Origin of the sequence: Ralstonia edaphi (assembly GCF_958350185.1) — a bacterium.
Lineage (GTDB): Bacteria > Pseudomonadota > Gammaproteobacteria > Burkholderiales > Burkholderiaceae > Ralstonia > Ralstonia edaphi.
Window position 1 is genome coordinate 1 of sequence record NZ_CATWHI010000001.1, and the last position, 111,388, is coordinate 111,388.

Genomic DNA, 111,388 nt, shown 5'->3' on the forward strand with positions numbered 1-111,388 from the left:
CTGAAATATCGCTCGCCACGCGAGTTCAGGCGCAGGACGGAATCATCAACTCAAGTGTGAGGCGGTGTCCGGAGATGCGGGGGCAAATCCAAGAAGTTGTGATACTGTATATTCATACAGTATCCATCGGCTTGCCTTGGCGTTTCCATGTTTGCGTTGTCCCCGTCTCTTTTCATCGCCGAAGATGTGGCGGAATGTCCCGTCCGCGCTGGGCGCGCGGTGTCTGAGTTGCGTTCGCCCGTGCCGAAAGCCTCAACGGTGCCATTGCCGGAAACGCTGCATCCTGCGCTGTGGAGCGCAGGCCGTCTGGCGCGCGGCGACGGGCGCGTTCTCGCCACGGGGTATGACTCACTGAATGTCGAGTTGCCCGGTGGAGGCTGGCCTCTCGGTGGACTGACCGAGCTGTTGTGTCCGCAATCCGGTATTGGTGAATGCCGGTTGCTGCGTCCGGCATTGTCTACGCTATGCACGGGCGCAGGGCGCATTGCGCTGATTGCTCCACCGCATCTGCCGAATGCAGTGAGGTTGGTGGGGTGGGATTTCTCTCCTGAACAAATCGTCTGGGTGCGTGCTGACAAGCCGGCTGATCTTCTGTGGGCCGCCGAGCAGGTTCTGCGCAGCAAGGCTTTCGGTGGTGTGCTGATCTGGCTGAACCGGGCGCGCCAAGGAGAGTTGCGCAGGCTGCAAGTGCTGGCCCAGGCAGGAGAGAGTGCCATCTGGGTGTTTCGACCGTCCCAGGCGCAGCGTGAATCGTCGCCGGCGGTGCTGCGGCTGGGGCTGGAGCCGGCTGGCGCCGATGCCCTGTCCATCCTTTTTCATAAGCGGCGCGGGCCGTTGCGTGAATCTCCATTGCTGCTGCCGTTGGCGGATCCGCTTCGGGCCGGTCGCGCCTCCGTGCCTCCGTTGCCTGTGCCGCCCGTCGAGCCCTTCATCATGGATCCAGCCACAGCGAAATTGCTGGCCGCGCTTTCGTCTCCTTCGTCTTCAGTTGCGCTCGACGCTTTGTCGGACGCTCCCGATCAAAACCCTCCCGATCATGCCGTTCTGGATCGCGGTGCACTTGCCCCGTCTCCCACTCGACGCGCTTCGACCCCAGTGGTCTGACCCGGCCGCGCTGCCTTTGCCAGTGGTGGTGCTGGAGCAGGAACGCGTGGTGTCGGCCAACCGCTTGGCGATGCGCGAAGGCGTGCATGCAGGCTTGCGTCGGGCGGGTGCCCAGGCACTCGTACCGCACGCTATACAGCTTGATCGTGACAGGGCGGCCGAGGCACGGTTGGTGCAATCGCTGGCGCTCGCATTGCTGGCATTCACGCCGCATGTCACGTTGGATGTGGTGGATGAGGCGACTGTCTTGTTGGAGGTCGAGGCCAGCTTGCGCCTGTTTGGTGGGCATCGCGCGCTGTGTCGGGCAGTGAAGTATTGCGCGGTTCGGTTGGGCGCCATACCGCAGCTTGGCACTGGGCCGACGGCACGCGGTGCGGCATGGCTTGCCAGTGCGCAGTCGGCACCGATACGTGGCCGTCGTCGCACGGCAGCCCGCCAGGCGCGCGTGCGGAGGGCGGTGCGGCAGGAGCGGTTGTCGACGTTGCTCGATCAATTGCCGATCGATGCGGTGGCGTGTCTTACGCGGCCCGATTGGCTTGAAGGCCTCGGCTGCCGCACGCTGGCTGATTTGCGGGAGTTACCACGTAGCGGCCTGCGGCGGCGCTGTGGGCCGTTGCTGGTGGATACGCTTGACGCAGCTTATGGCAACGGGCACGAAAGTTTCACCTGGTTTACCGCGCCGTTGCGCTTTGATGTGTCGTTGGAATTGCCAGGACGCATCGACAACGCGGAAGGTGTGCTGGCAGCCTCGGAGCAATTGTTGTTGCAGCTAGTCGGCTGGCTGTCGGCGCTTCAGTTGGGCGCCAAGACGTACCGACTCACGCTGGAGCACGAACGCCGGCGCGGCCGGAGCAGTGAAGATGCCGCCTCCTCCACGCCAGTGGAGATCGCTCTGGCACAACCCGTTCGCACGCTGGCGCACTTGTCGCGGGTACTGCACGAGCGCGTGCATCGGCTCACGCTGATCGCTCCGGTGGTCGAACTGCGCTTGACGGTGACTGATGCCACGCCGCTCGCGCCGCCCACGGAATCCCTGTTTCCCGAGCCCGGTGGTCGCGCTGAAGACGCTGCGCGCCTGATCGACACGCTGATCGCCCGGCTGGGTGCCGAGAACGTGCGTCACCCGCAGCCATGTGCCGACCATCGCCCTGAGCGAGCCAACCATTGGGTCGAGGTGAATGCCGCGACCACCGCGCAGAGCCGTGCCGCTGCGCGACAGGCATTGGCGCAATGGCACGCGCAGCAGCCCGAGCGGCCGCTGTGGCTGCTGGAGAAGCCGATCCCGCTGCTGACACGTCAGCACTATCCGTATTACCGCGGGCGGTTGCGGCTGGTGTCGATGCCCGAGCGCATTGAATCCGGCTGGTGGGACGACGATCTCATCAAGCGCGATTACTTCATCGCCGAAGGAGGAAAAGGCGAGCGTTATTGGGTGTATCGCGAGCGCGTTTCCGCAGGCCAGGCCAACACGAGAGACGAAGACGCCCGCTGGTATCTCCACGGTTTGTTCGGCTAAGCAGTCATGACTTCGGCCACGCTACTTCCCACGCTGCCTGACTATGCCGAGCTGCATTGCATCAGCAATTTCACGTTCCTGACCGGCGCATCGCATCCGCACGAACTGGTGGAGCGCGCCAAGTTGTACGGTTATCAAGCGCTGGCTCTGACCGACGAATGCTCTGTAGCCGGCACCGCGCGAGCGCTTGTTGCCTCCAAGGAGTATGAGCTGAAGCTCATCATCGGCAGCCGCTTTACGGTGCGCAATGCCGATGGCGAACCCTGGCTGCGGCTGGTGCTGCTGGCGCAGAACATCGAAGGTTACGGCAACCTGAGCGAGATCATCACCCATGCGCGGCTGGCCGCGCCCAAAGGCCAGTACCGCTTGCTGGCTGACGATTTGGCCGCGCCCGAGGGGGACCTTGCCCACCTGCGCGGCGTGCCCGATTGTCTGGCGATTCTATTGCCTGATTACGATCCTGATCCGCAGCAACTGCTGGCTCAAGCGTGGTGGTGCCAGCGCGTGTTCGGTGATCGGCTATCGATTGCGCTGGAGTTGCCGCTGCGGCACGCGGATGACCGCCATCGCGGCACGGTCGCGGCGGTATCGGAGCAGACCGATGTGCCCATGGTAGCGACCGGCGGTGTGCAAATGCACACGCGCCAACGCAAGCCGCTGCACGACGTGCTGACCGCCATCCGTTTGTCCAAGCCGCTTTCCGAGTGTGGTTTGGAACTTGCGCCCAGCGCTGAACAGGCGATGCGCACGCGCGTTCAACTCTCCTACCTCTATCAAGGCGAGCGTGGCAAAAAGATCCTGCGTCGGACGGTGGAGCTGGCGGCGTTGTGCAATTTTTCTCTCGACGAGATCGAATACGAATATCCAAGCGAAGTTGTGCCGGAAGGCATGACACCGGCGAAATACCTGCACGCCGAAACGCTCGCTGGTGCCGCACGACGCTATCCCAAAGGCGTATCGAAAAAGGTGCGCGAGCAGATTCAGGAGGAACTCGGACTGATTGCCGAGCTGGGCTACGAGCCGTTCTTCCTGACCGTCTATGACGTGGTGAAGTTTGCGCGCAACGAGGGGATTCTCTGCCAGGGGCGCGGCTCGGCGGCCAACTCGGCGGTGTGCTACTGCCTGGGGATTACCGAGGTGAATCCGGACAGCGGCAACACACTGTTCGCACGCTTTCTTTCGCGGGCGCGCAATGAGCCGCCCGACATCGACGTCGATTTCGAGCATCAGCGTCGCGAAGAGGTCATCCAGTACATCTACAAAAAATACGGTGTGACACGCACCGCGCTGGCAGCTGCGCTCATCACCTACCGCACGCGTAGCGCACTGCGTGACGTCGGCCGCGCGTTGGGCATCGACCTGGGCATCATCGAACAGGTGGCCAAGGGGCAGGCGTGGTGGGACAGCCGCAAGGAATTTGCCCAGCGCGCAGGCCAGCAGGGGCTGGACCCGGAATCGCCGTTGGTGCTGCGCTGGGCGCAGTTGGTGGATCAGTTGCGTGGTTTTCCGCGCCATCTGTCGCAGCACGTGGGCGGGTTCGTGATTGCGCAGGGCAAGCTTTCGCGCCTAGTGCCGATCGAGAACGCCGCGATGGAAAACCGCCGCGTCATCCAGTGGGATAAAGATGATCTTGAATCGCTGCGCCTGCTGAAGGTGGACGTGCTGGCCCTGGGCATGCTGACGGCCATTCGCCGCACGCTCGATATGGTGGATGCGTTGCCCGGACGGCGCGAGCACTACGGCGCGACGGCCAAGCTCGCCATGCAGAACCTGCGCGATGACGACGAGAAAACCTACGACATGATCTGCCGCGCCGAGACCATCGGCGTGTTCCAGATCGAATCGCGCGCGCAGCAATCGATGCTGCCGCGTCTGCGTCCGCGCGAGTATTACGACCTAGTGATCCAGGTGGCCATCGTGAGGCCTGGGCCGATCCAGGGCGGCATGGTGCATCCGTATCTGCAGCGACGCGAGGCGAAGCGCAATGGCAACACCGATTGTGTGACCTATCCCGGCCCCGAGGTGAAAGCCGTGCTCGAACGCACGTTGGGTGTGCCGATCTTCCAGGAGCAGGTGATGGAGATCGCCATGAAGGCCGGCGATTTCACTCCAGATGACGCAGACCGCCTGCGCCGCGACATGGCCGCCTGGAAGCGCAAGGGCAATCTCACGCAGCATCAGGAGCGCCTGGTGCATGCGATGGTCGAGAAGAGGGGCTACGACCCTGCTTTTGTCGAAGCGCTATGCAAACAGATGGAAGGTTTTGCTGAGTACGGCTTCCCCGAAAGCCACGCGGCAGGCTTTGCCAAGCTGGCCTACGTCAGTAGCTTCCTGAAATGCCACGAGCCGGCGGCGTTTTTTGCGGCGTTGCTCAACAGTCAGCCGATGGGGTTCTATTCACCGTCGCAGTTGGTGCAGGAGGCGCGGCGCAGCCATGTGCGCGTGCTGCCGGCGGACGTGACGGCCAGCGTTTGGGACAGCACGCTGCATCTCAGCGCGGATGGCGAGGTCGGTGAGAATGGCTTGGTGCAGCCCGATATCCGCCTCGGGTTGAATCGCATTCGCGGCATGCGCAAGCCGGCTGCCGAGCGCATCGAAGCGGCTCGCGCCCAGGCGCCATTTACCAGTGTGGAGGATCTCGCCCATCGTGCCGCGCTCGACCGTCACGACCTGAACGTGCTGGCCGCAGCCAATGCGCTGAAGTCGCTGGCCGGCCACCGTCGTCAGGCGCTCTGGCAAACGCTCGCCCTGCAGGAGCCCGGCCACGATCACGCGCTGCTGCGCCAGGCCCGTCCGGTGGAGGCGCCGCTCGTGCTGCCCGCGCCGCCCCTTGGTGAAGAGGTGATGGCCGATTACGGCAGCCTGGGGTTGTCGTTGCAGAGCCATCCGGTGGGGCTGCTGCGCGCACGGCTCGAACGCATGCGTTTTGCCACTGCCGCCACGCTGGCCGGCTATCGCAACGGGCAACTGGCGCGCGCTTGCGGCATTGTCACGGTGCGGCAGCGACCGGGCACAGCTAACGGCACGATCTTCGTTTCCATTGAAGACGAAACAGGCGCCATCAACGTCATCCTCTGGCCTCACTTGATCGAGCGTCAGCGGCGCGAAGTGTTGAGCGCCCAACTGCTGGGCGTCTACGGCAAGTGGCAATGTGAGCGCGAAACCCGACACCTTGTCGCCCAGCATCTGGTGGATCTGACCCCACTTCTGGGGCGCCTCGCGACTTCCAGCCGCGACTTCCATTAATTTTCTGCCTGATGGCAACTGGCCGCCGCGTCACCTTCGGCACGGCAATTGCGTGACGAGAGGCACGCGCAGTCGCCCGGCCGCAGGGCAGGACGCTCCGGTGGTTCTCTCCCGCCGGGCACCCTCCAATTGGCGGATAGGGCAAGCGCGGATCGACGGGACGTGGTGCGGATGCAAGGATTTGCGCTTGAGGCGTCACAAAAAGCGCCTGACAAGCGAAGAAAGCGGCATCTGGGCGGGAACTGACCCCGCGGGCGCCTTGTCACCATAAGCAAGGTTGACGAGATGCGCTTTCATCACGCGTCGATATTGGGTGCAGTCGAAATTACGTCTACTCTGTAGAAAACACATCTCGGAGACGGCCCCCAAAAACATGTGCAACGGCGTGCATACATGACGACCGCCGCCGTTGACGTGCTGTGTATGACCGCGGACGAAGGTGCAACCACCCGACCCGCATATTTTTAGCCCATCGTTCGGGTCCAGACCCGGCGGTGTTTCCCATCTCAGGTGCAGGAGCGAACAGATGGAACAGCCTTTCAAGCAGTTACACAGTCTGCGCAAGTCGCGCAAGCTCAAACAGGAAGATGTCGCCAAGATGGCCGGTATCTCTCGCGAAGCGTATTTGCGCGCGGAATCCGGTCGTGCCGATCCCCGCCTGTCGACGCTGATGGCCGTGGCCGGCGCGCTGGGGCTGGAGGTCGTTCTGGCGCCGCGAGAAGCCGTTGCCGAGATTGAGCGCGTGATTGCCAACCACCCGGCTCAGCCAGCGCAAGCCGGCGGCGGGGCAGAAGCCGGCCATGAGCGCTCAGAGCACGGCTCGATGGGCGGCACGGGCGGCGGTCATGGCTTGGCAGGCCAGTATCGCGGGCCGGAGCGCCATCCGCAGTCGGCCTATCACCCGAGTGCCTCGCATAGCCAGGCTGGCCAGCAAGGCGCGCCACATGCCGGCGGCAACGCGGAAGATCGCTCGCGCATGACGTCGTCGGACCGCCCCGGTGCTGGCGGCTCGTCGGGCGGCTCGGATCGTCCGGGCGGTTCGGGCTCGCGCGAGTCGTAAACAGATCGTTCCGATACAGGCCGGGCACGCAAGCGCCCGGCTTTGCGATTGAGCGCAGGAAGCGGTCGCACTACAATCGGCCGGGCAAACCGCGCCCGGCTGGTTTGTGCGCTTTTGCGCCAACGTTTCCTTTTTCTTTCGTATGAACGGCGATCCGCCACGCAAGCACATGGCGCAAGCCGTGTCCCAACACCCGCCGTTCTGGCACAGCCTCAAACAAGACGTCTTCTTTTGGTCCCTGCTGGCGATCTGCGGCGCGCTGACGCTCGCGGCACCGCAGCGCATCGTCGAATATCCGGCGCTGATTGATTGGCACACCATTGCCGCATTGGCCGGTTTGCTCATCCTGACCAAGGCGGTTGAGGCCAGCGGCATGCTTCAGTTGCTCGGCCGCCGCCTCGTCGAAGTGGTCAGCAGCCAGCGTGTTCTGGCCCTCAGCCTGGTAGCGGCTTCGGCAGCGCTGTCGACCGTGTTGACCAACGACGTGGCGTTGTTCGTGATCGTGCCGCTCACCGTCGGTTTGCGGCAGGTGGCCAGCCTGCCGGTGGCGCGGCTGGTGATATTCGAGGCGCTGGCGGTCAACGCGGGTTCCGCGCTGACCCCGATCGGCAACCCGCAGAACCTCTTCCTGTGGCATCAATCGGGGCTGTCGTTCGGTGCGTTTGTCTGGCAGATGGCGCCGATGGTCGTGCTGCTGATGGTCTTGCTGCTGGTGGTGACATGGCTGGCGTTTGCCTCGGACGAAATCCATCTGCATGCCGAAACCGCCGATGCGGAATTGCACAAGCGCCTGCTTGTGCCCGCGCTCTTGCTGTACGTGCCGTTTCTGGTGTTGACCGATTTGGGCCACCCGCTGGTGGCGGCGGCCGGGTTGATCGTGCTGTACCTCGTCAGCGCGCGTTATGTGCTGGCGCGGGTGGACTGGGGCCTGCTGCTCGTGTTCATGCTGATGTTCATCGATCTGCGGCTGGTGGCGCAGCTTGGCATCGTGCGGCAGGCGCTGGATGCACTGGCGTTGAGCAATCCGATGCATCTGTACTGGGCCGGCATCGGAGTGTCGCAGATCATCAGTAACGTGCCGGCGGCGATCCTGCTGGCCGAGTATTCGCACGACTGGCCGATGATTGCCTTTGCCGTCAGCGTGGGTGGATTCGGCACGCTCATCGGCTCGCTGGCCAACCTCATTGCGTTGCGCATGTTGGGCGACCGCCGTGCCTGGTGGGTGTTTCACGCGTACTCGATGCCGTTTCTAGTGGCTGCGGCGGGTATCGTGTACGCGTGGCTGATGTGGTTGCGTTAGGCCGGCACGGCATCCCAATCCGGCGCAAAGGCCGGTTGGACGTAACGCAACGTTTTGGGCAAGGCAGCAATGGCGGCACGATCTGCGTCGTCCAGGCGCAACCCCAGCGCGTCGAGATTTGCCCGCTGGCTTTCAGGCCGCTGGGCCTTGGGGATGGCGATCACGTCAGGCTGCTCCAGCAACCATGCAATGGCTACCTGTGATGCCGACGCGCCGTGCTTGCGGCCAATCGCCTGCAGCGTGGCATCTTCGGCCGCGCGCCCTTGCGCCAGTGGTGCGTAGGCGGTCAGCGGAATGCCCTTACCGCCCAGGTAGCTCAGCAGCGCCGATTGGTCCAAAAACGGGTGGTATTCCACCTGCACACAAGCGAGGGGCGCGCTGATCGTTTCGATGGCGGTTTTGAGCATCGCCAGGTTGAAATTACACACACCAATCGCCCGCACGCGGCCGCTTTCACGCAGCGCCATCATCGCTTCCATCGTTGCCGCCATGTCCATGCCGGGCGCGGGCCAGTGGACGAGATACAAGTCGACGTAATCGAGTTTCAGCTTGGCAAGGCTCTGCTCCAACGCCAGAGGAACGGCGCGCGGCGCAAGCTGGTCATGCCAGACCTTGGTGGTGACGAACACCTCTTCCCGCGGCAGGCCCGAGGCAGCGATGGCCGCGCCGACAGCGTCTTCGTTGGCATACATCGCGGCGGTGTCGATGTGCCGATAACCGAGCGCCAGCGCGCTCTCGACGGCGGGTTGGCACACGTTGCTTGCCATACGGAATGTGCCGAGGCCCAGTCGGGGAATGGAAACACCTTGCCTCTTCAGTGCTTGTTGCATGCGCGGCTCCTTCGGTTGCCATGAACGATGGACGCCATGGTGCCGATTGCCGATCTTTGAATAAAGTGCGTACCATGCAAATCATTCGTGAAAAAACTCCCGTAATAGCTGCGGAAGGGAAGGGATTGCATGACGTTCGATGGGCAATTGTTTTCCGGCATTACGCTGCTGGCGGCCGTCGTGGAAAGCGGCAGCTTCGTGCGCGCCGCCGATGCGCTCGGGCTGTCACCGTCCGGAGTGAGTCGCGCCGTCAGCCGCTTGGAAGCGCGCATCGGCGTGCGCCTGATTGAGCGGACGACGCGTTCGCTCACGCTCACCGACGAAGGCCGCCGCCTCTACGAACAGGTCAGCCCACACCTGACGGGCATTGCCGACGCCGCGGCAATGGCCTCCGGTGCGGTGGGCGCGGTGCAGGGGCGCTTGCGGGTGAATGTCGATCCGTTTTTCTCGCGGATGGCCCTCGCGACGCCGGTGGCCGGTTTTCTGGAGCGCCATCCGGACTTGTCGCTTGAACTGATCATGCGGGACGACGTCGGCGATCTGGTCGCCGACGGGTTTGATCTGGCCATCCGCTTCGGGCCGCCGCCCGTGGGTTCGTTCGTGGCCCGCAAGCTGGTCGAGACGCGCATCGTGACGGTGGCATCGCCGGATTACATCGCGCGACGCGGTAAGCCGGCGCATCCGCGCGATGTGCCCTCACACGAGCGCATCCTGTTCTACAACCCGGTGACGGGGCGTCCGTACGAGTGGGAGTTCTGGCGCCAGAATGAACGCATCGAGATCCGGCCTGCCGGGCGGTTGATGGTGTCCGACGTGCGCACGATGCACGCGGCATGCGTTGCCGGCGCCGGCATCGCCCAGGTGATGGCGCTCGGTACGGAAGAGTTGCGGCGCAGCGGTCAGCTGGTCGACCTGTTCCCTGATTGGCCGGACGAGCGCTTTGCGTTGTACGCGCTGTATCCGTCGCGCCGTTACCTGCCGGCGAAGGTGCATGCGTTCATCGATTTCTGCGTCGAAAATCTGCCCGCGGGCTAGCGCACAAAAACACTGCGGCCGCGCTAGGCGGCCGCAGCGGATCAAGCAAAAAAAACGTCAGACCTTCTTGGCTGCCATCACGGCTTCCGACACGTTGCGCGGTGCTTCAGCGTAGTGCTTGAACTCCATCGTGTACGTCGCGCGGCCCTGGCTGAGCGAACGCAGGTTGGTGGAGTAGCCGAACATCTCGGCGAGCGGCACCTCGGCGTGCACGACCTTGCCGCCGCCGCCCGGAATGTCTTCGGTGCCTTGCACCATGCCGCGCCGTGACGACAGGTCGCCGATCACGTTGCCCATGTAGTCTTCCGGCGTTTCCACTTCCACGGCCATCATCGGTTCCAGCAGGATGGGGCCGGCCTTGCGCATGGCCTCTTTGAACGCCATCGAGCCGGCCATGCGGAACGCGTTTTCGTTCGAGTCCACATCGTGGTACGAGCCGAAAGTCAGGCGCACCTTCACGTCCACCACCGGATAGCCCGCCAGCACGCCCGTGTTGAGCGTGTCGCGGATGCCCTTGTCCACCGCCGGGATGAACTCGCGCGGGATCACGCCGCCCTTGATCTCGTCGACGAACTCGTAGCCCTTGCCGTCGTTGGGCTCCAGCGTGATGACTGCGTGGCCGTACTGGCCGCGGCCGCCCGATTGCTTGACGAACTTGCCTTCGACGTCTTCTGCGGCCTTCTTGATGGTTTCGCGGTAGGCCACCTGCGGCTTGCCGACGGTCGCTTCCACGCCGAACTCGCGCTTCATGCGGTCGACCAGGATTTCCAGGTGCAGCTCGCCCATGCCGGAAATGATGGTCTGGCCGGATTCCTCGTCCGTCTTCACGCGGAACGACGGGTCTTCCTGCGCCAGTCGGTTCAGGGCGATGCCCATCTTTTCCTGGTCGGCCTTGGTCTTGGGCTCGACAGCCTGGCTGATGACGGGCTCAGGAAATTCCATGCGCTCCAGCACGATGACGTGCTCCGGGTCGCACAGCGTTTCGCCGGTCGTTACATCCTTCAGGCCCACCGCCGCGGCGATGTCACCGGCCAGCACTTCCTTGATCTCTTCGCGCTGGTTGGCATGCATCTGCAGGATGCGGCCCAGGCGTTCCTTCTTCTGCTTGACCGAGTTGTAGACCGTATCGCCCGAATTGATCTTGCCGGAGTACACGCGGAAGAACGCCAGTTGACCGACGAACGGGTCGGTCATGATCTTGAAGGCAAGCGCGGCGAACGGTTCGCTGTCGCTGGGGTGGCGCTCCAGCGGCTCATCTTTCTCGCCATGACCTTCAATGGCGGGAATATCCACCGGCGAAGGCAGGTAATCGACCACCGCGTCGAGCATGGCCTGCACGCCCTTGTTCTTGAAAGCGGACCCGCACAGCATCGGCTGGATTTCACCGGCAATGGTGCGTTTGCGCAGGGCGCGCTTGATCTCTTCCTCGGTCAGCTCTTCGCCGCCGAGGTATTTGTTGAGCAGTTCCTCATCCGCCTCGGCTGCCGCTTCCACCATCTTTTCGCGCCATTCCTGCGCGATGGGCAGCAGCGCCGGGTCAATGTCGGTGTATTCGAACTTCACGCCTTGCGAGGCATCGTCCCACAAGATCTCTTTCATCTTGACGAGGTCGACCACGCCGCGGAAGCCGTCTTCCGCGCCGACGGGAATCTGGATCGGCACCGGGTTGCCTTTCAGGCGCTCGCGCATCTGGCGCTCGACACGGAAGAAATCCGCACCGATGCGGTCCATCTTGTTGACGAACGCGATGCGCGGCACCTTGTACTTGTTGGCCTGGCGCCAGACGGTTTCCGACTGCGGCTGCACGCCGCCCACCGAGTCATAGACCATGCAGGCGCCGTCGAGCACGCGCATGGAGCGTTCCACCTCGATGGTGAAGTCGACGTGGCCCGGAGTGTCGATGATGTTGATGCGGTGTTCGGGGTAGTTGCCGGCCATGCCGCGCCACATGCAGTGCGTGGCCGCCGAGGTGATCGTGATGCCGCGCTCCTGCTCCTGCTCCATCCAGTCCATCGTGGCCGCGCCGTCATGCACCTCGCCTATCTTGTGATTGACCCCGGTGTAGAACAGGATGCGCTCGGTCGTGGTGGTTTTGCCGGCGTCGATGTGCGCCGAGATGCCGATGTTGCGATAGCGCTCGATGGGGGTCTGGCGGGGCATGATGTTTCTCTTCCGTTGAAGGACACTCGCATCGCCGACTCCGCACCATGCGAAGGGCGAATGTGCGAGTGGGAACACATTATAGGATCGGTCCTAACCCATCGCATGTAGGGGTATTGGATGAAATTTCACCCCCTTGCCATCTCATATCCGAGTTGGTGCAGGCGCGCAAAGTCCAGCAGTTCGATTTCTCCGTAGGCCAACTTGAGGATGCCGCGCCCTTCGAAATCCTTCAAAACCTGGTTCACGGTCTGGCGGGACAGGGACAGCAACTGTGCAAGCTGCTCCTGTGGAACGTGCAGCACACGCCGCGTGCCCAGGCGCAGGTCGCCGTAGCCGTCCGCCATCAGTAGCAGGCGCCGCGCCACCCGCACGGGGGCGGGCAGGAGGGCGGTTTCCTCCAGCACGATGAATGTCAGGCGCAGCTTGTGAGTCAGCAGCAGCGCAAACGCATGCAGCAGCGCGGGCGAGCCATCCAGCAGGGCGATCAGCGCCGCCTGCGGCATATGCAGCAAGGTCGTAGGACCGTCGGCGCGCGCGTCATGCGTTCGGGGCTGGCGGTCGAACACGCCGATCTCGCCAAACCAGTTGACCGGCTCCAGCACGGCCAGCAAGGCTTCGCGCCCGTCTGCGCTGGTGGCGCCGATGCGGATCGTGCCTTCCACCACGCAGTACAGACCGTCGGGCGCGTCGCCACGCTGAAAGAGGATTTCTCCCGCGCCCAGGCGCCGCACTGCCGCGATGTCGATCAATGCGTCCTGCAAGGTCGCGGCGAGCGTGCCAAACCAGCTGCTGGCGTGCAGGCGTTCGCGATAGGAGCGGGCGTCCAGCGTGCCGGATGCGGCGACGGGGTGGTCCATGGGGGCGGCTGAAGGGCGCTTCGGAAACGTCGAATGTGTCGGCTACGCGACAGAGCGGCGTGCCGTTCACTGACTAGGATGAAACGATCATAACGAGCGTGCGGCTGGAGCGTCCATGCTGCAAACGCACAAAATCGGAGGCCCCATGCGCAGCCTGTCTGACCATCTTTCCAACTACGCCGCCTACCACCAGGACGGCCGTAATATCGCCACGCACTTTGTCGGCATCCCGGCGATCGTGCTGGCGGTTGCGGTGTTGCTGTCGCGGCCTGTGCTGGCAGAGCTGTCAGGTGTGCCCGTGACGCCCGCGCTGATCGTGCTGGCGCTGACGACGCTGTTCTACCTGCGCTTGGACGCGATGTTCGGCGTGGTGATGTTCGGGCTGATCGCCGCGTGCGTTTGGGTGGGCAGCCACGTCGCCGCGCATTCGACGGCGGCCTGGTTGTCAGTGGGCATCGGCCTGTTCGTGATCGGCTGGATCATCCAGTTCGTCGGCCACTACTACGAAGGGCGCAAGCCGGCGTTTGTCGATGATCTGGCAGGGCTGGTGATCGGCCCGCTCTTCCTCGTGGCCGAGACGGCGTTTGCCCTGGGTTTGCGCACCAAGCTGCGCGACGAGGTGGTCAGCCGCTCCCACGCCATGCGAGCCGCGATGGGCGTCAAGCACGCTACCGCCTGAGCTGCCAGCGTCAGGCTATTTCTCATTTCTATTCAGACTTCGCGGCCGGCTGAAAAACCGGTGCGCGATTCTGCATGCCGGCCAGCACCGCCTCGCGCTGATTTGGCGTGCCGATCAGCCGGTCCTGCTCGACCGACTCGGCCTGCAGAATGGCAGCGGTGTCGCCGTCTTCCACAACGCGCATCAAGCGCTTGCCTGCACGGATGGCGTCGGGACTCTTCTGGGCAATGTCGTGCGCCGCCGCCAGCGCCGCCGCGCGCGGATCGTCCACCACGTGCGTCGCCAGGCCCAAGGCGGAGGCTTCTTCGCCGTTGACGATGCGGCCGCTGTAGATCAGCTCGCGCAGGCGATCCGGGCGGACCAAGCCGCGCGTGAGCGCCATGCCGCCCATGTCGGGCACCAGGCCCCATTTGATTTCCATGATCGAGAGGCGCGTGTCGGCGGTCACGTACCGCACATCCGCGCCCAGCGCGATCTGCAATCCGCCCCCGTACGCGACACCATGCACCGCAGCCAGCACAGGCACCGGCAGATCGCGCCACACCGTGCAGGCGTACTGCGGCAGATTGGCCGCGCCATGCGTGCGCTTGGCAAGACGGCCGGCGCTGAGGTCGGAACTTGCATCGCTGCTGCCCAGGCTCGCCATGCTCGCCATGTCCAGCCCCGCGCAGAAGGCACGCCCCTCGCCTGACAACACCACGGCACGCACGTCCGTCTCGCTCATCAGACGTTCACCCACGGTGACGAGCGCTTCGAACATGGCCGGGTCGATGGCGTTCATTTTCTCGGGGCGGTTGAGCCGGACTTCAGCCACGCCGGCGTCGATGCTGAGCAGGATGCGGTCAGTCATGGAGAGGTGTTCTGTGTGAGGTCAACGTCGAATCAATCGGGAGCGATGACCAATGCGTCGCGCTTGTCCTTCACCTGCGCCCAGTGCGCATGATCGGGCAGCGGCGGTTGCACCTTGGTCAGTCGGGGCCAGTCCGCGCGGCGCGAGAGCTGTGCGTTCAGCGCGATGAAGTCCTGCTGATCGGCCGGCACCTCGGCTGCGGGATAGATTGCGCCCACCGGGCACTCCGGCACGCAGATCGAGCAATCAATGCATTCATCTGGATCGATTACCAGGAAATTGGGGCCGGCGTGGAAGCAGTCCATGGGGCAGACGGCGACGCAGTCGGTGTATTTGCATTGGATGCAGGATTCGGTGACTACATATGGCATAACTACGCGGGGTGTTCAAAACTTGTTCAAAATTCGTTCAAAATTATGCAGCATCAATCTGAACTCTGACAGGGCTCAGGCCCCGCGAGTTTGCATAGAGGGTGGCCATTTCGTCGGAGGTGTGACCCAGCAGGGTTTTTGTATCGACGAGCCCCTGCTCGAGATACGCCCGCTTGCAGAGCGATCGGATCTCGTGGAATGAGGGGGCATCCTCGCCACCAATCCCGGCTAGTGTGCGGGCCTTGGCGAACGCCTGCGAGATGCTTGTCAGCCTGATTGGATCTCCGCGCTTTGCATCGCCCTGTGGCCTGATGTGGTGGATCAAATACTTGGTGACGACGCCTGTGGAGCGGCATCGGGCGATCACGTCCCCAAGGGTCACGTTCATGGCGTTAAGACGCAGCTGGAGCGGAATCGCAATGCGTAAGCCGGTTTTCTTTGCGGTTTTGGACCGTTGCAGTACCACCGCGTCGCCCTGGGTGTAGCTGAAGAGCCAGTTCCGAATTGTTGACCGGTCCTGGCCGGAGACGAGGGCTAGCAGCATTGCGTTCTGTAGCCACGCTGACACTTCCGGTGCGCGTTCATAGATCCGCCGAAATTCGTCCAGCGTCAGACGGCGACGCTTGACGGTGACATCGACCCGCTTGGTAGCGCTCGCTGGGTTCTTGTCCATCCACCCAAGGCCCATGCCTTCGGTGCACATGGCGATGAGCCTGCTGCGCAGTGACTGCGCCATGCGGGCTTTGCCTGCCTCTCTGTAAGGCAAGAGCACAGCAGCACACTGCTTGGTCGTTAGATCGTGGCAAGGCACGTCGCCGATCGCAGCGCGGATTGCTTTATCAAGTGTCAGCCACGTCTTGCGCGTGCTTTGTGAGATGCCGTCATAGGGCATCTTGTCGAGCAGGTCCGCTACTGTTTCTACGGGCGCAGAAATCTGCTCGACGAGGGAACGGCGCGGCGCGGCAGCAATTGCAGCGTTTGCCTCGTGCGCTTCAAAGATGGCCTGTGCCAACGGTATGCGACCTAGAACGTGCAATTTGCCGTCGCGCGGGTCGAGAAACGTGTAATAGCCCTCGCGCGGCTCGTGCAGGTTTGCCGGCCAGTTGGCGCGCTTGCGGATTCGTGGGCGGGCAGCCATTACGCGGCAATCCGATGGACAAGGCGTCGGCGCGCGTCCTTTGAAAAGACGGCGTGTTCGTCAACGTAGTAAGCCTTGCCGACTTTCTCGGCCGGAGGATAGATCTTGCCCTCGCGCGCCCACGCGCGGAGCGTGTCGATGTGCGGCGGCGGGTCATAGTTTCGGGCTGCCCATTTCTCAAGACTGACTTTCATTTTTTGCTTCACTCCCCACATACAGCGTGCTCTCGAAGATTTGCGCTGCTGCTTCTGATGTGTCTGTGAAATTCTGTTGCTCGGCGCGTTGATGGGTGGTGGCGTTCATACCATCCCGGTATGGACATTCGTCACGTATCCCGTATCGAGCAGCTTGCCGACATCTGGTTCTGCCGCGCAGTTGCGTGGTTTCTCATCGCCGTCGGGCTCGGCGTATATGGCACCTTCGCTGAGCCTTGGGCGGAGGTGTGGGCGCGATGGCTCACGTAGCTCTTATGCGTTGAGAATGTCGGCCAGTGCCTTGCCGGCGCGATCTCGAAACTTCTTTGTGCAGTTGCTGGCCATCAGCAACATAAGCTGCTGCCCGTCTGCGCCTCGGATCTCGCCGTCGCGGTATTTGAACGCCGGCGGCTTGGGCTTCGTCTGTTTGGCGACCATTTTGTCGACGTCAACAGAATGGTCGGTAACAACCGGCTCGGCGTTGGGAATGGTGCTTCGCGCAAGCGCGGACGCAACTTGCAGCAGTGCCGTCCGATACCGCCCCATGGTTTGGAACGTAGCGGCGAAGCCATCGTCTGCGATCAGTGCGCGCAGCTTTTCGAGCTCCGTTGAGCCGACCGGGGGATTGAGCGTGCCTTCCTTTGGGATTTCCGTGGCCGACATCACAACGCCCCCCGCTTCGGCCGAACAGCGCCGTTGATTTTCTGCATACCCATCCGGCGCCCGCCGCGGCGCGCGGCCTGCATGACTTCTTGACAGGAGCGGTGCGTTTTGACGGCGCCGTCGAGATCTCGTGCGCAGGGGATGCTGATGCTCTCCCACACGACAACGCCGTCGACGCGCAGGGTGTAGCTGCAATGCAGCGAGCCAGGCACGGGGCGGCGTTGTACGTCGTGCCTGCCGATGCGAAGGGTGGCGGGGGTACGGTTCACTATGCGATGCATGGTTGGTCTCCGTTGCGGCTGGTCAGTCGTCGAAGTCGCCTGCAGCCAGTTTCTTGAGGTCGACCCACACGCGGCGGGTCGTGCGAATGCGCGGGTGGGTGCGGGCGTGCGCGGATGCCTCGATGGCGGTGCGGACGGGGCCCGCAGCCAGGGCCTGCGCGTCGGTGCAGATGAGGCGCAGCTTGTTGCGCTCGGCGAGCACGGCCGCGTCTGCGATGGGGCGTGGAGGCATGTCAGCCCCCGAGCACCATGGCCGCGTCGGGCGCGATGGCGCCGGCGAGGCCGAACGCGAAAAGCACTACGGCGAGGCCGAGGGCAGGGTGGTGGCTGAAGTAGCCGGACGCGAGGCGGTGGAGGGCGGAACGGCGCATCGTGTCCTCCTCATGCCTGGCGCTGGGCGACGGGCGTGGGCTCTGTCTCGGACGTTTCGTCGAGATGGAGGGCGTATGCGTGGAAGGCTAGGACCGCGCCGAGGGCGGCGATGTATGCCAAAACAGTTGCGCTGCGAGCAAAAGCTTTCACTTCGTTCTCCTGTCACTTGATGTAGTGACGATAGTAAAAACTATCTATACAAACAATAGTGAACGGGTGAACAAGTGTTGAGCTTGCTTTGCGGCCTAGCCAATCATGGGTAGGTCTGTTGAAGACTAGCAGTGGAGGTTACTATCGATGGGGGCTAACGAATCGGCAGCTTCGGTGCCGGGATCGACTTGGATAGAAGGTGAGCAATGCGACTCTATTACCTGACTGCGGAACAGTGGGCCGAACGAGTCATCCGCGAACGGCGTCTCAAAATTTCACTCTTCGATGATCTTAACGATCCATTCGAACTGCTCGCGCATCATCTTCCGACGCCCCAGCATCGGAAAGTGGCGGGCGTGTTGCGCCGACACTTTTCAAGTCAGCGCGGGGTAATCTGCTTTTCCACAGGTTGGAGCAACCCCGTCATGTGGGCACACTATGGAAGCAAACACCATGGAATCTGCTTGGGATTTGATGTGTCCGACGAGTTAGCTATGCAGGTCAGCTACGAGCCTGAGCGGCTGAGAATGGACATCGATCTGACGCGCCCGCATGCCGGCTTGAGCCGAGAGACCATACAAAGGATGTTGCTGACGAAGTTTGACGCGTGGAGATATGAGAACGAGTATCGCGTTATGGCGGAACTGAAGGATCAAGACGCAAATGGCCTCTATTACACGGATTTCAGTGAGTCCCTGAAGCTGCGCGAAGTCATCCTTGGGGTGAGATGTAAGATCACGCAGGAAGAAGTGGCTTCCTGGGTCGGTGACTTGGGGAACCCCGTGGAAATCCGCAAAGCTCGCCTCGCGTTTAAGAAATTTGAGGTGGTGGAGCAGCACAATCAACCAGTGATGCTGGCAGGGAAGGAAGCGCTATAGCTGCGCTACGCCTCTCCGGGAATATATTCCGCCGGCGCACCCAAGGCTTTCCATTCCGCTACACACTCAGCCAACTGGTCAACGAGCTCAGGTATCTGAAAGAGGTCTGCCACAGCATGCAGCCCGAATCCGATCACGGAGATCGCATCCGATAATGTCACCGCAAGGTCGTCGGCACATGGCCCGAATTTCATACCGATGATGTCGCCGTGCGAATCTACGCGAACATGACGATTCAGGGTGTCGAGCGTTGTATGAGCTGCGTCTCCCGACGTTGCGCGGAACACGGAGTTGTATAGCACTGTTACACCACCCGTTGCGGCCAAGGTAGCGATTGCCACTGGGTCCACTTTTAGCGTTTTGCTTTGGGGGAACTGTGCTTCGATAGCTGCTAGCGTATCGCTCACATTTGCGCTTTCCGCGGGCGTCAATTGAGCTTTGATTTGACGGTCATTCAACCAAACTCTTTGCATCTTAGCGTGGTGCCACACGTGGCGGTCAAGCAGAAGAGAGCATACGCCACTGTCTTTCGCCAGAGCCGAGAGAACAATGACTGTCTCCGCTGCGGCGCGCACGACGGTTCGAGCGTCCGCGATCATGCCTCGTTCAGAAAGCACGAGGGCAGCCTGTAAGGAGGTCAGGGCTCGCCCGTAAAGCGCGGCCCCCACGACTTGCTGTTCGCTATTCCCGTTCGGTTTCACTTTCCGGAGCACTTGCATAGCCAGCTCATTGAACCTCTCGGCAGCGGCGAACCAGCTTTCATAGTCTCGCCTTATGTTGGCAATTGACTCTGGCGAAATGGCAAGAAAGCCTCTGTCATCCGACATGTGAACCCCTTAATGTAGTGTCCTGTCTTCGTTGGCCGGCGAGCGAACGGGACGATGCTATGACATGCAGCAGCGCTTAAACTTCTTTCCACTCCCGCAGGGACATAGGTCATTGCGACCGATTTTTCCGAGCTCCAAAGCAGAGCGAGCGAGGCGGCGCTCTTTTAGATGAGCCGCGCTTGCGGCAAGTCGATCGTGACTCTCTGCGGAGAGGCCCACCAGGGTGATATGTGTCATTTTGACCACCTGTACCGCATCGCCTTCGTAAGTCAGCTCGACGAGTTCACGGTCGACCTCTCCCGCCACAATCATGACTGTCTGCGCATGTTCCACGGCCTTTTCGTGCGTAGTCTCAACGGCATTTGCAATGCTGATAAAAACGGTCATGCGTACGTTGCCATACGACGATATCGGCAGACAGCGCCCACGATCAGAGATGGCGAGTAGCTCTTCGTCGATATAGCGGCTCAGGTCTTCGCGCCAAGCTCCGTCGAGATCGAGCAAATAGCTAGCAATTCGAGATCGATGAGGTTGAGCGGTTGCCGACAGAAAGTCGATGATTTGTCGAAGTCGAGCTGGCACAGCTTGTGCCGGTGGTGTTGCTTCAGCATGGTCGCGAAGTCTAGCCGCGTAGTACCTATCGACCGCAGAACGGTATCCGTGAAATCGCGGAGTGCCACCGATCTTCGCGATATCGTCCGCGTGCAACGCGTAGTTGTTGTGTTCCAGATACAGACCCAGGTGATCTAGTTCATCATCAAGGTCTAACTTTCCAGAGTTCGCCGCACGCATGCGTTGCTCGACGAAATGCAGGAAGTCCAATGGGCCTTCGAAAACATCGGCATAGACACATAGGTCGGCCAAGGAAATCGGCCAGGTTGCCACGTCTCCTGCATCTATTCCTACCTTACTAAGGTGCTGAGCGCGCGCGGCCAGTTCGGTAAAAGGGTCAAGCGTAATAGTGCAGATTATCTTGCTGCGGAAGTCGCCGCGACGCAGCGTTCCGACTGGGTTGTGCTTCGCATCATAAACTTCGACTTCTGTTGCACTTTCAAGGTACGTTAGGAACCGTTGACCTTGCTTTCCTGGGGCACCCAACAGCGCTTGAAGCGAACTTACGTAAGCAGGCAAGTCGTTGGCTGGTGATGTATACGTGAATGCGCCAGCTTTCACTTCAATGATAAAAAGAAGATCATCGTACGCGATGGCGCAATCCGCTTCGTACCAAGTTTTTGCTTTGCCTTCACCTGCTTGGAGAGGGTAGTACAGTTCCCGAAGAACTTGTGCTCCGGGAAGCAGGCGACTGAAGTACTGAACTGGCAGACTCTCTGAGATGTCTTTGCGGTTGCTAATCCACGTTTGCTTCTCTTGTTCGGATCGTTGGAAGATCCGTTTCTCCATTTGGCGGAAGAAGTTGTCGAAGAGGCTGTGCAGATCGAAGCAATAGTAGGTACCGTCGAGCTTCAAGAATGGGCGTCTGAAAATGGGCTGAATACGAAGTGGCCATCCCCTCATTTCGCCCGCGGCTAGAAATTCAGTTTCTTGGCCTGGCTCCCACGAGAAGTCGTCGAGGAACCCGACCGGTAAAGACGTCATCTTGCCAACGTCGAACAGATCCATTCCAAAGAGCATCCCGACCGCAGAATCGAGCGCTTCCTCGTGACCGAGTTTCTGGGCAGCTAGACGGATCAACTCTGGGACTGAGTTTTCCGCTACGACATCCTGGCCCTGTTCGATCATGGATTGAACCTCTGCCATGGTCTCGGTGCGTGCACGATCCAGCGTGACGGCCGCGTTATGGATACCGAAGGTCAGCGCGTGCCAAATCTTTTCGAGCTCCGCGACGAGTCTCTCTGCAGAAATGCCGTATGCGGCTTCGATGAGCGCTGACTGCGGCCGCAGCAAGTCTAAGAGCACGCTGACTTGGTGCACTTGGTAGTAGTCGCCACGTACGTTGCACCACTGCAATTGTGTACGTACCAGGAGCTCGTCCATGTCGGGACTATATGCAGGCTCTGTCTTTTTCAGATAAGCGGTGTAGCAGGCCGGATACGTAAGATTCAGAATTTGGTAAAGCTCGGCAACAGCTTTGCGCAACGCCACCCAGTCTTGTTCTGACAGATCTGTTTTTTCGGGCATCCCGCGAGGTGTCGCTGCTATAACGCTTTGCACATAGTCAATCATGCGAAGGGCTATTGCTTGTTCCTGACCGACGTCCGCCTCCACCGTAACATCACGGCTAATCATGAAGAACGCCCACCATGCTCTTTGCATCAGCTGACTTGGAGGTAAAACGCTTACCGCACTTGTAATCCGATTGACTAGCTGATCAATTTCCTCGACAAGAAGAGGATATTTGGTGGCCAACTTATCCATGAGCGCAGCGTGCGCGCTTTCGCTTCGGTGTGAGGTAAACAATACCTTATTGCCAAATCGGGAGAGCTCGATCGACCCGTACGAATATGCTTCATCTGCGGCGACGCGCTTTGGCTTGAGCGGACGCTTGTTGCGCTTTCCCATAACTTGATTTCCGATTTTCTTGTTTGAATCGCCTTGTAGGTATGCACGCCCCAGCGTTGCGAACGAGCCCCCGCCTGTCTTTTTCTTGAGCTTGATATCTTTCTATTTTGACGAACGGACGGCTCGTCGACGTTGATTTTCATCGATTTTTGTTCTGATATGTGGACACCTCGCAAAGGCGGTAGGTCGCTGACGGGAACGCCAGTCGTAGTTATGTCCCAACCGCTTCATTAGAAGATGCATAGAGCACCCGATCGAGAGCTTGCTCAACGTCTGCGAGTAGTGCGACACCCTCTCGCAACATCTCTAGCGACAAGGCGGTGGCATTTGCAGCGAAGTAGGCTGATTCCTGTCCTGCGGGGGGCATCCACGCCGATACTTGAGCTCGTGCGGTTCTGAATAGCTGGATCGCATTCAGCGTCTCGAGTTGCACCTGCGGCGTCGCACGATCCGGTTGGCGGACAAGCTCCCACAGGCAGTCTGCGACTGTTTCGATTTGTAGTTGGGTGATGCTAAGCAGAATTGCTGCAGTTTCCGGAGATGCGCGAATCCGGTTGCTGAACACGACGCGCAGCATTTGCTCACAATGTCGATAGCGGGCTGTGGCGTCGTTCCATTGCTCTTCGAGAGTAGCTTTCATATTCGTCTTCGTAGTGACTGTTTCGCCGGCGGGCTTGCGACTAGGAGGGATGCGTGTATCAGTGGCTAGCGCCGAGGCTTGCTCGCGGGCACGAAGCTTGACGGCAAGGTGTAACTGCATGGTCGCGTCGACTGCTTCGGTCAGTCGGTGCCTGTAGAGGCCTCCCACCACAAAGGCCGGCTTATGGGCGCCAGACTTTGGTCTAAGGATGAGTGCGACGCCATCGTATGCACCGCTCTGGACGTGCTCCAGCAAAAGCGCAATCGCACGATCCAGATCTCGCCGGTACGCACTAGCAAGTTGCACTTCGTGTCTGCCATTGGGGCGGGACGGAGGTTTTCCAGGCGCTGTCCGCGTGCTTGGCTGAGGAAACTGAATGAGGATGCCCATTGTTGATTCGACTGACGGCCCGCGCGGGCAGTCATGTTGTTGGTGGGCGGCCAACAATAGAATAAGAAGTCTCCTATTCGCATCCTGCTCAACAGGAAACAAAAAATCCCGCCGAAGCGGGATTCATTAACTTGCGCGCTTGCGCTGCGCCTTTGCCTTAGGAAGAGGGGGGTAGCCGTAGTCGGATGGTTTGGCAACCTCTGCGGGAGCATCCTCGAAGCGTCGTGACTTGCTCCCTGCCGAGTCCAATGCAAGAACTTCCGCGTCAACGAGCAGGCTGGCCGCCTCAGTCAGCAATTTCACTGCGCGGGCTTCGCGGGCGCGACTCGCCGCCAACTGGTGGCGCAGCTCCGCAATAACGCGATCCCGCTCTGCGAGCTGCGTGTCCGGATCGGCCTCGCCGGCGTCGAATGTCCCAGCGGGTAGCCCGATGAGTTTTTCCATCTTCTCGACTGCTCGATCACCGAACGGCGCGGTGCCATTGAGGAGTTGCGAGACATAGGTCGGATTAACGCCTTCGTGCAATCGAGCGAAGGCGGCGGGACCGCCCGCGTCATTCACCATTTGGCGGAGTTTCTCAACTCTTCGCGCGCGCAAATCCATGGTGGTGTCCCTTTCCTAGCGATTGCAAAATTATGTGATTCTATTGTTTGGGGCGATAGAAAAAGCTATCGTCATGGCCATGACACTAACCGAGTATGTCCGTGCTCGACGTGGCCGCCTGACGGCACTTGCGCGCGCCATCGACATGTCGCCGATCTACTTGTCGCAAGTCGTGAACAAGGGTCTGCGGATCAGCCCAGCGCGATGCGTCGCAATTGAAGTCGCAACGCACGGCGAGGTCCGACGTCCGGATCTTCGACCTGATGACTGGCATCTGATCTGGCCCGAGCTTGTCTCTGCCCGCGCGTCGTCCACACGGCTACACCAACGGCTAATGCGGCCCAAGCCTCGAATGATACCGGCTGCGCTATCTGCTGCCCGTCTTCGGCGCATTCGTCGCGTGAGCCGGGCAAGCAATGCTTGCTCGGCAACGAGGGCATTCAGCCGTCAGATTCTGCGCGCTGGACCTTGCCATTCCAACGATGAGGCAAGTGTACGCGCCCACCAAAACCGCCGGTAGTGCGACCCGCACTGGCCGCCTATGACAGCTCTTCAGGAGAGACAACTTGAGCCACCACTATTCCGAGATCAATCAACACGACGCGCTCTACTGGGTGGCGCGTGGCTACCCGGGCGGCGTTGAAGGATTGGCCGCGCGCATGGACAAGTCCGCCGCGGTGCTGCGCAACAAGCTGCTGCCGCATGTGCAGACGAACTATGTGTCGTTTGAAGAGGTGTCGGTGATTGTGGAGCACGCGGAAGGCGCTGGTGTGCCTAACGCGAAGCTGCCGATTCAGGCGCTGTGCTGGCGCCACGGGATGGTGGCGATTCCGCTGCCCGAGGTGGCGCGCGAGGATCTGCCGAATACGGATCTGTATGAGGCGCTTTGCAAGGTGCTGGCAGAGGTGGGAGATGTGAGCCGCGCGATGTCTGCTGCGCTGGCGGACAACCATCTCTCCGAAGGTGAGATGCGGAAGCTGGAGCGGGAGTTTGAAGAGGCGACGGCTTCGGTGATGGTGTTGCGTGAGCTGCTGCGCGTGCGTGCGCAGCGTGATGCGGAGCGGTTGCTGCGGTTGCGTGGCAAGGCGTGATTGACTGTTTTTTGAAGCGCGAGAGCGCATAGGAGAAGTGATGCAAAGCTGTAAAGCGAATTGCGGTGGGGCGGCGAAGTTGTCGCAGGAAGAGTCCAAGCGGATCGCCAATGTTCTGTTTGGGATGGTGGCGGATAGTCGGCCGAGCTTGACTACGCCGTTGCCCGCGCGACTTACGGAGGTCCGTGAAACCCTGGCGCGCGAGCTGTTGCTGTTAGCGGAGGTTACTGAGCCCGCTCAAAAAGGTAAGCCGAATAAGCGTCGATGAACTGTTCGCAGAATCGGGCCATCGCCTCGCCAGATTTCTCGTTCGCGTTTAGCGCATTCTGAAATAGGGTGGGCTGAGTTTCGAGGATCTTTTCGAGCATTTCTTTGGCGGCTTTGCGCGCCTCAAGGAGGTCCAAGTGTGTCATGTGAATGGTTGTGAATGGGTTTCGTCGGGGGACTGACCCCGACGAGGCAGTGTTGCCGCCAGACGTTGGGGCGGCAACCAGTAGGGCAGGGTTGTATCGATTTTTGACAGGGCTAGACCGCGCATGACACAAACGCAGGACAACACGCCACGCTTTTCACACGGCATGACGTGCTGCAAGGCGGGGCGTGTTGCTGCGGGCTTGTCGTGCGAGCGCGTGGATCAGATGTGTTGTGCGTGGCATCGCATTGCGGGGTCGTTCAAGCCTCGCGGGTTGCCGGTGCTGTCGAAGTTTGCGGAGCATCTTCTGGATGCTTGCGCGTGGCCGTTGGCGGATGTGTTTTGGCCGTTCAATGCGGCTGGTGAGTCTTCTGCGCTGGCGTTGGCCTGCGCGTCGCGTTATCGCGCGATTTCTACTGAGGCGGAGCGCCTCGCTTTTCGATCCACTGTTGTTGCGTCGACATCGCCGGAGTTTGTGGCGGTGTTTGATGTGCTGTGTAAGGCCGCGCCTCTGCGGCTGTAAGGGCGATTCCATGGACATTCCTATCGAGGCCGTTGGCGCTGTTTGGGCCAAGGGCAGGGCGGCTGCATTGTCTGGCCGCGCGTTAGATGAGGCGAACGAGTATCCGGTTGGCAGCGCGCATCACGCGGCGTGGCTGGCGGGGTATATGGGCGTGACGCGCACGCATGGAGGCGAGGGTGTCGGCGTATCGCATCAATGATCTTGAGTTGAGCGCGCTGGCCGGGGCGGGTGCGGAGATCGCGCATCTGTACCTGGTGGCACTGCGCCCGCGTATGGACTTCCGTACGGGCGTTGTGGGGCGTGTGGTGCGGATCTCGTATCAGGCGCTGCGTGAGTGGACGGAGCGCACTGCGCGCCGTGGCGTGCGTTACCTGGCGCATGACAAGTCGAAGCTGCAGCGGATGCTGGCGCAACTGGAGAAGCTGGGGCTGCTGCGTCGGCTCGGCGGGCAGTACGAGCTCGTTTTTGCGTGCCCGTTGGCGGATACGGATTCGTGCGTCCAAAAGAAAGCCGGTCGAGGTTCGATACACCCGCAGGATGGCTACGAGTTCAATGCTGACGCGGGTTTTAGGGATGTGCCGGAGTCTGTGGATAACGCGAAAGCCGCCACACATCCGTATTCCGGTAACACCCTTAAAACCAACCCCCCTAACCCCCCACGCCGGGGGCGTGAGAAGAGGGAGATTGAGCCCCCCACGCCTGCGGCGCGGGAGGATCGAAACGGCCCCCAACACCGTCGGGGCACGCGGCGGCACCGGCTCTCAGAGGAACGTGGTCAGGGCGCGAGTGTGGTTGGGGATGGGCTTGCAGAGAGTGAGGATGGGCAGAGCGTGGCGTGGCAAGCAGACCTCGCCTGGCCGGTTGACCTGAGAGGGCCGGAGCGGGCGCGTGTTGCACGGATTGTGGCTCGGGCACCCCACGCCATGAGGCAGGTGGTGATCGACGAATGGCGGGGCCGTATGGCGGCCGGTGGCGTGGACGATCCGTTTGCGATGTTGGCGTACCACGCGAAGCGGGCGAGCGATCCTGATTGGGCGCCGTCGTATGCGGCTGCGGTGCGTGAGTCGCGAGAGCGGGCGAGGGCGCTGCGGCTTCAGCAGGAAGAGGCGTTGGCGCGGTTGCAGGCGCAGGCGGAGCAGGCGGTGGCCGGGCTTCCGTGGCATGCGGGGCGGTTGCGGCCGGCGAGCTTGCAGCGAGGTGCGGCATGACGGCGGAGGAGGCGTTTAACGCGGCGGCACTGGCGGCGTGCGGCAAAGTTGAGTGGGCGTCGCGGGCGGTGTTCTGGTCGGCGGTGCGATTTGGGATGAAGGCCGTCGAGGTGGCGCGCTGGGCGGATGCTGAAGAGCGGTGGTCTGCGCTCTGGTGGGTGGCGGTGGTGGAGCATCTGCCGCCGATTCCGGAGGCGCCGTTGGTGGGGGCGTCGCCGTCTGTGATGCGGGCGAAGACGCATCTTGGGCGCATGTATCAAATCATGGGAGCGAGGAGGCCGGATGTATTGCGTTAAGCCGCGTGAGGTGACGAGGCGATCTGCGTTGGTGACGAGCGAGGATCAGGCGCTCGATGATCTGCTGTTCGCGTGGTTCTGCTGGGAGGCGCAGTACTCGGGCGAGAAGTGGTATTCGAACCGGGATACGACGTGCGGCGGGTCGGCGAGCTCGCGGCAGTGGATGTCGACGGATGACATTCACGAGGCGAGCGTGGATGCGTGGCAGATGCAGCAGGTGGCGGCGGCAATGGAGGCAATCTCGGGCGACCACGCGCTGGCGATTCGGGTGGAGTGCCGGAACAGGCGTGGGCCGGGTGTGTGGCGGAATCCAAGGGCGGGGTTGCGGCAGCCGTTGGCGTATGCGGCGGCGAAGGTGGCGATCAGGCCTTGGATTGTTAAATTCGGTGTCGAGTATTGATGGGGTGAGGGGCCGTCGCTTAAAGTTCGGTTCGTGGGGCGACGCACGCCCATAGAAAACGTAAGCCCGACCGGATTGCCGTGTCGGGCTTTTTGTTTTTGTTCAACGGTCTAGAGCGGCCTTACTGATCTACGAAACGCACCATCTGCCACCGTTCCGACGAGGAGAGAATCTCCGCTGTCGAAGCCGCAGACGGCACCCTCAAGGGAAGAGAAAAGTTGGGTAGGGGCATAGCTCAATGCCTCGACGGTGAGCATCGCACCGTATGCCAGTGCAACTGGATACTCGGCGGAATCCTCAAGGCTCCCTTTCCCGCTGTAAGCGGTTTTGTACAAGGCACGCAGGACCTCAGAACGGAGGCATTCCGTGGTGACCAAGGGCTCGCGAGCCCAGTCATTGCTTGATTCCTCGAAACGTGAGCAAAGCGACATGTAGACGTCCGTTCGGATGGATGACATGTCGTTAGGGTCATCACACGGGTTACAGATGCCCACCCACAATCCGCGAGGAGGGGCTGAATCGGGGAGGGCGTCAACTGCCTTGCTGATCCACTGCCCGAGCCGGCCGATGTCGACTTGGTAGTCGAGGGTCTTGAAGATGGCCCAATCTTGATGCTGAGCCTGGCGCTCGCATTCGTCGATCACTGCGAGCATTCGTGACTTGATAGGCCCGACTTTGGTCGTGCTTTCAGCAATGACAGCAATGAGGCGTTCGAAATCGTAGTTCACACTTGACCTACACCAGTTTTCTGCAAATCGCCGACAGCGTCATCACTGAACAACCAGTTCGTACTCGATGTCCTGAACCATACGGCCATAATCGCTCGAGTTTTGATTGTATCGGCCGCCAAATTTGAGCGTGTAGCGCCCGCGTTGCAGGGGCTTCAGCAGAACCCAGTATCCGTCAGATGCTGAGGGGTAAGCCTTGTATGGACGCTGCTCTGGCTGAATACGTTCGAAGATGTCGAAGCACTTCTCGCTAGAAGCGCGAAATCTCTTTACGTTGGAGAGCGACGTTCCGTTCAACTCCACAAACAGATCTATAGCGGAATCATTGTTGAGAGCAGCTGCCGCTTTTGCCTTTTCGCAGGTGTAGGTGTCGTTTCCTCTGGCGGGGTAGTACACCATATTGACGACCGGAAAGAACAATGGTTTGCCAGCGGGTACGACACACGACCTCCGGATCTTTGACGATCCAAAGCCGCCTGCCAGGAACCAGACTGCACCTTGTTGGCCGGCTCCACAATTCGCCCCGGTCAAATCGCGCAGGGGATTAACTTCGGAAGGGATCGACATTGCCCACTGCCACCATTCCGTCGACAACTGTGCGACAGATGCTCCCTTGACTGAACTGCCGGGCTGAAACGCAAAATCAGCGGCGAGTGCCGGGATCGGTAAGGCAAGCGCGGCAGCCAGTGACACGACGATATTGCGAAACATTACTGTCTCCATTTTTGCAACGACATTAACGTGCAGAAATATTCAGGGAAATAGATCGAGAGGCGGTGCGAGATTATCCGGGTGTGTGTTTGTGGTTGACTGGCGCAAATGCGCAGTGTCGCGAGGGTGCAACAATGCGTTGCGCACCGCTTGCGCACACCAGTTGTTCTCACAGTGGCGCCGAACGAACCGGGCGAGAGGTGACCGGATAGTGTGGGGTGCCTCCTGTTCACCTATCGCTCCGCGAGAATCGGTGATGAACAACTCGTCTGCCTGGCGGAGCCCGGCGCCGCGCGCGTTGCTACGTCCGGGGCGAAAGCCGGGGGCCCCTCGGGCCGTCCGGTACTGCGGGGGCGGGCACCCGCGATTCTTCGTTAGCGGCCAGTTTTCCAGCTTAGTGAAATTCACCTCCGACGAGGTGAAATGGTGAAATCATGAGTGAAACGACCCTCCTGACGCGCTCTGCGTTCGCGGCGCGCCAGAACTGGTCGCCCAGCTACGTCACCAAGCTTGGCAAAGAAGGGAAGCTGGTCACCACGCCCGACGGCAAGCTGGTCGACGTCGATGCCACGCTCGCGAAAATCAAGCGCGGCGCAGACCCAGCAAAGGAAGCCGTCCGCGCCCGCCACGAGGCCACACGCATCGACCGCGACGTCTACAGCGCCAGAGACACAACGCCCGACGCCGACCCATCCCTAGGCCACGACTTCCAAGCCGCCCGCGCCGAACGCGAGTACTACCAGGCACAGCTAGCCCGCACCGAATACCAGTGGGTTTCCGGCCTGCTGGTCAGCCGCATTGCCGTAGAAGACGCCGCCGAAAAGATCGGCGCCAATTTGCGCGATCGCATCATGGGCCTGCCGCGGCAGATCGCGCCCGAGCTTGCCTCGATGACCGACCCATGGGCCGTCGAACGCCACCTAGAAGCCGCATTGCGCAAGGTGCTCGACGACATGATCGCCCATGGCGCCAACGTGCTTTCTGAATCCATTAACGATCCCGACCGCGGCAAGTTGGCCGACCTGTCACGCGCGGGGAAAGAGAGGTACGGCTCCATAGAGCCCATCGACACATCGTGAGCCATCCCGACGGAGCCGCACTGTTCGCCCGCGCCTTCCTGGCCGGCCTCAAGCCCGACCCTGAATTGTGGGTAGACCAGTGGTCCGAAGAATTCATGGTGATCCCCGACGAGTCGGGCGCCGCCGAAACCGGACCCTACCGCTCCGCGCGCACGCCGTACGCCGTCGAGCCCATGCAGTGCCTGTCGCCCGCGCATCCGTGCTTGCGCGTCGTCGCCATGGTTGCATCGCAGTTGTTCAAGACGCAGATCGCATTGAACTGGATCTCGGCGACGATCGATCGCGCGCCGGCAAACTTCCTCGCGCTGCAACCGACGCTCAACCTCACGCGCCGCTTCTCCGCCCGTGTGGCAAAAACGCTCGATGCCGTGCCGGTCCTGCGTGAACGCGTCGCCTCCGCCCGCTCGCGTGACGCCGCCAACACCGCCGAGCGCAAAGACTTCCGCAAGGGCACGCTGTTCATCAACACAGCCGGCTCCGCAGCCAACCTGGCCGAGGTCTCCGCCCGCTATGTGTACGGCGACGAAATCGACCGCTGGGTGCGTGACCTCAACAACGAAGGCGACCCCATCGGCATCGCCGAAAAGCGCGCCAGCACCTTCGGCCGCAACGCCAAGTTTTACTACTCGAGTTCGCCCACCATCGACGGTGCCTCTCGTATCGCCGAGCTCTACGCCCAGAGCGACCAGCGCCATTACTACGTGTCGTGCCCGCACTGCGGCCACGAGCACATTCTCGAATTCGAGCAGCTGCGCGCCAGCGACGATCTGTCCGACGTCTACTGCGAGTGCCCCGCGTGCTTCTACAAGATCCGCGAGCACGAAAAGCCAGCGCTCTACAAGACCGGCCGCTGGATCGCACACGGGCAGGGCGATGGCGAAACGGTAGGTTTCCACCTGTCGACGATGTACGCGCCGCTCGGCTGGGTGTCCTGGCGTGCCCTCGTCAAGGAACACCGCGAGGCCAAGCTGGCGATGGAGAAGGGCGATCCTGGCCTGATGCAGGTGTTCTACAACACGCGCCTCGCGCGCCTGTGGGACAACGCCCAGCAGCGCACCAGCGCCGACGAGCTGCGCGACCGCGCCGAGGACTACCGCCTGCGCACCGTGCCCGCCGGCGCGTTGTTGCTGACCGCCGCCGTCGACACCCAGGACGACCGCCTCGAACTGCTCATCATGGGCTGGGGCGAGGGCATGGAGCGCTGGACGATCGACCACCAGGTCTTCATGGGCGACCCGTCTGACGCCTCTCTGTGGGCCACGCTCGACGAAGCCCTGCAGGCAACGTTCCTGCACGCCTCCGGAAAAGAGATGCAGATCCGCGCCGTGGCCATCGACTCCGGCGGCAGCCACACGCAAGACGTGTATCACTTCACGCGCCTGCGCCAGTGGCGTCACGTGCTGGCACTCAAGGGCGCCAGCAAGCCCAACCGGCCCGTGATCGCGCAGCGCCCGTCGCGCGTCGATGTCACATGGCAAGGCACCACCGAAGTCGACGGCGCCGAACTGTGGATCGTCGGCACCGACACGGCCAAGGACTGGATCTACAACCGCTTCAAGCTGACCAGCGGCCCCGGCGCGCTGCACTTCTCGAACGATCTCCCCATGGAGTTCTACAAGCAGCTCACCGCCGAAAAGCAGATCGTGCGCTACGTCAAAGGCTTCCCGCGCACCGAATGGGTCAAAGCGCGCGGCGACCGTAACGAGATCCTGGACTTGAACGTCTACAACCTCGCCGCCGCGTATTACCTCGGCGTGCACAAGTATCAGGAACCCGACTGGCGCCGGCTGCGCATGCACTTCGATCAAGGCAGCCTGTTCACCGCGGCGCCCGTCAACGACGAAACGCCAGCAGCGCCCGTCGCACCACCGGCCATCGAGCCGCCGCGCACCGCGCACACACGCCGCCGCGTGGCCGCATCGCGCTACCTCAAACGACGATAGAGAACCGCATGGCCTACACACAGCAAGATCTCCAGCGCATCGAGCGTGCACTGGTGAAGGGCGAGCTCGAGGTTCAGTTTCAGGACCGGCGCGCCCGATACCGCTCGGTGGACGAAATGCTGCGCATCCGCAGCGAGATCGTCCGCAACCTCGAAGACGCCGCACCGGCGTCGCGCGTGATCCGGCTGCGCTCGGCGGGCAAGGGGGTCACATGACCCGTTTCCCTGCGCTGGGCCAGCTTGGTTTCGTCTTGCCGGCGGAGCGGGCGGTTCGGGCGCAGGCGTACGAGGCCGGCGGCACCACCGGCAGCCGCGGTCGCGCGTGGCGCAGCTCGAGCGCCGGGCCAAACGCCTCGGTCACGCAAAACCTCGGCACCATCCGCACCCGCGCCCGTGGCGCCGTCCGCAATGACCCGTGGGCAAAGAAGGCGATTGCCGGCCTCGTGGCCAACGCCATCGGCACCGGCATCGTCCCGCACCCGATGCATCCGGATCTCGAAGTGCGCACGGCGCTCAAAGAGCTCTGGAGCGACTGGGTACCGGAAGCCGACGCCGATGGCCTGCTCGACTTCTACGGCCTGCAGACGCTCGCCGCCCGCTCCCTGTTCACCGATGGAGAGGTGCTGAACCGCACCCGTCCGCGACGCCCGGAACGTGGTTTGTGCGTGCCGCTGCAGGTGCAGCTTTTCGAAGCCGACCACCTGCCGGCCAACCTGAACCAGATGCTGCCCAACGGCGGCGAGATCGTCTCCGGCGTCGAGTTCGACCGCGATGGAGATCGCGTTGCCTACCACCTGCACCGTCGCCACCCGGGCGAGATAGGGCGGGCGACCACGCAGGCGGGAACGGTGCGTGTGCCGGCCACCGAGATCCAGCACGTATTCGAGCCAGTGCGGCCGGGCGCGGTGCGCGGCTGCTCGGCGCTTGCCACCGTGCTCTTGCGGTTACACACGCTCGACAGCTTCGACGACGCTGTGCTCGTCCGGCAGGAGGTGGCAAACCTCTTCGCCGGCTTCATCACCCGGCCAGCGCCTACCGGCAGCCGCCTTGATCCGCTGACAAATCAGCCGGCAGACATGGACGTCGACGGAACGCCGCTGACATCGATGGAGCCCGGCTCCCTGCAGGAACTGCTTCCCGGCGAGGAAGTGCAATTTGCCGAACCGCCCGGCGCCGGCACCGACTACGGTCCCTTCATGCGTCAGCAGCTCATGGCTGCTGCCGCATCGGTGGGTCTGCCGTACGAAGTCCTCACCGGCGACCTTCGCGACGTCAGCGATCGCGCGCTGCGCGTGATCCTCGGCGAGTTCCGGCGCCAGCTCGAGCAGCTGCAGTGGAACGTCTTCATCCACCAGTACTGCCGCCCCGTGTGGGCCGCCTGGACGGATGCAGTCGCGCTGTCGGGTGTGTTGCCCATGCCCAACTACTACCGGGACCGGCGCCTCTATCAGCGCGTGCGCTGGGTGCCGCAAGGCTGGCCGTACATCAACCCGCTGCAAGACGTGCAGGCCCAGCGTATCGCCATCCGCGCGGGGCTGGCCAGCCGCTCGGCCACGATCCTCGCGCAGGGCGAAGACCCGGAAACCACTGACGCCGAGTACGCGGCCGACTTCGAACGCGCAGACCGGCTCGGCCTCGTCTTCGACTCTGATCCGCGCATGCGCGACAGCGCCGGCAACGTGACCGACAACCAGGAACAGACCAACGATGAAAGCTAAACAGAGGAAGTGGTACGACCTCAAGGCCGCACGCAACGCCGCCGGCAAGACGGTCGCGGAATTGCGCATCTACGACGACATCGGCTTTTGGGGCACCACCGCCAAGGCGTTCGTCAACGAGCTGGACGCCGTGGCGAAAGACGCCGACGAGATCATCGTGGCCGTCAATTCCGGCGGCGGCGATGTGTTCGACGGCTTTGCCATCTACAACGCGCTGCGCCGCTACAGCGGCAAGGTGACTGCGCGCGTGGATGGCATTGCCGCCTCCGCCGCCTCGCTCGTCGTCATGGCCGGCGACACCATCGTCATGCCGGAGAACGCCATGATGATGATCCACAACGCCTGGACCATTGCCGCCGGCGACGCAGCGCAAATGCGCAAGACCGCCGATCTGCTCGACAAGACGCGCGACGGCATCGTCGCCGCCTACCGCAACAAGTGCGGCCTGACCGACGACGAGATCGTCGCCATGATGGACGCAGAAACCTGGATGACGGCGAGTGAGGCCAAGGACCGCGGATTCGCCGACCAGATCGAGGCGCCCGTCAAGCTGCAGGCGTCCGTGCGTACCGAAGAGCTGCTCGCGCGGTTCCAGCACACGCCCGAAGCGTTGCTCAAAGCGCTCGAAGCCCCGCCGGCAGAGCCGCCGCAAGCCGCTGCACCGGCAACACCAGTCACACCACCTGCGGCACCGGTCGCTACCACGCCACCGCTCGACGCTGGCGCGCTCGCGCAACACGCCTTTGCCGCGTGCCGCACCGCCGGCCTGCCGCAACTGGCCGAGGCCGTCGTGGCGTCCAGCGCGCTCGCCAGCACCGAAGCCATCGACGCCGTTGTCGCCCGCGCCAAAGACATCGCCGGCCTCTGCACCGCAGCGCGCCTGCCCGAACTGACCGCGCAGTTCGTCGCGGACGGGCTGACCGCCGAACAAGTACGCGCCCGGCTGTACGACCGCGTCATGGCGAACACCACGCCCGGCCTGTCCAACCGCCAGCCAGTAGCAGGGCAGGAAACCACCGAGCGCAAGACCGGCCCGCACGGCCCGAGCATCTACAGCGCCCGCCGCAAGAAAACCGCTTCAGCGTTCGCCTGAAGCCACCCATTGGAGTTACCCAGATGCAGATCCAGACACAAGGCGTACAAACCGCCGAATTCCTGCTGACCGAAGCGCCGGGCAGCCTTTCGCGTGAGCAGATCGCCGTCGCCGCGGGTGACGCGCTGCCGGCCGGCCAACTGCTCGAGCACGCGGCCGCTGGCACCGGCTACGTCCCGTACGGCACCGCCGAAGACGGCAAGGCCGCCGCCATCCTCTACGCACCGCTGTGCGCCTCCGAAGCCGTCCGCCGCGCCACCGGCATCGTGCGCCTGGCGGAAGTGGCCGAAGCCCGCCTGACCGGCCTTGACGCCAAAGCCCGCACCGACCTGCTCGCGGCTTTCATCGCCGTTCGCTAAGCACAGACCCCCGAATTCAGGAGAACACCATGGCTGATATGGCCCTGTTCAATGACGACGCCTTTTCCATGACGGCGCTCACCGCCAGCATCAACGAGCTGGAGACAACCCCCTCGCGGCTGGCCGCCCTCGGCCTGTTCGAAGAGGAGGGCATGACCGTCACCACCGCGCAAATCGAGCGCGACGGAGAGACACTGCAGCTCGTCGCCTCGGCCGAGCGCGGCTCGCCCGGGCAAGTTGTCGTCGGCAGCAAGCGACAAACCATTCCGTTCAACGCCGTGCACCTGCCGGAGATTGGCACCATCAAGGCAGACGAAGTGCAAAACCTGCGCGCGTTCGGCGAAGAGACCGAGCTCGAAGCCCTGCAGACCGTGGTGAACAAACGTCTGCGGAAGATGCGCCGCCAGCTCGATGCCACGCACGAGTTCCACCGCATCGGCGCGATCAAAGGTCTAATTCTCGACGCGGACGGCAAGTCCGTCCTGGTCGATCTGTTCGAGCGCTTCGGCCTGCAGCAACAGCGCCTGCCGATCCTCATCGGTGACGTGCGTTCCTCCACGCTGGAATTGCTCGATATGGTGGAAGACTCACTGGGCGCCACCGCGCATACGGGGGTGCGTGCCCTGTGCGGACGCAATTTCTGGCGGCAGTTGATGTCGTCCAAGGACATCCGCGAGACGTATCTCAATACGCAGATGGCCGCTTCGCTGCGAGGCGATCCCAGCGACACCTTCGACTTCGGCGGGGTCACATGGGAACGCTATCGGGGTCGTGTCGGCAGTGTCGGCTACATCGGCGACGACGAAGCCTACGCCGTGCCCGAAGGCGTGCCCGAACTGTTCATCACCCGTTTCGCGCCGGCGGACTACATGGAGGCCGTCAACACCAACGGCCTGCCGTACTACGCCAAGCAGGAAGCCGGCAAGTTCGGCAAGGCCGTCGAACTGGAAGCGCAGTCCAACCCGCTGCACCTGTGCACGCGCCCGCGCGCCGTGATCAAGCTGTCGGCCTCGACGGGCAAGGCCACCTGATATGGCGTTCCGGGACAACGTTGCTGACCTGGACGAGGCCGTGTTCGAGACGCTCTCGGACGCAGTCCAGATCGAAGGACGCACCGATCCGGTCATGGGCATGTTTTATTCGCCGTGGTTGGACGTGGAAACCATGCGCGGCCAGCGCACGGGCCTGCGCGAGCCGTTCGTGATCCTGCGTGATGCCGACGCGGCGGGCATCCGCCAGCGTGCGCGCTTGCAGGCATTGGGCGAGCACTTCAGCGTTGTCGACGTGCAGCCCGACGGCTCCGGCACCACGAAACTCGTCCTGAGGCCAGAACCATGTCCGTCACGCTAAAGGCCGAGCTGGACATTGCCGCAGCGCTGGCTCCGCTCGCAAGCCTTGGCAAAGACGCCATGCGCAACGCCTGGCGCCGCGCCTTGAAGAAGAGCGCCAACTGGGTGAAAGGCCAGACCGCAAAGCACGTCTCAGCCGAGATGCACATCGCGCAGAAACTGGTTCGCCAGCGCTTGTACTTCTTCCTGCGCAGCGCCGACAAAGGCAAGGTCTGGCTCGGCCTCAACGCCGTCGAGGCACACCGGCTCGGCAACCCGCGCCAAACGCGGCGCGGCGTGTCTGTCGGCCGGCATCGGTTCGACAACGCGTGGATCTACCGAAGCAAGCGCGGCAGCAAGAACGACGGCAAGGTCTTCCGCCGCGTCGGCAAGGGCCGCATGCCCATCGAGGGTGTCAAGCTCGACTGGGCCGACAAAGGCGAAGCAGCGTTCAGCAAGGCCGCCGCCGATATCGAAGCACGCCTCATGGTCATTCTGGAGCAGGAAGTGAAATACGAAATCCTCAAGGCAACCCGCCATGCTCGCTGATCTGCAGCAACTGTTCGACGCCGTTGAATCGCGCCTCAAAGCGCAATTCCCCGACGTCGCCCTCATCGGCTGGGCACCTGAAATCGAAGACAGCATGCCGCTGCCGGCCATCCTGCTGTACGTCGGCGCGCTGCGCCCGGGCACCGACCCCGGCACAGGCCAACCGCCCATCAACATCGTGATCGAGCTGCGCGTCGTTGGCGATCCGACCGAGCCGAACGCCGAGGCCGCCATGTGGGCACTCGCCGCGCGGCTCATCAAGGTTCTGCACCACCAGACGTGGGGCCTGCCCATCACCATGGCCGAGCTCGAAAGCGACGGCTTCCACCCAGACGGCATGCGGCCCGATCTCGACGGCTACAGCGTCATCGCCGCCGAGTGGAAACACGAGTTCGACCTCGGCCCGCCCGAATGGGCGTTTGAAGACACCAGCGGCACGACCGTCGATTTCGACATCCAGCCGCGCCACACCAATGCCGACCATGAGCTACGAAGCGGGTGAAACCGACCGGCGCCTAGCCTGCATCGTGCAGGCCGGCGTCATCGCGGCCGTGGACGTCGCTGCCGCTCGCTGCACCGTCACCGTTGCTGACTGGACGTCTGACTGGCTGCCGTGGTGGTCACGTGCCGCCGGCGCCGTGCGCGAATGGCGCCCGCCGTCGCCAGGTGAACAAGCCTTGCTCGTCTCGCCATCAGGCTGCCTCGAAGGCGGCTTTGTGCTGGCCGGCTTCTACACAGACCAGCATGGCGGCGCGAACGGCAATTCGGCGGACGTGACAGCCTCCGACTACCCGGACGGCGCCCGCGAGCACTACGACCACGCCGCGCACGAATACCGGCTCTCGGTACCGGCAGGCGGACAAATTGTCCTGCAGGTCGGCGATACATCGCTCACGCTGCGCAGCGACGGCGCCGAGCTGAAGGCGCCGCAACTACTCGCCGATGTACCGGCGTCCACCTTCACCGGCAATGCCTTGGTGGAACAGGCGCTGGCGTTCATGGGCGGGCTGAGTGGGCAGGGCGCTGCGGGCGGTACCGCCGTCGCCATTCAAGGCGGCATTCAGGCCACCGACGATGTGGTTGCTGGCGATATATCGCTGCGCGGTCACTCCCACATGGAGCAGGGCGACGGCGCCCCGGTGGGCAAGCCGTTCTAGGTTTCCCAATCATCAATCGCAAGGCGGCCATGTGTCGCCTTTTTTCGTTGGAGGCACTGTGGCCATCGTCGGCATGAACAGACGCACGGGCGCGCTGCTCTCGGGCATGGACCACCTGCTGCAAAGCCTGACCGACATCCTCAGCACACGGCGCGGCACGCGCCGAGAGCGGCCTGACTACGGCAGCGATTTGCCCGACCGCGTTGACCTGCCCATCACGCGCGGCTGGGTTGCTGCAGCGCAGGCCGAAGCCGCACGCGCCATCACGCGTTGGGAGCCGCGTCTACGCCTCTCCCGCGTGCGTGTGGAGGGCATCGAAGACGGCAAAGTGGCCTGGCGTGTTGTCGGGCTCTACAACGAGCGGGCCGTCGATCTGAAGGTACTGTCATGAGCGTAATCGACCTGTCCGCACTGCCGCCGCCCGACGTTGTCGAACCACTCGACTTCGAGGCGTCGTACCAGCGGCTCCTTGCGACCTTCATGTCGCTGTGTCCCGAGTGGTCGGCCACCATGGAATCCGACCCCGTGGTCAAGCTGCTCGAGCTGCTCGCGTACGTCGACCTACAACAGCGCGCCCATGTGAACGACTCTGCGCGTTCCACCATGCTTGGCTTTGCTGTCGGCGCCGATCTCGAACACCTGGCCGCCGGGCTGGACACGAAACGGCTTGTTGCCGTGCCGGGCGACCCGGAAGCGTTCCCGCCGGTCGCGCCCGTCATGGAGTCGGAGGCCAGCTTGCGCACACGCGCGCAGGGCGCATTCGAACGCCTGTCCGTCGCTGGCCCGCGCGCCGCGTATGAGCTACACGCACGCGCTGCAGACGGCCGCGTGGCAGACGCGCGCGCCATCTCGCCGGCGCCGGCGGAAGTCATCGTTTCCGTGCTCAGCAACGAAGGCGACGGCACCGCCTCTGACGAGCTCGTCGAGCGCGTGCGGCAGGCGTTGAGCGATGAAGACGTCCGCCCGCTGGCGGACCGTCTGAGCGTGCAGGCCGCCCGCATCATCCGTTACCCGCTGCGCATCGTGCTCTATCACTACCCGGGCCCCGAAGCCGAACCCATGGTCGCGGCCGCGTGGGAACGCCTGCAAGCCTACGCGCAGGAGCAACGCCGTATCGGCCGGGACGTCCGCCGCTCGGCCATCTTTGCTGCGGCGCACGTGGCAGGCGTGCAGCGCGTGGAAGTCACCGAGCCAGCGGAAGACATCATTGTCGACTTGACAGAGGCGTCCTACTGCACAGGCATCGACGTCGTTGTCGGGGGCGCGGATGAGTGACAAAACGCTGCTGCCCGCCAACGCCACACCGCTCGAGCGGGCGCTGGCGCAAACCATCCTGACGCTGCTCGATACCCCCGTCCCGCTGAATCAACTGTGGGATGCGGACACGTGCCCCGTGGCGCTGCTGCCATACCTGGCGAGCGCCCGCTCCGTGGACCGCTGGAACGCGAACTGGCCGGAAGAGGTCAAGCGCCGCGTCGTGCGAGACGCGTTTGCCGTGCACCAGCGCAAGGGCACGGCAGGGGCGTTACGCCGTGCGCTGGAGCCGCTGGGCTACCGGCTGACCGTTCGGGAATGGTGGCAAACGCAGCCGCCGGGCAGGCGCGGCACGTTCTCCCTGGACGTCGGCATCGAGACCACGGGCGCGACGGAAGCCACCTACGACGAGATCGAGCAGATCGTCGACGACGTGCGGCCGCTATCAAGACACCTGACAGGGCTCACGCTCAGCGCAGAGATCGCCGGTTACGCCGGCACCCACGCCGCCTGCCTGGAGGGTGACACCGTAACGGTGTACCCGTACATGCCCGAGGCAATTGCCACAGAAGGCGCCACGCATATCGCGGTGGCCGCCCACGTTGTTGAAATCACTACGGTATCGAATGGCTAAGTACTTTGCGACTTTGACGGAGACGGGCGAGGCCAAGATGGCCCGCACGCTGGTCTCCAACAAGATGGTCCCGCTCACCGAAATGGCCGTGGGTGACGGCGGCATCGATGGCGGCGCGGATGCGGATGTGATGCCCAGCGCCGCGCAACGCGCACTCGTGCGCGAACGACACCGCCGGCCACTGAATCGCCTCGTCCGCGATGAGAAGAACCCCAGCATCGTCATTGCCGAGGTCTACCTGCCCGAAGAGGTGGGCGGCTGGTGGTCGCGCGAGCTGGGCCTGTACGACGAAGATGGCGAGCTGTTCGCGGTGGCCAACGTGCCGCCCAGCTACAAACCGGTCCTGGCCGAAGGCTCCGGGCGCGGGCAGTTCTTCCGCATGATGCTGATCCACAAGGCGGCGGGCAATATTGTTCTGAAGATCGACCCGGCCGTGGTCGTGGCAACGCGCGAGTATGTCGATGAGCAAGTGACTGCCGTTCGCATGGCTGTGACAGGTGACGCGGACAAGCGGTACGCAACCAAGGAATCGGTCGCGGCGCTGTCCCGGCATGTCGACGAGGTGCACGAGATTGCGGCCGATGCGTTGCCGCGCTTGGGTGGCGACGTGTCCGGCCCGATCAACCTCAAGGGGCCAGCGGTCGAGCTACAACTCACCGATACCCAACAGCCAATCACGCTTGGGCGGTTCCGGCTCGTCTCCAGCGGCGGTCATCTCATCATTGACCGGAATACAGCCGAGGATGGTTCGTTCTCCACGTACGTCCGCGCATTCACCATGGACGGCAACGGCAACATGGCCACGCCGGCCGGCATCGTCGCCGATCTGTTCAAGACGCGGGCCAACGTCAACCTGCCCGCCTACAACGACGACGGGCGTGGCTTCCTGGAGTTCGGCGGCGATACCGTCATCTGGCGCCTGTACATGGCGGGGCCATCCGGCAATCTCTTCCTCAGCGGCTACAACGTAGACGGCAGCTACAAGCACAGCCCCTTCTATATCGACTACGCGTCTGGAACGTTCAACTTTGCGTCTCGTCCAGCATTCAACGGCGCAACGCCATGGGATTCCGCCAACCTGCCCAACCCGCTAACGACAGACGGCGGCTGGCTGGCGGCACAGCGGGGCTTCAATTTTGGCGTTGGCTACGGCAGGTATGCGCTGCAGGTGTCGGCGAATGGCACGGACTCCATCGGCGGTGCCTTCGTTGAGTGGAACGCCAACCGGACGCCGGCGTTGCAGATCGATTGCCCGTGGAACCAAGCAGCCTACATGGGCATTCGCTGGACACAGTGGGGCATGCGGCACCTGGCGGCAATTGATTGCTATGCAGGCGGTAGCGATGCAACCGTCCCCTATATCTCCATGCACGTTGGTGGCCGCGCCAACGCGTTCACCTTCAACGGCAATGGCGATCTGGAGGCGCAAGGAGCAATCCGCGCGGGCAGTGGTGGCGGCATCCTCGCCGGCAACGGAAACGTCTACATGTCGTGGGCGGGCCAGTGGCTTTCCACCTACCTGACGGGATTGGCCGGCGGCAAGGCGGGTGCAGGGGCAATTTGTCAGTGGAACACTGAAATCACAGAGTTTGGCGGCGTCTCCACTGGTTCAAGTTCCGGCCAAGCCGACTTGCCTGCCCCGTATGTACTGGTCGGTCTGCGCAACGGCTTCTACACGCATTACCTGCGCGCAGTGCAACTGCGCAACCAATGAAGGTACAGCCAATGATTACCCATGATGAACTGATCTTCTGCCTGCAGCAGAAGTACCCAAATCTCGCCCATGGTGTCGACTTCTGGGTTGGCCAGGAAATGAGTCGGGACTCAGGCGAGCAGCTTGCACCCGCCCGCATCATCGCGTGGCACGTAGAGGGCCAGCCTACCGATGAAGACGTGGCCTCGCTGGTGGAGCAGTATGGGGAGGCAGCAACGGCGCACGTGCTGGGCCAGCGAGCCCGAGAGGAACGCGACCGTCGCCTCGAGCAGGCCGACGCAATGTTCTACAAAGCGATGGACTCCGGCGACGCCACCAAGGCCCAGCTGGTCGGTAAGTACCGCCAAGCGCTGCGCGAGGTGCCGGACCAACCCGGCTTCCCCGTCGATTTCACCTGGCCGGACATCCCCGATGCTCTGCCGGATCAGTCGCCTTCCAACGGCCAAAACACCGAGACCCAGACCTCCGACACATGACGCAAGCTCCATAGGAAACCGACGCACTGCTCCCTACCGTAACGAGAGTCATCGGCGCGCAGCCATGACGATCCATTCACGCAGAACAGTTGAGGAGCAATCATGACTAAAGTCGTCGTCAAGCTTATTGGGCACAACAAAGAGAATCTCGTCGGCCCCGCCGTCACGGTGGGCTCGAAGCGGTGGGGCCACAACGGAGTCGATTTCGGCAAGGAACAAGAGGTCACACCCGGCACGCATACCGTCACGGTGTACAGCGCAGGAAACGTCGTGCGTACGCTCCATGCCGAAGTGCCGAACGACGAGCACTTTGCCATTGATATCGACATCGACTAGGTCGACATCAGCCGCCTGCCTGCCGTAACGCAGCAAGCCCCGCCCCCGAGCGGGGCTTTTTCATTTCCACTTTCCATCGAGGAGCCGCATGGCATCTTCCTTCTTCCACGGCATCACCACCACGATCGTCGATACCGGCCCGCGCCCGATCGCCGTGCCATCGTCGTCCATCATCGGCCTCGTCGACACCTACACCCCCGGGCCGGATCTCGCGCAGCCCGATGTGCCGGTGCAGATCACCAACCCGCGCGAGGCGGCGCAGGCTTTCGGCCAGGACAGCGCCATCACGCGCGCCATCAACGCCATCTATACCCGCACCTCTGCGGTCATCGTCGCCACCGGCGTTGCGCAGTCCGACGATGCTGATGCGCTCACGTCAAGCGTGATTGGCGGCACGACCGGCGCCGGCATGCGCACGGGGCTGCAATCGCTGCTCGATGCCAAATCGCGCTTCAACGTGCAGCCGCGTTTGCTGATCGCGCCGCAGTTCACCGCGCGCCAGCCCGTCGCTACGGCCGTCGATGCGCTGGCCTCCAAGATGCGCGCCATCGGCATCATCGACGGCCCGAACACCACCGACGAAGCCGCGCTCGCGTATGCACGCAACTTCGGCTCCAAGCGCCTCTACATGGTCGATCCGGGCGTGCGCACGTGGGATACCGCAGCCAATGCGGAGGTCGATGCACCGGCATCCGCCTACGTGGCCGGGCTGTTTGCCTACACCGATGCGGAGTACGGCTACTGGGCATCGCCGTCCAACAAGGAATTCGTCGGCATCACCGGCACCGGTCGGCCCATCGAGTTTCTCGACAACGATCCGACCTGCCGCGCCAACCTGCTCAACGAGGCACGCATCGCCACCATCATTCGCGATGGCGGCTACCGCCTGTGGGGCAACCGCACGTTGTCCGCCGATCCGAAATGGTCGTTCGTCACGCGCGTGCGCACGCTGGACATCCTCATGGATGCCGCGCAGGCCGGTCACAAATGGGCCGTCGACCGTGGCATTACGAAGACCTACGTCCACGACGTCACCGAAGGGCTGCAGGCATTCATGCGCGATCAGCGCAACGCCGGGGCGCTCATCAATTTCGAGGTCTATGCCGACCCGGTGCTCAACACCGCCAGCCAGATCGAGCAGGGCCGCGTCGTGTGGAACGTGCGCTTCACCGACGTCATCCCGGCAGAAAACCCGATCTTCCGCTTCGAGGTCACCAACGAGTGGCTGACCGAAGTGCTCGACACCAAATAACGGAGGTGCATGTTGGTACCCGAGACACTCTACAACTTCAATCTGTTCGTGGATGGCACGAACCTCGCGGGCCAAGCGTCCGAACTGACGCCGCCCAAGCTCAAGATCAAGACCGAGGACTATCGTGCCGGCGGCATGGATGCGCCCGTCAAGCTGGACATGGGCATGGAGGCGATGGAAGCGTCGTTCTCGCTCGTCACGCTGTCGACCGCCGTGCTCAAGCTGTTTGGCCTGGCCGACCAGAACGCCTTCAACGGCACCTTCCGTGGCGCACTGCGCACCAAAGACGGCAAGACCCGCAGCGTCGTGCTGGTGCTGCGCGGCATGCTCTACGAGGTCGATCCCGGCTCGTGGAAGCCGAGCGAGAAGTCCGAATCCAAGTACTCCGTCAGCGCCGATTACTACAAGCTCGAAATCGACGGCCGCGTCTGGCACGAGATCGACGTGCTCGGCTGCAAGCGCGTCATTGACGGCGTTGACCAGCTCGCCGAAGTGCGCGCCGCCATCGGCCTGTAAGCCACCACACGAGAACCACGCAATGCAAACCACCACCATCAAGCTGAAGTTTCCCGCCGTCGTCAACGGCGTCAAGGTCGATGCGCTGACGCTGCGCCAGCCCACCGTGCGCGACATGCGCGTCGCCGGCCAGCAGTCGGGCGGCGACGAAGAACTGCGCGAGATCCTGCTCTTCGCGTCGCTGGCCACCGCCGGGCAGAACGACATCGAGGGCCTGACCTATGTCGACTACCAGCGCGTGCAGCGCGGCTACTTTCGGCTGCTGGCCGACCGCGAGGCTACCGATGCCGGACATCAAGCGGCTGACCAAGCGCCTGCTGTCGATGGGCGTCAGCCCGCGTGACATTGACGCCATGACGGTCGACGACATGGTCTGGTGGTTGACCGACTGACGCGGCAACGCGGCGCCACTCAGCAGGAGCACGGATGGCAACAAAAGACATAGCGCTTGGCATCCTCATCGGTGGCGCGGTCAGCTCAACCCTGGGCCGTGCCGTCAACGAGGTCGGTACCAAGCTGGATGCACTCAAGAAGCGGGCAGGCGAGGCACGCGTCTGGCAGAACACCATTGGCGAAACCCAGCGCCTGCAGCGCGAGTTCCGCGATCTGCACGCCGTCGGCGACAAGGCCGCCGATGCAGTGCGGCGCAAGATCGAGCGCAACACCCGCGCGCTGCGCGAAGCGGGCTTCGAGGTCGATCGGCTGGACCGTTCCTACCAACGCCTTGGCCGTACCGCACGCGGTCTGGAGCTTCGCGCGCGGGGCGCAGGGTTGGTTGCTGATGGCCGCGACCGTCTGCGCAACACCATCGGCGACACCACCAAGTTTGTCGCCGCCGCAGCGGTGCCGACCGCCATCTCGGCTGGCTACGAGGCCATCATCCGCGACATTGCCATCAAGGCCGGTGCCGCCCGCACCGACAAAGAGCGCGAGATGAGCAGCGGCATTGCCGCCTCCGCGCAGCAAAGCGGCATCGGCCGGAACGTGCTGGCAGATGCCGTCAACCAGATGGTGTCGGCCGGCATGGACGTCGACCGCGCGCTGTCGTTCGCGCCGCTGGTGGGCAAGTTCTCCGTCAGCCAGGGCGCAGACCCGAAGGAAACTGCGCGGATGATCCAGGCGCTCGAGCAGAACGCCAAAATCTCCGACCCGGCCAAGATGGCGCAGGCGCTGGAAACCATCGCGTTTCAGGGCAAGGAAGGCTCGTTCGAATCGAGCGACATGGCGCGCTGGTTCCCCGTGCTGCTGGCGGATATGCAGAAGCTGGGCATTGTCGGTAACAGCTCCGTCGAGCAGCTCGGCGCGCTTCTGCAGGTGCAGATGAAGACGGCTGGAAGCGCTGACGAGGCCGCCAACAATACGAAAAACTGGTTCTCCAAGATCGGCAGCGGTGAGACGGCCGGCAACTACGCCAAGGCCGGCATCGACTACGAAGCCAAGATGCGCGAGGCCATCGGCAAGGGCTGGAGCACGATGGAAGCATCGTTCGTGCTGGCCCGCGCCTACATCGAGCAGGCCGACCCGGAGAAGGCCAAGCAGCTCGCGGCCGCCGCGCAGCAGTTCAACAACGAATCCGACCCCGCCAAGCGCGAAGCGCAGATGCGCGCGTTTGCGGAGACGATGAAGACGGGCGACCTCTTCAACGACATGCAGGTCAAGGCAGCGCTCACGGCCTACATGCAGAACGCCGATCTGTATCAGCGCTTAAAGAACGAGGGCGCCAAGGCCACCGGCGAGATCGAGAAAGACCTGGCAGACCGCCGCGATAGCTCCAAACAGAAATGGGCCGAAGTCGGGCAGGCGTGGGACGAAGCCATGCGTCGCATTGGCGATGCGCTTAAGCCCGTGACCGACTCAGTGGCGGATCTCGCTGCCGGTGCCGGTACCTCCGTCGGCAAGCTTGCGGCCGAATCGCCCCAAGCCACGGTCGCCATCGGCGGCGTGCTCGCGTCGATTCTGGCGTTCAGGACCGGGCGTGCCGTATGGAAGATCGGCAAGGGTGTGTCTGACATCGCGCGAGGGACTGCCGTTGCCGCAGGCGTTGGCCGCACGTCGGAGGCGGCGGCAACCGCCGCCAAGGTCGCACCGGCCGCCGCCAAGACGCCGGGCGTGCTGGGCGCTTCGGGCCGGTTCCTGAAAGGCGCCGCGCCCAAGCTCGGCAAGATCGGCGCTGTCGCGGGCGTGCTGGCGCTGGTGGGCACGGCCGGCATGGCAAGCGCAGAAGCCGCAGAACGTCCCGGCAGCAAAGCCGACAAGGCCAAAGCCATCGTCGGCATCGGTGCAGGGCTTGCCGGTGAGCTTGCTGGCGGTGCAGCAGGCCGCGCCATCGGCGCCGTCGCCGGCACCGCCATCGCGGGGCCCATCGGCACCGTTGTCGGCGGGCTGCTCGGCGGCATGCTCGGTTCGTACCTGGGCGGCAAGGCCAGCAGTGCACTGGCCGAGCGTGCCCTCAGCGACAAGAAGCCCGCGGCGGCACCAACAGCAGGCGCGCCCGTGCTGCCCGCCGGCGCGCAGGAAGCGCTTGGTACCGCTCAAGCAACCGCCAATGCGCCGCCGCCACGGTTGCAAGTCGACCAGCGGTTCGAGTTCGCACCGAAGATCGACCTGACGGTGAACGGCGACGTCAAAGACCCGCGCCAGCTGGCGGCGGAATTGATGCCGCACCTGCGCCGCCAGTTCGACGAATACGCCGCGCAGCAACGCCGGGCCGCCATGTCGGACGGCTCGCACGTGTAACGGAACAGATCATGGATTTTCAGAAGTTCGCATCCGCAGCGGCCACGCATGCGGCGCGCGCTGCCGAGCATGTCCGGCAGATGGAGCGGTTGCTCGACAAGCCGGACGGCAGCGGCGATGCAAACGCGCGCCGCCGTGAGGCGCAGGCCTTGGGCGACCTTTCCAGCGCCGGCAGCGCGCTTGCCGCCGCCGGCGAGGCCATCGGCGGTACCGGACGGGTGTCGGCTGCCCGTGGCGCAGCACAACGCGCACTCGGCCTGACAGACGCGGCGCTGGCAGCCATTCAGCGCACCGCAGTCGGCGAACGGTTCAACACCGTCCTGCGCGCCGCCCAAACCACCGGCGATGCACTGGCAACGGTACGCCGCCGCCTCGATGCCGTGCTCCCCGCCGTCACCCCCAACGTGCGCAGCCTGGTGCCCAGTTACGCGCTGGGCCCGGACAAGATCCTCGGCGCGGGACAAACCGCAGGCGCAACAGAACGCCTGCTCGTGCTGTCCACGGACGACGGCGAGCAATTCCAGTTCGGCCTTTCCACCGCCGCGTACGACCGCCTGCGCCGCGAGACCCGCTACAACATCGCCGCGCAAGAACGCATCCAGCGGCAAGAGGCATTGCAGGCCGTGGGCGCGGGCGGAGACACCATCACCGTATCGGGCGCCATCTTTACCGCCGGCGGCGCGGGGGCAGGGCAGCTAGACCGCCTGCGCGCCATCGGCGCCGCGCTCAAGCCTGTGCAATTGACCACCGGCTCGGGCGACGTGCTCGGCCGCTACTTCTTAGACCGCGTGGGCGAAGAACAAGACGGCCTGCTGGCCGACGGCACACCGCGCAAACAAGGATTCGACCTGGAGTTCCGACGCTATGGCGATGACTATCAGAACATCTGATGGCGATGTGCTCGACGTGCTGTGCTACCGCGCGTACGGCACGTTGGCCGGCACGGTGGAAGCCGTGCTCGATGCCAACCCCGGCCTCGCCGCGCGGCGGCAACCCTACGCCGCCGGCGTGGAGATATTCCTGCCGGATCTCGCCCCCGCGCGTGACGAACCCATCCAGCTTTGGACGTAGCGCATGGAAGCCCAATTCGAAGTCCTGGCAGACGGCAAAGACATCACCGCGCTGCTGCGCGATCGCGTGCTGGAGATCCGCCTGACCGACAAGCCCGGCATGGAAGCCGACCGCTGCGAGATCCGGCTCGATGATCGCGACGGCAAGATCGCCTTCCCGCCCAAGGGCGCCAAGCTGCGCATCTCGTTCGGCTGGGCCGGCAAGGGCCTGTCCACGCGCGGCACGTACGCCGTTGACGAGATCGAGCTGAGCGGCCCGCCCGCCACCCTCGTCATACGCGGCAAGCCGGCCGACATGCGCGCCACCGCCAAGGCGCAGCGCAACGCCAGCTACACCGGCACCACGCTCGCCGCCATCGTGGCAAGCGTGGCCGCGCGGCACGGCTGGAAGCCCGCTTGCACGATCGAGGCGCACATCGAACGCGCCGACCAGTTTGGCGAGAGCGATCTGCACTTCATCACCCGTCTTGCGCGCCAATACGGTGGCACCGCCACGGTCAAGGGCGGCCGGCTGATCGTCGCCCCGCGCGGCGGTGGCAAGTCGGCCGATGGCAAGCCGCTCGCGCCCATCGTGCTGCGCCCGTCAGACCTCATGCGCTACCGCCTGACGTTTCCAGACCGCAGCAGCGTCGGCGGCGTCAGAACCCGCGCGCACGACGCCAAGACCGGCCGCAAGATCGATCTGTACATCCCCAACCCCGAAGCGCCCAACGGCCCGCCGGCGCAGGCCACGCACACCGACCGGCACGTGCACGCCAGCCCGCAGTCAGCAAAAGCCGCCGCCAAGGCCAAGCTGCAAGACATGAACCGCAGCACCGCCGAAGGCGAGCTGGAGATGATGGGCCGTGGCGATATCAGTGCCGAGAAAACGCTCCGCCTGGAAGGCTTCAAAGCCCAAGCCGATGGCGACTACCTGGCCGACACGGTCACGCACATCTACGCCAACAAAAGCTGGCTGGTGAACGTGAGTCTGAACGGCGGCAACAGCGGCAAGGCCAAAGCCGGGCAGGGCAAAGCCAAGAAAGCGGCAAAGGTCACCAACCTGGTCATTCCGGCGCCGCCCAAGCAATAAGACATACCCGTTCGCTGTTGCGAGCGCATCCAAACAGCCCGCCACCCGGCGGGCTTTTTCATTTCCAAGCCATGAACAGACAATCCTTCAGCAAGGCCGCCGCCTTGCCGCCGGCGCTCGCCGATCGCTGGTGGCCGCACATCGAGGCCACGTGCAAGCGCTTCGGTATCTCCACGCCCGCGCAGCAAGCGGCCTTTATCGCGCAGATCGGGCATGAGTCCGGCGGCTTCACGCGCGTCACGGAATCGTTCAACTATGCCGTGGCAGCGCTGCCCGCGATGTTCTCGCGCGTCACGCCCGCATTGGCCGCCACGCTGGGCCGCCAGCCGGGCGAGCGCGCGGTGCCGCTCGAGCGGCAGCAGCGCATTGCCAACATCGCCTATGCCAACCGCTACGGCAATGGCGACGCCGCCAGCGGCGACGGCTGGCGGTACCGGGGCCGCGGGCTCAAGCAAATCACCTTCCGGGCCAACTACCGCGAGTGCGGCCACGCGCTGGATCTCGACCTCGTGGCGCGGCCCGAGCTGCTGGAGCGCGATGAAACCGCCGCGCTCTCCGCCGGCTGGTACTGGTGGGCCTTCGGGCTGGGCAAGTTGGCCGACGCCGGCAAGTTCGACGAGATCACGCGCCGCATCAACGGCCCCGCCATGGAAGGCGCAGAGGCTCGCCGCGCGCGCTGGGTGGTCGCCAAACAAGCATTGGGAGCATAGATGGCACAGCCAACAGGTTGGGGCGCGCTGCTGCGCGTGTTGGACACGATTCTGCCCAGCGCCGCCGGTGCGCTGGTGTCGTTGCGGTTCGTCCCGGGCACGCCCGTGCAGCGCGTGGCGTCTCTGCTGCTGGGCGTTGTGTGCGCGCATTACCTGGGCAACGGCGTGATTGGCTTGTGGCAGGTGCCGGCGGGGCTGGTGTCGGATGCCGTCAAGTTCATCGCCGGCGTGTTCGGGCTGACCATCGTCGGCTACGCATACGGCGAGCTTCCGGCGCTGCGGCGCCTGGTGCACGACTGGCTGCAGCAGGCAGCCCAACGCTGGACAGGGGGCCGCAAGGAATGACGCTCACCCAAAACGACGTGCTCACCGCCATCGACATCGTGGCGCTCGTGGCCATCTGCGGGGGCGCGGCGTGGTCTGCGCTCACGCAGGCCATTCCGCACGGGCTGCGCGGCGCGCTGCTGCTGTGCGCCGTGGCCCTGTGCGCGCTCGGCAGCGCCGCCGCCTCGCTCCACGCCCATCGCGACATTGCCACCGTGCAACTGCATTGCGTGCTGGCGGTGGCGGGGCTGTGGGTCACGTACATCATCAGAAAAGGCAACGCCAATGAACTTCGCAACCGTCCGGCTCCTGGCAGTGGCAGCGGTGGCTGCAGCAGCTGCGTGGGGCTGGCAAGCCAACCGCTACGAAACCGCCATCGCGCAGATCCAGCGCGACCACGCCATCGAGCGCCAGACCGCCGTCGATACCGTCGTGACGGCGCTGCAGGCTGCCATCGACAAACACCGGCAGCTTACCGACCAGCTCGACGCGCTCGACCGTACCCATTTCTCGGAGATGCAACGTGCCACCGCTGAAAACACGCGCCTGCAGCGCGCTCTTGCTGCTGGCACTGTACGGATGTCAGTGCGCGCCCGTTGCCAGCCCGATGCCAGTGCCGGCGCAGGTGAAGATCAGCCCGGCGCCGGCCTGGGCGATGGAGCCACCGGCCGATGTGAGTTACCTGGAGAGGATGCGGCGGATCTTGTCGATCTCTTCGCCGGGGCAGAGCGGGATGCGGAGAAACTGAGATACTTGCAGGGGCGCGAGCGTGCGCTTGAGGGGGCGGGCGTTTGTGGCCAACCCTAAAGGGCGTCGTGAACAAGTTGGGGGCAGGCCTTTCCGCAACCGGCAAGACACGATCTGCGGTTCAGCATGGCAGCAATTTACCGAGTCAGACAGATGGAGAAGGATCTCTTGCAATCGCCCAACAGCGCTAGTGCTTCTGCAAAAATCCAGCCGTTCGTGATGGTAGACATCCCTGGCCTTGGTCGTCTTTATGAACCCCCAGGGGACAGGTGTGTTCCTCATGTGCTAGTGCTCCATGGTTCGGAAGGGGCGTGGTCCGGCTTCGCACACTTACAAGCAGCCAGCTTTGCGGCGAGGGGTATTGCAGCGTTGCCACTGGGATACAGCATGGGCGGCAACCTCTGGAATGCGGGCGCCATCGAGAATGTGCCCATCGATAAAACTGCCGAAGCACTGGATGCCTTGCGACGCCTACCCAGGTCGACCGGTAAGGTCGGTGTCTATGGCGTATCTCGTGGAGCCGAACACGCCTTGCTGCTCGCAGTGCTTATGACGGTAGACGACTCGATGCATGAGCCCGACGCTGTTGCAGTACACGCTCCCCCCGATGTGATTTGTGGAGCGTTCGACGCTAAAGAATGGAGAGACCCAGGCGACCCAGGGTGGCGAGCATGGGACCCTTCGCGGCGCGCCTGGACTTGGAAGGGCGCATCGGACACCTTGCTTCCATCTCAGCCTATTGAGATTCAACAATACGCAGGCCCGCTACTAATCAGCGCTGGTGAGAACGACACGACGTGGTCGTCCGCCATGGCGAAACGCCTTGGGAACCGATACGCCACCGACGGCCGCGCTGCCGAGCAATTGATATTTCCCGGAGAAGGTCACGTGTTGTCAGCCGAGGCGACAATGGTCCGGGATGCTCGCATATCGGCGTTCTTTGCCGAGCATTTGGTGCCGCAGCGAACGCCTCTTTGAACACGTAAGGCGCTTGGTTAGACAGGAAACCGTGCCACGGAGACATCCGCGATCTAAGTTTGGTCACTCTGTCCTGCTTTCGGCCAATGTGGTCGGTGCATATGGCTCGCATCGCCGCCAACCGCCCAGCGATGCGAGCCCCATCCCACCCCCTACACCCCCGCCTCAATCAAACCCGAAATCTGCACCGACGCGCGCGCAAAGTCAGTCAGCGCGCGGGCGCGCTTGTGCCGATAGCTGCCGGCGGAGATGACGACGGGTTCTTTGGCTTCGTCGTCCTGCAGGACGATGAGCATGCCGGTGTAGCGGTCTGCCTGGTAGATGTGTTTATTGAGCAGTTGCAGCGCGCGCTCGACGTCGGCGGGGTAGAGGCTGGCGAGGTCGGCGGGTGTGCGGGCGGCGGCGGGCGCGGCGTCGATGCACGGTTGTGCCGTGAACTGGCCGGTCTTGCGGATGGCCGGCAGGACAATGGACGTGACCCACTTGCGGAAGCGGTGCGGCACGGTGCCGGGCTTCATTGCGTCGCGGCAGCGCAGGACTAGGGCGTACATGCCGGACTCCGAAACGATGGCGACTTGTTGGCGACCACCAAGGGTGTCGGTTAAGCCGACACCCTTTTCGTCGGCATCCAACTTCAGGAGTGCATCCCGGCTGTTGGCGATTTCCAGCGCGGCACACACGTCGGCTGCGACGAACCACGGTTCGTCATCGCGCATAACGACGCGCACCGCGTGCGATTCGAAATTGAAGGTGTTGGGGGTAGGGGCGAGCGTGGACGCGCCAACAGACGTACCAGTCATGGCTTGACTCCTTGAGTGCGGTTTGAGAGCCGCTTTCCGACGCTAATCGGAGGGGGCGGCGACCGAGCGGGTTAGCGTTACCGGACTCAAGGAACCGGCGCCCCTTGCGGAGCCCGCGCCCGGCGCCGCCATTGAGGAGGCCAGACGTGCGCATGCAAAAGCCGCGCGTGAAGAACGAGCGCGGCTAATGTGCGCCTTGAGTAGACGGGACGCTAATCCCGTGTGCCGGTGTTTCCGGCGACCGGCCGAGTATACGGCTGGTTGGGGTTACGTGCAAACCGGCGAGCTGATGCGGGCAGGCAAAGAAACCGAAGCTTTTGGCCAGGGACGGGCGTGCAAAGAAATCCCTTTACTCTGATAGATTCCGTACGTTGTCCTTCACGGACCGCTCAGAGGAGCTGGTGAATGGTCGAACCAGACGAGTTGATTGTAGGTCGGGTGTATTTTGATATTTATTACGAAGACGAAAACCTTCGTTATCCGTTCATCCACTCTTACGAATACTGCGGGCGCGGCGAGCGCGGTGACTACGAGTTCCGGCAGATCGGAACCGGGGATCATTGTCTGTTTGGCGCAGACGGCGTGAGGTCCATGGAGCGTGTTGACGATTTGTGGGCGTCGCTCAGTAAATGGGGTCAAGAGAATCCCGATCTTTTGTCATAGGCTCCGCGACGTGCTTACGATGAAGGCTTGGTCGGGCCGGCTGGCGTCTGAGGCAATCATGTGCGTTCGCATGGCTGAGGACCGACCGGTTGCACTCGAATCACTCAAGTTCGGAGCTCGTAAGAATGCTCAGCAGAGAAGACGAAATTTGGAATCGCGCGGCCCTGAAGGCTGGTGGACAGAATCCGGCTGAAGGGGACGTCCATCTTGCGTCTGCCTTACATCTGCACAGTTTGGCGATGAACGGCGGCGTGCTCCATGCGCTGCAGGTCTTAACGGACCAACAACGTCTGGCTGCGATAGACGGGTACAGGTACTTCGGCTTTCATAAGGTCGCCGACCTCCTTTCGGAACCCTTCGCAGATACGGATGAAGATGATAAGCGGCTAGAGAATGCTTATTCGATCGAGATTCCCCTGGACGAAACGCTCTTCAATGCGTTCTGCGTGAAGTATGCTGTTGAGCCAGGGGCATTTGCTGCGTGATGCTTTTGGCCCGGCCAAGCGCATAGCTGTTTTTGGAAAGGACCTCAGAGCACGCTCCGGCGAGCGGTTCAATCCGACCGTTGCTGTATAGACATGCCTAACATGACCTTCACGCGCTCGCTGCTCATTGCAATCGCGGCAATGTTTCTCATGCTTTCCGGTTGCCAGCGCAACTCACCCGAAGCCGATTTCTGGCAGTGGTTTCAGAAGAACGAAGCGTCGCTCTTCGACTTTGAGCGCGACCAACGGGTAGTCTTCGATCGCTTGTCGGCTGAGATGCATAAAGTGGATCCCAGTCTTACATTTGAGTTTGGGCCAAAGCAGAGTGGCCAACGTGAGTTCGTCATCAGTGCGGATGGCGTTCGCGCCGCTTTTCCAAAAGTTGTGAGCCTTGCCTCGTCAGCTCCCCCACTACCTAGGTGGAAGATCATCAAGTTCCGCCCTAGAAGGGAGCCAGCCGATATTCAGTTCCACGGTGTCACTGTCAAAGCCCAGTCCGTCTCGGTGGAAATCCATCCAGAGGGCGAAAAGGCTGGACTCACGGTGTTGATTCCCGGCTACTCGGCGTCGCAGCGGCAGACGTTTGGAGGCATCGCATTCCTTCTTCTGGACCAAGCACTAGGGGAGTTTGATGTCGAGACTCACGTCGGAAACGTCGACGTACGGGCGCCGTTGCCAGGCGATTCGAATGCTATTCCTCTCGAGGCGTTGCCGCGGGCGTTTGATGCTGCTGTTTTGAAGCGATGACATTGCAGAATTCCTCTCGCTACTCGAACCCAGCCACTGATGCGAAATCCCTCTCTCCCGTATAAATTGGTCTACTGCGTGACGGCGGTCGCCTGCGGCCTGAGTAGCGCTCCCTCTATGGCGGAGCCGATCGACTGGCCAGAGCTACCGAAGACGTGCTTCGTCAGTCGGCGTCCTGCAACCGTAGATGACCTAAATCGTGGCTGCTCCGCCTTCTTGATTGGCGGTCCCGATAAGTCGGCTGGAACGCCGCTCAATATCCAGATCCCTCAGTATGCGTTTCATGTGGATGGCGCGTCCGGTAAGAAGACCCCTGTCATAGTGGTGCAAGCCGAGGAGCAATCCGGGATAAAGGCCGTGGGCTACAAGGAAGTGAATACGTCAAGGACGGGCGCGGCGCTCTTGAGTGAAATGCAGCTGTTGGGCACCAGAAAGCCCCGATAAAGTAGGTGCAAAACATGCTGCTCGTTGAAGCTCAGTTGTCTCCGGGCCTGAAGGCGTTGGGGTTCAAGAAGAATGCAAGAACCTGGACGAGGGAAACGCCAGACGCATTTCAGCTCGTCAATCTGCAGAAGAGTCGGTTCAGCGAGCAGGTGTATGTGAATGTCGCGGTCTATTTGAAGGCGCTGGGCGATGAGACGTCTCCGCCTGAGCATCGGTGCCACATTCGCGCCCGGCTGGAGCGTATTGCGCCTGAGAGCCTGTCCGAAGAAATCAGGTCGCTAAACGCAGCGCTCCCAATGTCCGCCTCACTCCTGTCGGCGCTGCTTGAGCACGCCGTACCTTGGCTCGAGCGCGTCTCCAGCCGGCCAGGGCTGGATTTATTTGTGCGATCGTCAATGGCGAGGCACTGCTTTGTCGGCGCCAAAGTGCGCGCACATTTGACGGCATCCGCGCGGGAAGGCTGGCCGCACATGCGCCATAAGGAGACGTCGACGGTGCTCGGTGCCCAAACAATTTGAGAGGACTATGAATCCACAGCTCATAAAAGTGACGTTCGACGACGTCTCGCAGGTCGTGTACCGTCCAGCTTCGCGATACGTCCCCGAAACAACTTCGTTCAACTTCACTGCCAACGGTAAGCACGAATATGCCGTGACCATTTGGGGCAAGGTCAACATCCACAAGGGCATGACCGTCACGGCTCTGCTCAGGGAGCCAGGGAACTGGCAAACGCTAATGGGCTGGGTAGATCATGACAAGGGGGCGATCGCGGGTATTCGGTCTCCGTTGTTGAGCGTTTGGTATGCGGCTCTTTGTATCTTGACGATCGCGCTTAACCCGATATATCTGATGCCTCTGTTTGGCGTAGGGAAGTGGGACTTTGATGTTGGAGCGTCGGTACTATTCTTCGCGGCATTGCTGTTAGCGATATTCAATCTTTCACGTGCGTGGAAAGCATGGAAAGCGTTGAGTATGCTGCGGGAGTTCAAGTATCTGGACTCAGGTGTAGCGATGGAGATGGATCTGCCGCGAACCCAAGGCAACTAGTTTTATTCATGACCCTCAAGCACACTGATCGTCTGCAGCCTCAATTGCACAAGTGGTTCCCGCTCATCGCGCTGCTGCTCTCGGTTCTCGCTAGTCCGGTGTGGGCCGACTATACCGTTGATTTCGTGCGCATTTCGTGCATCCCGGAAGCGCAATTCTTAGACATCGAGTATCGAGGGATACACAACCCCGCGATCACCGCGTTGACTGAAAACGGCACGGTTCGTCCCGATGTGTTAGCACGTCATGGATTTTTTTCGCCAAACAAACTCTCCTACGAATGCTCATTGCCCGATTCGAAGTACACGATCATCGCTACTCAAGCCGGCTGGAGTGAACGGGGAATGTGTGGGGCTGCTCCAGAGATCTTCCTGAGTCTCCAGAGAAACGGTGAGCCGTTGCTTGAGCGCGTGGTATTTGGGTCAAGTTGCTTCGGTAATCCGTCGGTCACGCGCATCACGATCGAGGACGGAAGGCAGGGTTGGTACTCTCGCGAAGCTGAGGTATGCCTCGCGCGTGGTACCGATGAAACGGCTGCCAAATGCGTATGGTTCTTTGAAGACTACAGCGACTTCAAGAAATTTCCCGTACGGCAGGACGACATTCAACGTCTGCTGCAGTAAGCACAATGCCGGCTGATGTCAGATTGCCTGTGCGACATGGAGAAGCAGTTCCCATCGGACGCAGCGCAGGTTGGGCGCATATGACAGTGTCCTGCCAGAAGGGCCAAGACTGACATTCAGGAGTAGATAATGAGTAGCTCTGTAGACGTCGATGCGCTTTGCACAGCGTTGGACTCCTTGGCGGAAGATGATCGCTCGCGCGTGCCCCTTCTGATCGAACTCCTGACCCTTGAAGGTCACGAGCGCCATGAGGACATCGTCTTCGACCTTGGGCTTTTCGGAGACCCTGCCGCCATTCCAGCGATTGCGGAAGCCGCCGAAAAGTCTTTCCAGTACATGGTGCGATGGCAGAATCTTCATGAATTTCAGCGCAAGTGCGCCTACGCACTCGCACGAATCGGAACACCGGAATCTCGCGAGGTTCTCGAGCACTTAGCCCAGCATGCGGACCCTCATTTGCGCGAATACGGGAGGGAGGGACTGAGCAATTGGCCAATGCCCTTCGCCCGGTCCTGAGCACTTAGCTTTGGGCGGGGTCCTTTGCGTTTTGCTCGTGCTTGTCGCCGTGACCGCACTTGCTTGTGCCGAGGTGGCTCGACCGCTATTCCGACAGCGAAGCTCTCGCCATTGAATGCCGTGGCCTGGAGGAAACTGGAAGGGTGACCCTCAGCGAAGCTAAGGCTAGATTGCCGGTTCTCGTAGCGCTTTTTTCGAGGTGGTAAATGCGATGGCCGGTATGTTTAGCTCTCCAAAGGGGGCGCCTTACCACCTTTCCAGCAGAGCTCTGTTTGCCGCGATCGGTCAACGAGGCCGATAGAGCGCAGCGTCGGTGAGTTCGTACGTCGGCATAGGCCCCTTACGGATCAAAGCCGAAACCAGCTGATCGCGTGGTTTTACGTATGCGAAAGCTCGGGTCACATCGTCGGCGCGCTCGGATTGCACAGGCGTGACTTCAATCTCTCTACGTCGATAGCCGTCTGCCGCTGTGATCCGCTCCAGTACGTCCATGTCAGCCAACGTGCGGGTGTCCACGGTGAAGAGTTGCCCCGTGACGTGCTCACCTTCGCCGGGAGCGTCGATCATCCACGGCGAATGACGTTCGCCAATCAGGTACAGCGGGTAGCGTTGCAACGTTCGATACTCGCCGGATATCCGGCGGCCCCGGTTTGTCGCAAAATTCGGGAACCCTTCCTTTAGGGTTCCAAACACGAAAACGACGAACTGCTCGGTCCCGCTCATCTTGCGTGCGCTCCAAAAAATGGGTCGAAATGCTGCGTTACGCGTGCTTCACTGTGTGCCGCTAGAGCGCAAAATCGACGTCGCCACTCTTGACGACCCCGCCCGAACGGCCGGGCGCCTTTTGGTTGGCCCAGTACAGGTTGGTGTGCCGTATCACAGCATCCGGCGGTGGTGCGCCTTTGCTAGTCATGTCTTCTGTCGTATGCGCATCGCTGACCAACATCGCGTCATAGCCGCGCACCAACGCGCCATGCAGCGTAGAACGAATGCACATGTCTGTCTGGGCGCCAGTCACGATGAGTTTGCCAACGCCTAGGCTCGACAACACCTGTTCCAGGTTGGTGTCTTCGAAGGCGTCGCGATAGCATTTTTCGACAATGATCTCTTCGGGCGCCGGTGTAAGTTCAGCAACGATCTGCCACGCTTCACTTCCAGCCTTGAGCGATTCATCGGAGTGGCGAACCCACACGACCGGCACGGAGGCGCTGCGAGCGCGTTTAATGAGGCTGTTGACGGCACCGAGTACGTCATCACGTCGATAGGCGCCGGCAACGACGTCGTTCTGGAGGTCGATAACCAGAAGTGCAGTGTTGGGACGGTTGGCCAACGTAGTCATGGGCAAATTTCTCTCGATGAAGGTGAGATGTTAAGCGCGCTTCTACTCTGCTGCGAGAGGGCAAAAGAAAAAGGGCGACCAACCGGCCGCCCGTCCTACCCATGCGCCATCAGCTCCATGGCCGCGCGAGCAAGAAGCCCGCTGCGTGTTTCATGCCGCTTCTCGGCAAACCGATCCAACTTTCTGAGCACGAAGCGGGGGAGTGACACGTTGATGCGCTCCGGGGTGCGGTCAAGCTCCTCGTCGTCGATTTCAACGAACGCCCAGATGGCACCCGCGTACTCATCTTGCTTGGTCAGGTCTTCAATTGTCGAGCAGGTTACGTCTACGTCTTCGCCGAGCGCTGCCAGTGTCTGCAGATGACCCGCGATGGCCTCCCGCGTGTTGCGGATGGCTTCATCGACGGTATCGCCCCACGAGTGCACTCCGGGAATATCCGGCACCGTGACGCCATAGACGCTCCCCTCGTCTTTGTGAATCGCGATGGGGAATTGCATGGCTTTTCTTCCTAGGTTGTTACGCGACCGGTTTTGCACCTCTGCGAAAAACCGCCGGCCTCACTTCAGGCCGGCGGATTTCTGGATGCTTCGAACTGTTCCGATTGGCAGGTCTTTCTTCGGGTGTGGCACCGTCACAAGGCCCCGCTTTTCCGGATGTTTGTAGTGATGATGACTGCCAGTGATGCGCACCAACTGCCAGCCGTCATCGAGGAGCATCCGGATTAACTGCCCAGACTGCATGGGGGTCTCCGGTTGTTCTGTGTGTAATTTTACACACGGAAGCAGCTGAGGCAAGAGGGAATGTGTAGTTATGTGTGTCGCTTGGGGGCACGTGGGGAGCGGTTCTGGCGGACGCCGACGCGCGGCCCGAATGACCCTCAGTTGAACTGAGGGCGACCGCTATCGCTGAAAGGCAGAGGGATATGCGATGTGTTCCAACGGCTGTATTTGGCCAAGAGCAATGCAAGGCCCGATTACGACGCGGCGGCAACTGGAAGTCGGAACGGCGCACCGAGTCGGTTGAACGCATTCATTGCGGCGATGGTGATCGTGAGGTCGACAAGGTCTTTGGGCGTGAACGCAGCCGAGGCTGCGGCATACGCTTCATCTGAGGCATGCGTTTCGCTGACGCGGGTCACTTCCTCCGCCCAGGCGAGCGCGGCTCGTTCCTGGTCGGAGAATAGGTGGTGCACCTCGTCCCAAACCGGTACCAACGTGATCTTGTCGATCGACATGGTTTTTCTGAGGTCGCGGCTGTGCATATCGATGCAGTGTGCACAGCCGTTGATCTGGGAAACGCGGAGGAAAACAAGGTGGACGAGTTCCTCTGGCAGGTTCGTCTTCTTCGTGACGTAGTGGTGGATAGCAAAAAGTGCCTTCGCGCCGTCAGGTGCGATCTCTTGCCAGTTCAAGCGGGTCATCTCGGTCTTTCCTGTTGTTGAGGGGGGAGTAATTTGCGCTCGGCACGCCTGGGCCGCATATCGACTCGGGCGGCAATCCATGTCATAACGCCACGTTACTCCGTCGAGTTTTGGAGAAACAGGCCCAAAAATTGGCAAAACGACTGGTCCAAGATGACTGACTCGAATACGCCCGCTGCGATTTCCATCCAGGTGGACCGTGCTACCGCCGTGCCCATCAGCGACCAGATCCATGCGAGCCTGCGACGGGCGATTGTCGATGGCCGGCTGGCGCCCGGACAGCGTTTGCCGTCCGGCCGGGACCTCGCGGCACAGCTTGGTGTCGCGCGCGGCACTATCCGCGTGGTCTATGATCGGCTGATCGCTGAGAACCTGGTGTTCGGCGCCGGCTCTGCAGGCACACGCGTAAGCGCGCAGCTGCCTGCAGGCCGAGCGGACGACGAGTCGCCACTCGACGGGCCGTTGGCAGCGTTCACACGCCCATATTCAAAAGCGCCGCTACCGTTCCAGATGGGCGTACCCGCCCACGACGCGTTTCCCGCCAAGCTCTGGGCCCGCATGCGGATGCGCGCCGTACGCGCCGATGCCGTCGCCTTCACGGCCTACGCCGACCCGCGCGGCGAACCTGAGCTGCGGGCCCAGATCGCAAGCCATCTGGCCGTTAGCCGGCAAATGCAATGTCATCCCGATCAGATCATCGTCACCAGCGGATACCGGCAGGGCCTGATGCTTGCGCTGACCGCGCTGCGTGTGCACGGACGCAAGGTGTGGATCGAGGAGCCCGGTTATCCGCTCGGAAGACGGGCGCTGGAACTGACGGGAGCCGTGATTGAACCCGTGCTTGTCGATGCCGAGGGGCTGCGCGTGGAAGATGGCATCGCAAGCGCGCCAGATGCCCTGCTGGCCCTGGTCTCCCCGGGGCAGCACGCACCGCTGGGCGTGACCTTGTCGCCGGCTCGTAGACGCGCCTTGCTTGAATGGGCAGTGGCAACGGGCGCCTGGATCATCGAAGACGACTATCTGGGGGAACTGCAGCTCGACGGTCGGGCGGCACCGGCCCTTGCCGCAGGCGAAGGTGCCGAGCGTGTGATTCACATCGGCGCGTTCAGCAAGACGATGAGTCCAGCGCTGGGGCTTGGGTTCGTCGTCGCACCACGCTCGGTGGCGGAGCGTCTGGTCGAGGTCGCCGCCGCGCTGGCACCGGCGCCGAATCGGACCACGCAACTGGCAGTGACGGAGTTTTTGGAGGATGGGCATTTCTTGCGGCACCTGCGCCAGATGAAGGCGCTCTATGCCGAGCGCCGCAGCCGCGCCCTCACGCATATCAATGCGTTTCTGCCTGGCACGCTGACCGCCGGCCTTGGCCTGATCGCGCCGCTCCCCCTGTCCGCCGACGACAGCGCTATTGTCAGCATTGCCCGCGGGCGCGGCCTCGCGCCTTCTGCTCTCTCGGCCTGGTACCTTTGCCGCAGTCACGCGCAACGCGGCTTGCTGCTCAGCGTGACGAACCTGCGTACTGACAACATCGATGCCGTCTGCGAGACGCTTGCGGAAATCGTCGCGGCTCAATGAGCCGTGGCCACAGCCTGCCGGACCTCGTCGGTCGCGGCACTATCATCCTGCAAGCTCCCGCCGCCAAACCGCACGGCATGCGTGAGTTTCTGGTGGGCACGCCTAATGGGCACCGAATGATGATTGGACGGGGACTGTCGTAACCTGTGTCAGTACCCGAGGTACTGGCAAATTTCACATCCACAAACATCGACATCATGGATACCAGGCTACGTGAATTGGGCATCGAACTTCCACCCGTTCTGCCGTCACCCGGGAATTTTCTTCCTTACATGGTCCGTGGCAACTATCTCTATCTGTCTGGGAAAGGAGCACCGCGCAGGCAGTTGCAACCTGGGCAAACAGTGCCCAAAGTCGGAAGGGAAGTCAGCACCGAAGAAGCAACAGCCCACGCCAGGGAAATCGGCATCTACCTGCTCGCGTTGATGAAGGATGCGTTGGGCAGCCTGGATCGTGTGGAGCAGGTCGTCAAAGTGCTGGGGATGGTCAATGCGGTGGATGACTTTACCGAGCACACCGAAGTCATTAACGGCTGTTCTGATCTGCTGGTGGAAGTGTTCGGCGCACGCGGCCAGCACACTCGGTCAGCGGTTGGCGTCAAGTCGTTGCCAAAAGGCTTTGCCGTCGAGATTGAAGCGATGGTGGAGATACGCGGCTCTAAGTAGACGCAACCCGCGATCGAATCGGACGGTTTCCAGAGGCATGCCTATTGGCGTTCTGTTGGGACCTGCGGAGCGATGAGTTCGATCCTGACGAGGTAGACACCAAGCGCGCTGACCTTTTCGGTAACGCTGATCGTGCCGCGATCCGGCAGAGAAGGTAGGCTCCACAAGGACGCGCACGTCTTGATCGTGCCGGCGCCCCCAGGGTCGACAAACTGGACGGCGGTGTGGCAGCTTTTTGCGCCCCGGACTTTCTCAAATGCAGCTTGGGCGGTTATCACGCGATCTGCAGTGAAGCGGGGAATCGCAGTCGCCCAGGTCCACGTCGTAAAGGCCCCGCACAGGGCAAAGCAAACAAATTGCTCTACTGGCCCGATCTTGCGCTTTGACGAGGTGTCCGTCGTTGGGAAATCGAGTACGGCGAACAGCGTTGCGACAATCACCCCTCCGGCCAAGGCGATATAGAACCTCGGAAAGAGAGACGGAGCGTAGCAATCGCGCGCAAAGATGAACGCCGGGTAGATCGACAGCACGAGAAGGAACAACAGGGCCAAGCCGAGGATTGCTTTGCGTCTTGCGAGCATTTCGTGTGTTCAGACGGACCGGATATTGCTGAAAGGCGGAAGGATAGGTTGCCACGGGGCGCTTCAGCGCCGAGCGCGCACGTGGAACCCATGCTCGTTTTGCGGGCCGGGACAGGGCATTTGGTAGCTGCCTCCCACGGCTTCAACTTCCACGATGCCTGTCCAAGGCAGCGGTCTTGAGACGTACTTGTCGGATTCGGAGTAGATGATCTCCGGCGGCACCCCGAGTGCCTTCAGCTCGCTGACAACCTCGTCGGCACGCCTCTTGGCCAGCGCCGCTCGTGCCGAGGCCCCGGCCGCTTCCGATTCTTCGACGTGGGCTGACACGCCTACGCCCTCGAGCGCGCACCACTTCTCTTTGATCATCTCAAGCAGGCGGACAAGCTGGATCCGCTCGGCCATCGCCAGTTGTGCAGAGCCGGGCGCGAAAGATAGATCGACCCCGTTGGTGGGCTTTTCGTATGCGAATGACGCTGCCGGCATGCACAGGGTCGCAATCAGTACCAGCGACGCGATGGGTATTCTCATTGTCGTTGTGTCTGGACGAGAGGCCGCAATGCGGAGGCGACTTCAGGTGGTCGCTCCAAGCAAGTGCCGACCAAACTTGTCCATCACAAAATCTTTGGCCTCTGCTTCGGAGTCAGTGGGGCAAACACAATATCGCTCGTTGTCCAACAGCTTGATCCAAGACTCACCACTTGCCTCAAAAGAGAGCAGTTCACTTTTGAGCCGATCGCATACTTCTGGCTCGCGGAGGAAACGCGCAAGGGCAACTGCTTCAGCGCTTTTGGAAAGACCAACGTCTATTGAAAGGACCGATCGCAGCAGGTTTTCCAGGGTTGGGTGTGTCATAGTTGTCTCTCATCGACCGGGAGCGTGTCAGGTGTATTTCCTGCCGCCGGGCAGTGTCACGATGCCTCCTCGCTAGCGATTGGCATTCAGCACGGCAAGTGCCCAGAGTCGGGCCTCCTGCTGTGCCTTAGTCACGTCATCGGCTCCTTTGAACATCCGGTATGTAGTCAACGTGACGAGCTTACCTTTGATCAAGAGGTAACTCGCAACCATTACAGCAGGTTCGTCGTTTTTCCCCTGCCCTGTGGGCGATCCAATGGCGGTCGAATACATGAACCACTCATCCGTGTCCTCATTGACGCCCATGATCTTCGCGGCGGAAATGCCTACTGACTGCAGCATTCCAGGAAAGCGCTGTTCGACGGCCTTCTGAAAGTCCATCGCTCGAGTTTTTGCCTTGAACTGCGCAAAGTCCTGCTTGCTGGCTGTGAGGTAGCGAACGCGAGTTAGCGTTTGCAGCAACATCCAGCTTTGCAGGTGTTGCCCGTGATGCTTTGGCTCGAAGTACTCCAGATACGTGACAGTACCTTTTACCAACTGGCTCATTTCCTCCATTGCCGTTCTGTTCGGAACAGCGGTGTAGCCGGGTGGACTAGGCACTTCGATTGATACGCCACCGAAGTCGTATTGTTCTGCAGAGACCGGTGCGGCCAGAAATACAACGCAAGCAATGGTTGCGCGCGCAAACATCTTCAGCAAATGATCCCCCAAATGGTTTTTTTTTGTCCAGCGACGCGAGAATCAAACTGTACTCGGGCGCCCGCTAATAGTCTTGTTTACGATGCTACGCGATGCGCGTAATACGGCTGCAGCTTGTCCTCAAGAATCGCGTCTGACGCATCGAGGTTGCGCGGTTCAGGATTCAACCACGCATCAATGTTCTCCGGCTTGATCGGCACCGGGCACCGGTCGTGCCCGGCCTGGGCAATCTCCGGCGGCGGATCGTCGGTGATGATGGCGAACGAGAGCAGATCCTTCTCGCCAGGCTTGGTCGCGCGCCAGTGTGACCACACGCAGGCGACGAGCAGCGTCTGCGGAGGGTCGGGGCGGAATTCGAGGATGACGTTTTTGCCGTCTGGCCCGGTCACGTTCTCATAGAACGCGTCGACCAGGACGAGGCCGTGCGTGTGGCCGTACTGGCCTTTCCAGAAACCGCGCAGGTTGTCGCGGCGGGCGTTGTAGGTGCCGGGGTACTGTTCGTCGTAGAAGGCCGGCTTGCCGGCGGGGCGGCATTGATAGCGCATCGGTTTGACGACGCGCCGGCCGTTTTCCATCACCATCACGGGCGCGTACCAGCCGGGGTAGATGCGCGAGTCGCGCGGCTTGAGCTCGGTGCTTTTAAGTTCTTCGAGCTTGCCCTTGGCTGCCGCGATCTTGTTGGTGGCGATGCGCACGTCTTCAGCGGCCTTCTTGGTGGCCTTGGCGGCGAGGGATTGCTGCGCTTTCTCCAGCCGTTCGGTCTGCTTGGCCAGCTCCTGCAGCAGCGCGATCTCGTCTGCGGCCATGCGCGCGCGGATGACCTCGGCGATCTTCTTTTCTTCGTCTGTCTCGGGCGATTCGAGGAAGTGCGCGGTCATCGCCCTGGGCACGCGCATCTTCGGGTTGGCGAAGTACTCCATCACCATCCGCGTGAAGTCGTCGAGCGACATGATGGCGCCGTACTCGTGTACGAACCGTCGATAGTCGGCTTCGATTTGGGCGGAGTAGCACATGGAGGCACCCTTGCAGTAGGGGTGTCTGATGATACGGTGCGCGCCGCTGCGTTAGCGCGGCGGTATACCCTCATCGGCCCGAGCCGGTATGGGAAGGCACTGCGAAGGCCGTATCGATTCGCCAGCCCGCGTAAAACGTTTGCTGCGAACCAAAAAAAGCGCCCTGCACACGCGGGCGTGACGCTCCCCCTCAGATGAGCCGTCATAAAACGCAGGAGGCACCAGGTACGGGCCATAGAGCATCCTGCGTGCTTTGATTATCGGCGATGGGAGTAGGAATTAAACCACCAATAAGAGGGAGCTTCCGGCCCTGTATTTCAGGCAGTTACCTCCGGTCGGCTGGCGGTCGCTCCGCTCTGATCTTGACGATCATCTCGGACAGCCAGTCCTCTTGTTGCAGCACAGCCCGCAGGGCCAAAAGCGCGGCGCCGAGCGGGTTGTCCGGGTAGACGAAATACTGCTCGGTTTCCAAGCGCCAGGCGTGGTAGCCGACGTTGTGGAGCGCGCGGATCTCCCACAGGAGCCGCATCACGGTTTCGTTATCGCGGTGCTCTTCGGCCAGCTTGTGAAGCTCGGCAAGGGTGAGCGCGGGAAAGCGCTCGCGGATGTATTTCGCCATGGGTGCACCGTCACCATTTGCGAGCGTTGCGCATCGCCCGGCGCTCATGCGGCGAGGGCTCGGCCGGGCGGGACGCGCGGTATGCCTCAAGGCGCGCAATTTCCTCGTGGAACCATGTCTCCGCCGCAAGCTCCTTGTGCAATGCCTCGACGGCGATGCCGAACGCGTCTGTCCGGCCGCCCGGGCCGGCCGCCTGAGCGACCTGGTGCACGCGGAAGACGAGGTTGCGCAGCGCCTGCACTTCCATCACCAGCCGCCGCACGACAGGGTCGTGGCCATAGCGGTCGCCGATGGCCGTCAGTTGCTCGGTGCTGAGCGCGGGGTATTCGATGCGGAGGGGGTAGGGCATGGTACGAGTACTGTATGTTTATACAGTATCGTAGGCCGGATGCTACGCGTCAACGTAGACAATGCAGACGTGGAGCGGGGCGCACCTTGCTCGGCTGGCGGGCTTTCGGGGCCGTGTCGCTAGTGCTTCACCGTCTCGCCCGAAAGCAACAACGACTTCAGTTGCCCCGGCCGGCCAGGATATGGCTCCCAAGTGGCAAGACCGTAATACGCATTAACCAACTTCTCGATCGCTCCACCGGAGTGCCATTGGGCTCCGATGAAGTCGGGTGGAGGAGGTTCAGCGCTATCGGGACCAGCGCAAATTGAGCGTTAGAACGCGTTCAAAACCCCCCGCTAAGTCATTGATTCTATTGCCCCGAATTCCCGGCAATTTCATTGGGTTTCTGTGCCGAAAATTCGATCTAACGCGTTGATTTCAATTGGAAAAAAGCGACTCGCTAGCGCCCGCATTGGATGCAGGATTCGGTCACTACATATGGCATTGCAGGGCGGTATTCGGAAGCCGTTTGGAATTCGTCCGAAATTATGCTCCATCAACCGGTGTGCCAGTGGCCAAGGCCGCGTCGCCCCGGATCACGCCGTGGCTGAAAACAGGCTTCCCGAGCTTTTCCCTCCAGCCTGCTGCGCCTGTGCGAGTTGGCCCTGCGCAGTTTCAAGTGCTGCCGATACCGCGCTCGCTTCCGTCGACAGCGCCTGCAGTTTGGCAGCCGCCTCCTTGTCGACACTGGCTTGTTTTGATTCGGCCTCGATCTGGCGCTGCAACGCCGAAAGCCGTTGCCGCAGCGCCTTGATCTGCGCCTTCAACTGCTTGACCACGGGGCTGTCGCCGGATTCCGCGCCGTCGTTCGATGATGTTTTCAGGCCAGTTGAAGAGGGGGCTCCATCTGCGGTGGGGCGAACTCCATCGCCTTTCGACGCGGATGGGGGCGTCATTGCGCTCTCGGCTGAAGCGTTGGGTGGCCGGCTCAGCGACGGGAGCGCGGCGTTGATGGCGACGGACGGATCGACTCGCATAGCATTCTTTTTCGTTGGACTTTGGCAAGGCGGTCATGCGCTTGCCGCTATACATCAGAACCTCCTTCGGCAGGTTCTCCTGGAACTTGAGGAGGTGCGCAGTCGAAAGCGACACCGCGCATCGTCTGGCCAAGTCATTGGTCGTGTTGCCACCGCTCGAAAAAGCCGAGCTAATTGTTTGATCTACATGGGAAAAATCAAAATCGCCGATCGGCGTTGAACGCGGGGCAGGGTCGGTTCGCAAGCTTGACTCTTATATAAGATATAAGACATTTGACCGTGAGGGGTTATTGCGATTAGAATCGCGCCCAAGCGGCGCCCCGGACAGCTCGGGATGCCCGAAAAGATTCCCCTGTAACGTCATCTCAGCAGGTCTTCCATGCTTGAAAACTATCGCGCTCACGTGGCCGCTCGCGCCGCGCTCGGTATTCCCCCGTTGCCGCTGACGGCTCAACAGACCGCCGAACTGGTCGAACTGCTGACCAATCCGCCCGCTGGCGAAGAACAGACGCTGGTCGACCTGATCACGCATCGCGTGCCCGCAGGCGTGGACGAAGCCGCTCGCGTCAAGGCCGGCTTCCTGGCCGCCGTGGCCAAGGGCGAGACCGCCTGCGCGCTGATTTCGCGTGCCCAGGCCACCGAGCTGCTCGGCACGATGCTGGGCGGCTACAACATCCAGCCGCTGATCGAACTGCTGTCCGACGCCGAAGTCGGCGCCACGGCCGCAGAAGCGCTGAAGAAGACGCTGCTGATGTTCGACCAGTTCCATGACGTGAAGGAACTCGCCGACAAGGGCAACGCGAACGCGCGCGCCGTGCTGCAAAGCTGGGCCGACGCCGAATGGTTCACGAGCCGTCCGGAAGTGCCGGAAAGCCTGACCATCACCGTGTTCAAGGTCACGGGCGAAACCAACACCGACGACCTGTCGCCGGCACCGGACGCCACCACCCGCCCGGACATCCCGATGCACGCGCTGGCGATGCTGAAGAACGCGCGCCCCGGCATCACGCCGGAAGAAGACGGCAAGCGCGGTCCGGTCAAGTTCATTGAATCGCTGAAGGAAAAGGGCCACCTGGTCGCCTACGTGGGCGACGTGGTCGGCACCGGCTCCTCGCGCAAGTCGGCCACCAACTCGGTGCTGTGGTTCACGGGTGAGGACATCCCGTTCGTTCCGAACAAGCGCTTCGGCGGCGTGTGCCTCGGCGGCAAGATCGCCCCGATCTTCTACAACACGATGGAAGATGCCGGCGCGCTGCCGATCGAACTCGACGTGTCGCAGATGGAAATGGGCGACGTGGTCGAACTGCGCCCGTACGAAGGCAAGGCACTGAAGGACGGCAAGGTCATCGCCGAATTCCAGGTGAAGTCCGACGTGCTGTTCGACGAAGTGCGCGCCGGCGGCCGCATTCCGCTGATCATCGGCCGCGGCCTGACCGCCAAGGCGCGTGAAGCGCTGGGCCTCGCACCGTCGACGCTGTTCCGCCTGCCGCATCAGCCGGCCGACAGCGGCAAGGGCTTCTCGCTGGCGCAGAAGATGGTCGGTCGCGCGTGCGGCCTGCCGGAAGGCCAGGGCATCCGTCCGGGCACGTACTGCGAACCGAAGATGACCTCCGTCGGCTCGCAGGACACCACGGGCCCGATGACCCGCGACGAACTGAAGGACCTGGCGTGCCTCGGCTTCTCGGCCGACCTCGTGATGCAGTCGTTCTGCCACACCGCCGCGTATCCGAAGCCGGTGGACGTGAAGACGCACCAGACGCTGCCGAACTTCATCAGCACCCGTGGCGGCATCGCGCTGCGCCCGGGCGACGGCGTGATCCACTCGTGGCTGAACCGCATGCTGCTGCCCGACACCGTCGGCACCGGCGGCGATTCGCACACGCGCTTCCCGATCGGCATCAGCTTCCCCGCAGGCTCGGGCCTGGTCGCCTTCGCGGCCGCCACCGGCACGATGCCGCTGGACATGCCGGAATCGGTGCTGGTCCGCTTCAAGGGCAAGATGCAGCCGGGCGTCACGCTGCGTGACCTCGTCAACGCAATTCCGCTGTACGCGATCAAGCAAGGCATGCTGACGGTTGCCAAGCAGGGCAAGAAGAACATCTTCTCGGGCCGCATCCTCGAAATCGAAGGCCTCCCCGACCTGAAGGTCGAGCAAGCGTTCGAGTTGTCGGATGCATCTGCCGAGCGTTCGGCCGCCGGTTGCACGGTGCACCTGAACAAGGAACCGATCATCGAATACCTGAACAGCAACATCACGCTGCTCAAGTGGATGATCGCGCAGGGCTACCAGGACGCCCGCAGCCTGCAGCGCCGCATCAAGGCGATGGAAGCATGGCTGGCGGATCCGAAACTGCTGCAACCGGATGCCGATGCCGAATACGCTGCCGTCATCGAGATCGACCTGGCCGACATCCACGAGCCGATCGTCGCCTGCCCGAACGACCCGGACGACGTGAAGACGCTGTCCGACGTGGCCGGCGCGACCATTGACGAAGTGTTCATCGGCTCGTGCATGACCAACATCGGTCACTTCCGTGCCGCGTCGAAGCTGCTCGAAGGCAAGCGCGACATCCCGGTCAAGCTGTGGGTCGCGCCGCCGACCAAGATGGACCAGAAGCAACTGACCGAAGAAGGCCACTACGGCGTGTTCGGCACGGCCGGCGCGCGTACCGAAATGCCGGGCTGCTCGCTGTGCATGGGCAACCAGGCACAGGTGCGCGAAGGCGCGACGGTCATGTCGACGTCCACGCGTAACTTCCCGAACCGTCTGGGCAAGAACACGAATGTGTATCTGGGCTCGGCGGAACTGGCGGCGATCTGCTCGCGTCTGGGCAAGATCCCGACCAAGGAAGAGTACATGGCCGACATGGGCGTGCTCACCGCGAACGGCGACAAGATCTACCAGTACATGAACTTCGACCAGATCGAAGACTTCAAGGAAGTCGCCGACACCGTGCAGATGTAAATGCGTTGTCGCAGCCGCGTCGGGTTGTTCCCGACGCGCTGATGTGTGATGTGAAAAAGGCGCCGTGGGCATTCAACCCACGGCGCCTTTTTCTTTTTGATGCTTCGCTGGATTCCGCCGCTGGGCGGAACCCGAAAGGGAGCAGGCTCCCGAGCCGCGCGCGCTGTCAGTGGATGATGATCGACACCGTCGAGTACGCCGGCACCGTGATCGTCTCGCTGTACGTGCCGGCCTTCGTGCCGCGCGCCACCGGGAACTGGCCGAAGCCTTGCAGCGTGGCCGGCACGGACGTCGGCATCGTGCGCTGGCTGCTGTAGCTCGGGCCATTCAGCGCCGGGATCGAGAAGCCGCTGTCCGAACGAGCCGGATACGCGAAGCCCGACGGGCTGCCCGGCACTGGAAGCAGCGCGACCGCCGTGCCCCAGCGGCCCGTTGCATCGCCCAGGCCTGCGCCACCGCCAGCCTGGATGGCGCTGTTCAGCACCGCAATCGAATCCGTTGACGAGAAGTTCTGCAGCAGGTTCGTGTAGTACGCAATGCCGTATTGGCGCAGCAGGAAGCCGCCCAGGCTGCCCGAAATCGGATACCCGGGGCACGACGATGACAGCGACGGATCGAACGCTGTCAGCGAGCAGTCGTACGCGCTTTGCAGCCAGGCCGGGAAGCGGCTGTCGCGCACGTTGTTGAAGGTCGGATCAATCTGGCTGGAGAGCACGTCTTCCATCGTCATCGCCGTCATTTCTTCCAGCCACGTGCCGTACATGTACTGCGCGCCGTGCAACACGCCGCGCTGATAGAAGTTGGCCATGTGCGTGAACTCATGGCCGAGCGTCGAGATGACGGTGTTCAGCCCGTCCGTGCCGCCCAGGTAGATGGTTTCCGAATCCACATAGAGCGACAGCGACTGGTTCGACAGCGGCTGCGAGCTGGTCGTGAAGTTGTTGCGTGCCCAGAAGTAGCCGACGCGGCCATAGGGCTGGCTGTCCGGCTGAATATTGAGCACCACGATGTCGAGTGCCTGGTTCGGATCGATCAGGCTCGCCGAGCTGGAGTAGCTGCCCCACGGCTGGCCGACCAGCGAAGTGGCCAGCGTATAGACCGACTGCGTGCCCGAAGCAAATTTGCTGATGAGCGTGTTGATGATGCCGTCGCTGATCCTGCTCGTGCCGTATTCGGTGTTTTCCACCCACAGGTTGACGATGCGGCCATCGGGAGCCGTGGCCTGCTGCCGCAGTGTGGCCGTGCGCACGGTGGCGGTGCCGTCCGGCTGCTGGTGGTTCCACGTCCGCTGCGTGCCGACGCTGGCGACCGATTGCGGACGCAGCACCGTATCGCTGGAAGCACCTTGCGTCTTGAGCGGGCCGCCACCGGTGGCGTAGCCGTCCAGCGCATGCATGTTGAAATCGGAAAGCTGACGGTCGAATGCGGCATTGGCGTCATTGCCGGCCACGTCCGCGGCAGCCTTGGGGACCGGCGTGCCGGTGGCATTCAGCAGCCCCAGGCCCGTGAGCGAGACGGACGGCATCGGCTGTGCCGTCGCGCTCTGGTTGGTGTAGACGAGCGTCACGCTCTGGCCCGTCAGCCCCGCGATCGACACCGGAACCGTGCCGGCCGCGCTGCCCGTATTGGTGGCTTGCCACACGCCCACGCCCGAGCCGGCGTAGGTATTGCCCAGCGCGCCGCAGTTCGACCCGCTGCACGCGGCCGCCACGGTGATATTGGCGGACGAGCCTTGCGTAGCCGCTGGGGTGGCGCCCGAACTGCCGCCACCACCACCTCCGCCACATGCGGCCAGGGCGCCCGCTGCTGCCACCAGCATTGCGATGGTCCATTGCTTTGTGCCGCGTACGTTGTTGCTGCTGCGTTCCATCCACTTCTCTCCAAATCCGCAAATACCGAATGCCTGCGCGAGGGCGGCTCGTGACCGCCTCAAGCGCAACATGCGGACGGATTCTCAAGGCGAAGTGGCGGATTCGATCCGTGGAAATAACCCCCTCCCAGGCGCCAATTCCCCCCGATGTGGGGGTGCGCAAAGTTTGCGTTGTCGAAAAGGTTGAAAAAGTCGTAACCGTGGGATGTAGATGCAGAAAACGGAGGAGGGCGCTTGGCGCCGCTTTGGCGACAGAGCGGTCCGCTAGAATGAGCCGCCCGCTCGTCCACAGCGCCGCAAACGCGCTCAATACGTCACCCGCCGATGCTCGTCGCGCAGCTCAAATCGTTCTTCATGGTTGCCCGCCTGGGCAGCATCACGCTGGCCGCCAAGCAGCTCGGCCTGTCGCAGCCGACCGTGACTTCGCAGATCCGCGCCCTGGAAGAGGCCTACGGCGTGGAGCTGTTCTACCGCGGCGGTCGCCGGCTGGCACTGTCGGACGCGGGCGTGCGGCTCATGCCGCTGGTGGACCAGCTCGTGCGCCAGGAAACCGAGATCGACTTCTTCCTGCGCAACTCCGGCGACATGGGCTCTGGCCATCTGCGCATCGGCGCAACGGCGCCGTATTACGTGCTCGACATCGTGGACCGCTTCTGCAAGAGCCATCCCGGCATCGACGTCAGCATCGAAGCCGGCAACTCGGTGCAGATGCTCGAAGCGCTGCAGGAGTACCGGGTGGACGTGGCGTCGTCGTCGCAGCGCGTGGATGATGGGCGCTTTCTGCGCATTGAACTGGCGCGCGATCCGCTGGTGCTGGTGGTGCATCGCAGCCACGTGCTGGCCGAGCGGACGAGCGTGCCTGTGAGCGTGCTGTCGCAATGCCGGCTGCTGGTGCGCGAAGTCGGGTCGACCACCCGCGCCATGACCGAAACGATGATGGCCCAGGCAGGCGTCACGCCGGCTTCCACGGTGGAGATCGGCAGCCGGGAATCCATCCGCGAGGCCATCACGCGCAACCTGGGCGTGAGCGTCATCGCCCGCCAGGAAGTACCGAGCCATGCCGATCTGCGCGTGCTGCCGTTCGAAGGCGGCGCGCCGGAGCTGAGCGAATACCTGTACTGCCTGCAGGATCGGCGCGATGCGCGCTTGATTGCCGCCTTCCTCAACGAAGTCCGACCCGTCGCGTCATAGACCGAACCAAAATCCGGAAATGCGCGCATTGGCGTTTTTGGGGTAACTGCCACAAGGGGTACATGTCGGCTGGCTACAGTGGCGACCGTTTTTGCCACTGTCTGCGCCCCCGTGCCTCTACCTCAGCCTGTTACCAACCCCGCCTCGGGTTCCGCCGCGCCGTTCCTGTCCGTGCGACACGTCTCGCGCCGCTTTGGCGCGTTCACGGCGCTCGATGGTGTATCGCTGGATGTCGCGCAGGGCGAATTCGTCTGCCTGCTGGGCCCGTCGGGCTGCGGCAAGACGACCTTGCTGCGCATCATTGCCGGGCTGGAGGCGCACGACGGCGGCCAGATCGTCGCCGGTGGCCGCGATATTTCCCACCTGCCGCCGCGCGAGCGTGACTACGGCATCGTCTTCCAGTCGTACGCGCTGTTCCCCAACCTGACGGTTGCGCAGAACGTCGGCTACGGGCTGGACACCAGCAACGGCAACCGTGCCCGCATGCAGACGCGTGTCTCGGAGATGCTCGCGCTGGTCGGGCTGGCCGGCAGCGAGGCGAAATACCCGTCGCAGCTGTCGGGCGGCCAGCAGCAGCGCGTGGCACTGGCCCGCGCGCTGGCGCCCGCGCCGTCGCTGTTGCTGCTGGACGAGCCGATGTCGGCGCTGGACGCGCAGGTGCGCGAACACCTGCGTATCGAGCTGCGCCGCCTGCAGCGCAAGCTGAACGTCACCACGCTGATGGTCACGCACGACCAGGACGAGGCCATGGCGATGGCCGACCGTATCGCCGTCATGTCCAACGGCCGCATCGAGCAGACCGGTTCGCCGGCGGAGATCTATTCGCGGCCCGCGACCGGATTTGTCGCCGGGTTTGTCGGCCAGGCCAACTGGCTGCCGCTGGAGCGCGCCGAAGACGGCACGCCCACGCTGGCCGGCCAACCGCTGCTGCTCGATCCCGCTTTCGCAGACAGTGCCTCGACGCCAGGCCGCCTGTTCTGCCGCCCCGAGGCCGTCACGCTGCATCCCGACGACGATGCCCCCAACCGCCATCTGGCCCGCGTGGTCGATCAGATCTACCTCGGCAGCCGCACGCGCGTGACGCTGTCGATCGACGGCCTGGCCGATGCACCGCTGGTGGCCGAAGTGGCATCGAGCGCGCTGCAAGCCGGCCGCAACGGCCTGGGCGACAGCAAGCTGTGGATCGCGCTGGAGCGCGACGGGCTGCGCGTGTATGCCTGAGGCCGCCATGTCAACGCTGCCGCCCGAGGCCAACGTGCTTGCGGCCACGCAATCCGAACCGGTTCGCGCTGCGAGCCGGCCATTCTGGCGTACCGATGCGCCGGTGCTGACCGGCATGAAGCTCGGCTGGTTGCTGTTGCTGACCCTCGGTCTGCTGCTGCCCACGGCGATGATGCTCTTGCAGGCCACGGGCCTCGTTGCCAGTGCCCGGAGCACAGACGAGCATGGCTTCGCGCTGGTCGCGCACGTGGTGCAGGGGCCGAATTTCCTGGCCATGGTGGGGCGTACGCTGGCCGTATCGAGCGCCGTGGCCGCGATTGTGGTGCCGCTGGCGTTTGCCCTTGCCTATGCGGTGCAACGCACGCGCATGCCGTTGCGCGGCACGATGCGCACGCTGGCCATGCTGCCGCTGTTTGCGCCGTCGCTGCTGCCGGGCATTGCGCTGGTCTACCTGTTCGGCAACCAAGGCCTGTTCAAGGCGTGGATGAACGGCGGCAACATCTACGGCTTCTGGGGCATCGTGCTGGGCGAGGTGTTCTACACCTTCCCGTATGCACTGATGCTGCTGCTGGCGACGCTCACGCTGGCAGACGGCCGCTTGTACGACGCCGCACGTGCCATGGGCGCAAGCCCGTGGCGCACGTTCCGCACGGTCACGCTGCCCGGCGCGCGCTACGGACTGTTCGGCGCCTTTGCGCTGGTCTTCACGCTGGTCGCGACCGACTTTGGCGTGCCGACCGTGGTAGGCGGCAGCTACCAGGTGCTGGCCGTGGAGGCCTACAAGGCGGTGGTGGGGCAGCAGCAGTTTGCGCGCGGCGCCGTCATCGGCTTGATGCTGCTGCTGCCTGCGCTGCTGACCTTTGCGGTCGAGCGCCTCGTGCAGCGTCGCCAGCACGCCGCGCTGGCCAGCCGCGCCCAACCCTATCACCCGCAGCCGGATCGCCTGCGTGACGGGCTCTTCCTGTTGCTGAGCGCGTTGGTGGTCGGTGGGATTCTGCTGATGCTGGCCACCGCCGTTGGCGCGTCGCTGGTGAAACTCTGGCCGTACAACCTCGAGCTGTCGCTGCGCAACTACGACTTCGACAACATGGACGGCGGCGGCTGGCTCGCATATCGCAACAGCCTGAAGCTGGCCGCGCTCACCACTGTGTTCGGGACCGCACTGATCTTCACCGGCGCATGGCTGGTCGAAAAGACGCGCGCCGCAGGGTGGCTGCAATCGTGGCTGCATTCGGCCATCCGCTTTGCCGTGCTGCTGCCGATGGCGGTGCCCGGCCTCGTGCTCGGTCTGGGCTACGTGTTCTTCTTCAACCATCCGGCCAATCCGCTCAACGGCCTGTATGGCGGCATGGCCCTGATGGTGCTCTGCACGATCATGCACTGCGCCACGGCGGCGCACCTGACGTCGGTGGCGTCGCTGGGGCAGCTCGATCCGGTGTTCGAGGCGGTGTCGGCCTCGCTCAAGGTGTCGGCGCTGCGCACGTACTGGCGGGTGACGCTGCCAATGTGCCTGCCCGCCGTTCTGTCGTGCGCGCGCTACCTGTTCGTGTCGGCCATGACGACCGTGTCGGCGGTGATCTTCCTCTATAGCCCGGACACCGTGCTCGCGTCCGTGGCCGTGCTCAACATGGACGACGCCGGCGACATCGGCCCCGCTGCGGCCATGTCCACCCTCATTCTCGTCACGTCGATCGTCGTATCGCTGCTGCTGGAACTGGCCATGCGCGGCATCGTGCGCCGCACGCAGGCCTGGCGCACGGCGGCGCGTTGATTTCGTAGTCCGTCATTCGCAGTCCGTAACAGCAACGAAGCAGAAAGGAAGCATGAACATGGGTGACTCCTCCCCGATCTCGGCACGCCAAGCAGGCGCAGACCGCCTCAACCCGGGCAGCACGCCATTGCGCCTGGAAGCCGCGGTGCTCGACTGGGCCGGTACCGTGGTCGACTTTGGCTCGTTTGCACCCACGCAGATCTTCGTGGAAGCGTTTGCGGAATTTGGCGTGGCCATCACGCTGGACGAAGCGCGCGGCCCGATGGGCCTGGGCAAGTGGGACCACATCCGCACGCTGTGCAACGACGGCGCGATTGCCGCGCGCTTCTCGCTGGCGCATGGCCGCATGCCGACCGATGACGATGTCACCGCCATCTACAACCGCTTCATGCCGCTGCAGATCGAAAAGGTCGGTGCGCATTCCGCACTGATTCCTGGCGCGCTGGACACCGTCGCCGCGCTGCGCGAAGCCGGTTTGAAGATCGGCACGTGCTCGGGCTATCCGCGGGTGGTGATGGACCGCGTTGTCGATCTGGCTGCCAAGGCCGGCTACATGCCCGACTGCGTGGTCGCTTGCGACGAAGTGCCCCGCGCCCGCCCGTGGCCCGCGCAGGCCCTGCGTTGCGTGGTCGATCTTGCGATTGGCGATGTGGCCGCCTGCGTGAAGGTCGACGACACCGTACCCGGCATCGAAGAGGGCCGCCGCGCCGGCATGTGGACCGTTGCGCTGCTGATGTCGGGCAACGCGCTGGGTCTGCCGTACGCGCAATACGCCGCGCTGTCTGCGGATGAGCGCGCGCGTCATCGCGTTGCCATCTCGGCCGGCTTTGCCGCCTGCCGTCCGCACTACGAGATCGACACCATTGCCGATCTGCCTGAAGTCGTGGCCGACATCAACCGCCGCCTCGCGCGCGGTGAGCGCCCGCAGTGCATCTGAGTTTGCTGTTCTGTCTGTTGTCTTTTCCGCTGCATCACACCATACCGAGGAAACCATGACCGCACGTCTTTCCCTGCTGGCCGCTGCAATCACGTCGGCAACGATGGCGTTTGCCACGTCGGCGTTCGCCAAGACCACGCTGACCGTGTACACGGCGCTGGAAGCCGACCAAGTGAAGGCGTACCAGGAGGCTTTCGAGAAGGCTAATCCGGACATCGAAATCAAATGGGTGCGCGACTCCACCGGCGTCGTCACCGCCAAGCTGCTGGCCGAGAAGAACAACCCGCGCGCCGACGTGGTGTGGGGTCTGGCTGCATCGAGCCTGGCCATCCTGGACAAGGAAGGCATGCTGACGCCGTATGCACCGGCCGATCTGGCGAAGATCGGTGCAACGTACCGCGACAAGGCCAACCCGCCGGCGTGGGTCGGCATGGACGCCTGGGGCGCCGCCATCTGCTTCAACACCGTCGAAGCGCAGAAGCAGAACCTGCCGAAGCCGACGTCGTGGGCCGACCTGACCAAGCCCGTCTATGCCGGCAAGATCGTCATGCCGAATCCGGCGTCGTCGGGCACCGGCTACCTCGACGTGAGCGCCTGGCTGCAGACGATGGGCGAGCAGAAGGGCTGGGCCTACATGGACGCGCTGCACCAGAACATCGGCCAGTACACGCACTCGGGTTCGAAGCCCTGCAAGATGGCGGCGTCGGGCGAATTCCCGATCGGTATCGCGTTCGAATACCGCGCCGTGAAGTCGAAGAAGGAAGGCGCCCCGATCGATATCGTGCTGCCGTCCGAAGGCCTGGGTTGGGACGTCGAAGCGACCGGCATCATGAAGGGCACGAAGAACCTGGAAGCGGCCAAGAAGCTGGCTGACTTCTCGGCAAGCCCGGCTGCCATGGCGCTGTACGAGAAGAACTTTGCCGTGGTGGCCACGCCGGGTTTTTCCAAGCCGGATCCGCTGCTGCCAGCCGACTACGAAAAGCGCCTGATCAAGAATGACTTCACGTGGGCCAGCGCCAACCGTGACCGCATCCTCGCCGAGTGGACGAAGCGCTACGACGGCAAGTCGGAGAAGAAGTAAGCGATGCAAGCTCCTGTATCTCAAGGGAGCCTGGATGCCAGCACCGACGTTGCCATCGTCGGGGCTGGCATTCTGGGCTTGGCGCACGCAGCCGCCGCCGTCAAACGCGGCCTGCGCGTGACGGTGTTCGAGCGCAGCGACATTGCCGTCGGCGCGTCCATCCGCAATTTTGGGCAGATGCTGGTGACAGGCCAGCCGCCCGGCATCATGCTGGACCTTGCGCGCGAAAGCCGCGCCCTTTATCTCGACTGGGCCGAGAAGGCCGGCATCTTTGCGCGCGCGAACGGTGCGTTGCTGTTTGCCCGCAATGCCGCAGAAGAAGCCGTGCTGGATGAGTTCATGGCAACGCGTGCACCGGCCTTCGGCTACAACGTCAAGCTGTTGCGCAGCGCAGACCTGGCAAATCTCTACGATGGCCGTTTCTTGCGCCACCGCGCGGCGCTCCAGGGCTTCGACGATTTGCAGCTCTATTCGCGCGAAGCGATTCCGGCGTTGGCGTCGTGGCTAGCCACGCAAGGCGTGCGTTTCCATTTCGGTACGCTCGTGCGCCATGTGGAAGGCGGCCGGCTGGAGACCACCGCCGGCGTATGCAACGCCCAGCGCGTCGTCGTCTGCAGCGGTCACGATTACCAGACGCTGTGCGCTGACCACCTTCGGGTTCTGCAACCGCAGGTGTGCCGCCTGCAGATGCTGCGCGTCACGCCCGAAGACGGCTTCCGCCTGGAGCACGCCGTGCTGACCGGCCTGTCATGCACGCACTACGGCGCTTTTGCGGACTTGCCGACTGCCCGCGCGCTGGCCATGCAGATCGAACATCAGCGCCCCGAGCTGGCGCGTCACGGCATCCACCTGCTGGTGAGCCCGACGCCGTATGGCGACTGGATCATTGGCGATTCGCACGACTACGGCCAGGACGCCCGCCCGTTCAATGCCGAGTCGGTCGACAACATCATGCTGGATCTCGCACGTGACACCTTCGGCAGCAAGCTGCGCGTGGTCGAGCGTTGGCAGGGCGTGTACGGCGCCAAGTGCCATGTGGCGGGCAGCGGCGCATTCTCCATCACCCGCGTCGACGACCGCACCACCGTCGCGCTGATGCACAGCGGCATTGGCATGAGCGTCGGACCGGCGCTGGCGCATCGGCATATGGATGCGCTTCTCGACGGCACCGCGCTGCCGCAGTGGACGCCGCCGGCAAGCACGCCCGCAACAATGGCTGCCTGACGGACGGAGCGTTGTTTAGCGGCAAGACGCCCGCACGGTTCACGCCGCGCGGGCGTCTTTGTTTTCAGGCAGCAAAGAGTTCGACGATGGGCCAGCCGCGCGCTTCGGCCACGGCGCGCAAGGTGCTGTCGGGGCTCACAGCCACCGGATGTGAAACCGCTTCGAGCAACGGCAGGTCGTTGCGGGAATCGCTGTAGAACACGGTGCGCGAGAAGTCCGTCATGCGCTGGCCGCGCTGTGCGAGCCACTCCGTCACGCGCACGATCTTGCCGGCGCCAAACGTGGCCGTGCCGAGCGGGTTGCCCGTGAATGCGCCATCGCTCCGGCCGTTGAGGGTTTCGCCTTCCACCGCCAGCAGGTGCGGCACGTTAAAGGCCGCCGCGATCGGCTCGGTCAGGTAGCGGTGCGTGGCGGTGACGATGCAGCACAGGTCGCCCGCACGCAGGTGCGTATCGACCAGTTGCCGCGCGCGCGGCAGCATGGCCGGCGTGATGATGTCGCGCAGGAACGTGGCGCGCCAGGCGTCGAGCCGCGTGCGCGGGTGCTGGGCCAGCAGGCCGAGCGAGAAGCGCGCGTGTCGCGCAAAGTCCAGCGTGCCGTCGCGGTATTCGCGCATCCACCGTTCGTTGGCTTGCTCGAAGACGCTTCGATCCACCGCGCCCTGGGCGACCAGGAAGCGGCCCCATTCGTATTCGCTGTCAATGGGCAGCAGGGTGTGGTCCAGGTCGAACAGGGCAAGCGATTGCATACAGCAGGCGGGCGGGGCGGTTGAAAAACCGCGAGGTTACGGCCCTAGCGCGTCGCGGCTGTGTCCATCGCCATAACTTTGGCGATGAACGCATCGGCCTTTTTCTTGGGTGCCTGGGCAAGCTGGGGCTGCAGGCAGTCAAGGAACGCCCGCACCAGCCGTGCATCCTTGCGCTCCTTCAGGAAGTACAGGTATTCGTGGATGATCGGCGCGTTGTCGGCAAACGGCAGCACGCGCACGTCGGGCCGGCGCGGCGCTTCACGGGCGGGCACGATGCTGCAGCCCAGCCCCAGGCTGATCGCCTCGTAAATGGCTTCGCGGCTGCCGATGATGCTCGTGCTGGCGGGCTCGATGCCGGCTGCGGCGAACGCGTCTTCGGTAACGCGGCGGGTGACGGAACCCGGCTCGCGCATCAGCAGCTGGCAGCCGGTAATGTCGCCCAGCGTAATGCTCGGGCGCCGACCGAGCGCGTGGTCCAACGGCACGACCAGCACCATCGTGTCCTCAGCCAGCGTGATGCGATGCAGGCGTTCGTCATCCACCGCGTGAGACGACACCGCCAGGTCGATGCGCACCTCCGACAGCGCCTCCAGCATCTGCTGCGAGTTGCCGAATTCGATGGTGATTTCGATGGTCGGATGCCGCGCTCGAAACGCTGCCACGCTCGGCAGGATGTAGTAAGGGCCCGTGGCGCCCACGCGCAGGTTGCCGGTGCGCAGATCGCCGGCATTGCGCAGGAGAAAATCGACGTCACCTTCCTGCTGTGCGAGGCGCTCGACGATGGGCATGAGGCTCACACCCAGGTCGGACAGGTCCAACCGGCTGCCGCGGCGATGGAACAGCTCCACGCCGTACATCTCTTCGAGTTGGCGGATGCGTCCGGTCACAGTCGGCTGCGACAGGCGCAGGCGTTTGGCAGCCGATGTGACGCTGCCCTGGCGCGCCACCTCGAAGAACGACATCAATAGATCGCCCAGCATGGTTGTGTTTCCCTGATATGTCTTTTTTGACCGTCAGGCGCACAGTCTAGGCAGCGTTTGTGACGCTACATACTGTGAAACCTTACGGTCTGCCACGGCCGCCGACGTGGGCGGCGGGCAGTTGCCAAGCGCATGTCAACGTGATGGGTGCCCAATGCAAAAGGAACGGCGCCGCGAGGAGGGCGCCGGGCGCACATCGTGCTACCGTGTGAACCTGTGCGCGTAACAGAGGAGACACCATGCCGGTGCTGAAGGTCGATGTCGTCACGGCAGAAGAACGGCTGTACGAAGGCAACGCCAGGTTCGTGGTCATCCCCGGCACGGAGGGCGAACTGGGCATCCTGCCCGGCCACGAACGTCTGCTCACGCGCATGCGCCCAGGAAGCCTCCGCGTCACGCAGGAGAACGGCGAAGAAGTGGTCCTGTTCGTGGCGGGCGGTTTTGTCGACGTCCAACCGGAGCAGGTGATCGTGCTGGCCGACACCGCTGTGCGCGCACATGACCTGGACGAGGCAAAGGCGCAGCAGGCCCGCCAGGCGGCTGAGGAACTCATGCAGAACAGCAAAAGCAAGTTCGACTACGCACGCGCGCAGGCGGAATTGGCCGAAGCGGTCGCGCAACTGGCCGCCATCGAGCGTTTGCGCAAGCGCCGCCGTTGAGCCTCCGGCGTCACAAATCACCCATGCTGGCCCCCACACCATAACGGCGGCCCTGTGTCGCCCCAGCCGGGGAGGGGTAAAGAACCGCGCTGGTTCTCCGTTTTAGAGCAGAACTATCGAACTCCCGCTGAACGTCCTTCCAGAGACGTGATCGGTTCTGCCGGTTCTGCTGATGTTGCCCCTTGTTGGAATTGCCCGTGCGCTTGCGCTTGGTTGCCGGAAACACCCGCGTGCCGAGCATCCATTCGCGTTGCTGATGCGCTTGTCCCGAGCGCCGCTCGACCCGAAGCGATGCGCGCAAATGTTTGCGGTGGCGGGTGCGTTGCTTTCGCACGCGGCGCTGGCACAAACGGAAGTTGCCGACCTCACCGCATTGCCCATCGAGCAACTCATGCAGGTGCAGGTCGTCACCAGCGCATCCAAGTACGCGCAGGCCGCCAACGAAGCGCCGGCCAACGTCTCGGTCATCACTGCAGCAGACATCAAAGCCTACGGCTGGCGCACGCTGGCCGACATTCTGGGCAGCCTGCCGGGGCTCTACACCAACTACGACCGCAACTACACCACGCTGGGCGCACGCGGCTTCCTGCGCGCGGGCGACTACGACACGCGCTTCCTGTTGCTGATCGACGGCCATCGCACCAACGACCCGATCTTCGACCAGGCATCCGTCGGCTCCGAAGCCATCCTCAACGTCGATCTCATCGAGCGGGTGGAATACGTGCCCGGAGCCGGCTCGGCGGTGTACGGATCCAACGCGTTGTTCGGCGTGATCAACATCATCACCAAGCGTGGCCGTGACATTGACGGCGTGCAGGCCAGCGGATCGACGGGCAGCGCCAATGCACGCGATGCTCGCGTGACGTGGGGCAAGCGGGCCGAGAACGGCGCCGAGTGGCTGCTGTCGGCCAGCGTGAACGATGCCCCCGGCCGCGACCTTTACTTTGCCGAGTTCAATCAGCCCGGCGTGAGCGACGGCGTCGCCCGCGGCATGGATTACGACCGCGCCAAACGCCTGTTCGCCAAGGGCAGTTTCGGCGAGTTCGGGCTGACCTTCGGTTACGTCGATCGCACGAAAGGCGTGCCAACGGCCCCGTACGACCAGAGCTTCAATGACCCGCGCTCGCGCACCGTCGATACGCGGCAGATGTTCAACGGCACCTGGCAGCACGCGCTGGACGACACGACCGACGTGTCGGCGCGGCTGTTCTGGGGGCGTTATGTGTCGCAGGGCGATTACGCATACAGCCCGCCTCCAGTCGGCATCAACCGAGATGTGTTCGACACCGCCTGGTACGGCACGGAACTCAAGCTCGTGACGCGCCGCATCGAGCGCCACACGCTGGTCATCGGCACGGAGCTGCAGCGCGACTACCGTGATGCGATGCGCAATTTCGATACGGTGCCCTACGCCAGCTACCTCGACGACCATCGGAACAACAACCGCGTGGGCCTGTACGTGCAGGATCAATTCATGCTCCATCGGGACTGGGTGCTGGATACGGGCCTCCGCTACGACCACACGAGCTTCGCGCGGGGCATCTTCAGCCCGCGCGTGGGTTTGATCTGGCACGCCGCCCCAACGACCACCGTCAAGGCGATCTACGGCATGGCCTATCGCGCGCCGAACGATTACGAGCTGAACTATCAGACCAGTGCTCCCGGCGGCCAGCAGGTCACCAACGGGCTATCGGCCGAGCGCATCCGCACGTATGAAACGGTGGTCGAACAACAAGTTGCTGCCGGCGGCAAGGCGACGTTGTCGGTGTTTCAGAACAACGTTTCCAACCTGATCAGCCAGAGCGAGGACCCGAACACCGGGCTGCTCTTTTTCAGCAACGTAGCGCGCGTGCGCACGCGTGGCGCAGAACTCGGCTACGAGCAGAACTGGCCGGGCGGCACGCGGCTGCGTACGAGCTACTCCTTCCAGCGTTCCGAAGATGTCGATACCGGCCAGACGCTGAGCAACTCGCCGCGCCACATGCTCAAGCTCAACGCCACCACGCCCGTGTGGCGCGACGACTGGCGCGCCGGGCTCGAGGCGCGGTACATCAGCAACCGGCTGACGACGGCGGGGCAGGTGGGCGGCTACTGGATCGCCAACCTGACCTTGCTGGCGACACGGTTGGCGCCCCATCTGGAAATGTCGGCCAGCGTCTACAACCTGTTCGATCGACGCTATGCCGATCCGGCCGGGCCTGAGCTGATGCAGCGGTCCATCGAGCAGGATGGCCGTGCATTCCGCGTGAAATTCACCTACACCTTCCGATGAACAGCCCGCACGGCACCGCCCGACGCGCCCGATGGCCACGCACGCGCAGGTTGTGCGTGGCGCTGGGCGCCGTGCTGGCAGGCGTGGCGTGCATGGGTGCCACGCACGCGCAGATGCAGGCCAGCGAGGTGCAGGTCAAGGCGGCGTTCATCTACAACTTTGCGCTGTTTACCAACTGGCCGGCCGATGTCATGCAGGCCGATGCCCCGATGGTGGTGTGCGTGACAGCACAGCACCCGTTGCAGGCGGCCTTGGAAAAACTGACAGGAAAACCCGTGCGCGGACATCGCCTGGAAATCCGAAAGATCAATGACGGCGCCGTTACCGGCTGCCATGTCCTCGTGTTCGACGCACGTGCCTCGAACGGTGTGCGCGTCGATCCGGCCTCGCCCGTGCTGACGGTGTCCGACAGCCCAAAGAGCCAGCGCGCACCCGGCAACCCCGACCCGATGATCGCGTTGGCGCTGCATGAGAATCGCGTGGTCTTCGACATTGATGCAGTGGCTGCCCGGCAAGCCCATCTGCAGCTCAGCTCGCAACTGCTGCGCCTGGCGAGGACCGTGCAATGAGCGAGCCGATCGCGACCCCCCGGCCCCGGCTGGGGCACTCCATGGTGCGGGCCAATATGGCCGGTGCCGGCGCGGCGCTGACCATCGCCGGCTTCCTGCTCATCGTGTTCCAGTTCATCGCACTGCATGCGGCGCTGGTGCGCGACGTGCATGTGCAGGCGCGCATCGTCGGGGCCAACAGCGTGGCGGCGCTGCTCTTCAATGACCGCCGCGCGGCAGAAGAAACGCTTGGCGCGCTGGAGGCATCGCCGTCGCTGCGCGCGGCCGGCATTTTCAGTGCACTGCGCAAGCCCTTGGCGCTGTATCAGCATGGCGATGCGGCGCCCGTGCTCGCCCCCGATGCCGCCATGCTGCGCGACTCGCATGTCTCCACGCTCACCACGCTGGAGGTGGTCGAACCGGTGGAGTCGGAGCGCCGCGTGATCGGCTATGTGGTGGTGCGCTCCAGCCTGACCGAGCTGTACATGCAACTGCTCGGCTATGCCGTGCTGACGGTGTCGGTGGGCATTGGCGCGATGGGGCTCGCGTATCTGGTGATCGCCCGCATGCGCCGCGCGGTGCTGCAGGCCGAGGCGCACCTGGACTACCTCGCCCACATCGATTCCGTCACGGAACTGCCGAACCGGCACGCCTTCAATGAACGCCTGCAGGTCTCGCTCAAACGCGCGGGCCAGGCGGGCGCGGTGGGGCTGCTCCTGCTGGATCTGGACAACTTCAAGGTCGTCAACGACACACTGGGCCACAACAACGGCGACCGCTTGCTGCGACAGGTTGCGCGGCGGCTGAACGACGTGATCGACCAGGCCAACCTGCGCGCCGTGTTGTGCCGCATCGGCGGGGATGAGTTTGCGGTCATCGCAGAGCTGTCGGGCCGCGCGCAGATTGCCGAGACGGAAGCGGCAACGCTGGCCGATGGATTGGCCAAACGCATTCTGGCCGCGCTCGCGGCGCCGTTTGCGCTGGATCTGCATCAGATCTACGTGACGGCCAGCGTGGGCGTGAGCCTGTATCCGCATGATGCGCGCGACGTGCAGGCGCTCACGCGCAACGCCGACACGGCGATGTACCACGCCAAGAACCACGGGAAGAATGCGGCCGCAAGCTTCACGTCGGAGATGGATCAGCAGGCGCGCCGCCGCCTGCGCGTGGAAGCCGACCTGCGGCGCGCGCTCGACCGCGACGAACTGCTGCTGGCCTATCAGCCGCAGGTGCGCCTGCGCACCAAGGACGCACACGACACCGTCATCTCCAAGGCCAACGTCTACGGCGTGGAGGCGCTGGTGCGTTGGCGCCATCCGGAGATCGGGCTGATCGGCCCGGGCGAGTTCATCGCCGTGGCGGAGGAAACCGGCCTCATCGTGCCGCTTGGCCTCTGGGTGCTGCGCACCGCGTGCGAACAGGCCGTGCGCTGGATGCGCGAAGACGGCATCACGCTGCAGGTGGCCGTCAACCTGTCGGCGCGGCAGACGCGCGATCCGGCGCTCGTTGAAAACGTCATGGACGTGCTGCGCGAAACCGGCATGCCGCCGCATCAGCTCGAACTTGAAATTACCGAGAGCGTGCTGATGGAAGACATCGAAGACAACATCGCGCTGCTCGAATCCTTGCACGCGGCCGGCATCAGCCTGTCGATCGACGATTTCGGCACGGGGTATTCGTCGCTGGCGTATCTGCAGCGTTTCCCGATCCAGAAGCTCAAGATCGACCGCAGCTTCGTGCAGCGCATGCCCGGCGACGGCGAGGCCATTGCCGGCGCGGTGATCGCCATGGCGCACAGCCTGCGCATGCAGGTGGTGGCCGAAGGCGTGGAAGACCCCGAGCAGCTCGCGCTGCTGCGCGACGCCGGCTGCGACCTGGGGCAGGGCTACCTGTTCTCGCGCCCGCAGCAAGCCGACACGTTGCTGGCGTGGCTCAACCGGCTGGACACCGCCGAGGACGACGGCAGCGCCGTGTTTGCCGACAGCGAAGCGGCGCCGAGCGCGTCGTTGCCGTCGTCGTTGGCGGGCTAAACCGTCATGCGGGCCTTCAAGCAGCCGCCCGCCGCGCCGCGCGCGTTGCCCCGGCCGTCAGCACCACCACGGCCGCGAGGATGATGCCCGTGGCGCCCAGCGTCTGCGGCGCGACCACTTCATCCGCCAGCCATGCGCCCATCAGCAGGGCGATGGGCGGGTTCACATACACATAGCTTGTCGCCATGACGGTGGACACGCGTTCCACCAGCGCCATGTAGGCCGTGAACGCGATGGCCGAGCCGAACACCACCAGGTAGCCCCACGCAAGCGCGGCATGCATGCCGATGTGGCTGGGCAACGTTTCGCCGGTGATCAGGCTGAGCACGACGAGTGCCACGCCGCCAAAGGCCATCTCCAATACGAACGCTGTCATGCCCTTGGGCATGTCGATGCGCTTGGAGAGCTGCGAGCCGAACGACCATGACGCAATGGCGGTGGTCAGGGCGAGCACGCCAACCGTGCTGGCCTGAAACTCTGCGCCACGAAACAGCACCGCAATCCCGATGCTGCCCAGCGCGATGGCGCCAATTTCATAGGCACGCAGGCGGCCGCCGGCCAGCAGCGTCCAGAGCGTAGAGAACAGCGGCATCGACGCGATCATCACCGTGGTCGCACCCGACGAGATGGTCTGCTCGGCCACCGCCGTCATGCCCATGCCACCCACCAGCATGAACGCGCCGATCAATGCGCAGTTGCGGACCTGGCGCAACGTTGGCCGCTCTTCGGGCTGCTTGCGCTGTCGCAGGATGACCAGCGGGGCGAGCAGCACCGCTGCAGCCAGAAAACGCGAGCCCATCATCAGGAAGGGCGGCAGATCGGTCAGCGCAAAGCGGATGGCGAGATACGTTGTGCCCCACACCACGTAGGTGATGAGCAGGCACACGGCGATGAAGGGGGACATGACGGAACCTCTGCGAGGAAGTCCCGATGCTACTCAACGCCGGCTTATGCGCAAAACGAGTTTTGTTATCGCTCGTTGTGAGCGGCGTTAGCAAGCAAGTGAGCGGAGGCGTATGTGGAGTTTGAGACGCCAATCACGGGGTTCCAGACCTCACGCTCGGGGTTGCGAACCCGGCGTGCGGGGTTTGGAACCCCATGCATGGGGTTCCGAACCTCAATGCTGGCGTTCGGACTACGAGATATCGAGGTTCTGAACGCCACCGGTCACGTTCCGAACGCCACCGATGGAGTTCGGAGCCTCAAGCGCGGCGTCCGGAACCTCAAGCGTGGGGTGTTGGAACCCCAAGTGTCGAGTTCAGAACGCCAAGCGTGACGTTCCGAACCTTGGCAGTCGCTCAGATGACGCGGAACCCGTGCGTTCCGTCGCGCCGCAGTTGCTCCACCAAACCGAACTCCCAGTCGAGATAAGCCTGCATGGCGGTGCGCGGCGCGCTCGTGCCTTCATACGGGCGGCGGTAGCGGTCGATGCGGTCCGAGGCCAGGCGGGTCTCACCGGCTTCCACGGGCAGGCCGGCGGCCACCCATGCTGCGGTGCCGCCGTCGAGCACCCACACCTCGGCCTGCGTCAGCTTGGCAAGGTCGGCGGCGGCAAAGCGGGCGAGCTGGCTGGAGCCGCACGTGAGCACGTAGCGGCGGGCCGCCGGGATGCGCGCCAGCGCTGCGGGCAAGTCGGAGCGCACGGCAAACCACGCCCCCGGAATATGCCGCGCAACGTAGTTGGCGCTGCGCGTGACGTCGATGACGGCGGTGTCGCCCGCTTCCAGCCAGCCGGCCAGGGCGCGGGCGTCGACCGTGCGCACGGCCGGAGGTTGTGGAGCGGGCGTCTGCCACGTGCCGGTGACGCTGCGCTCGCTGGCGTCGACCGGATCGACGACATAGACCTCCCAGCCCATCTGTGCGAGCCACGAGGCGGACATGTCGGCGCGTACGCCGTCGTCATCGGCCAGGACGATACGGGCGCCGCGCACGGCGGCGGTGTGGTCCGTTTCCTGCACGAGCTGGCCGCCGGGCGCGCTGGCAAAGCCGGGCAGATGGCCGGCGGCATATTCCTCGGGCGTGCGTACGTCGAGCTTGTAGAGCGTGCGGTCCGGCGCCTCCAATTTGGCAACGTCAGCCAGCGCAATGCGCGGCACGTTGGCGCGTTCGGCCACGGCGCGTGCATCCGCCTGGGCCTGCGCGCGCGTTTCGGCAGACACGTCCTGCGGGTGACGGCGGCTGGCGCCATGGTCCAGCACCTGATCGGCCAGCAGCCAGCCGATGGTGCCATTGCGCAGTGCCGCCACCGGGTTGGGGATGCCGGCATTCACGAGCGATTGCGTGCCGATGATGCTGCGCGTGCGGCCTGCGCAATTGACGATGACCTGCGTGCTCGGGTCCGGCGCCAGCTCGCGGATGCGCAGCACCAGCTCGGCGCCCGGCACGCTCGTCGCCGTGGGGATGCTCATGGTCTGAAACTCTTCATAGCGGCGCGCATCGACGATCACCACGTCGCGCTTGGCATCAAGCAGCGCCTTGACCTCCTGCGCGCTGAGCGACGGCGTGTGGCGATGCGCCTCCACGTATTCGCCAAAGGATTTGCTCGGCACGTTCACGTCCTGGAACACTTCGCCGCCGGCTGCGCGCCAGCCATCGAGGCCGCCTTCGAGCAGGTACACGCGCGTATAGCCGAGTTCAGCCAGCTTGGCCGCCGCGCGCGGGGCGAGGTCCACGCCATCGTGCACGCCGTACAGCACGATCAACGTATCGCGGCGCGGAATGCGCGACCACGCTTCCAGCTCCAGCCGGGAGAGCGGCAGGTTGGCTGCCCACAGCGGATGCGCCTGGGCATACGGGTCTTCCTCGCGGACGTCGACCAGCGCGATCTCCTTGCGGGCCAGCAGGGCGGCGCGCACGTCGGCATACGTCAGTGTCGGCACGTGGGTTTCGGCCAGCGGTGCAGCGACCGGCGATTCGATGGCGTCGATGGTGGTGCTCATGATGCAGGCGTGTCCTTGGAACGGTCCCAGAGATTGGGCAGATGGGTATTCGAATAGCCGGAGACGAAAGGCTTGCGCTCGCCGTCTTCCGTATAGACGGAGCGGTGGATGCCGCCGATGTTGCCGCCGTAGACGTGGACGCTGATCGACGTGCGATCGTCAAAGGCGTTGTGCACGCGGTGGATGTCCCCAACGCGCGGCGAGACGTGTTCCACAGCGCCCGGCTCCAGGCGGATGGCGGGGCCGTCGGGTTGCGGTTTGCCTTGCGCGTCGAGCTTGAACGGCTGCGAGTATTCAGCGCCGCGCAGCATGCCGATGAGGCCCCACGTGGTGTGGTCATGAATGGGGGTGCGCTGGCCCGGGCCCCAGACAAAGCTGACGATGGAAAAGCGCTCGCCCGAATCGGCATGCAGCAGGAACTGCTGGAAGTGCTCGGGGTGTGGCTGGGCGTATTCGCCGGGCAACCAGTCGTCACGGGCGACGAGCGCGCCGAGCAGGGCGCCGGCGCGCGAGAGGATCTCGGCTTCGGACGGCTGCTGATCCAGCAGGCGCGACAGCGCGGTCACGAAATCACGCAGCGGTGCGATGGACTGGATTGCGGGTGCCGCAGAGGAAACAGCAGCGGAAGCGGCAGCGAGGGCGGGCGTGCTCATCGGCGGGTTCCTGATGTGGGGTTTCGGTGCATCTTGCTGGACTTGATGGGCGACGTCCAGCTAAACCCCGAGCGCAGTGCGGCCGGCTGCCAGCAGGATGGAATCGTTCTGCGGCGTGTGGATGCGGCTGCACAGCACATCGCGATAGTGGCGCTCGAGCGGGTTGTGGCGCGACAGCCCGTGGTTGCCGGACAGCTGCAGCGCCAGCTCCACGGCGCGGATCGCGTTGGTGGTGACGGTGTACTTGAGCAGCCCGCTGTCGGTCATGGAAAGCGGCGAGCCGGCATCTGCGGCCTCAGCTGCGTGATCGAGCAGGACTCGGTTGGTGCGCAGCGCGGCGGCGATCTCGCCCACGGCTTCCTGCATGCGCGGCAGCGTGGCCAGCGGCCCGCCCAGGTTGGCCGGCGCACGCGTGTTCAGGAACGCGACAAGCCAGTCGCGCGCGGCCTGGGCCACAGCGTCGTACAGGCTGCCGAGCAGCACGGTCATCCACGCTTGCTGATCGAGCTGGGCGCCGGTGTCGGCTTGTGCTGCACCGTGCGGCACCCATTCCGCGGCGGGGCGGATGTCGACGGCGTGGTCGAGCGGAATCTCCACATCTTCCAGGACGACGTCGTGGCTGCCCGAGGCACGCAGGCCCAGGTGGTTCCAGGTTTCTTCAATGCGGATGCCCGGCGTTTCCGGCAACGGGCGCGGCACGAGGAAGATCCCCACGCGCGGCTCGGCTTCATCGGTGCGGCCCCACACGGCCAGCCAGCGCAGCGCAGGGCTGCCGGTGCTGTAGAGCTTGCGGCCCCGGATGCGCCAGTTGTTGCCTACGCGCGTTGCCACGGTGGCGGGCAAGCCACCGCGTGCGGGCGTGCCCAGGTCGGGCTCCACGCGCAGCGCGTTGATGAGCGCGCCCGCGTTCAGGGCGGTGGCAAATACCTGTTGCCTGACATGCGCCGGCCAGCGTGTATCGGCACGCGCGATGGCGCGGTGCTGAAGGTACGTCATGGTCAGCACCAACGCGGTGGCTGCATCGGCATGCGCGATGGACGCAATGATCCGCCGTGCCGTCTGCAGGCCGGCGCCGCCACCGCCATGCGTTTGCGGGATGACCTGTGCAATCAGGCCCGAGGCGTGCAGCAGCGCGAAGTTGTCGTGGGGGAAGCTGCCTTGTAGATCGTGCTCTGCGGCGGACGCGGCCAGTTGCGGAGCAATGGCGGCCAGCACTTCGGCAAGCCGGTCGGGCGGCGTTGGCAGGCGATGCAAGGGAGCGGGCGACATGGCGATGCAATGTGCGAAGCAGGTGACATTGGCGCACAGCGTATCCGGGTTGCCACGCGCCGCGAACGACCTATGCCGTATATGCAGCGTTGAAATTATTCGTTAGTGCAATGCTGGTGGTGACGTAACTTCATTCGCATTCATGGCGGGGCACATTGCCTCGCAAGTCTTCTAACGATATGCGGAATGGAGCCAGCATGAGCGTCGATTTCATCGGCATGATCCAAAGCCAGAAGCAGTCGGAAATTTACCCGCCCGATCCGAATGGACCCGTGATCGACCGCGATTACGTACGTGCCTTTGCACAAGCGCACGAGCAGGCCGGCTTTGATCGCATCCTCGTGCCGCACCATTCAACGGGGCCGTCGGCCACGCTCACGATTTCGTATGCAGCCGCGTTGACGGAGCGCATCCACTTCATGCTTGCGCACCGGCCCGGATTTACCAATCCGACGCTGGCCGCGCGCCAGATCGCCACGCTGGATCAGTTCACCGGTGGCCGCCTGGGCGTGCACTTCATCTCGGGCGGTTCCGACAGCGAGCAACGTCGCGATGGCGATTACCTCGACCACGACCAGCGCTATGCGCGCACGGACGAATACCTAGGCATCCTGCGGCGCATCTGGACAGAATCGAAACCGTTCGACCACGAGGGCACGTTCTATCGCTTCGAGCAAGGTTTCTCTGAAGTGAAGCCCGCGCAGAAGCCCCATGTGCCGATCTACTTCGGTGGTGCTTCGGACGTGGCCGTCGAGGTCGCTGGCAAGCATGCCGACGTGTATGCGCTGTGGGGCGAATCGCTCGACCAGGTGCGCGATCTGACGACGCGCGTGCGGGCCGAAGCCGCCAAGCACGGGCGCAGCATCCGGTTCTCGGTGTCGTTCCGCCCAATCCTGGCGGAAACGGAAGACGCCGCCTGGGCACGGGCAGAGAACATCCTTGAGCGGACGCGCGCGCTGCGTGTGCAGCAGGGCTACAGCCGAGGCGGCCCTCAACAGAGCGAGGGCGCACGCCGCCTGCTTGCGGCAGCCGAACAAGGCGAGCGCGTCGACAAACGTTTGTGGACGGCCATCGCCAAGGAAACCGGCGGACGCTCCAATTCCACCGCGCTGGTCGGCACGCCGGAGCAAGTGGCCGATGCGCTGCTCGACTACTACGACCTGGGCGTCACCACCTTCCTGATCCGCGGTTTTGATCCGCTGGAAGACGTGGTGGATTACGGCCGCACGCTCATCCCGCGCGTGCGCGAGCTGGTCGCGCAGCGTGATGCGCAGCGCAAGGCCGCGTGAGGCACGGGCATGAGCGCAGTCCTTTCCATCGAGCGCCCGGCATCGTCCACGCTCAAGCTGAACAGCACGCCGCAGCAGAAGTTCTGGTTTGATCCACCCGCCACGCGGCCGACGCTCGAGGCCGAGCGGCGCCATCGGCAGGAGCGCCTTGCAGGCGCGTTCCGCCTGTTTGCGCGGCACGGCTTCGACCTCGGGCTGGCGGGGCACATCACCGCACGCGATCCGGAGTTGACGGACCACTTCTGGGTCAACCCGCTGGGGGTGCATTTCTCGCGCATCAAGGTGTCGGACCTCCTGCTCGTGAACGCGCGTGGCGAGACCGTCATCGGCAACCGGCCGCTCAACAAGGCGGCGTTTGCGATTCATGCGGCGATTCACGAAGCGCATCCGCACATCGTGGCTGCGGCGCACACCCATTCGACTTACGGCAAGGCGTGGTCGACGCTGGGTCGGCCGCTGGATCCGCTCACGCAGGATGCATGCTCGTTCTATGAAGACCATGCGCTGTTCGACGACTTCACCGGCATGGTGGTCGATTCCAGCGAGGGCGAGCGCATCGCGCATGCGCTGACCAAGCCCGACGGCGGTACGCACAAGGGCGTGATCCTGAAGAACCACGGCATTCTCACGGCCGGCCCGACGGTGGAAGCCGCGGCATGGTGGTACATCGCGCTGGACAACGCTGCCCACACGCAACTGCTGGCCGAGGCCGCCGGCACACCGCAGCCGATCGATGCCGCCACGGCGCGCCACACGCACAGCCAGGTGGGCGGGCAGGAGGGCGCGCTGCACGCATTCGAGAGCCTGTACGCCGGCCTGGTCGCTGCCGAGCCGGACGTGCTCGATTAAGCCGCCGCCTGACAGAACAGGTCGAACACATCCAACACATCGAACACATCATCACGGGGAGCATTCAATGAGCGAAGAGACCGCGGGCATCTCGCGCCGCAAGCTATTGCACGCAGCGGCCGCCACGGCGCTGGCCGCACCGGCATTGATCCTGGGCCGCAAGGCCTACTCGCAACAGCGCAAGCTGACGTTTGCCTGGAACCAGAACTCGTTTTGCCTGACGCCCATCGTGGTGGCGCAGGAACGCGGCTTCTTCGAAAAGAACGGGCTGCACGTCGATCTGATCAACTACAGCGGCTCGACCGATCAACTGCTCGAATCCATCGCCACCGGCAAGGCCGACGCGGCAGTCGGCATGATCCACCGCTGGCTCAAGCCGCTGGAGGCGGGCTTCGACGTGAAGATCATCGGCAGCTCGCATGGCGGCTGTGTGCGGCTTGTCGGTTCCAAGGCGGCGGGCGTCACGAACCTGGCGGCGCTCAAGGGAAAGACCGTGGGCGTGAGCGATCTTGCCGCGCCGGGCAAGCACTTCTTCACCATCTTGCTGGCCAAGAACGGCATTGACCCGGACAAGGACATCACCTGGCGCCAGTACCCGGCCGACCTGCTGGGCGTGGCGGTGGACAAGGGCGAGATCCAGGCGATTGCCGACGGCGACCCGAACCTCTACCTGCTGGAGAAGCGCACGAACGGCGCCTACGTGGAACTGGCCACGAACCTTTCCGGTGAATACGCGCGCAAGGTCTGCTGCGTGATCGGCGCACGCGGTGAACTGGTCCGCAATGACCGCCCGACGGCATCCGCACTGGCGCGTTCAATTGTGCAGGCCACGGATTTCGTCAACGAGAACCCGAATGAGGCCGCCAAGGTGTTTGCCAAGTATTCGCCCAAGGTGGCGTTGGACGACTTGCGCAAGCTCTACGCCACGCTCACGTACACGCATCACCCGACCGGCATCGACCTGCGCGACGAGATCGCCTTCTACGCGGAAGACTTCCGCCGCATCGGTGTCATCAAAAAGAGCACCGACCCGCAACGTCTTGCGCAGCACGTGTACGTGAATGTGCTGGCTTGATGCACGGCGCGTGAGAACGTGAGCACATGAGGAACACATCGACATGAGCACCATCCCGCAAACACTGGAGGCGCCCGCCGCGCTGTCCAACCCATTTGCCGATGCCGTCGAGCGCGGAGGGGCATGGCGCACCGGCGCCGTGGCCGCATTGGCCTGGGCCGCCTTCGGCCTGCTGACGTGGCGCTGGCCCAACCACGTGGTCGGCTTCAGCGACTGGGCGTTCACGGCGGAGCTGGGCGTTGCCGCGTTGATCGTTGGCGTTGTGCTGTTCGTGGTGGCGTTGGCGGCGGGCAATGTGGCCCCGTTGCGCCCCGTGCAGGAAGCGCTGCAACCGGCCGGACCATGGCTGATCGCCGTGCCTGCGGTGCTGGCGTTGTGGGAGGTGCTGACGGCCAAGTCCGGCGCATTGCCCACACCGTTCTTTGCGCCGCCGCAGGCATTGATCGAGGTCTATTCGGAAGACTGGCCGCGTCTGGGCGACAGCGTGTTGAATACGCTCAAGCTGCTCGGCATCGGCTATCTGCTGGGCGCGTTGACGGGCTTTCTGGTGGGCGTGTCGATCGGCTGGTCGCGCGCAGTGGGCTACTGGGTGCATCCGGTTCTGCGTATTCTCGGGCCGTTGCCGGCGACGGCGCTGTTGCCGATCACGTTCTACTTCTTCCCGTCGAGCTATTCGGCGGCGGCTTTCCTGATCGCCCTGGCTGCCGGCTTTCCGGTGGCGGTGCTCACGTGGTCCGGTGTGGCGGGCGTGAGCAAAAGCTACTACGACGTTGCCCGCACGCTGGGCGCATCCAACGCATTCCTTGTGCTGCGTGTGGCGATTCCGGCAGCGCTGCCGCAGGTGTTCGTGGGGCTGTTCATGGGGCTCGGCGGGTCGTTCACGGTGCTGGTGACGGCGGAGATGATGGGCGTGAAGTCGGGCCTCGGCTGGTACCTGACCTGGGCGCAAGGCTGGGCATCGTACGTCAACATGTATGCCGCGCTGATTGTCATGGCGCTGCTGTTCTCCAGCATCATCACGCTGCTCTTCAAGGTGCGTGACCGCGCGCTGGTCTGGCAGAAGGGGACGCTGAAATGGTAGCCGTGCTGGAACGCGAGGTGCCGACATCTGCGGCCACAGTCGGGGCGCGCATCGACGTGCAGGGCGTCAGCCACTGGTTTGGCAGCCGCGCCAACCCGCTGCAGGTGCTCGACGGTGTGAGCCTGACCATCCAGCCGGGCGAGTTCGTTGCGCTGCTGGGGCCAAGCGGTTGCGGCAAGTCCACGCTGCTGCGCCTCATTGCGGGGCTTGAACCGCCCACGCGCGGCCGCATCCTGCAGGACGACGCGCCCATGAACGCGCCGGACCCGTCGCGTGTGGTTGTCTTTCAGGACCCAACGCTCTACCCATGGCGGCGCGTGTGGGACAACGTCGCGCTCGGCCTGCAAGCGCGCGGCGTGCTCAACGCAGAACGCGACGGCGTGGACGACGCGCTGGAACGCGTGGGCCTGGGCGGCTTTCATCGGGCGTTTCCGCATGAGCTGTCGGGCGGCATGGCGCAACGCGTGGCGCTGGCGCGTGCGCTGGTCAACGATCCGCAATTGCTGGTGCTGGACGAGCCGCTCGGCAAGCTGGATTCACTCACGCGGCTGGCCATGCAGAGCGAGCTGGTGACGCTCTGGCAACGCGCGCGCTTCTCGACCGTGCTGGTAACGCACGATGTGGAGGAGGCGCTGTTCCTGGCGCAGCGGGTGGTCATCTTCAGCCCGCGCCCTGCGCGCATCACGGCAGAACTGACGGTGGATCTGCCTTACCCGCGCCATCGCGGCGACCCGCGTTTGAGCGCGTTGCGGCACGAGGCGCTCGGTCATCTCGGCCTCGGCGAGACCTGGTAGATGGCGGCACCATCATGAGCGGGCCGGAAGCGACGGTCTGGCTCAACGCGTTGCTTGGCTTTCTGCAATGGGCGCAGCACGGCGTGCTGGTGCTGCTGCACACGCTTGGGCTGACCGGCGAGGCGCACGGGCAGCCGGCATGGCCGTGGGACGTGCGCATCGCGGGCGAGACCCTGTTGATCGACCTTGGGCAAGCGCGGCAGCTTGGCCTGACGCTGATTGCCTTGATGCTGGCGTTGCTGGCCGTCGTGATCGCCGTGCTCGTGAGGCGGTGGCGGCCGGTGTCATCCGGTGTCGCGGCGGGCCTGCTTGTGGTGGCGCCGTGGCCGTCGGCGGTTGTGGTGGCGCCCGCCGTGCCGACGAGTTTCCATGTGAGCCCAACGGCGTTTTCGGTGGCGTCCGTCACGCAGGGCACGCGCATCTACAACGCCGCCTGCGCAAGCTGCCACGGCGCAGACGGCCGGGGCGAAGGCCCCTTGGCCGCCACGCTCACGCGCTGGCCGCCCACGGTGGTCGGCCCGTTGCTCGGCCGTCATGCCGATGGCGAGCTGTTCTGGCACATCGCCCACGGCATGCAGGACACGCAAGGTGCGTCGACCATGCCCGCATTTGCCGGTCGACTGAGCGATGCTGATATCTGGGCGGTACTCGACGCCATGAAGGTGCTGGCCGCGCGTGGCGGCGTGCGTGCCGGCGGCTGGCCGCTGCCCGTGGCGCTGCCCGCGTTGTCCGTGCGCTGCGGCGACGCGCTACGGCAATCCCTGGCGACGTGGCGCAACGGCCAACGCGTGCGGGTGGTGGCGGTGGATGCGGCATCGCCAAACGACATCCCGCTGGAAGATCCGCGTTTCCAGACGTTGCTGATCACGCCGGATGGCACGTTGCCACCGCCAACGCGCGCGTTCCAGGCGCGTTGCGTGGCGGCAGGCGCCGACGCCTGGAGCGTCTTCGCCGCCATCGCCGGTGCTGCGCCGCAAGCGTTCTCCGGCACGCAGTTGCTGGCCGATCGCAATGGCTGGTTGCGCGCACGCGGCGCTCCGGGCACGACGTGGTCCGACGCCGATTTCCTCTGCACCTCGGCCGCACGCGGAACCGCCCGCAGCACAAGCGGACTCGATTCCTTGATCGCCCGCATGGACGCCGAACCGGTGCGCTATGTGAAAGGCGGCTTCATCCACTGACCCTCGACCGCATCGCTCCATCACCATGCCGCAACATCGACGACGTTTTCTGCAATCCACGCTGGCGCTCGCTGCCGCGCCTGCCTTGTCCATCGCGCAACCCCGCCTCGTGCTCAAGGCGGGCGACCAGAAGGGTGGCCTGCGCGCGCTGCTTGAAGCCGCCGACGCGCTCAAGGGCGTGCAGTACGACATCCAATGGACCGAGTTTCCAGCGGCTGCTCCGCTGGCCGAAGCGCTCAACGCGGGTGCCGTCGACCTGGGCCCGATTGGCGATGCGCCAGCCATCTTTGCCTTGGCGGCGGGTACGCGCATCAAGCTGATCGGTGCCAACCGATCAGACCCGTACGGCACGGCGGTGCTGGTGCGGCCCGATTCTCCGTTGAAGACCGCGGCAGATCTGAAGGGCAAATCCATCGGTACCAACCGCGGGTCGATCGGGCATTTCGTCGCGCTCAAGGCGTTGGAGTCCGCGGGGCTGGGTCCGGACGATGCCAACTTCCGTTTCCTGCCGCCGGCCGATGCCAAGCTTGCGTTGGTCAACGGGTCGATCGATGCGTGGTCAACGTGGGAGCCCTACACGGCGATGGCCGAAACGGCCAAGCATGCGCGCGTGCTCGTCAGCGGGCGCGGGTTGTGGTCGGGCCTCAGCTACCTTGCAGCGACCGACGCTGCGCTGGCGGCCAAGCGCGACGCGCTGCGCGACTTCCTGCAGCGCGTGGTGCGTGCGCAGGTGTGGTCGTACCAGCATGTCGACAGCTTTTCGGCCACGCTGGCCCGCATCATCGGCATCGCGCCGGAGGCTGCGCGGCTGCAGTTCGCACGTCGACAGACGGTGTGGCGCGCCATCGATCCGCAGCTCATTGCGGAGCAGCAGCGGACGGCCGATTTCTACGTGAAGGTGGGCCTGCTCAAACAGCGGCTGGAGGTCGCCACCACGTTTGACACGGGGTTTCCGCTGATCGCCTAGCGGGCGTTGCCCGAATGGGATTCCGCACTGGGCCGCGAGCCGCCATGCGGGCCCGCCGTACCCGGCGCTTCTGCGACGTTCTTGGGCAGGTTGGTGGCCGGTGTGACCGCGCCTGGGGCGTTGTTGCCGCCCTTGCCAAAGCGCGCTGCCAGACGGTCCTGCACTTCGGTCAGTTGGGCCTGCTCCTGCGCTTTCTGAGCGCGCTCCGTCTCGGCCTTCTGGGCAGCTGCAGCTTGCTCAGCCGGCGTGGGCGGCGGCAGTTTGCCGTGAGCGGGACGCGGCAGCGCAACCACGGTCAAGCCGATGGCCGCTGCGGCGAGCCACAGGGCCGAGCGTGGAATGTTGTGCGGTGTCGGGGGCATGGCGGTCTCCTGGTGAGGATCGCCATGGCTCCAGCAAGTGCGGTGCCGTGTGAGTTCAGCGCCCCTCGGCAAGCGCGTTGTGCAGCACCGTCTTGAGCACGTTGAAGACGGGGTTGTCGTTGTCCTTGCGATAGGCCATCCACAGTTCAACCGGCTTGGCCGGCGTCGTGCGCACCGGGCGATAGACGACACCCTCGAAGTGCAGCATGGCCGCCGCTGCGGGGATAAGCGCCACGCCGATGCCTGCACGCACCAGCGCCAGCATCGAGTGGATCTGGCTGACGTATTCCACGATGTCGGGCAGCACCTCCGCACGCTCCAGCAGGCTGCTCACCATCTGGTGGAAATAGCGCGCCTCGTATGGCGAATACATCAGCAGCGGCTGGCCCTCGCAGTCGCGCAGGCTGGGGCGTTGCGGCCAGTTGTCGGCCACCGCTTCCGGCAGGGCAATCACGAGCGCTTCCTGCGAGCACGGCACGGCAATCAGCTCGCCGTGCTCCACCGGCGGGCGCAGGAGGCCAACGTCGATTTCGCGCGCATCCAGCGCCGCGAGCTGCGCGCCGCTCACCATCTCCTTCAGCGTCAGCCGCACGCCCGGTGAAGCCGCCCGGACGGCGCTCACGAGCGAAGGCAATTTGCCGTAGCCGACCGATGCGGTAAAGCCGATGGCCAACTGGCCTGCAGCGCCCGTTGCCACGCGCCGGGCCGTGGCCGCCGCCTCGTCCGCCAGGCGCAGGATGCGCGATGCGTCGGGCAGAAAGCTGCGCCCCGCCGCCGTCAGCTTGACCGAGCGGCTGTTGCGCTCCAGCAGCTCCGTACCGACCTGATGTTCCAGCAGGCGCACCTGGCGCGACAGCGGCGGCTGCGTCATGTGCAGGCGTTCTGCGGCCCGCCCGAAATGCAGTTCTTCGGCCACGGCGACAAAGCAGCGGAGTTGGCTGAGTTCAAACATCGATTCAAAACCTGTATGGATTGAGTCAGTGCTTATCTTGAAGCGGAAAGATCGCCGGTGCAAGAATCGGCTCGCCCTTCGGCTTGAAGGGCCAATGACAACCATCAGGAGACGAGCATGTCCATGGAAAGCGCGGAAGTTGGCCGTCGCAGGTTTCTCAAGAACGTGGCAGGGGCAGGCCTTGCAGCGGCCAGCGGCCTGGCCGGCGCGCAGAAGATCGAAGGGTTCAAGCCGAACGCGCGCTACCCCGACGTGGCGGTGGAAGTGCTCGACCCGAGCTTCCTGAAATACCGGCTCTACAGCAGCTCGGTAGAACAGCTTGCCACCGGCATGCGCTGGGCCGAAGGGCCCGTTTACTTTCCCGCCGGGCGCTACCTGTTGGTGAGCGACATTCCGAACAACCGCATCATGAAGTACGACGAGACGAACGGCGCGTTCAGCGTGTTCCGTGAGCCGTCGAACTACGCCAACGGCAACACGCGCGACCGGCAAGGGCGCCTCGTCACGTGCGAACACTCCGTCACGCGCCGCGTTACGCGCACCGAGTTCAACGGCAGCATCACGGTGCTGGCCGATCAGTACCAGGGCAAACGGCTGAACGCGCCCAACGACATCGTCGTCAAGTCCGACGACAGCATCTGGTTCACCGACCCGACGTTCGGCATCAACGGCAACTGGGAGGGCTTCAAGGCGCAGCCGGAGCAGGCCACCACCAACGTCTACCGGATTGATCCGAACGGCAGCATCCGCGCGATCATCACCGATCTTGTCAACCCGAACGGGCTCGCGTTTTCGCCCGACGAGAAGAAGCTCTACGTGGTCGAGTGGAAGGGCACGCCCTCGCGCAGCATCTGGAGCTACGACATCGCGCCCGACGGCACGGCGTCCAACAAGACCAAGCTGATCGACGCCAACGGCGCGGGCGCGCTGGATGGCTTTCGCGTCGACAAGGATGGCAACCTCTGGTGCGGCTGGGGCTCGGACGGGCGCGTGGGCGTCAACTCCGCCGATTACGACGGCGTGAAAATCTTCAACGCGCATAGCAAGCCGATCGGCTTCATCCACCTGCCGGAACGCTGCCCCAACCTGACCTTCGGCGGCCCGAAGAACAACCGCCTTTACATGGCGAGTTCGCACTCGCTGTATGCCCTTTACGTGGAGGCCGAGGGCGCGGTGTAAGGCGGCACCGACCGGACGCGGCCGCGCCGTCACGTGCGGCCGCAGCATCGGAATCAGCGACCTAGGGAAGACCCTGTATCAATACAAGATCTGTATTGATCGAGTTATTAGTTGGCTTGGACTTGAATCGATCCCGGTGCAAGAATTCGCTCACCAACAACACGCATTCATCGCGAGCCAGATATGTCCCGATACAGCCCCAAAGAATTCGCCCAACAGATCGGCTCCGGCCTGCTGTCCTTCCCGGTCACGCACTTCAAGGCCTCTGACCTGTCGTTCGACGAGGCAGCGTATCGCGCCAACCTGAACTGGCTGTTCAGCCACGATGCCGCCGGCCTGTTTGCAGCGGGCGGTACGGGCGAGTTCTTCTCGCTCACCGCGGCTGAAACCGACCGCGTGGTGCGCGCAGCCGTGGCTGAAACCGGCGGCAAGATTCCGGTGATCGCCCCGGCGGGCCGTGGCACGGCTGAATCGATCGAATACTGCAAGGCGGCTGAAGCTGCCGGCGCCGACGGCATCCTGCTGCTGCCGCCGTACCTGACCGAAGCGTCGGCCGACGGCGTGGCCGCGCACGTGGAGCAGGTCTGCAAGTCGACCAAGCTGGGCGTGATCGTCTACAACCGCGCCAACCAGATCCTGGACGAAAACCACCTCGAACGCCTGGCCGACCGCTGCCCGAACCTGGTCGGTTTCAAGGACGGCGTGGGCGACCTGGAACTGATGACCCGCATTTACGCCCGCCTGGGCGACCGCTTCACCTACGTCGGTGGCCTGCCGACCGCCGAGACCTTTGCGCTGCCGTACCTGACGATGGGCGTGTCGACGTATTCGTCGGCCATCTTCAACTTCGTACCGAAGTTCGCGCTAGAGTTCTACGCCGCCGTGCGCGCATTCGACAATGCCAAGGTCTACAAGATGCTCAACGCGTTCGTGCTGCCGTACATCCAGCTGCGCAATCGCAAGCGCGGTTACGCGGTGTCGATCGTCAAGGCCGGTATGAAGGTCATCGGCCGTGACGCGGGTCCGGTCCGTGCTCCGTTGACCGACCTGACCGACGCCGAGATGGCAGAACTGTCGGCGTTGGTGTCGCGCATTGCCGAAGTCGAAAAGCTGGCGGCCTGAGCGCAACCGAAAACACAAGGAATCCTTATGCAATTGAGCGGCGAACTGTTGTTGGGTGCTGCCCGCGTCGCGGGTGGTGCCGGCAAGGTTCGCGCCATGAACCCCGCCACCGGGGAATGGCTCGAACCGGAATTCACCCTGGCCTCAAAGACTGATGTCGCACGTGCCGCTGAACTGGCCGCCGCGGCGTTTGACGTTTACCGCGAGACCGCGCCGGAAACCCGCGCAGCCTTCCTGGAAGCCATCGCCAGCCAGATCGAAGCGCTGGGCGATGCGCTGATTGAACGCGCGATGGCGGAATCGGCATTGCCGCGTCCGCGCCTGGAAGGCGAGCGTGGCCGCACGTGCAACCAGCTGCGCCTGTTTGCAAGCGTGGTGCGTGCCGGCGACGCCGTGGGCGCGCGCCTTGATTCGGCCCTGCCGGAGCGCAAGCCGCTACCGCGTTCCGACCTGCGCATGCGCCGCATTGCGCTGGGCCCGGTGGCCGTGTTTGGCGCAAGCAACTTCCCGCTGGCGTTCTCGGTGGCCGGTGGCGATACCGCGTCTGCTCTGGCTGCAGGCTGCCCGGTGGTCGTAAAGGCGCATCCGGCACACCCGGGTACGTCCGAACTCGTGGGCCGCGCCATTCAGGCCGCGGTTGCGCAGTGTGGGCTGCCGGAGGGTGTCTTCTCGCTCATCCTGGCGGACAACGATGTGGCCGGCGCACTGGTGGCGGATCCGCGTATCCAGGCGGTTGGCTTTACCGGCTCGCGCGCAGGCGGTCTGGCGCTGTTGCGCATTGCGCAGGCACGCCTGCAGCCGATTCCCGTGTATGGCGAACTGAGCGCCATCAACCCCGTCTTCCTGCTGCCCGATGCGCTGGCCAAGCGCGCTGCGGCGCTGGGTCAGCAGTACGTGGCGTCGCTGACGATGGGTGCGGGCCAGTTCTGCACGAACCCGGGTCTGCTGCTCGCCATCGATGGGCCGGAACTGGATGCCTTTGAAGCGGCTGCCGCTGCTGCCATGGGCGACGTGGCTGCGCAGCCGATGCTCACCGCCGGTATCCACACTGCCTACACGCGCGGTGTCGACAAGCTGGCTTCCGAGGCAAACGTGCGCTGCGTCGCGCGCGGGCAAGGCAGCGACCAGCCCAACCGCGGGCAAGCCGGTTTCTACGTGACCGATGCCAAGAGCTTCCAGGCGCAACCGGCGCTGCACGACGAGATCTTCGGCGCCACCGGCCTGGTCGTGCGCTGCCGTGATGCAGAAGAGTTGCGCACGCTGGCCGAATCGCTCGAGGGCCAGTTGACCGCCACGCTGCATCTGGACGCCGGCGACACGGCGATCGCACGTTCGCTGCTGCCGATTCTGGAGCGCAAGGCGGGCCGCATTCTGGCCAACGGCTGGCCGACCGGCGTCGAGGTGTGCCACGCCATGGTGCACGGCGGACCGTGGCCCGCAACGACGGATGCACGCACGACTTCGGTCGGCACGGCGGCCATCGAGCGCTTCCTGCGCCCGGTGTGCTACCAGGATCTGCCGGCCGAACTGCTGCCCGAAGCCCTGCAAGATGCCAACCCGCTCAAGCTGCGCCGGCTGGTGGACGGAAGCTGGGCCTGAAGCCGTAACAGTCGAATATCAAAAACAACACGCCGGGCCGCACAGGACCCGGCAACTTGACCCGACCGGCACGACGGGTGCCGGCTTAAGGAGGAGACGATGGACATCAAGGCCCCCGCAGTGGGAGCACAGGCCGTGCCGCGCGCTGAGCGCATGAGCCGCGTGCGTTTCGTGATCCTCGCGATGCTGTTTATCGTGACGACCATCAACTATGCCGATCGGGCGACCATCTCCATTGCCGGCTCGGCCATGCAGAAGGAACTCGGCATCGACGCCGTGTCGCTTGGCTACATTTTCTCGGCGTTTGGCTGGGCCTATGTGATCGCCCAGATTCCGGGTGGCTGGCTGCTCGACCGCTTCGGTTCCAAGCGCGTGTACACATTCAGCATTCTGCTGTGGTCGCTGTTCACGTTGGCGCAGGGCGCGATCGGCTTCTTTACCGGCGCCACCGCCATCGTCATGGTGTTCTGCCTGCGCTTCCTGGTGGGTGCGGCCGAGGCGCCGTCCTTCCCGGCCAACAGCCGCATCGTGGCGGCGTGGTTTCCGGCCAATGAGCGCGGCACCGCAGCGGCCATCTTCAACTCTGCGCAGTACGCCGCCACGGTGGTGTTTGCTCCGCTGATGGCGTGGCTGGTGCACGCGTTCGGCTGGCATCACGTGTTTATCGTGATGGGCGTGGTCGGCATCGTCATGGCGGTCGTGTGGCGAGCCTTCGTGCACGAACCGAAGGACCATCCGGGCGTCAACCGCGCGGAAATCGAATACATCGAAGCCGGCGGCGGCTTGGTCAACATGGACCGCGCGGGCGTGGCCAAGGCCGAAGGGCCGAAGCTCGGCTACGTGAAGCAGCTTCTGCAGAACCGCATGCTGATGGGCGTGTACATCGCGCAGTACTGCATCAACGCGCTCACCTACTTTTTCATCACGTGGTTCCCGGTGTATCTGGTGCAGGCGCGCGGCATGTCGATCCTGAAAGCAGGGTTCGTCGCGTCGATTCCGGCGGTGTGCGGTTTCCTGGGCGGCATTCTGGGCGGGATCATCTCTGACGCGCTGCTCCGGCGTGGCGCCTCGCTGTCGGTGGCGCGCAAGGTGCCCATCGTGCTGGGCATGCTGCTCTCCATGACCATGGTGATCTGCAATTACGTCGATGCGCAGGCTGTCGTGGTGGCGGTGATGGCGCTGTCGTTCTTCGGCAAGGGCCTCGGCGCGCTGGGCTGGGCGGTGAACTCCGATACGGCGCCCAAGCAGATTGCGGGCTTGTCGGGCGCGCTGATGAACACCTTCGGCAACCTGTCGAGCATCACCACGCCCATTGCCATCGGTTACATCGTCAACACCACGGGTTCGTTCAACGGTGCGCTGGTGTACGTGGGGATCCATGCGCTGGTCGCCATCGTCTGCTACCTGTTCATGGTCGGCGAGATCAAGCGTGTGGAACTGAAGCCGCTGTAAGCCACGGGAGCCTCGTAAGTGACGTTGCAATCGATCGAGTCCGGCGCACGCACGCACACGCCGCGGGTGACGGAGATGCGGGTGATTCCCGTCGCGGGCCGCGACAGCATGCTGCTGAACCTGTGCGGCGCGCACGCTCCGTTCTTTACGCGCAATCTCGTCATCCTGAAGGACAACGCCGGGCGCACCGGCGTGGGCGAGGTGCCGGGCGGGGAGGGCATCCGCCAAGCGCTGGAGCGGGTGATTCCGCTGGTGGTCGGTCAATCGATCGGTCGTACCAACGGCGTGCTGAACAGCATTCGCCGCGCGCTGGCCGGTGGCGGCAATGCCGCGCATCAGGCGACGGTGCACCAGGTCACCTCCGCGTCGGAAGCCGCCGTGCTGCGCCAGCCGCACGAGATCAACCTGCGGATGGACAACGTCATCACGGCGGTGGAAGCGGCGCTGCTTGATCTGCTTGGCCAGTTTCTGGAGGTGCCGGTGGCAGAGCTGCTCGGTGCCGGCCAGCAGCGCGATAGCGCCCCGATGCTCGCCTACCTGTTCTACGTGGGCGACCGCCGCAAGACCGATCTGCCGTATCTGGATGGTGGGAACGGCGCCGACGACTGGCTGCGCCTGCGCCACGAAGCTGCCATGACGCCCGCCGCCATCGCACGACTCGCCGAAGCCGCCACCGACCGCTACGGCTTTGCCGATTTCAAGTTGAAGGGCGGCGTGATGCGCGGTGCGGATGAGATGGAAGCGATCGCCGCCATCAAGGCGCGCTTTCCGCAGGCCCGCGTGACGCTGGACCCGAACGGCGCATGGTCGCTCAACGAGGCCATTGCGCTGTGCAAAGGCCAGGGGCATCTGCTGGCCTATGCCGAAGACCCGTGCGGCCCCGAAGCCGGCTACTCGGGCCGTGAGGTGATGGCCGAGTTCAAGCGTGCCACCGGCATCCCGACGGCCACCAACATGATCGCGACCGACTGGCGGCAGATGGGCCACGCCGTGCAGCTGCACGCGGTCGATATTCCGCTGGCCGATCCGCATTTCTGGACCATGCAAGGCTCGGTGCGCGTCGCGCAGTTGTGCGACGAGTGGGGCCTGACGTGGGGTTCGCATTCCAACAACCACTTCGACGTGTCGCTGGCGATGTTTACGCATGTGGCGGCGGCCGCCCCAGGCAACATCACGGCCATCGACACGCACTGGATCTGGCAGGAGGCCGAGGAACGCCTGACGCGCGAGCCGCTGCGCATCCAGGGCGGCCACGTGGCCGTGCCGGAGCGCCCGGGCCTCGGCATCGAAATCGACATGGACCGCGTCATGGCCGCCCATGCGCTGTACAAGACCCTGGGCCCCGGCGCGCGTGACGACGCCATGGCCATGCAATACCTCGTGCCGGGTTGGACGTACGACCCGAAACGTCCGAGCCTGGGACGTTGAAACGAAACCCGTTTGAGTTTGAATCAATCACGGAGTCTGTGATGTCTGAACCGACGCTGGCCCCCGAGGCCAGCAACGCAACTGAAAAGGCGCTGACGATCCGCGTGCACGACGGTGACAACGTCGCCATCGTCGTCAACGCACGCGGCTTGCCCGCCGGCACGGCGCTGGCCGATGGCACCGTGCTGGTCGAAGGCGTGCCGCAGGGGCACAAGGTCGCGCTGGTGGACTTGGCCGAAGGCGACGCGATCATCCGCTACAACGAGGTGATCGGCTATGCCGTGAAGCCGCTGCCGCGCGGTAGCTGGGTCAACGAGCATGCCGTGAGGCTGCCGTCTGCGCCCGCGTTGGATGAATTGCCGCTGGCCACGCGCCCCGACCCCAAGCTCGCCAAACTGGAGGGCTACACCTTCGAGGGCTATCGCAACGCAGACGGCACGGTGGGCACGAAGAACGTGCTGGGCATCATGACCAGCGTGCAGTGCGTGGCGGGCGTGACGGATTACGTGGTCGGCCGCATCAAGCGCGAGCTGTTGCCGCGCTTCCCCAACGTCGACGATGTGGTGGCGCTCAACCACGTGTACGGCTGCGGTGTCGCCATCAACGCGCCGGCCGCCATCGTGCCCATCCGCACGCTGCAGAACCTGGCGCTCAATCCGAACTTCGGCGGCGAGATCATGGTGATCGGCCTGGGCTGCGAAAAGCTCGTGCCCGAACGCCTCGTGCCGGAAAAGCTGGCGCCGGGCGGCCGCATTCCGATCGAAGTGGCCGGCACCGCAGATTCGCCGGTGCTGCGTCTGCAGGACGAAGCCTTCGACGGCTTCATCGGCATGACCGACGCCATCATGGAGATGGCCGAGCGCCGCCTGGAACATCTCAACAAGCGCCAGCGTGAGACCTGCCCGGCATCCGATCTCGTGGTTGGCGTGCAGTGCGGCGGCAGCGATGCGTTCTCGGGCGTGACGGCCAATCCGGCGGTCGGCTTTGCGGCGGACCTGATCGTGCGCGCGGGCGGCACCGTGATGTTCTCGGAAGTGACCGAGGTGCGCGACGCCATCCATCTGCTCACGCCGCGCGCCATCGATGAAGACGTCGGCCGTGCACTGCTGCGCGAGATGGCCTGGTACGACAACTATCTCAGCGGCGGCCAGACCGACCGCAGCGCCAACCCGTCGCCGGGCAACAAGAAGGGCGGGCTCTCCAACGTGGTGGAAAAGGCGCTGGGTTCGATCGTGAAGTCGGGCAGCACGCCCATCGTCGATGTGCTTGGCCCCGGTGAGAAAGTGCGTCGCAAGGGCCTGATCTTTGCGGCGACGCCCGCCAGCGATTTCGTGTGCGGCACGCTGCAGCTGGCCTCCGGCATGAACCTGCAGGTGTTCACGACTGGCCGCGGCACGCCGTACGGCCTGGCCATGGCGCCGGTCATCAAGGTGTCGACGCGCAAGGCGCTGTCCGAGCGCTGGCATGACCTGATCGACCTTGATGCCGGCCGCATCGCCACAGGCGAAGCCAGCATTGCCGACATCGGCTGGGAGCTGTTCCACCTGATCCTTGACGTGGCGAGCGGCCGCAAGCAGGTTTGCGCCGACAAGCTCGGCCTGCATAATGCGCTGGCCCTGTTCAACCCCGCCCCGGTGACCTGATATGACCACTGAAGTGAACGTTCAAAACGACCCGCTCGACGGCGTGACCACGCGCTGCCACCGCCTGTTGCTGACCGGCGCCGGCGGCAACCTCGGCAAGGTGCTGCGCGAGCGTCTGCCCAAATACGCCGATTCTTTGCGCCTGTCTGATATATCAAATCTCGGCGAGGCGCGAACCGGTGAGGAAATCGTGCCGTGTGACCTGGCTGACGCGAAAGCCGTCGATGCGCTCGTCGCTGGCACCGATGCGATCGTGCATCTGGGCGGCGTATCGATCGAGCGGCCGTTTGAAGAGATCCTGCCGGCCAACATCGCAGGCACCTACAACCTGTACGAAGCCGCGCGCCGTCATGGCGTGCGCCGCATCGTGTTCGCCAGTTCGAACCACACCATCGGCTTCTACAAGCAGGGCGAGGTGATCGACAGTACCGTGCCCACCAAGCCCGATGGCTACTACGGGCTCAGCAAGGTGTTCGGCGAGCAGCTCGCCAGCTTCTATTTCGATCGCTACGGCATCGAGACGGTGGCCATCCGCATCGGCTCTTCGTTTGCCGAAGCGAAGGACCGCCGCATGCTCGTCACCTGGCTCGGCTATGACGACCTGGAGCAGCTCATCCGTCGCGCGCTGTTCGTGCCAAGCGTGGGCTTTACGGTCGTCTACGGCATGTCGAACAACCGCGACCGCTGGTGGGACAACCGCCATGCCGCGCACCTCGGCTATCAGCCCACGGAGACGAGCGAGATCTTCCGCGCGCAGGTCGAAGCCCAGCCGCCGCTGCCTGCCGATGACCCGGCCGCGCAGTATCAGGGCGGGGCGTTCGTCAAAGCCGGCCCGTTCGGAGACTGACGCAATGCAGCGGAACGTAGAGCCGACCGTCGAACGGATTGGCAACATGCAATGCGGCGTCGGCGAAAGCCCGATCTGGCACGCTGGCGAGCAGGCGCTGTATTGGACGGACATTCCGGGCCGCAAGCTGTGGCGCTGGAATTACTTCTCGGGCCAGGCAGACAGCTGGGCGCTGCCCGAGATGGCCGGCTGTATTGCCATGGCGTCCGACGGTTGGGCGATGGCAATGGAGACCGGCATCTTTCTCGCGCCACCGCCCCGCGCCGGCACGCAGCTTGGCCCGCTGCAGCGCCTCGCCACGGTGGAGCACGCACGCCCCGACATGCGCTTCAACGACGGCCGCTGCGACCGCCAAGGCCGGTTTTGGGCCGGCACGATGGTTTTCGACACGTCGCTCGGTCTGCCGCTCGGCAAGCTGTATCGGCTGGATGCGGAGGCTGCTCGCGCCGGCCGGGTCGATGCCGTCATCGACGATCTGATCGTGCCGAACGGCCTGGCCTTCAGCCCGGACGGCAAGACGATGTATCTGTCCGATTCGCACGCGAGTCGCCAGATCATCTGGGCCTTCGATTACGACGTCGACACCGGCACGCCGTACAACCGCCGCGTCTTCATCGACATGAACTCGCACCCTGGGCGCCCCGATGGCGCCGCGGTGGACGCCGACGGCTGTTACTGGATCTGCGGCAACGATGCGGGGTTCGTGCACCGCTTTACGCCGGACGGCCGCCTCGATCGCAGCATCGCCATTCCCACGTCCAAGCCTGCCATGTGCGCATTCGGCGGGCCTGGGCTGGACACGCTGTTCGTGACGTCGATCCTGATCGGCGACGACCCGCTTTCGGGCGCCACGTTTGCCGTGCGCCCGGGCGTGACGGGATTGCCGGAACCCGTCTTGCACCTCTGAAACCGCAGTACACCCCATACACAAGAAGAACGGGGGCTTTAGGAGACAACACATGAAACCCATCAAAGGCTTGCGCTGGTGGATCATCGGCCTCGTGCTGAGTGGCCTGATCATGAACTACCTGGCGCGCAACGCACTGGCCGTGGCGGCGCCTGAAGTGAACAAGGTGCTGAACATCAGCACGCAACAGTACGGCTATATCGTCGCGGCGTTCCAGGCGGCCTACATGGTGATGCAGCCGGTGGCGGGCTACGTGCTCGACGTGCTGGGCACCAAGCTGGGTTTTGCGCTGTTTGCGGCGGCTTGGTCGGTGGTCTGTCTGCTGCACAGCACGGCGGGCGGCTGGCTGTCGCTGGCGGCGTTCCGCGCGATGCTCGGGATGACGGAGGCGGCCGGTTTTCCATCGGCACTGCGGGCAACGGCAGAGTGGTTCCCGGCCAAGGAGCGGTCGATCGCAACCGGCTGGTTCAACATCGGCTCGTCAGTTGGCGCGGTGGTGGCGCCTCCTCTGGTGGTCTGGTGCATTTTGCACGGCAACTGGCGCTTCGCCTTTGCCGTGATCGGCGGGATCGGGCTGGTGTGGAGCGTGCTGTGGTTCCTGCTCTATCGCGTGCCGGCCAAGCACCATCGCTTGTCGGCCGAGGAGCGCGAGTACATCCGTGCAGGCCAGGAAACGCCGGATGACAGCGCGGATGCGCCCAAGCCGTCGTGGGGCAAGATCGTCAGCGGCCGCCGCTTCTGGGGCATCGCCATCCCGCGCTTTCTGTCGGAGC

At 63.7% G+C, this 111,388-nt stretch carries 121 protein-coding genes (1 of these 121 cut by a window edge); 78 read left to right on the forward strand and 43 right to left on the reverse strand.

The annotated features are described in order from the left end of the window. Positions 1–147: 147 nt before the first annotated feature. The 5 genes from imuA (at position 148) to R2669_RS00025 (ending at position 8,226) form a co-directional block, all read left to right on the forward strand. Entirely contained in the window at positions 148–1,104 is a 957-nt protein-coding gene (gene imuA / locus R2669_RS00005) for a translesion DNA synthesis-associated protein ImuA (RefSeq protein WP_316897805.1), read from the forward strand. Then, positions 1,037–2,620, forward strand: coding sequence for a Y-family DNA polymerase (locus tag R2669_RS00010; protein ID WP_316897806.1), 1,584 nt, complete (start codon positions 1,037–1,039; stop codon positions 2,618–2,620). Before imuA ends, R2669_RS00010 begins: the two co-directional genes overlap by 68 nt. Before the next feature lie 6 nt (positions 2,621–2,626). Continuing rightward, entirely contained in the window at positions 2,627–5,866 is a 3,240-nt protein-coding gene (locus tag R2669_RS00015) for an error-prone DNA polymerase (RefSeq protein WP_316897807.1), read from the forward strand. Positions 5,867–6,392: 526 nt separating this feature from the next. Next, positions 6,393–6,926: a helix-turn-helix domain-containing protein gene (locus R2669_RS00020; RefSeq protein ID WP_147218832.1), complete on the forward strand. Its 534-nt coding sequence runs from the start codon at positions 6,393–6,395 to the stop codon at positions 6,924–6,926. A gap of 142 nt (positions 6,927–7,068) precedes the next feature. Next, on the forward strand, positions 7,069–8,226 hold the full coding sequence (locus R2669_RS00025) for an SLC13 family permease (RefSeq protein ID WP_316897809.1): 1,158 nt from the start codon (positions 7,069–7,071) through the stop codon (positions 8,224–8,226). On the opposite strand, the gene R2669_RS00030 is transcribed toward R2669_RS00025, so the two are convergent. After that, the gene (locus tag R2669_RS00030; protein WP_316890992.1) at positions 8,223–9,056 is read right to left on the reverse strand and encodes an aldo/keto reductase; all 834 of its coding nucleotides are present in this window, start codon (positions 9,054–9,056) and stop codon (positions 8,223–8,225) included. The genes R2669_RS00025 and R2669_RS00030 overlap by 4 nt on opposite strands. A gap of 129 nt (positions 9,057–9,185) precedes the next feature. Here R2669_RS00030 and R2669_RS00035 point away from each other — a divergent pair, with 129 nt between their 5' ends. Beyond that, a complete protein-coding gene (locus R2669_RS00035; protein ID WP_147218827.1) occupies positions 9,186–10,091 on the forward strand; it encodes a LysR family transcriptional regulator in 906 nt (301 codons plus the stop codon). A 57-nt stretch (positions 10,092–10,148) separates the two neighbouring features. Here R2669_RS00035 and fusA read toward each other — a convergent pair whose 3' ends face one another. Continuing rightward, positions 10,149–12,251 carry an elongation factor G gene (gene fusA / locus R2669_RS00040; RefSeq protein WP_009241868.1) on the reverse strand — a complete coding sequence of 701 codons (2,103 nt, stop codon included), beginning with the start codon at positions 12,249–12,251 and terminating at the stop codon, positions 10,149–10,151. A gap of 128 nt (positions 12,252–12,379) precedes the next feature. Then, the gene (locus R2669_RS00045; protein WP_316897811.1) at positions 12,380–13,111 is read right to left on the reverse strand and encodes a Crp/Fnr family transcriptional regulator; all 732 of its coding nucleotides are present in this window, start codon (positions 13,109–13,111) and stop codon (positions 12,380–12,382) included. 145 nt (positions 13,112–13,256) lie between these two features. Here R2669_RS00045 and R2669_RS00050 point away from each other — a divergent pair, with 145 nt between their 5' ends. After that, the gene (locus R2669_RS00050) at positions 13,257–13,790 is read left to right on the forward strand and encodes an Mpo1 family 2-hydroxy fatty acid dioxygenase (protein WP_316897813.1); all 534 of its coding nucleotides are present in this window, start codon (positions 13,257–13,259) and stop codon (positions 13,788–13,790) included. 28 nt (positions 13,791–13,818) lie between these two features. Here R2669_RS00050 and R2669_RS00055 read toward each other — a convergent pair whose 3' ends face one another. From R2669_RS00055 to R2669_RS00075, 5 genes are read right to left on the reverse strand one after another with little or no spacing between them, the layout of a single operon-like run. Beyond that, positions 13,819–14,640 carry a crotonase/enoyl-CoA hydratase family protein gene (locus tag R2669_RS00055; protein WP_147218819.1) on the reverse strand — a complete coding sequence of 274 codons (822 nt, stop codon included), beginning with the start codon at positions 14,638–14,640 and terminating at the stop codon, positions 13,819–13,821. Between the two features lie 32 nt (positions 14,641–14,672). Further along, a complete protein-coding gene (gene fdxA / locus R2669_RS00060; RefSeq protein ID WP_027678878.1) occupies positions 14,673–15,011 on the reverse strand; it encodes a ferredoxin FdxA in 339 nt (112 codons plus the stop codon). A 43-nt stretch (positions 15,012–15,054) separates the two neighbouring features. Continuing rightward, the gene (locus R2669_RS00065; protein WP_316897814.1) at positions 15,055–16,149 is read right to left on the reverse strand and encodes a tyrosine-type recombinase/integrase; all 1,095 of its coding nucleotides are present in this window, start codon (positions 16,147–16,149) and stop codon (positions 15,055–15,057) included. Beyond that, positions 16,149–16,343, reverse strand: coding sequence for an excisionase (locus tag R2669_RS00070; protein WP_316891000.1), 195 nt, complete (start codon positions 16,341–16,343; stop codon positions 16,149–16,151). The genes R2669_RS00065 and R2669_RS00070 overlap by 1 nt, the downstream gene beginning before the upstream one ends. Then, positions 16,327–16,452 (reverse strand): hypothetical protein, encoded by a 126-nt coding sequence (locus R2669_RS00075; RefSeq protein ID WP_316891002.1) that lies wholly within the window; start codon positions 16,450–16,452, stop codon positions 16,327–16,329. Before R2669_RS00075 ends, R2669_RS00070 begins: the two co-directional genes overlap by 17 nt. Before the next feature lie 11 nt (positions 16,453–16,463). Between R2669_RS00075 and R2669_RS00080 the strand changes: the two genes are divergently transcribed. Continuing rightward, a complete protein-coding gene (locus R2669_RS00080) occupies positions 16,464–16,613 on the forward strand; it encodes a hypothetical protein (protein WP_316891004.1) in 150 nt (49 codons plus the stop codon). A 3-nt stretch (positions 16,614–16,616) separates the two neighbouring features. Here R2669_RS00080 and R2669_RS00085 read toward each other — a convergent pair whose 3' ends face one another. Genes R2669_RS00085 through R2669_RS00100 form a run of 4 tightly spaced genes read right to left on the reverse strand, consistent with a single transcriptional unit; the run spans position 16,617 to position 17,658 of the window. Continuing rightward, entirely contained in the window at positions 16,617–17,006 is a 390-nt protein-coding gene (locus R2669_RS00085) for a hypothetical protein (RefSeq protein WP_316897816.1), read from the reverse strand. After that, the gene (locus tag R2669_RS00090; protein ID WP_316897818.1) at positions 17,006–17,287 is read right to left on the reverse strand and encodes a hypothetical protein; all 282 of its coding nucleotides are present in this window, start codon (positions 17,285–17,287) and stop codon (positions 17,006–17,008) included. The genes R2669_RS00085 and R2669_RS00090 overlap by 1 nt, the downstream gene beginning before the upstream one ends. Positions 17,288–17,309: 22 nt before the next feature. Beyond that, complete coding sequence (locus tag R2669_RS00095; RefSeq protein WP_045203160.1) at positions 17,310–17,519, reverse strand: hypothetical protein; 210 nt, start codon at positions 17,517–17,519, stop codon at positions 17,310–17,312. A gap of 1 nt (position 17,520) precedes the next feature. Further along, positions 17,521–17,658, reverse strand: a complete 138-nt coding sequence (locus tag R2669_RS00100) for a hypothetical protein (RefSeq protein WP_316897819.1) — start codon at positions 17,656–17,658, stop codon at positions 17,521–17,523. 357 nt (positions 17,659–18,015) lie between these two features. Between R2669_RS00100 and R2669_RS00105 the strand changes: the two genes are divergently transcribed. After that, positions 18,016–18,687: a DUF2971 domain-containing protein gene (locus R2669_RS00105; RefSeq protein ID WP_316897820.1), complete on the forward strand. Its 672-nt coding sequence runs from the start codon at positions 18,016–18,018 to the stop codon at positions 18,685–18,687. Between the two features lie 5 nt (positions 18,688–18,692). Here R2669_RS00105 and R2669_RS00110 read toward each other — a convergent pair whose 3' ends face one another. The 4 genes from R2669_RS00110 to R2669_RS00125 form a co-directional block, all read right to left on the reverse strand. Further along, the gene (locus R2669_RS00110; RefSeq protein ID WP_316897822.1) at positions 18,693–19,514 is read right to left on the reverse strand and encodes a DUF5677 domain-containing protein; all 822 of its coding nucleotides are present in this window, start codon (positions 19,512–19,514) and stop codon (positions 18,693–18,695) included. A gap of 57 nt (positions 19,515–19,571) precedes the next feature. Beyond that, positions 19,572–22,034: a YecA family protein gene (locus R2669_RS00115; RefSeq protein WP_316897824.1), complete on the reverse strand. Its 2,463-nt coding sequence runs from the start codon at positions 22,032–22,034 to the stop codon at positions 19,572–19,574. 211 nt (positions 22,035–22,245) lie between these two features. Then, on the reverse strand, positions 22,246–22,674 hold the full coding sequence (locus R2669_RS00120; protein ID WP_316897825.1) for a hypothetical protein: 429 nt from the start codon (positions 22,672–22,674) through the stop codon (positions 22,246–22,248). Positions 22,675–23,190: 516 nt separating this feature from the next. Further along, entirely contained in the window at positions 23,191–23,667 is a 477-nt protein-coding gene (locus tag R2669_RS00125) for a hypothetical protein (RefSeq protein WP_316897826.1), read from the reverse strand. 79 nt (positions 23,668–23,746) lie between these two features. On the opposite strand from R2669_RS00125, the gene R2669_RS00130 reads away from it, so the two are divergent. Further along, on the forward strand, positions 23,747–24,187 hold the full coding sequence (locus tag R2669_RS00130; RefSeq protein WP_316899022.1) for a transcriptional regulator: 441 nt from the start codon (positions 23,747–23,749) through the stop codon (positions 24,185–24,187). A gap of 46 nt (positions 24,188–24,233) precedes the next feature. Then, positions 24,234–24,758, forward strand: a complete 525-nt coding sequence (locus R2669_RS00135; protein WP_316897828.1) for a phage regulatory CII family protein — start codon at positions 24,234–24,236, stop codon at positions 24,756–24,758. A 224-nt stretch (positions 24,759–24,982) separates the two neighbouring features. Here the strand turns inward: R2669_RS00135 and R2669_RS00140 are convergent, their stop codons facing one another. Further along, positions 24,983–25,171, reverse strand: a complete 189-nt coding sequence (locus R2669_RS00140; RefSeq protein WP_316897830.1) for a hypothetical protein — start codon at positions 25,169–25,171, stop codon at positions 24,983–24,985. Positions 25,172–25,869: 698 nt separating this feature from the next. Between R2669_RS00140 and R2669_RS00145 the strand changes: the two genes are divergently transcribed. Genes R2669_RS00145 through R2669_RS00155 form a run of 3 tightly spaced genes read left to right on the forward strand, consistent with a single transcriptional unit; the run spans position 25,870 to position 27,597 of the window. Then, on the forward strand, positions 25,870–26,901 hold the full coding sequence (locus tag R2669_RS00145; RefSeq protein WP_316897832.1) for a hypothetical protein: 1,032 nt from the start codon (positions 25,870–25,872) through the stop codon (positions 26,899–26,901). After that, positions 26,898–27,197 (forward strand): hypothetical protein, encoded by a 300-nt coding sequence (locus tag R2669_RS00150; RefSeq protein WP_316897833.1) that lies wholly within the window; start codon positions 26,898–26,900, stop codon positions 27,195–27,197. The genes R2669_RS00145 and R2669_RS00150 overlap by 4 nt, the downstream gene beginning before the upstream one ends. Positions 27,198–27,228: 31 nt before the next feature. After that, the gene (locus R2669_RS00155) at positions 27,229–27,597 is read left to right on the forward strand and encodes a hypothetical protein (RefSeq protein WP_316897835.1); all 369 of its coding nucleotides are present in this window, start codon (positions 27,229–27,231) and stop codon (positions 27,595–27,597) included. A gap of 110 nt (positions 27,598–27,707) precedes the next feature. On the opposite strand, the gene R2669_RS00160 is transcribed toward R2669_RS00155, so the two are convergent. After that, complete coding sequence (locus R2669_RS00160) at positions 27,708–28,325, reverse strand: hypothetical protein (protein WP_316897837.1); 618 nt, start codon at positions 28,323–28,325, stop codon at positions 27,708–27,710. A gap of 42 nt (positions 28,326–28,367) precedes the next feature. Beyond that, positions 28,368–29,036, reverse strand: coding sequence for a hypothetical protein (locus R2669_RS00165; protein WP_316897838.1), 669 nt, complete (start codon positions 29,034–29,036; stop codon positions 28,368–28,370). A gap of 434 nt (positions 29,037–29,470) precedes the next feature. Here R2669_RS00165 and R2669_RS00170 point away from each other — a divergent pair, with 434 nt between their 5' ends. The 28 genes from R2669_RS00170 (at position 29,471) to R2669_RS00305 (ending at position 52,080) form a co-directional block, all read left to right on the forward strand. Then, a complete protein-coding gene (locus R2669_RS00170; protein ID WP_316897840.1) occupies positions 29,471–30,115 on the forward strand; it encodes a hypothetical protein in 645 nt (214 codons plus the stop codon). After that, positions 30,112–32,058, forward strand: coding sequence for a phage terminase large subunit family protein (locus R2669_RS00175; protein ID WP_316897842.1), 1,947 nt, complete (start codon positions 30,112–30,114; stop codon positions 32,056–32,058). The genes R2669_RS00170 and R2669_RS00175 overlap by 4 nt, the downstream gene beginning before the upstream one ends. Positions 32,059–32,066: 8 nt before the next feature. Next, entirely contained in the window at positions 32,067–32,273 is a 207-nt protein-coding gene (locus tag R2669_RS00180) for a phage head-tail joining protein (RefSeq protein WP_147213642.1), read from the forward strand. Next, a complete protein-coding gene (locus R2669_RS00185) occupies positions 32,270–33,775 on the forward strand; it encodes a phage portal protein (RefSeq protein WP_316897844.1) in 1,506 nt (501 codons plus the stop codon). Before R2669_RS00180 ends, R2669_RS00185 begins: the two co-directional genes overlap by 4 nt. Then, positions 33,765–34,868, forward strand: a complete 1,104-nt coding sequence (locus R2669_RS00190) for a head maturation protease, ClpP-related (RefSeq protein ID WP_316897846.1) — start codon at positions 33,765–33,767, stop codon at positions 34,866–34,868. Before R2669_RS00185 ends, R2669_RS00190 begins: the two co-directional genes overlap by 11 nt. A gap of 23 nt (positions 34,869–34,891) precedes the next feature. Then, entirely contained in the window at positions 34,892–35,227 is a 336-nt protein-coding gene (locus tag R2669_RS00195; RefSeq protein WP_316897848.1) for a head decoration protein, read from the forward strand. 29 nt (positions 35,228–35,256) lie between these two features. Continuing rightward, positions 35,257–36,258 carry a major capsid protein gene (locus tag R2669_RS00200; RefSeq protein ID WP_316897849.1) on the forward strand — a complete coding sequence of 334 codons (1,002 nt, stop codon included), beginning with the start codon at positions 35,257–35,259 and terminating at the stop codon, positions 36,256–36,258. A 1-nt stretch (position 36,259) separates the two neighbouring features. Continuing rightward, positions 36,260–36,577, forward strand: a complete 318-nt coding sequence (locus R2669_RS00205) for a head-tail joining protein (protein WP_316897850.1) — start codon at positions 36,260–36,262, stop codon at positions 36,575–36,577. Continuing rightward, entirely contained in the window at positions 36,562–37,104 is a 543-nt protein-coding gene (locus R2669_RS00210; protein WP_316897852.1) for a phage tail protein, read from the forward strand. The genes R2669_RS00205 and R2669_RS00210 overlap by 16 nt, the downstream gene beginning before the upstream one ends. Beyond that, complete coding sequence (locus R2669_RS00215; RefSeq protein WP_316897854.1) at positions 37,094–37,606, forward strand: hypothetical protein; 513 nt, start codon at positions 37,094–37,096, stop codon at positions 37,604–37,606. The genes R2669_RS00210 and R2669_RS00215 overlap by 11 nt, the downstream gene beginning before the upstream one ends. Then, entirely contained in the window at positions 37,578–38,261 is a 684-nt protein-coding gene (locus R2669_RS00220; RefSeq protein WP_316897855.1) for a phage baseplate assembly protein V, read from the forward strand. Before R2669_RS00215 ends, R2669_RS00220 begins: the two co-directional genes overlap by 29 nt. Before the next feature lie 73 nt (positions 38,262–38,334). Beyond that, positions 38,335–38,652, forward strand: coding sequence for a GPW/gp25 family protein (locus R2669_RS00225; RefSeq protein ID WP_260800918.1), 318 nt, complete (start codon positions 38,335–38,337; stop codon positions 38,650–38,652). Further along, the gene (locus R2669_RS00230) at positions 38,649–39,536 is read left to right on the forward strand and encodes a baseplate assembly protein (protein WP_316897858.1); all 888 of its coding nucleotides are present in this window, start codon (positions 38,649–38,651) and stop codon (positions 39,534–39,536) included. The genes R2669_RS00225 and R2669_RS00230 overlap by 4 nt, the downstream gene beginning before the upstream one ends. Continuing rightward, positions 39,529–40,149, forward strand: a complete 621-nt coding sequence (locus tag R2669_RS00235) for a phage tail protein I (protein WP_316897860.1) — start codon at positions 39,529–39,531, stop codon at positions 40,147–40,149. The genes R2669_RS00230 and R2669_RS00235 overlap by 8 nt, the downstream gene beginning before the upstream one ends. Beyond that, on the forward strand, positions 40,076–41,863 hold the full coding sequence (locus R2669_RS00240) for a phage tail protein (RefSeq protein WP_316897862.1): 1,788 nt from the start codon (positions 40,076–40,078) through the stop codon (positions 41,861–41,863). Before R2669_RS00235 ends, R2669_RS00240 begins: the two co-directional genes overlap by 74 nt. An 11-nt stretch (positions 41,864–41,874) precedes the next feature. Then, complete coding sequence (locus R2669_RS00245) at positions 41,875–42,339, forward strand: XkdW family protein (protein WP_316897864.1); 465 nt, start codon at positions 41,875–41,877, stop codon at positions 42,337–42,339. Positions 42,340–42,441: 102 nt separating this feature from the next. Continuing rightward, positions 42,442–42,675, forward strand: coding sequence for a hypothetical protein (locus tag R2669_RS00250; protein ID WP_147213656.1), 234 nt, complete (start codon positions 42,442–42,444; stop codon positions 42,673–42,675). An 88-nt stretch (positions 42,676–42,763) separates the two neighbouring features. Continuing rightward, on the forward strand, positions 42,764–43,927 hold the full coding sequence (locus R2669_RS00255; RefSeq protein WP_316897866.1) for a phage tail sheath family protein: 1,164 nt from the start codon (positions 42,764–42,766) through the stop codon (positions 43,925–43,927). Positions 43,928–43,939: 12 nt separating this feature from the next. Next, the gene (locus R2669_RS00260) at positions 43,940–44,443 is read left to right on the forward strand and encodes a phage major tail tube protein (protein ID WP_316899024.1); all 504 of its coding nucleotides are present in this window, start codon (positions 43,940–43,942) and stop codon (positions 44,441–44,443) included. Positions 44,444–44,465: 22 nt separating this feature from the next. Continuing rightward, positions 44,466–44,786, forward strand: a complete 321-nt coding sequence (locus R2669_RS00265) for a phage tail assembly protein (RefSeq protein ID WP_316897868.1) — start codon at positions 44,466–44,468, stop codon at positions 44,784–44,786. 83 nt (positions 44,787–44,869) lie between these two features. Continuing rightward, on the forward strand, positions 44,870–47,179 hold the full coding sequence (locus tag R2669_RS00270) for a phage tail tape measure protein (RefSeq protein WP_316897870.1): 2,310 nt from the start codon (positions 44,870–44,872) through the stop codon (positions 47,177–47,179). An 11-nt stretch (positions 47,180–47,190) separates the two neighbouring features. After that, positions 47,191–48,069: a phage tail protein gene (locus tag R2669_RS00275; protein ID WP_316897872.1), complete on the forward strand. Its 879-nt coding sequence runs from the start codon at positions 47,191–47,193 to the stop codon at positions 48,067–48,069. Then, entirely contained in the window at positions 48,044–48,250 is a 207-nt protein-coding gene (locus R2669_RS00280; RefSeq protein ID WP_024972597.1) for a tail protein X, read from the forward strand. Before R2669_RS00275 ends, R2669_RS00280 begins: the two co-directional genes overlap by 26 nt. A gap of 3 nt (positions 48,251–48,253) precedes the next feature. After that, positions 48,254–49,321 (forward strand): phage late control D family protein, encoded by a 1,068-nt coding sequence (locus tag R2669_RS00285; protein WP_316897874.1) that lies wholly within the window; start codon positions 48,254–48,256, stop codon positions 49,319–49,321. A gap of 71 nt (positions 49,322–49,392) precedes the next feature. Further along, positions 49,393–50,031, forward strand: a complete 639-nt coding sequence (locus tag R2669_RS00290; protein WP_316897876.1) for a glycoside hydrolase family 19 protein — start codon at positions 49,393–49,395, stop codon at positions 50,029–50,031. Further along, positions 50,032–50,376, forward strand: a complete 345-nt coding sequence (locus R2669_RS00295) for a hypothetical protein (RefSeq protein ID WP_316897878.1) — start codon at positions 50,032–50,034, stop codon at positions 50,374–50,376. Positions 50,377–50,640: 264 nt separating this feature from the next. Further along, positions 50,641–51,162 carry a lysis system i-spanin subunit Rz gene (locus R2669_RS00300; RefSeq protein ID WP_316897879.1) on the forward strand — a complete coding sequence of 174 codons (522 nt, stop codon included), beginning with the start codon at positions 50,641–50,643 and terminating at the stop codon, positions 51,160–51,162. A gap of 66 nt (positions 51,163–51,228) precedes the next feature. Continuing rightward, positions 51,229–52,080 (forward strand): alpha/beta hydrolase family protein, encoded by an 852-nt coding sequence (locus tag R2669_RS00305; RefSeq protein ID WP_316897881.1) that lies wholly within the window; start codon positions 51,229–51,231, stop codon positions 52,078–52,080. A gap of 152 nt (positions 52,081–52,232) precedes the next feature. Here the strand turns inward: R2669_RS00305 and R2669_RS00310 are convergent, their stop codons facing one another. Continuing rightward, positions 52,233–52,880 carry a BRO-N domain-containing protein gene (locus tag R2669_RS00310; protein WP_316897883.1) on the reverse strand — a complete coding sequence of 216 codons (648 nt, stop codon included), beginning with the start codon at positions 52,878–52,880 and terminating at the stop codon, positions 52,233–52,235. 405 nt (positions 52,881–53,285) lie between these two features. Here R2669_RS00310 and R2669_RS00315 point away from each other — a divergent pair, with 405 nt between their 5' ends. The 6 genes from R2669_RS00315 to R2669_RS00340 all read left to right on the forward strand — a co-directional run bounded on the left by R2669_RS00315 (position 53,286) and on the right by R2669_RS00340 (position 56,889). Further along, complete coding sequence (locus R2669_RS00315; protein ID WP_316897885.1) at positions 53,286–53,543, forward strand: hypothetical protein; 258 nt, start codon at positions 53,286–53,288, stop codon at positions 53,541–53,543. A 125-nt stretch (positions 53,544–53,668) separates the two neighbouring features. Further along, positions 53,669–54,028 carry a hypothetical protein gene (locus tag R2669_RS00320; RefSeq protein ID WP_316897887.1) on the forward strand — a complete coding sequence of 120 codons (360 nt, stop codon included), beginning with the start codon at positions 53,669–53,671 and terminating at the stop codon, positions 54,026–54,028. Positions 54,029–54,121: 93 nt separating this feature from the next. Continuing rightward, complete coding sequence (locus R2669_RS00325) at positions 54,122–54,775, forward strand: hypothetical protein (protein ID WP_316897889.1); 654 nt, start codon at positions 54,122–54,124, stop codon at positions 54,773–54,775. 458 nt (positions 54,776–55,233) lie between these two features. Continuing rightward, entirely contained in the window at positions 55,234–55,737 is a 504-nt protein-coding gene (locus R2669_RS00330; protein ID WP_316897891.1) for a DUF4304 domain-containing protein, read from the forward strand. 7 nt (positions 55,738–55,744) lie between these two features. Further along, the gene (locus R2669_RS00335; RefSeq protein WP_316897893.1) at positions 55,745–56,266 is read left to right on the forward strand and encodes a hypothetical protein; all 522 of its coding nucleotides are present in this window, start codon (positions 55,745–55,747) and stop codon (positions 56,264–56,266) included. 8 nt (positions 56,267–56,274) lie between these two features. Next, the gene (locus R2669_RS00340; RefSeq protein ID WP_316897895.1) at positions 56,275–56,889 is read left to right on the forward strand and encodes a hypothetical protein; all 615 of its coding nucleotides are present in this window, start codon (positions 56,275–56,277) and stop codon (positions 56,887–56,889) included. Between the two features lie 18 nt (positions 56,890–56,907). On the opposite strand, the gene R2669_RS00345 is transcribed toward R2669_RS00340, so the two are convergent. Continuing rightward, a complete protein-coding gene (locus tag R2669_RS00345; protein WP_316897896.1) occupies positions 56,908–57,249 on the reverse strand; it encodes a hypothetical protein in 342 nt (113 codons plus the stop codon). On the opposite strand from R2669_RS00345, the gene R2669_RS24815 reads away from it, so the two are divergent. Continuing rightward, entirely contained in the window at positions 57,145–57,405 is a 261-nt protein-coding gene (locus tag R2669_RS24815; RefSeq protein WP_430708765.1) for a HEAT repeat domain-containing protein, read from the forward strand. The two genes, R2669_RS00345 and R2669_RS24815, sit on opposite strands and share 105 nt — an antisense overlap. A 285-nt stretch (positions 57,406–57,690) precedes the next feature. Here the strand turns inward: R2669_RS24815 and R2669_RS00350 are convergent, their stop codons facing one another. The 5 genes from R2669_RS00350 to R2669_RS00370 form a co-directional block, all read right to left on the reverse strand. Further along, entirely contained in the window at positions 57,691–58,128 is a 438-nt protein-coding gene (locus tag R2669_RS00350; RefSeq protein WP_316897897.1) for a gamma-glutamylcyclotransferase family protein, read from the reverse strand. A gap of 61 nt (positions 58,129–58,189) precedes the next feature. Then, entirely contained in the window at positions 58,190–58,744 is a 555-nt protein-coding gene (locus tag R2669_RS00355) for a cysteine hydrolase family protein (protein WP_316897899.1), read from the reverse strand. A gap of 95 nt (positions 58,745–58,839) precedes the next feature. Beyond that, positions 58,840–59,241 (reverse strand): type II toxin-antitoxin system HicB family antitoxin, encoded by a 402-nt coding sequence (locus R2669_RS00360; RefSeq protein WP_206273032.1) that lies wholly within the window; start codon positions 59,239–59,241, stop codon positions 58,840–58,842. Between the two features lie 60 nt (positions 59,242–59,301). Then, positions 59,302–59,484: a type II toxin-antitoxin system HicA family toxin gene (locus R2669_RS00365; RefSeq protein ID WP_316669295.1), complete on the reverse strand. Its 183-nt coding sequence runs from the start codon at positions 59,482–59,484 to the stop codon at positions 59,302–59,304. A gap of 233 nt (positions 59,485–59,717) precedes the next feature. After that, positions 59,718–60,164 (reverse strand): carboxymuconolactone decarboxylase family protein, encoded by a 447-nt coding sequence (locus R2669_RS00370; protein ID WP_316891054.1) that lies wholly within the window; start codon positions 60,162–60,164, stop codon positions 59,718–59,720. A 153-nt stretch (positions 60,165–60,317) separates the two neighbouring features. On the opposite strand from R2669_RS00370, the gene pdxR reads away from it, so the two are divergent. Both pdxR and R2669_RS00380 read left to right on the forward strand, forming a co-directional pair. Further along, positions 60,318–61,736: a MocR-like pyridoxine biosynthesis transcription factor PdxR gene (gene pdxR / locus R2669_RS00375; RefSeq protein ID WP_488281390.1), complete on the forward strand. Its 1,419-nt coding sequence runs from the start codon at positions 60,318–60,320 to the stop codon at positions 61,734–61,736. A gap of 197 nt (positions 61,737–61,933) precedes the next feature. Then, positions 61,934–62,401: a RidA family protein gene (locus tag R2669_RS00380; protein WP_316897902.1), complete on the forward strand. Its 468-nt coding sequence runs from the start codon at positions 61,934–61,936 to the stop codon at positions 62,399–62,401. Between the two features lie 41 nt (positions 62,402–62,442). Here R2669_RS00380 and R2669_RS00385 read toward each other — a convergent pair whose 3' ends face one another. The 8 genes from R2669_RS00385 to R2669_RS00420 form a co-directional block, all read right to left on the reverse strand. Continuing rightward, positions 62,443–62,982 carry a hypothetical protein gene (locus tag R2669_RS00385; RefSeq protein ID WP_316897903.1) on the reverse strand — a complete coding sequence of 180 codons (540 nt, stop codon included), beginning with the start codon at positions 62,980–62,982 and terminating at the stop codon, positions 62,443–62,445. 63 nt (positions 62,983–63,045) lie between these two features. After that, positions 63,046–63,510: an OmpA family protein gene (locus R2669_RS00390; RefSeq protein WP_316897904.1), complete on the reverse strand. Its 465-nt coding sequence runs from the start codon at positions 63,508–63,510 to the stop codon at positions 63,046–63,048. Between the two features lie 42 nt (positions 63,511–63,552). Then, complete coding sequence (locus tag R2669_RS00395; protein WP_316897905.1) at positions 63,553–63,834, reverse strand: hypothetical protein; 282 nt, start codon at positions 63,832–63,834, stop codon at positions 63,553–63,555. Between the two features lie 72 nt (positions 63,835–63,906). Further along, on the reverse strand, positions 63,907–64,533 hold the full coding sequence (locus tag R2669_RS00400; RefSeq protein ID WP_316897907.1) for a hypothetical protein: 627 nt from the start codon (positions 64,531–64,533) through the stop codon (positions 63,907–63,909). A gap of 77 nt (positions 64,534–64,610) precedes the next feature. Next, entirely contained in the window at positions 64,611–65,546 is a 936-nt protein-coding gene (locus tag R2669_RS00405; RefSeq protein WP_316897909.1) for an SOS response-associated peptidase family protein, read from the reverse strand. Positions 65,547–65,871: 325 nt separating this feature from the next. Continuing rightward, positions 65,872–66,165, reverse strand: coding sequence for a hypothetical protein (locus R2669_RS00410; protein ID WP_316897910.1), 294 nt, complete (start codon positions 66,163–66,165; stop codon positions 65,872–65,874). Between the two features lie 10 nt (positions 66,166–66,175). Beyond that, complete coding sequence (locus R2669_RS00415; RefSeq protein ID WP_316897912.1) at positions 66,176–66,514, reverse strand: hypothetical protein; 339 nt, start codon at positions 66,512–66,514, stop codon at positions 66,176–66,178. A 575-nt stretch (positions 66,515–67,089) separates the two neighbouring features. Beyond that, positions 67,090–67,449, reverse strand: a complete 360-nt coding sequence (locus tag R2669_RS00420; protein ID WP_316891067.1) for a hypothetical protein — start codon at positions 67,447–67,449, stop codon at positions 67,090–67,092. Positions 67,450–67,909: 460 nt separating this feature from the next. Between R2669_RS00420 and acnB the strand changes: the two genes are divergently transcribed. After that, on the forward strand, positions 67,910–70,495 hold the full coding sequence (gene acnB, locus R2669_RS00425) for a bifunctional aconitate hydratase 2/2-methylisocitrate dehydratase (RefSeq protein ID WP_316897914.1): 2,586 nt from the start codon (positions 67,910–67,912) through the stop codon (positions 70,493–70,495). A gap of 166 nt (positions 70,496–70,661) precedes the next feature. Here acnB and R2669_RS00430 read toward each other — a convergent pair whose 3' ends face one another. Further along, positions 70,662–72,365 (reverse strand): M30 family zinc metallopeptidase, encoded by a 1,704-nt coding sequence (locus R2669_RS00430; RefSeq protein ID WP_147218813.1) that lies wholly within the window; start codon positions 72,363–72,365, stop codon positions 70,662–70,664. A 324-nt stretch (positions 72,366–72,689) separates the two neighbouring features. Here R2669_RS00430 and R2669_RS00435 point away from each other — a divergent pair, with 324 nt between their 5' ends. The 6 genes from R2669_RS00435 to R2669_RS00460 all read left to right on the forward strand — a co-directional run bounded on the left by R2669_RS00435 (position 72,690) and on the right by R2669_RS00460 (position 79,790). Next, a complete protein-coding gene (locus R2669_RS00435; RefSeq protein WP_316897915.1) occupies positions 72,690–73,556 on the forward strand; it encodes a LysR family transcriptional regulator in 867 nt (288 codons plus the stop codon). Positions 73,557–73,634: 78 nt separating this feature from the next. Then, positions 73,635–74,777 carry a putative 2-aminoethylphosphonate ABC transporter ATP-binding protein gene (locus R2669_RS00440; RefSeq protein WP_316897917.1) on the forward strand — a complete coding sequence of 381 codons (1,143 nt, stop codon included), beginning with the start codon at positions 73,635–73,637 and terminating at the stop codon, positions 74,775–74,777. 7 nt (positions 74,778–74,784) lie between these two features. Beyond that, positions 74,785–76,548 (forward strand): putative 2-aminoethylphosphonate ABC transporter permease subunit, encoded by a 1,764-nt coding sequence (locus R2669_RS00445; RefSeq protein ID WP_316897919.1) that lies wholly within the window; start codon positions 74,785–74,787, stop codon positions 76,546–76,548. 58 nt (positions 76,549–76,606) lie between these two features. Then, the gene (gene phnX / locus R2669_RS00450; RefSeq protein ID WP_316897920.1) at positions 76,607–77,485 is read left to right on the forward strand and encodes a phosphonoacetaldehyde hydrolase; all 879 of its coding nucleotides are present in this window, start codon (positions 76,607–76,609) and stop codon (positions 77,483–77,485) included. Between the two features lie 55 nt (positions 77,486–77,540). After that, positions 77,541–78,566, forward strand: coding sequence for a putative 2-aminoethylphosphonate ABC transporter substrate-binding protein (locus R2669_RS00455; protein ID WP_316897921.1), 1,026 nt, complete (start codon positions 77,541–77,543; stop codon positions 78,564–78,566). A gap of 3 nt (positions 78,567–78,569) precedes the next feature. Continuing rightward, entirely contained in the window at positions 78,570–79,790 is a 1,221-nt protein-coding gene (locus R2669_RS00460) for a TIGR03364 family FAD-dependent oxidoreductase (RefSeq protein ID WP_316891074.1), read from the forward strand. Positions 79,791–79,854: 64 nt separating this feature from the next. Here R2669_RS00460 and R2669_RS00465 read toward each other — a convergent pair whose 3' ends face one another. Beyond that, entirely contained in the window at positions 79,855–80,538 is a 684-nt protein-coding gene (locus R2669_RS00465; RefSeq protein ID WP_316891075.1) for an HAD family hydrolase, read from the reverse strand. Positions 80,539–80,582: 44 nt separating this feature from the next. Next, positions 80,583–81,518: a LysR substrate-binding domain-containing protein gene (locus tag R2669_RS00470; protein ID WP_316891076.1), complete on the reverse strand. Its 936-nt coding sequence runs from the start codon at positions 81,516–81,518 to the stop codon at positions 80,583–80,585. 239 nt (positions 81,519–81,757) lie between these two features. On the opposite strand from R2669_RS00470, the gene R2669_RS00475 reads away from it, so the two are divergent. From R2669_RS00475 to R2669_RS00490, 4 genes are all read left to right on the forward strand, one after another. Continuing rightward, positions 81,758–82,177: a F0F1 ATP synthase subunit epsilon gene (locus R2669_RS00475; protein WP_316877350.1), complete on the forward strand. Its 420-nt coding sequence runs from the start codon at positions 81,758–81,760 to the stop codon at positions 82,175–82,177. 256 nt (positions 82,178–82,433) lie between these two features. Beyond that, positions 82,434–84,449: a TonB-dependent receptor plug domain-containing protein gene (locus R2669_RS00480; protein WP_316891077.1), complete on the forward strand. Its 2,016-nt coding sequence runs from the start codon at positions 82,434–82,436 to the stop codon at positions 84,447–84,449. Further along, on the forward strand, positions 84,446–85,018 hold the full coding sequence (locus tag R2669_RS00485) for a YfiR family protein (RefSeq protein WP_316891078.1): 573 nt from the start codon (positions 84,446–84,448) through the stop codon (positions 85,016–85,018). Before R2669_RS00480 ends, R2669_RS00485 begins: the two co-directional genes overlap by 4 nt. Further along, positions 85,015–87,027, forward strand: coding sequence for a putative bifunctional diguanylate cyclase/phosphodiesterase (locus R2669_RS00490; RefSeq protein WP_316897922.1), 2,013 nt, complete (start codon positions 85,015–85,017; stop codon positions 87,025–87,027). Before R2669_RS00485 ends, R2669_RS00490 begins: the two co-directional genes overlap by 4 nt. A gap of 16 nt (positions 87,028–87,043) precedes the next feature. Here the strand turns inward: R2669_RS00490 and R2669_RS00495 are convergent, their stop codons facing one another. The 4 genes from R2669_RS00495 to R2669_RS00510 all read right to left on the reverse strand — a co-directional run bounded on the left by R2669_RS00495 (position 87,044) and on the right by R2669_RS00510 (position 91,888). Continuing rightward, complete coding sequence (locus R2669_RS00495; RefSeq protein WP_316897923.1) at positions 87,044–87,931, reverse strand: EamA family transporter; 888 nt, start codon at positions 87,929–87,931, stop codon at positions 87,044–87,046. A gap of 394 nt (positions 87,932–88,325) precedes the next feature. After that, positions 88,326–89,966 (reverse strand): rhodanese-related sulfurtransferase, encoded by a 1,641-nt coding sequence (locus R2669_RS00500; RefSeq protein ID WP_316897924.1) that lies wholly within the window; start codon positions 89,964–89,966, stop codon positions 88,326–88,328. Beyond that, positions 89,963–90,619, reverse strand: a complete 657-nt coding sequence (locus tag R2669_RS00505) for a cysteine dioxygenase family protein (RefSeq protein WP_316897926.1) — start codon at positions 90,617–90,619, stop codon at positions 89,963–89,965. Before R2669_RS00505 ends, R2669_RS00500 begins: the two co-directional genes overlap by 4 nt. A 60-nt stretch (positions 90,620–90,679) precedes the next feature. Further along, positions 90,680–91,888: an acyl-CoA dehydrogenase family protein gene (locus tag R2669_RS00510; protein ID WP_316897928.1), complete on the reverse strand. Its 1,209-nt coding sequence runs from the start codon at positions 91,886–91,888 to the stop codon at positions 90,680–90,682. 197 nt (positions 91,889–92,085) lie between these two features. Here R2669_RS00510 and R2669_RS00515 point away from each other — a divergent pair, with 197 nt between their 5' ends. The 7 genes from R2669_RS00515 (at position 92,086) to R2669_RS00545 (ending at position 99,124) form a co-directional block, all read left to right on the forward strand. Continuing rightward, positions 92,086–93,177 carry an LLM class flavin-dependent oxidoreductase gene (locus tag R2669_RS00515; protein WP_316897930.1) on the forward strand — a complete coding sequence of 364 codons (1,092 nt, stop codon included), beginning with the start codon at positions 92,086–92,088 and terminating at the stop codon, positions 93,175–93,177. A 9-nt stretch (positions 93,178–93,186) separates the two neighbouring features. Next, complete coding sequence (locus tag R2669_RS00520) at positions 93,187–94,026, forward strand: class II aldolase/adducin family protein (protein WP_260774426.1); 840 nt, start codon at positions 93,187–93,189, stop codon at positions 94,024–94,026. Positions 94,027–94,093: 67 nt separating this feature from the next. Continuing rightward, a complete protein-coding gene (locus R2669_RS00525; RefSeq protein ID WP_316897932.1) occupies positions 94,094–95,101 on the forward strand; it encodes an ABC transporter substrate-binding protein in 1,008 nt (335 codons plus the stop codon). A gap of 43 nt (positions 95,102–95,144) precedes the next feature. Continuing rightward, positions 95,145–96,182, forward strand: a complete 1,038-nt coding sequence (locus tag R2669_RS00530; RefSeq protein WP_316897934.1) for an ABC transporter permease — start codon at positions 95,145–95,147, stop codon at positions 96,180–96,182. Continuing rightward, the gene (locus tag R2669_RS00535; protein ID WP_316897936.1) at positions 96,176–96,976 is read left to right on the forward strand and encodes an ABC transporter ATP-binding protein; all 801 of its coding nucleotides are present in this window, start codon (positions 96,176–96,178) and stop codon (positions 96,974–96,976) included. Before R2669_RS00530 ends, R2669_RS00535 begins: the two co-directional genes overlap by 7 nt. Before the next feature lie 14 nt (positions 96,977–96,990). Then, a complete protein-coding gene (locus tag R2669_RS00540) occupies positions 96,991–98,157 on the forward strand; it encodes a c-type cytochrome (protein ID WP_316891091.1) in 1,167 nt (388 codons plus the stop codon). Positions 98,158–98,182: 25 nt separating this feature from the next. Next, a complete protein-coding gene (locus tag R2669_RS00545) occupies positions 98,183–99,124 on the forward strand; it encodes an ABC transporter substrate-binding protein (RefSeq protein WP_316877364.1) in 942 nt (313 codons plus the stop codon). On the opposite strand, the gene R2669_RS00550 is transcribed toward R2669_RS00545, so the two are convergent. Next, on the reverse strand, positions 99,121–99,486 hold the full coding sequence (locus R2669_RS00550; RefSeq protein ID WP_316897938.1) for a hypothetical protein: 366 nt from the start codon (positions 99,484–99,486) through the stop codon (positions 99,121–99,123). The two genes, R2669_RS00545 and R2669_RS00550, sit on opposite strands and share 4 nt — an antisense overlap. A 55-nt stretch (positions 99,487–99,541) precedes the next feature. Next, complete coding sequence (locus tag R2669_RS00555; RefSeq protein ID WP_316897940.1) at positions 99,542–100,438, reverse strand: LysR family transcriptional regulator; 897 nt, start codon at positions 100,436–100,438, stop codon at positions 99,542–99,544. Positions 100,439–100,555: 117 nt separating this feature from the next. Here R2669_RS00555 and R2669_RS00560 point away from each other — a divergent pair, with 117 nt between their 5' ends. The 9 genes from R2669_RS00560 to R2669_RS00600 form a co-directional block, all read left to right on the forward strand. Continuing rightward, on the forward strand, positions 100,556–101,617 hold the full coding sequence (locus tag R2669_RS00560; RefSeq protein ID WP_316897942.1) for an SMP-30/gluconolactonase/LRE family protein: 1,062 nt from the start codon (positions 100,556–100,558) through the stop codon (positions 101,615–101,617). A gap of 183 nt (positions 101,618–101,800) precedes the next feature. Then, positions 101,801–102,739, forward strand: coding sequence for a 5-dehydro-4-deoxyglucarate dehydratase (gene kdgD / locus R2669_RS00565; protein WP_147217866.1), 939 nt, complete (start codon positions 101,801–101,803; stop codon positions 102,737–102,739). 27 nt (positions 102,740–102,766) lie between these two features. After that, the gene (locus tag R2669_RS00570) at positions 102,767–104,338 is read left to right on the forward strand and encodes an aldehyde dehydrogenase (NADP(+)) (protein WP_316897944.1); all 1,572 of its coding nucleotides are present in this window, start codon (positions 102,767–102,769) and stop codon (positions 104,336–104,338) included. 99 nt (positions 104,339–104,437) lie between these two features. Next, positions 104,438–105,790, forward strand: coding sequence for an MFS transporter (locus R2669_RS00575; protein ID WP_147217862.1), 1,353 nt, complete (start codon positions 104,438–104,440; stop codon positions 105,788–105,790). Between the two features lie 18 nt (positions 105,791–105,808). Beyond that, positions 105,809–107,218 carry an enolase C-terminal domain-like protein gene (locus tag R2669_RS00580; RefSeq protein ID WP_316897946.1) on the forward strand — a complete coding sequence of 470 codons (1,410 nt, stop codon included), beginning with the start codon at positions 105,809–105,811 and terminating at the stop codon, positions 107,216–107,218. Positions 107,219–107,259: 41 nt separating this feature from the next. Next, complete coding sequence (gene garD / locus R2669_RS00585; protein ID WP_316897948.1) at positions 107,260–108,861, forward strand: galactarate dehydratase; 1,602 nt, start codon at positions 107,260–107,262, stop codon at positions 108,859–108,861. 1 nt (position 108,862) lies between these two features. Further along, positions 108,863–109,708 (forward strand): NAD-dependent epimerase/dehydratase family protein, encoded by an 846-nt coding sequence (locus tag R2669_RS00590; RefSeq protein WP_316897950.1) that lies wholly within the window; start codon positions 108,863–108,865, stop codon positions 109,706–109,708. A gap of 4 nt (positions 109,709–109,712) precedes the next feature. After that, positions 109,713–110,615, forward strand: coding sequence for an SMP-30/gluconolactonase/LRE family protein (locus R2669_RS00595; RefSeq protein ID WP_316897952.1), 903 nt, complete (start codon positions 109,713–109,715; stop codon positions 110,613–110,615). A 52-nt stretch (positions 110,616–110,667) separates the two neighbouring features. Further along, a protein-coding gene (locus R2669_RS00600) for an MFS transporter (protein ID WP_316891100.1) crosses the window boundary here: on the forward strand, positions 110,668–111,388 show its 5' portion. It continues 581 nt past the right edge of the window; only the first 721 of its 1,302 coding nucleotides appear in the window; its start codon is at positions 110,668–110,670; its stop codon lies beyond the right edge, outside the window.

Coding starts and splice junctions, on each gene's coding strand:
- imuA (WP_316897805.1), top strand. CDS start 148: ATGTTTGCGTTGTCCCCGTCTCTTTTCATCGCCGAAGATGTGGCGGAA.
- R2669_RS00010 (WP_316897806.1), top strand. CDS start 1,037: ATGCCGTTCTGGATCGCGGTGCACTTGCCCCGTCTCCCACTCGACGCG.
- R2669_RS00015 (WP_316897807.1), top strand. CDS start 2,627: ATGACTTCGGCCACGCTACTTCCCACGCTGCCTGACTATGCCGAGCTG.
- R2669_RS00020 (WP_147218832.1), top strand. CDS start 6,393: ATGGAACAGCCTTTCAAGCAGTTACACAGTCTGCGCAAGTCGCGCAAG.
- R2669_RS00025 (WP_316897809.1), top strand. CDS start 7,069: ATGAACGGCGATCCGCCACGCAAGCACATGGCGCAAGCCGTGTCCCAA.
- R2669_RS00030 (WP_316890992.1), bottom strand. CDS start 9,056: ATGCAACAAGCACTGAAGAGGCAAGGTGTTTCCATTCCCCGACTGGGC.
- R2669_RS00035 (WP_147218827.1), top strand. CDS start 9,186: ATGACGTTCGATGGGCAATTGTTTTCCGGCATTACGCTGCTGGCGGCC.
- fusA (WP_009241868.1), bottom strand. CDS start 12,251: ATGCCCCGCCAGACCCCCATCGAGCGCTATCGCAACATCGGCATCTCG.
- R2669_RS00045 (WP_316897811.1), bottom strand. CDS start 13,111: ATGGACCACCCCGTCGCCGCATCCGGCACGCTGGACGCCCGCTCCTAT.
- R2669_RS00050 (WP_316897813.1), top strand. CDS start 13,257: ATGCGCAGCCTGTCTGACCATCTTTCCAACTACGCCGCCTACCACCAG.
- R2669_RS00055 (WP_147218819.1), bottom strand. CDS start 14,640: ATGACTGACCGCATCCTGCTCAGCATCGACGCCGGCGTGGCTGAAGTC.
- fdxA (WP_027678878.1), bottom strand. CDS start 15,011: ATGCCATATGTAGTCACCGAATCCTGCATCCAATGCAAATACACCGAC.
- R2669_RS00065 (WP_316897814.1), bottom strand. CDS start 16,149: ATGGCTGCCCGCCCACGAATCCGCAAGCGCGCCAACTGGCCGGCAAAC.
- R2669_RS00070 (WP_316891000.1), bottom strand. CDS start 16,343: ATGAAAGTCAGTCTTGAGAAATGGGCAGCCCGAAACTATGACCCGCCG.
- R2669_RS00075 (WP_316891002.1), bottom strand. CDS start 16,452: ATGAACGCCACCACCCATCAACGCGCCGAGCAACAGAATTTCACAGAC.
- R2669_RS00080 (WP_316891004.1), top strand. CDS start 16,464: ATGGACATTCGTCACGTATCCCGTATCGAGCAGCTTGCCGACATCTGG.
- R2669_RS00085 (WP_316897816.1), bottom strand. CDS start 17,006: ATGTCGGCCACGGAAATCCCAAAGGAAGGCACGCTCAATCCCCCGGTC.
- R2669_RS00090 (WP_316897818.1), bottom strand. CDS start 17,287: ATGCATCGCATAGTGAACCGTACCCCCGCCACCCTTCGCATCGGCAGG.
- R2669_RS00095 (WP_045203160.1), bottom strand. CDS start 17,519: ATGCCTCCACGCCCCATCGCAGACGCGGCCGTGCTCGCCGAGCGCAAC.
- R2669_RS00100 (WP_316897819.1), bottom strand. CDS start 17,658: ATGCGCCGTTCCGCCCTCCACCGCCTCGCGTCCGGCTACTTCAGCCAC.
- R2669_RS00105 (WP_316897820.1), top strand. CDS start 18,016: ATGCGACTCTATTACCTGACTGCGGAACAGTGGGCCGAACGAGTCATC.
- R2669_RS00110 (WP_316897822.1), bottom strand. CDS start 19,514: ATGTCGGATGACAGAGGCTTTCTTGCCATTTCGCCAGAGTCAATTGCC.
- R2669_RS00115 (WP_316897824.1), bottom strand. CDS start 22,034: ATGGGAAAGCGCAACAAGCGTCCGCTCAAGCCAAAGCGCGTCGCCGCA.
- R2669_RS00120 (WP_316897825.1), bottom strand. CDS start 22,674: ATGAAAGCTACTCTCGAAGAGCAATGGAACGACGCCACAGCCCGCTAT.
- R2669_RS00125 (WP_316897826.1), bottom strand. CDS start 23,667: ATGGATTTGCGCGCGCGAAGAGTTGAGAAACTCCGCCAAATGGTGAAT.
- R2669_RS00130 (WP_316899022.1), top strand. CDS start 23,747: ATGACACTAACCGAGTATGTCCGTGCTCGACGTGGCCGCCTGACGGCA.
- R2669_RS00140 (WP_316897830.1), bottom strand. CDS start 25,171: ATGACACACTTGGACCTCCTTGAGGCGCGCAAAGCCGCCAAAGAAATG.
- R2669_RS00150 (WP_316897833.1), top strand. CDS start 26,898: ATGACGGCGGAGGAGGCGTTTAACGCGGCGGCACTGGCGGCGTGCGGC.
- R2669_RS00165 (WP_316897838.1), bottom strand. CDS start 29,036: ATGTTTCGCAATATCGTCGTGTCACTGGCTGCCGCGCTTGCCTTACCG.
- R2669_RS00170 (WP_316897840.1), top strand. CDS start 29,471: ATGAGTGAAACGACCCTCCTGACGCGCTCTGCGTTCGCGGCGCGCCAG.
- R2669_RS00180 (WP_147213642.1), top strand. CDS start 32,067: ATGGCCTACACACAGCAAGATCTCCAGCGCATCGAGCGTGCACTGGTG.
- R2669_RS00185 (WP_316897844.1), top strand. CDS start 32,270: ATGACCCGTTTCCCTGCGCTGGGCCAGCTTGGTTTCGTCTTGCCGGCG.
- R2669_RS00190 (WP_316897846.1), top strand. CDS start 33,765: ATGAAAGCTAAACAGAGGAAGTGGTACGACCTCAAGGCCGCACGCAAC.
- R2669_RS00195 (WP_316897848.1), top strand. CDS start 34,892: ATGCAGATCCAGACACAAGGCGTACAAACCGCCGAATTCCTGCTGACC.
- R2669_RS00200 (WP_316897849.1), top strand. CDS start 35,257: ATGGCTGATATGGCCCTGTTCAATGACGACGCCTTTTCCATGACGGCG.
- R2669_RS00205 (WP_316897850.1), top strand. CDS start 36,260: ATGGCGTTCCGGGACAACGTTGCTGACCTGGACGAGGCCGTGTTCGAG.
- R2669_RS00210 (WP_316897852.1), top strand. CDS start 36,562: ATGTCCGTCACGCTAAAGGCCGAGCTGGACATTGCCGCAGCGCTGGCT.
- R2669_RS00215 (WP_316897854.1), top strand. CDS start 37,094: ATGCTCGCTGATCTGCAGCAACTGTTCGACGCCGTTGAATCGCGCCTC.
- R2669_RS00220 (WP_316897855.1), top strand. CDS start 37,578: ATGCCGACCATGAGCTACGAAGCGGGTGAAACCGACCGGCGCCTAGCC.
- R2669_RS00225 (WP_260800918.1), top strand. CDS start 38,335: ATGAACAGACGCACGGGCGCGCTGCTCTCGGGCATGGACCACCTGCTG.
- R2669_RS00230 (WP_316897858.1), top strand. CDS start 38,649: ATGAGCGTAATCGACCTGTCCGCACTGCCGCCGCCCGACGTTGTCGAA.
- R2669_RS00235 (WP_316897860.1), top strand. CDS start 39,529: ATGAGTGACAAAACGCTGCTGCCCGCCAACGCCACACCGCTCGAGCGG.
- R2669_RS00245 (WP_316897864.1), top strand. CDS start 41,875: ATGATTACCCATGATGAACTGATCTTCTGCCTGCAGCAGAAGTACCCA.
- R2669_RS00250 (WP_147213656.1), top strand. CDS start 42,442: ATGACTAAAGTCGTCGTCAAGCTTATTGGGCACAACAAAGAGAATCTC.
- R2669_RS00255 (WP_316897866.1), top strand. CDS start 42,764: ATGGCATCTTCCTTCTTCCACGGCATCACCACCACGATCGTCGATACC.
- R2669_RS00265 (WP_316897868.1), top strand. CDS start 44,466: ATGCAAACCACCACCATCAAGCTGAAGTTTCCCGCCGTCGTCAACGGC.
- R2669_RS00270 (WP_316897870.1), top strand. CDS start 44,870: ATGGCAACAAAAGACATAGCGCTTGGCATCCTCATCGGTGGCGCGGTC.
- R2669_RS00275 (WP_316897872.1), top strand. CDS start 47,191: ATGGATTTTCAGAAGTTCGCATCCGCAGCGGCCACGCATGCGGCGCGC.
- R2669_RS00280 (WP_024972597.1), top strand. CDS start 48,044: ATGGCGATGACTATCAGAACATCTGATGGCGATGTGCTCGACGTGCTG.
- R2669_RS00285 (WP_316897874.1), top strand. CDS start 48,254: ATGGAAGCCCAATTCGAAGTCCTGGCAGACGGCAAAGACATCACCGCG.
- R2669_RS00290 (WP_316897876.1), top strand. CDS start 49,393: ATGAACAGACAATCCTTCAGCAAGGCCGCCGCCTTGCCGCCGGCGCTC.
- R2669_RS00295 (WP_316897878.1), top strand. CDS start 50,032: ATGGCACAGCCAACAGGTTGGGGCGCGCTGCTGCGCGTGTTGGACACG.
- R2669_RS00300 (WP_316897879.1), top strand. CDS start 50,641: ATGAACTTCGCAACCGTCCGGCTCCTGGCAGTGGCAGCGGTGGCTGCA.
- R2669_RS00305 (WP_316897881.1), top strand. CDS start 51,229: ATGGCAGCAATTTACCGAGTCAGACAGATGGAGAAGGATCTCTTGCAA.
- R2669_RS00310 (WP_316897883.1), bottom strand. CDS start 52,880: ATGACTGGTACGTCTGTTGGCGCGTCCACGCTCGCCCCTACCCCCAAC.
- R2669_RS00315 (WP_316897885.1), top strand. CDS start 53,286: ATGGTCGAACCAGACGAGTTGATTGTAGGTCGGGTGTATTTTGATATT.
- R2669_RS00320 (WP_316897887.1), top strand. CDS start 53,669: ATGCTCAGCAGAGAAGACGAAATTTGGAATCGCGCGGCCCTGAAGGCT.
- R2669_RS00325 (WP_316897889.1), top strand. CDS start 54,122: ATGCCTAACATGACCTTCACGCGCTCGCTGCTCATTGCAATCGCGGCA.
- R2669_RS00330 (WP_316897891.1), top strand. CDS start 55,234: ATGCTGCTCGTTGAAGCTCAGTTGTCTCCGGGCCTGAAGGCGTTGGGG.
- R2669_RS00335 (WP_316897893.1), top strand. CDS start 55,745: ATGAATCCACAGCTCATAAAAGTGACGTTCGACGACGTCTCGCAGGTC.
- R2669_RS00340 (WP_316897895.1), top strand. CDS start 56,275: ATGACCCTCAAGCACACTGATCGTCTGCAGCCTCAATTGCACAAGTGG.
- R2669_RS00345 (WP_316897896.1), bottom strand. CDS start 57,249: ATGAAGATTCTGCCATCGCACCATGTACTGGAAAGACTTTTCGGCGGC.
- R2669_RS00350 (WP_316897897.1), bottom strand. CDS start 58,128: ATGAGCGGGACCGAGCAGTTCGTCGTTTTCGTGTTTGGAACCCTAAAG.
- R2669_RS00355 (WP_316897899.1), bottom strand. CDS start 58,744: ATGACTACGTTGGCCAACCGTCCCAACACTGCACTTCTGGTTATCGAC.
- R2669_RS00360 (WP_206273032.1), bottom strand. CDS start 59,241: ATGCAATTCCCCATCGCGATTCACAAAGACGAGGGGAGCGTCTATGGC.
- R2669_RS00365 (WP_316669295.1), bottom strand. CDS start 59,484: ATGCAGTCTGGGCAGTTAATCCGGATGCTCCTCGATGACGGCTGGCAG.
- R2669_RS00370 (WP_316891054.1), bottom strand. CDS start 60,164: ATGACCCGCTTGAACTGGCAAGAGATCGCACCTGACGGCGCGAAGGCA.
- pdxR (WP_488281390.1), top strand. CDS start 60,318: ATGACTGACTCGAATACGCCCGCTGCGATTTCCATCCAGGTGGACCGT.
- R2669_RS00380 (WP_316897902.1), top strand. CDS start 61,934: ATGGATACCAGGCTACGTGAATTGGGCATCGAACTTCCACCCGTTCTG.
- R2669_RS00385 (WP_316897903.1), bottom strand. CDS start 62,982: ATGCTCGCAAGACGCAAAGCAATCCTCGGCTTGGCCCTGTTGTTCCTT.
- R2669_RS00390 (WP_316897904.1), bottom strand. CDS start 63,510: ATGAGAATACCCATCGCGTCGCTGGTACTGATTGCGACCCTGTGCATG.
- R2669_RS00395 (WP_316897905.1), bottom strand. CDS start 63,834: ATGACACACCCAACCCTGGAAAACCTGCTGCGATCGGTCCTTTCAATA.
- R2669_RS00405 (WP_316897909.1), bottom strand. CDS start 65,546: ATGTGCTACTCCGCCCAAATCGAAGCCGACTATCGACGGTTCGTACAC.
- R2669_RS00410 (WP_316897910.1), bottom strand. CDS start 66,165: ATGGCGAAATACATCCGCGAGCGCTTTCCCGCGCTCACCCTTGCCGAG.
- R2669_RS00415 (WP_316897912.1), bottom strand. CDS start 66,514: ATGCCCTACCCCCTCCGCATCGAATACCCCGCGCTCAGCACCGAGCAA.
- R2669_RS00420 (WP_316891067.1), bottom strand. CDS start 67,449: ATGACGCCCCCATCCGCGTCGAAAGGCGATGGAGTTCGCCCCACCGCA.
- acnB (WP_316897914.1), top strand. CDS start 67,910: ATGCTTGAAAACTATCGCGCTCACGTGGCCGCTCGCGCCGCGCTCGGT.
- R2669_RS00430 (WP_147218813.1), bottom strand. CDS start 72,365: ATGGAACGCAGCAGCAACAACGTACGCGGCACAAAGCAATGGACCATC.
- R2669_RS00435 (WP_316897915.1), top strand. CDS start 72,690: ATGCTCGTCGCGCAGCTCAAATCGTTCTTCATGGTTGCCCGCCTGGGC.
- R2669_RS00445 (WP_316897919.1), top strand. CDS start 74,785: ATGTCAACGCTGCCGCCCGAGGCCAACGTGCTTGCGGCCACGCAATCC.
- phnX (WP_316897920.1), top strand. CDS start 76,607: ATGGGTGACTCCTCCCCGATCTCGGCACGCCAAGCAGGCGCAGACCGC.
- R2669_RS00455 (WP_316897921.1), top strand. CDS start 77,541: ATGACCGCACGTCTTTCCCTGCTGGCCGCTGCAATCACGTCGGCAACG.
- R2669_RS00460 (WP_316891074.1), top strand. CDS start 78,570: ATGCAAGCTCCTGTATCTCAAGGGAGCCTGGATGCCAGCACCGACGTT.
- R2669_RS00465 (WP_316891075.1), bottom strand. CDS start 80,538: ATGCAATCGCTTGCCCTGTTCGACCTGGACCACACCCTGCTGCCCATT.
- R2669_RS00470 (WP_316891076.1), bottom strand. CDS start 81,518: ATGCTGGGCGATCTATTGATGTCGTTCTTCGAGGTGGCGCGCCAGGGC.
- R2669_RS00475 (WP_316877350.1), top strand. CDS start 81,758: ATGCCGGTGCTGAAGGTCGATGTCGTCACGGCAGAAGAACGGCTGTAC.
- R2669_RS00480 (WP_316891077.1), top strand. CDS start 82,434: ATGCGCTTGTCCCGAGCGCCGCTCGACCCGAAGCGATGCGCGCAAATG.
- R2669_RS00485 (WP_316891078.1), top strand. CDS start 84,446: ATGAACAGCCCGCACGGCACCGCCCGACGCGCCCGATGGCCACGCACG.
- R2669_RS00490 (WP_316897922.1), top strand. CDS start 85,015: ATGAGCGAGCCGATCGCGACCCCCCGGCCCCGGCTGGGGCACTCCATG.
- R2669_RS00495 (WP_316897923.1), bottom strand. CDS start 87,931: ATGTCCCCCTTCATCGCCGTGTGCCTGCTCATCACCTACGTGGTGTGG.
- R2669_RS00500 (WP_316897924.1), bottom strand. CDS start 89,966: ATGAGCACCACCATCGACGCCATCGAATCGCCGGTCGCTGCACCGCTG.
- R2669_RS00505 (WP_316897926.1), bottom strand. CDS start 90,619: ATGAGCACGCCCGCCCTCGCTGCCGCTTCCGCTGCTGTTTCCTCTGCG.
- R2669_RS00510 (WP_316897928.1), bottom strand. CDS start 91,888: ATGTCGCCCGCTCCCTTGCATCGCCTGCCAACGCCGCCCGACCGGCTT.
- R2669_RS00515 (WP_316897930.1), top strand. CDS start 92,086: ATGAGCGTCGATTTCATCGGCATGATCCAAAGCCAGAAGCAGTCGGAA.
- R2669_RS00520 (WP_260774426.1), top strand. CDS start 93,187: ATGAGCGCAGTCCTTTCCATCGAGCGCCCGGCATCGTCCACGCTCAAG.
- R2669_RS00525 (WP_316897932.1), top strand. CDS start 94,094: ATGAGCGAAGAGACCGCGGGCATCTCGCGCCGCAAGCTATTGCACGCA.
- R2669_RS00530 (WP_316897934.1), top strand. CDS start 95,145: ATGAGCACCATCCCGCAAACACTGGAGGCGCCCGCCGCGCTGTCCAAC.
- R2669_RS00535 (WP_316897936.1), top strand. CDS start 96,176: ATGGTAGCCGTGCTGGAACGCGAGGTGCCGACATCTGCGGCCACAGTC.
- R2669_RS00540 (WP_316891091.1), top strand. CDS start 96,991: ATGAGCGGGCCGGAAGCGACGGTCTGGCTCAACGCGTTGCTTGGCTTT.
- R2669_RS00545 (WP_316877364.1), top strand. CDS start 98,183: ATGCCGCAACATCGACGACGTTTTCTGCAATCCACGCTGGCGCTCGCT.
- R2669_RS00550 (WP_316897938.1), bottom strand. CDS start 99,486: ATGCCCCCGACACCGCACAACATTCCACGCTCGGCCCTGTGGCTCGCC.
- R2669_RS00555 (WP_316897940.1), bottom strand. CDS start 100,438: ATGTTTGAACTCAGCCAACTCCGCTGCTTTGTCGCCGTGGCCGAAGAA.
- R2669_RS00560 (WP_316897942.1), top strand. CDS start 100,556: ATGTCCATGGAAAGCGCGGAAGTTGGCCGTCGCAGGTTTCTCAAGAAC.
- kdgD (WP_147217866.1), top strand. CDS start 101,801: ATGTCCCGATACAGCCCCAAAGAATTCGCCCAACAGATCGGCTCCGGC.
- R2669_RS00570 (WP_316897944.1), top strand. CDS start 102,767: ATGCAATTGAGCGGCGAACTGTTGTTGGGTGCTGCCCGCGTCGCGGGT.
- R2669_RS00575 (WP_147217862.1), top strand. CDS start 104,438: ATGGACATCAAGGCCCCCGCAGTGGGAGCACAGGCCGTGCCGCGCGCT.
- garD (WP_316897948.1), top strand. CDS start 107,260: ATGTCTGAACCGACGCTGGCCCCCGAGGCCAGCAACGCAACTGAAAAG.
- R2669_RS00590 (WP_316897950.1), top strand. CDS start 108,863: ATGACCACTGAAGTGAACGTTCAAAACGACCCGCTCGACGGCGTGACC.
- R2669_RS00595 (WP_316897952.1), top strand. CDS start 109,713: ATGCAGCGGAACGTAGAGCCGACCGTCGAACGGATTGGCAACATGCAA.